Origin of the sequence: Hydromonas duriensis (genome assembly GCF_004363775.1) — a bacterium.
GTDB classification, from domain to species: Bacteria; Pseudomonadota; Gammaproteobacteria; order Burkholderiales; family Burkholderiaceae; genus Hydromonas; species Hydromonas duriensis.
In genome coordinates, this window is the sequence record NZ_SNZE01000010.1 from 1 (window position 1) to 92,450 (window position 92,450).

Annotated in this window: 88 protein-coding genes, 1 other RNA gene and 1 pseudogene; 69 read left to right on the forward strand and 21 right to left on the reverse strand. The window is 48.3% G+C overall.

Annotation, left to right across the window (positions count from 1 at the left end; genetic code table 11):
• Positions 1 to 258 precede the first annotated feature (258 nt).
• Positions 259 to 1,842 (forward strand): malate synthase A, encoded by a 1,584-nt coding sequence (gene aceB / locus DFR44_RS05860; RefSeq protein WP_133620030.1) that lies wholly within the window; start codon positions 259 to 261, stop codon positions 1,840 to 1,842.
• A 105-nt stretch (positions 1,843 to 1,947) separates the two neighbouring features.
• On the opposite strand, the gene DFR44_RS05865 is transcribed toward aceB, so the two are convergent.
• Positions 1,948 to 2,529, reverse strand: a complete 582-nt coding sequence (locus DFR44_RS05865; RefSeq protein ID WP_133620203.1) for a GbsR/MarR family transcriptional regulator — start codon at positions 2,527 to 2,529, stop codon at positions 1,948 to 1,950.
• Positions 2,530 to 2,776: 247 nt separating this feature from the next.
• Here DFR44_RS05865 and DFR44_RS05870 point away from each other — a divergent pair, with 247 nt between their 5' ends.
• From DFR44_RS05870 to DFR44_RS06015, 30 genes are all read left to right on the forward strand, one after another.
• On the forward strand, positions 2,777 to 3,733 hold the full coding sequence (locus tag DFR44_RS05870; RefSeq protein WP_133620034.1) for an ABC transporter ATP-binding protein: 957 nt from the start codon (positions 2,777 to 2,779) through the stop codon (positions 3,731 to 3,733).
• On the forward strand, positions 3,730 to 4,485 hold the full coding sequence (locus DFR44_RS05875) for an ABC transporter permease (protein ID WP_133620037.1): 756 nt from the start codon (positions 3,730 to 3,732) through the stop codon (positions 4,483 to 4,485). The genes DFR44_RS05870 and DFR44_RS05875 overlap by 4 nt, the downstream gene beginning before the upstream one ends.
• A 7-nt stretch (positions 4,486 to 4,492) precedes the next feature.
• The gene (locus DFR44_RS05880; protein ID WP_133620041.1) at positions 4,493 to 4,744 is read left to right on the forward strand and encodes a BolA family protein; all 252 of its coding nucleotides are present in this window, start codon (positions 4,493 to 4,495) and stop codon (positions 4,742 to 4,744) included.
• A 25-nt stretch (positions 4,745 to 4,769) separates the two neighbouring features.
• Positions 4,770 to 6,062: a UDP-N-acetylglucosamine 1-carboxyvinyltransferase gene (murA, locus tag DFR44_RS05885; protein ID WP_133620044.1), complete on the forward strand. Its 1,293-nt coding sequence runs from the start codon at positions 4,770 to 4,772 to the stop codon at positions 6,060 to 6,062.
• 253 nt (positions 6,063 to 6,315) lie between these two features.
• On the forward strand, positions 6,316 to 8,157 hold the full coding sequence (locus DFR44_RS05890) for a phosphoenolpyruvate carboxykinase (GTP) (protein WP_133620046.1): 1,842 nt from the start codon (positions 6,316 to 6,318) through the stop codon (positions 8,155 to 8,157).
• 99 nt (positions 8,158 to 8,256) lie between these two features.
• A complete protein-coding gene (locus tag DFR44_RS05895; RefSeq protein WP_133620049.1) occupies positions 8,257 to 8,589 on the forward strand; it encodes a zinc ribbon domain-containing protein YjdM in 333 nt (110 codons plus the stop codon).
• A gap of 130 nt (positions 8,590 to 8,719) precedes the next feature.
• On the forward strand, positions 8,720 to 9,370 hold the full coding sequence (hisG, locus tag DFR44_RS05900; RefSeq protein ID WP_133620052.1) for an ATP phosphoribosyltransferase: 651 nt from the start codon (positions 8,720 to 8,722) through the stop codon (positions 9,368 to 9,370).
• Entirely contained in the window at positions 9,367 to 10,026 is a 660-nt protein-coding gene (locus tag DFR44_RS05905) for a glutathione S-transferase family protein (protein ID WP_133620055.1), read from the forward strand. The genes hisG and DFR44_RS05905 overlap by 4 nt, the downstream gene beginning before the upstream one ends.
• 91 nt (positions 10,027 to 10,117) lie before the next feature.
• A complete protein-coding gene (hisD, locus tag DFR44_RS05910; protein ID WP_133620056.1) occupies positions 10,118 to 11,431 on the forward strand; it encodes a histidinol dehydrogenase in 1,314 nt (437 codons plus the stop codon).
• A gap of 10 nt (positions 11,432 to 11,441) precedes the next feature.
• Complete coding sequence (locus DFR44_RS05915; RefSeq protein WP_133620058.1) at positions 11,442 to 12,062, forward strand: FABP family protein; 621 nt, start codon at positions 11,442 to 11,444, stop codon at positions 12,060 to 12,062.
• A gap of 171 nt (positions 12,063 to 12,233) precedes the next feature.
• A complete protein-coding gene (locus DFR44_RS05920) occupies positions 12,234 to 13,202 on the forward strand; it encodes a putative phage abortive infection protein (RefSeq protein WP_133620060.1) in 969 nt (322 codons plus the stop codon).
• Positions 13,199 to 14,323: a histidinol-phosphate transaminase gene (gene hisC / locus DFR44_RS05925; RefSeq protein WP_133620062.1), complete on the forward strand. Its 1,125-nt coding sequence runs from the start codon at positions 13,199 to 13,201 to the stop codon at positions 14,321 to 14,323. The genes DFR44_RS05920 and hisC overlap by 4 nt, the downstream gene beginning before the upstream one ends.
• 46 nt (positions 14,324 to 14,369) lie before the next feature.
• Complete coding sequence (gene hisB / locus DFR44_RS05930) at positions 14,370 to 14,969, forward strand: imidazoleglycerol-phosphate dehydratase HisB (protein WP_133620206.1); 600 nt, start codon at positions 14,370 to 14,372, stop codon at positions 14,967 to 14,969.
• A 54-nt stretch (positions 14,970 to 15,023) separates the two neighbouring features.
• A complete protein-coding gene (locus DFR44_RS05935) occupies positions 15,024 to 15,587 on the forward strand; it encodes a hypothetical protein (RefSeq protein ID WP_133620064.1) in 564 nt (187 codons plus the stop codon).
• Positions 15,588 to 15,631: 44 nt separating this feature from the next.
• Positions 15,632 to 16,255, forward strand: coding sequence for a MarC family protein (locus DFR44_RS05940; RefSeq protein ID WP_133620066.1), 624 nt, complete (start codon positions 15,632 to 15,634; stop codon positions 16,253 to 16,255).
• A 13-nt stretch (positions 16,256 to 16,268) separates the two neighbouring features.
• Complete coding sequence (gene hisH, locus DFR44_RS05945; protein WP_133620068.1) at positions 16,269 to 16,907, forward strand: imidazole glycerol phosphate synthase subunit HisH; 639 nt, start codon at positions 16,269 to 16,271, stop codon at positions 16,905 to 16,907.
• A 107-nt stretch (positions 16,908 to 17,014) separates the two neighbouring features.
• The gene (gene hisA, locus DFR44_RS05950; RefSeq protein WP_133620070.1) at positions 17,015 to 17,758 is read left to right on the forward strand and encodes a 1-(5-phosphoribosyl)-5-[(5-phosphoribosylamino)methylideneamino]imidazole-4-carboxamide isomerase; all 744 of its coding nucleotides are present in this window, start codon (positions 17,015 to 17,017) and stop codon (positions 17,756 to 17,758) included.
• A 2-nt stretch (positions 17,759 to 17,760) separates the two neighbouring features.
• The gene (hisF, locus tag DFR44_RS05955; RefSeq protein ID WP_211336907.1) at positions 17,761 to 18,531 is read left to right on the forward strand and encodes an imidazole glycerol phosphate synthase subunit HisF; all 771 of its coding nucleotides are present in this window, start codon (positions 17,761 to 17,763) and stop codon (positions 18,529 to 18,531) included.
• Positions 18,532 to 18,588: 57 nt separating this feature from the next.
• On the forward strand, positions 18,589 to 19,005 hold the full coding sequence (gene hisI / locus DFR44_RS05960) for a phosphoribosyl-AMP cyclohydrolase (protein WP_133620072.1): 417 nt from the start codon (positions 18,589 to 18,591) through the stop codon (positions 19,003 to 19,005).
• A 32-nt stretch (positions 19,006 to 19,037) separates the two neighbouring features.
• Positions 19,038 to 19,391, forward strand: coding sequence for a phosphoribosyl-ATP diphosphatase (locus tag DFR44_RS05965; RefSeq protein WP_162845178.1), 354 nt, complete (start codon positions 19,038 to 19,040; stop codon positions 19,389 to 19,391).
• 18 nt (positions 19,392 to 19,409) lie between these two features.
• Positions 19,410 to 19,787 (forward strand): histidine triad nucleotide-binding protein, encoded by a 378-nt coding sequence (locus DFR44_RS05970; RefSeq protein ID WP_133620075.1) that lies wholly within the window; start codon positions 19,410 to 19,412, stop codon positions 19,785 to 19,787.
• 121 nt (positions 19,788 to 19,908) lie between these two features.
• Positions 19,909 to 20,148: a Sec-independent protein translocase subunit TatA gene (tatA, locus tag DFR44_RS05975; protein WP_133620078.1), complete on the forward strand. Its 240-nt coding sequence runs from the start codon at positions 19,909 to 19,911 to the stop codon at positions 20,146 to 20,148.
• 15 nt (positions 20,149 to 20,163) lie between these two features.
• On the forward strand, positions 20,164 to 20,679 hold the full coding sequence (tatB, locus tag DFR44_RS05980; protein ID WP_133620080.1) for a Sec-independent protein translocase protein TatB: 516 nt from the start codon (positions 20,164 to 20,166) through the stop codon (positions 20,677 to 20,679).
• Between the two features lie 130 nt (positions 20,680 to 20,809).
• Positions 20,810 to 21,529, forward strand: a complete 720-nt coding sequence (gene tatC, locus DFR44_RS05985) for a twin-arginine translocase subunit TatC (protein WP_246012063.1) — start codon at positions 20,810 to 20,812, stop codon at positions 21,527 to 21,529.
• A 47-nt stretch (positions 21,530 to 21,576) separates the two neighbouring features.
• Complete coding sequence (pyrE, locus tag DFR44_RS05990; protein WP_211336908.1) at positions 21,577 to 22,245, forward strand: orotate phosphoribosyltransferase; 669 nt, start codon at positions 21,577 to 21,579, stop codon at positions 22,243 to 22,245.
• A gap of 158 nt (positions 22,246 to 22,403) precedes the next feature.
• Positions 22,404 to 23,924: an ABC transporter ATP-binding protein gene (locus tag DFR44_RS05995; protein ID WP_133620086.1), complete on the forward strand. Its 1,521-nt coding sequence runs from the start codon at positions 22,404 to 22,406 to the stop codon at positions 23,922 to 23,924.
• Between the two features lie 44 nt (positions 23,925 to 23,968).
• The gene (locus DFR44_RS06000) at positions 23,969 to 25,075 is read left to right on the forward strand and encodes an ABC transporter permease (RefSeq protein ID WP_133620088.1); all 1,107 of its coding nucleotides are present in this window, start codon (positions 23,969 to 23,971) and stop codon (positions 25,073 to 25,075) included.
• Between the two features lie 11 nt (positions 25,076 to 25,086).
• Positions 25,087 to 26,058, forward strand: coding sequence for an ABC transporter permease (locus DFR44_RS06005; protein ID WP_133620090.1), 972 nt, complete (start codon positions 25,087 to 25,089; stop codon positions 26,056 to 26,058).
• Positions 26,059 to 26,142: 84 nt separating this feature from the next.
• Positions 26,143 to 27,270 (forward strand): BMP family ABC transporter substrate-binding protein, encoded by a 1,128-nt coding sequence (locus DFR44_RS06010; protein WP_133620092.1) that lies wholly within the window; start codon positions 26,143 to 26,145, stop codon positions 27,268 to 27,270.
• Between the two features lie 147 nt (positions 27,271 to 27,417).
• Positions 27,418 to 29,055 carry an alpha-D-glucose phosphate-specific phosphoglucomutase gene (locus DFR44_RS06015; protein ID WP_133620094.1) on the forward strand — a complete coding sequence of 546 codons (1,638 nt, stop codon included), beginning with the start codon at positions 27,418 to 27,420 and terminating at the stop codon, positions 29,053 to 29,055.
• Between the two features lie 48 nt (positions 29,056 to 29,103).
• On the opposite strand, the gene DFR44_RS06020 is transcribed toward DFR44_RS06015, so the two are convergent.
• Positions 29,104 to 30,036: an AraC family transcriptional regulator gene (locus tag DFR44_RS06020; RefSeq protein ID WP_162845179.1), complete on the reverse strand. Its 933-nt coding sequence runs from the start codon at positions 30,034 to 30,036 to the stop codon at positions 29,104 to 29,106.
• A gap of 151 nt (positions 30,037 to 30,187) precedes the next feature.
• On the opposite strand from DFR44_RS06020, the pseudogene DFR44_RS06025 reads away from it, so the two are divergent.
• Positions 30,188 to 30,862, forward strand: a pseudogene (locus tag DFR44_RS06025) (type 1 glutamine amidotransferase domain-containing protein); the annotation flags it as partial.
• On the forward strand, positions 30,836 to 31,177 hold the full coding sequence (locus tag DFR44_RS11650; protein WP_281275627.1) for a putative quinol monooxygenase: 342 nt from the start codon (positions 30,836 to 30,838) through the stop codon (positions 31,175 to 31,177). The pseudogene DFR44_RS06025 and the gene DFR44_RS11650, both read left to right, overlap by 27 nt.
• 121 nt (positions 31,178 to 31,298) lie before the next feature.
• Here DFR44_RS11650 and gatB read toward each other — a convergent pair whose 3' ends face one another.
• The 7 genes from gatB to DFR44_RS06060 all read right to left on the reverse strand — a co-directional run bounded on the left by gatB (position 31,299) and on the right by DFR44_RS06060 (position 37,977).
• On the reverse strand, positions 31,299 to 32,765 hold the full coding sequence (gene gatB / locus DFR44_RS06030) for an Asp-tRNA(Asn)/Glu-tRNA(Gln) amidotransferase subunit GatB (RefSeq protein WP_133620098.1): 1,467 nt from the start codon (positions 32,763 to 32,765) through the stop codon (positions 31,299 to 31,301).
• Between the two features lie 20 nt (positions 32,766 to 32,785).
• Entirely contained in the window at positions 32,786 to 33,268 is a 483-nt protein-coding gene (locus tag DFR44_RS06035; RefSeq protein ID WP_133620100.1) for a hypothetical protein, read from the reverse strand.
• 24 nt (positions 33,269 to 33,292) lie between these two features.
• Positions 33,293 to 33,739, reverse strand: coding sequence for a hypothetical protein (locus DFR44_RS06040; RefSeq protein WP_133620102.1), 447 nt, complete (start codon positions 33,737 to 33,739; stop codon positions 33,293 to 33,295).
• 12 nt (positions 33,740 to 33,751) lie between these two features.
• The gene (gene gatA, locus DFR44_RS06045) at positions 33,752 to 35,239 is read right to left on the reverse strand and encodes an Asp-tRNA(Asn)/Glu-tRNA(Gln) amidotransferase subunit GatA (RefSeq protein ID WP_133620104.1); all 1,488 of its coding nucleotides are present in this window, start codon (positions 35,237 to 35,239) and stop codon (positions 33,752 to 33,754) included.
• Positions 35,240 to 35,355: 116 nt separating this feature from the next.
• Positions 35,356 to 35,655: an Asp-tRNA(Asn)/Glu-tRNA(Gln) amidotransferase subunit GatC gene (gene gatC, locus DFR44_RS06050; protein ID WP_133620106.1), complete on the reverse strand. Its 300-nt coding sequence runs from the start codon at positions 35,653 to 35,655 to the stop codon at positions 35,356 to 35,358.
• A gap of 142 nt (positions 35,656 to 35,797) precedes the next feature.
• Entirely contained in the window at positions 35,798 to 36,484 is a 687-nt protein-coding gene (gene can, locus DFR44_RS06055) for a carbonate dehydratase (RefSeq protein WP_133620108.1), read from the reverse strand.
• Positions 36,481 to 37,977 (reverse strand): helicase HerA-like C-terminal domain-containing protein, encoded by a 1,497-nt coding sequence (locus DFR44_RS06060; protein WP_133620110.1) that lies wholly within the window; start codon positions 37,975 to 37,977, stop codon positions 36,481 to 36,483. The genes can and DFR44_RS06060 overlap by 4 nt, the downstream gene beginning before the upstream one ends.
• Positions 37,978 to 38,096: 119 nt before the next feature.
• On the opposite strand from DFR44_RS06060, the gene DFR44_RS06065 reads away from it, so the two are divergent.
• From DFR44_RS06065 to DFR44_RS06085, 5 genes are all read left to right on the forward strand, one after another.
• Positions 38,097 to 38,828, forward strand: a complete 732-nt coding sequence (locus tag DFR44_RS06065) for a YebC/PmpR family DNA-binding transcriptional regulator (RefSeq protein ID WP_133620112.1) — start codon at positions 38,097 to 38,099, stop codon at positions 38,826 to 38,828.
• 55 nt (positions 38,829 to 38,883) lie between these two features.
• The gene (locus DFR44_RS06070) at positions 38,884 to 39,627 is read left to right on the forward strand and encodes a beta-ketoacyl-ACP reductase (protein ID WP_133620114.1); all 744 of its coding nucleotides are present in this window, start codon (positions 38,884 to 38,886) and stop codon (positions 39,625 to 39,627) included.
• Positions 39,628 to 39,741: 114 nt separating this feature from the next.
• Positions 39,742 to 40,134 (forward strand): cytochrome b562, encoded by a 393-nt coding sequence (locus DFR44_RS06075; RefSeq protein ID WP_133620116.1) that lies wholly within the window; start codon positions 39,742 to 39,744, stop codon positions 40,132 to 40,134.
• A gap of 358 nt (positions 40,135 to 40,492) precedes the next feature.
• Positions 40,493 to 40,891 (forward strand): cytochrome b562, encoded by a 399-nt coding sequence (locus DFR44_RS06080; protein WP_162845181.1) that lies wholly within the window; start codon positions 40,493 to 40,495, stop codon positions 40,889 to 40,891.
• 74 nt (positions 40,892 to 40,965) lie between these two features.
• Positions 40,966 to 41,424 carry a YaiI/YqxD family protein gene (locus DFR44_RS06085; protein ID WP_133620120.1) on the forward strand — a complete coding sequence of 153 codons (459 nt, stop codon included), beginning with the start codon at positions 40,966 to 40,968 and terminating at the stop codon, positions 41,422 to 41,424.
• Positions 41,425 to 41,469: 45 nt separating this feature from the next.
• On the opposite strand, the gene purU is transcribed toward DFR44_RS06085, so the two are convergent.
• On the reverse strand, positions 41,470 to 42,339 hold the full coding sequence (gene purU / locus DFR44_RS06090; RefSeq protein WP_133620123.1) for a formyltetrahydrofolate deformylase: 870 nt from the start codon (positions 42,337 to 42,339) through the stop codon (positions 41,470 to 41,472).
• Positions 42,340 to 42,411: 72 nt separating this feature from the next.
• On the opposite strand from purU, the gene ubiE reads away from it, so the two are divergent.
• From ubiE to DFR44_RS06140, 10 genes are all read left to right on the forward strand, one after another.
• Positions 42,412 to 43,185, forward strand: a complete 774-nt coding sequence (ubiE, locus tag DFR44_RS06095; protein WP_133620125.1) for a bifunctional demethylmenaquinone methyltransferase/2-methoxy-6-polyprenyl-1,4-benzoquinol methylase UbiE — start codon at positions 42,412 to 42,414, stop codon at positions 43,183 to 43,185.
• A gap of 96 nt (positions 43,186 to 43,281) precedes the next feature.
• Complete coding sequence (locus tag DFR44_RS06100) at positions 43,282 to 43,935, forward strand: ubiquinone biosynthesis accessory factor UbiJ (RefSeq protein WP_133620127.1); 654 nt, start codon at positions 43,282 to 43,284, stop codon at positions 43,933 to 43,935.
• On the forward strand, positions 43,932 to 45,518 hold the full coding sequence (gene ubiB / locus DFR44_RS06105; RefSeq protein WP_211336909.1) for a ubiquinone biosynthesis regulatory protein kinase UbiB: 1,587 nt from the start codon (positions 43,932 to 43,934) through the stop codon (positions 45,516 to 45,518). The genes DFR44_RS06100 and ubiB overlap by 4 nt, the downstream gene beginning before the upstream one ends.
• A 236-nt stretch (positions 45,519 to 45,754) precedes the next feature.
• Positions 45,755 to 47,116, forward strand: a complete 1,362-nt coding sequence (glmU, locus tag DFR44_RS06110; protein ID WP_133620214.1) for a bifunctional UDP-N-acetylglucosamine diphosphorylase/glucosamine-1-phosphate N-acetyltransferase GlmU — start codon at positions 45,755 to 45,757, stop codon at positions 47,114 to 47,116.
• Between the two features lie 153 nt (positions 47,117 to 47,269).
• Positions 47,270 to 47,956 carry a response regulator gene (locus DFR44_RS06115; protein WP_162845182.1) on the forward strand — a complete coding sequence of 229 codons (687 nt, stop codon included), beginning with the start codon at positions 47,270 to 47,272 and terminating at the stop codon, positions 47,954 to 47,956.
• Between the two features lie 14 nt (positions 47,957 to 47,970).
• Complete coding sequence (locus DFR44_RS06120) at positions 47,971 to 49,740, forward strand: ATP-binding response regulator (protein WP_133620131.1); 1,770 nt, start codon at positions 47,971 to 47,973, stop codon at positions 49,738 to 49,740.
• 82 nt (positions 49,741 to 49,822) lie between these two features.
• Positions 49,823 to 51,676 (forward strand): glutamine--fructose-6-phosphate transaminase (isomerizing), encoded by a 1,854-nt coding sequence (gene glmS / locus DFR44_RS06125; RefSeq protein ID WP_133620133.1) that lies wholly within the window; start codon positions 49,823 to 49,825, stop codon positions 51,674 to 51,676.
• Between the two features lie 15 nt (positions 51,677 to 51,691).
• Positions 51,692 to 52,006 (forward strand): LapA family protein, encoded by a 315-nt coding sequence (locus tag DFR44_RS06130; RefSeq protein ID WP_133620135.1) that lies wholly within the window; start codon positions 51,692 to 51,694, stop codon positions 52,004 to 52,006.
• A gap of 162 nt (positions 52,007 to 52,168) precedes the next feature.
• Positions 52,169 to 53,368 (forward strand): lipopolysaccharide assembly protein LapB, encoded by a 1,200-nt coding sequence (locus DFR44_RS06135; RefSeq protein WP_133620138.1) that lies wholly within the window; start codon positions 52,169 to 52,171, stop codon positions 53,366 to 53,368.
• Between the two features lie 68 nt (positions 53,369 to 53,436).
• Positions 53,437 to 53,724 (forward strand): ComEA family DNA-binding protein, encoded by a 288-nt coding sequence (locus DFR44_RS06140; protein ID WP_133620140.1) that lies wholly within the window; start codon positions 53,437 to 53,439, stop codon positions 53,722 to 53,724.
• A 78-nt stretch (positions 53,725 to 53,802) separates the two neighbouring features.
• Here the strand turns inward: DFR44_RS06140 and miaA are convergent, their stop codons facing one another.
• A complete protein-coding gene (gene miaA, locus DFR44_RS06145; RefSeq protein WP_133620141.1) occupies positions 53,803 to 54,726 on the reverse strand; it encodes a tRNA (adenosine(37)-N6)-dimethylallyltransferase MiaA in 924 nt (307 codons plus the stop codon).
• Between the two features lie 47 nt (positions 54,727 to 54,773).
• Positions 54,774 to 55,976 (reverse strand): MFS transporter, encoded by a 1,203-nt coding sequence (locus tag DFR44_RS06150; RefSeq protein WP_133620143.1) that lies wholly within the window; start codon positions 55,974 to 55,976, stop codon positions 54,774 to 54,776.
• Positions 55,977 to 56,124: 148 nt separating this feature from the next.
• Between DFR44_RS06150 and uvrA the strand changes: the two genes are divergently transcribed.
• From uvrA to DFR44_RS06165, 3 genes are all read left to right on the forward strand, one after another.
• Positions 56,125 to 58,998: an excinuclease ABC subunit UvrA gene (uvrA, locus tag DFR44_RS06155; protein WP_133620145.1), complete on the forward strand. Its 2,874-nt coding sequence runs from the start codon at positions 56,125 to 56,127 to the stop codon at positions 58,996 to 58,998.
• A gap of 69 nt (positions 58,999 to 59,067) precedes the next feature.
• Positions 59,068 to 59,694: a lysophospholipid acyltransferase family protein gene (locus DFR44_RS06160; protein ID WP_133620147.1), complete on the forward strand. Its 627-nt coding sequence runs from the start codon at positions 59,068 to 59,070 to the stop codon at positions 59,692 to 59,694.
• The gene (locus DFR44_RS06165; protein ID WP_133620149.1) at positions 59,691 to 60,677 is read left to right on the forward strand and encodes a phosphatidate cytidylyltransferase; all 987 of its coding nucleotides are present in this window, start codon (positions 59,691 to 59,693) and stop codon (positions 60,675 to 60,677) included. The genes DFR44_RS06160 and DFR44_RS06165 overlap by 4 nt, the downstream gene beginning before the upstream one ends.
• A 53-nt stretch (positions 60,678 to 60,730) precedes the next feature.
• On the opposite strand, the gene DFR44_RS06170 is transcribed toward DFR44_RS06165, so the two are convergent.
• Complete coding sequence (locus tag DFR44_RS06170; protein WP_133620216.1) at positions 60,731 to 61,111, reverse strand: VOC family protein; 381 nt, start codon at positions 61,109 to 61,111, stop codon at positions 60,731 to 60,733.
• A gap of 290 nt (positions 61,112 to 61,401) precedes the next feature.
• Here DFR44_RS06170 and DFR44_RS06175 point away from each other — a divergent pair, with 290 nt between their 5' ends.
• The 3 genes from DFR44_RS06175 to DFR44_RS06185 all read left to right on the forward strand — a co-directional run bounded on the left by DFR44_RS06175 (position 61,402) and on the right by DFR44_RS06185 (position 65,395).
• Positions 61,402 to 62,214, forward strand: coding sequence for an MIP/aquaporin family protein (locus DFR44_RS06175; protein WP_133620151.1), 813 nt, complete (start codon positions 61,402 to 61,404; stop codon positions 62,212 to 62,214).
• Positions 62,215 to 62,284: 70 nt separating this feature from the next.
• Positions 62,285 to 63,799 carry a glycerol kinase GlpK gene (gene glpK, locus DFR44_RS06180; protein WP_133620153.1) on the forward strand — a complete coding sequence of 505 codons (1,515 nt, stop codon included), beginning with the start codon at positions 62,285 to 62,287 and terminating at the stop codon, positions 63,797 to 63,799.
• A 48-nt stretch (positions 63,800 to 63,847) separates the two neighbouring features.
• Entirely contained in the window at positions 63,848 to 65,395 is a 1,548-nt protein-coding gene (locus DFR44_RS06185; RefSeq protein WP_133620155.1) for a glycerol-3-phosphate dehydrogenase/oxidase, read from the forward strand.
• A 77-nt stretch (positions 65,396 to 65,472) separates the two neighbouring features.
• On the opposite strand, the gene rapZ is transcribed toward DFR44_RS06185, so the two are convergent.
• From rapZ to DFR44_RS06205, 4 genes are all read right to left on the reverse strand, one after another.
• Entirely contained in the window at positions 65,473 to 66,339 is an 867-nt protein-coding gene (gene rapZ, locus DFR44_RS06190; RefSeq protein ID WP_133620157.1) for an RNase adapter RapZ, read from the reverse strand.
• A gap of 16 nt (positions 66,340 to 66,355) precedes the next feature.
• On the reverse strand, positions 66,356 to 67,351 hold the full coding sequence (gene hprK / locus DFR44_RS06195; RefSeq protein WP_246012061.1) for an HPr(Ser) kinase/phosphatase: 996 nt from the start codon (positions 67,349 to 67,351) through the stop codon (positions 66,356 to 66,358).
• Positions 67,352 to 67,368: 17 nt separating this feature from the next.
• Positions 67,369 to 67,842: a PTS IIA-like nitrogen regulatory protein PtsN gene (gene ptsN / locus DFR44_RS06200; protein ID WP_133620159.1), complete on the reverse strand. Its 474-nt coding sequence runs from the start codon at positions 67,840 to 67,842 to the stop codon at positions 67,369 to 67,371.
• A 98-nt stretch (positions 67,843 to 67,940) separates the two neighbouring features.
• Complete coding sequence (locus tag DFR44_RS06205; protein ID WP_133620161.1) at positions 67,941 to 68,546, reverse strand: glutathione S-transferase N-terminal domain-containing protein; 606 nt, start codon at positions 68,544 to 68,546, stop codon at positions 67,941 to 67,943.
• 249 nt (positions 68,547 to 68,795) lie between these two features.
• On the opposite strand from DFR44_RS06205, the gene DFR44_RS06210 reads away from it, so the two are divergent.
• Together DFR44_RS06210 and DFR44_RS06215 are read left to right on the forward strand one after the other, a co-directional pair.
• Positions 68,796 to 69,143, forward strand: a complete 348-nt coding sequence (locus DFR44_RS06210; protein WP_425459562.1) for a hypothetical protein — start codon at positions 68,796 to 68,798, stop codon at positions 69,141 to 69,143.
• Positions 69,144 to 69,214: 71 nt separating this feature from the next.
• Complete coding sequence (locus DFR44_RS06215; RefSeq protein WP_133620163.1) at positions 69,215 to 69,730, forward strand: hypothetical protein; 516 nt, start codon at positions 69,215 to 69,217, stop codon at positions 69,728 to 69,730.
• 80 nt (positions 69,731 to 69,810) lie between these two features.
• On the opposite strand, the gene DFR44_RS06220 is transcribed toward DFR44_RS06215, so the two are convergent.
• From DFR44_RS06220 to DFR44_RS06230, 3 genes are all read right to left on the reverse strand, one after another.
• On the reverse strand, positions 69,811 to 71,229 hold the full coding sequence (locus DFR44_RS06220) for an ammonium transporter (RefSeq protein WP_211336910.1): 1,419 nt from the start codon (positions 71,227 to 71,229) through the stop codon (positions 69,811 to 69,813).
• A gap of 63 nt (positions 71,230 to 71,292) precedes the next feature.
• Positions 71,293 to 71,664, reverse strand: a complete 372-nt coding sequence (locus DFR44_RS06225) for a P-II family nitrogen regulator (protein WP_133620165.1) — start codon at positions 71,662 to 71,664, stop codon at positions 71,293 to 71,295.
• A 349-nt stretch (positions 71,665 to 72,013) separates the two neighbouring features.
• A complete protein-coding gene (locus DFR44_RS06230; protein WP_133620167.1) occupies positions 72,014 to 72,535 on the reverse strand; it encodes an AAA family ATPase in 522 nt (173 codons plus the stop codon).
• A 199-nt stretch (positions 72,536 to 72,734) separates the two neighbouring features.
• Here DFR44_RS06230 and DFR44_RS06235 point away from each other — a divergent pair, with 199 nt between their 5' ends.
• The 4 genes from DFR44_RS06235 to rnpB all read left to right on the forward strand — a co-directional run bounded on the left by DFR44_RS06235 (position 72,735) and on the right by rnpB (position 77,464).
• Positions 72,735 to 74,402, forward strand: coding sequence for an NAD-dependent malic enzyme (locus DFR44_RS06235; protein WP_133620169.1), 1,668 nt, complete (start codon positions 72,735 to 72,737; stop codon positions 74,400 to 74,402).
• Between the two features lie 209 nt (positions 74,403 to 74,611).
• Positions 74,612 to 75,229, forward strand: coding sequence for a uridine kinase (gene udk / locus DFR44_RS06240; protein ID WP_133620171.1), 618 nt, complete (start codon positions 74,612 to 74,614; stop codon positions 75,227 to 75,229).
• Between the two features lie 156 nt (positions 75,230 to 75,385).
• Positions 75,386 to 77,059, forward strand: coding sequence for a long-chain-fatty-acid--CoA ligase (locus DFR44_RS06245; RefSeq protein WP_133620173.1), 1,674 nt, complete (start codon positions 75,386 to 75,388; stop codon positions 77,057 to 77,059).
• An 82-nt stretch (positions 77,060 to 77,141) separates the two neighbouring features.
• An RNA gene (rnpB, locus tag DFR44_RS06250) (RNase P RNA component class A) lies at positions 77,142 to 77,464 on the forward strand.
• 63 nt (positions 77,465 to 77,527) lie between these two features.
• Here the strand turns inward: rnpB and rpsT are convergent.
• A complete protein-coding gene (gene rpsT / locus DFR44_RS06255; RefSeq protein WP_133620175.1) occupies positions 77,528 to 77,794 on the reverse strand; it encodes a 30S ribosomal protein S20 in 267 nt (88 codons plus the stop codon).
• Between the two features lie 306 nt (positions 77,795 to 78,100).
• Here rpsT and murJ point away from each other — a divergent pair, with 306 nt between their 5' ends.
• The 9 genes from murJ to DFR44_RS06300 all read left to right on the forward strand — a co-directional run bounded on the left by murJ (position 78,101) and on the right by DFR44_RS06300 (position 92,386).
• A complete protein-coding gene (gene murJ, locus DFR44_RS06260; RefSeq protein WP_133620177.1) occupies positions 78,101 to 79,669 on the forward strand; it encodes a murein biosynthesis integral membrane protein MurJ in 1,569 nt (522 codons plus the stop codon).
• A gap of 130 nt (positions 79,670 to 79,799) precedes the next feature.
• On the forward strand, positions 79,800 to 80,987 hold the full coding sequence (locus DFR44_RS06265) for an efflux RND transporter periplasmic adaptor subunit (RefSeq protein ID WP_133620179.1): 1,188 nt from the start codon (positions 79,800 to 79,802) through the stop codon (positions 80,985 to 80,987).
• A gap of 60 nt (positions 80,988 to 81,047) precedes the next feature.
• Complete coding sequence (locus DFR44_RS06270; RefSeq protein ID WP_133620182.1) at positions 81,048 to 84,176, forward strand: efflux RND transporter permease subunit; 3,129 nt, start codon at positions 81,048 to 81,050, stop codon at positions 84,174 to 84,176.
• A gap of 39 nt (positions 84,177 to 84,215) precedes the next feature.
• A complete protein-coding gene (locus tag DFR44_RS06275) occupies positions 84,216 to 84,881 on the forward strand; it encodes a protein-L-isoaspartate O-methyltransferase family protein (protein WP_133620185.1) in 666 nt (221 codons plus the stop codon).
• Positions 84,882 to 84,893: 12 nt separating this feature from the next.
• Positions 84,894 to 86,354, forward strand: coding sequence for a TolC family outer membrane protein (locus DFR44_RS06280; protein ID WP_133620188.1), 1,461 nt, complete (start codon positions 84,894 to 84,896; stop codon positions 86,352 to 86,354).
• Between the two features lie 648 nt (positions 86,355 to 87,002).
• Complete coding sequence (locus DFR44_RS06285) at positions 87,003 to 87,764, forward strand: response regulator transcription factor (protein ID WP_133620191.1); 762 nt, start codon at positions 87,003 to 87,005, stop codon at positions 87,762 to 87,764.
• Between the two features lie 11 nt (positions 87,765 to 87,775).
• The gene (locus DFR44_RS06290; protein WP_133620194.1) at positions 87,776 to 88,834 is read left to right on the forward strand and encodes a FecR family protein; all 1,059 of its coding nucleotides are present in this window, start codon (positions 87,776 to 87,778) and stop codon (positions 88,832 to 88,834) included.
• Positions 88,831 to 90,816 (forward strand): CHASE2 domain-containing protein, encoded by a 1,986-nt coding sequence (locus DFR44_RS06295; protein ID WP_133620198.1) that lies wholly within the window; start codon positions 88,831 to 88,833, stop codon positions 90,814 to 90,816. The genes DFR44_RS06290 and DFR44_RS06295 overlap by 4 nt, the downstream gene beginning before the upstream one ends.
• A 1,111-nt stretch (positions 90,817 to 91,927) precedes the next feature.
• A complete protein-coding gene (locus tag DFR44_RS06300) occupies positions 91,928 to 92,386 on the forward strand; it encodes an ESPR domain-containing protein (protein WP_133620201.1) in 459 nt (152 codons plus the stop codon).
• Positions 92,387 to 92,450: the final 64 nt, after the last annotated feature.

Here is a 92,450-nt window from a genome sequence, read left to right on the forward strand (position 1 = left end):
CTCTTTGAGTTGGGGGTTTTTTATTGACTTCATCATGTATTCTCATTCAATAGGAAAAATATATAAAATCTTATTGGCATACCTCTCAGGCTAAATCTATAACTTTTAGCATTATTTCGATTGCCTTCATTCTTCATTTGTTGCGCTTGGTTTTAGATATTTTTCCACTTGTTTTTCTTGTAAAGAATATCAAGCATACTATTGCGCAAAAGTCTTATATAAGACATAATACAAATATATTTTATATAGGAGCTTATCATGGCGATTTCTCTTCCAATCGGTATGCAAATCAATGCGCCCGTAACTGTTGATTTTGCAGGAATTTTGACTTTTGATGCGTTAAGTTTAGTTGCTGATTTGCATCGTGAGTTTGCACCGAGAAGGACCGAGCTTTTACGCTCGCGCATTGAGCGTGTGAAGGCTTTGGATAATGGTGGGCGTCTCGATTTTCTGCCTGAGACTAAAAATATACGAGAGGGCGCATGGAAGGTTGCCCCAATTCCGTCTGCATTACAATGTCGTCGGGTTGAAATTACTGGGCCTGTCGAACGTAAGATGATTATTAATGCCCTAAACTCAGGGGCCGATGCCTATATGTCTGACTTTGAGGACTCAAACGCACCCAGTTGGCACAATCAAATTCAAGGCCAAATTAACTTGTATGATGCGATTCGTCGTCAAGTGGATTTTGAGACCAATGGTAAGACTTATAGATTAAATGACCAAACTGCAACTTTATTGGTTCGACCAAGGGGCTGGCATTTAGATGAGAAGCATGTGCTAGTGGATGGTGAGCGTGTTTCGGGTGGTTTGTTTGATTTTGCTTTGTACTTTTTTCATAATGCCAAAGAGTTGCTGGCACGCGGTGCGGGGCCTTATTTTTATTTACCGAAAATGGAAAGTCATTTGGAGGCGCGTCTATGGAACGACGTGTTTGTTTATACTCAAAAGCGACTGGGTATTGCGCAAGGCACCATTAAAGCCACTGTTTTGATTGAAACCATTACGGCGGCATTTGAAATGGATGAAATTTTATATGAACTACGCGAGCACAGTGCGGGTTTGAATGCGGGGCGTTGGGATTACATTTTTTCATGTATCAAAAAATTCAAAAACAACCCCGATTTTTGCCTAGCAGATCGCTCACAAGTGACGATGACAGCTCCGTTTATGCGGGCTTATGCTTTGTTATTGGTTAAGACGTGCCATAAACGAGGTGCGCCAGCGATGGGTGGTATGAGTGCGCTGATTCCAAGTAAAACAGATGTCGATGCCAATGAGCGCGCATTTGCGGGTATTCGTAATGACAAGTTGCGAGATGCCAACGATGGGTATGATGGTGGCTGGGTTGCGCATCCTGGATTGGTTGATGTGGCCATGGCAGAGTTTGTTAAAGTATTAGGTGATAAGCCGAATCAGTTTGAAAAACAGCGAGATGATGTAACGGTCAAGGCGGCGGATTTATTGAATTTCCAACCAGAAGCACCCATTACGGAGGCTGGCTTACGCAATAACATCAATGTGGGTATTCACTATCTCGCTGCATGGCTTGATGGCAACGGGTGTGTGCCAATCCACAACTTAATGGAAGATGCGGCAACGGCGGAAATTAGCCGTTCTCAGGTGTGGCAATGGATTCGTTCCGACAAAGGTGTGTTGGATGATGGGCGCAAGGTAACGGTGGAGTTGGTGCATCAAATGGTGGCAGAAGAGACCTCTAAAGTTTCATCCGCCTTGCAAGGGTTGGCGACGGTTACGCGCGCGGCGGAGATTTTTTCTGACATGAGCACGCGAGAGGATTTTGTAGAGTTTCTAACTTTGCCTTTGTATGAAGAATTTTGATAAGGCATGCAGTAAAAAAACGCATTAAAAAAAACCACCATACCAAATTGGTGGTTTTTTCAATTTTATTTTGAAACCTCAATAACAAAAGTCGGCATCGGGCGATTACTCGCTCGTCGATTTGCTTTTTTTTGAGGCGCGCACATTTTTGAAGCTCAGTTTATCGGTTATATCAAGTACGCCTTTGACCTGCATGCCCAGCTTCATCAAGCGTGCCATTTCTTCTATGCTCATGTCTTGTAGTTCATCAAACCATGAATTTGCCAACTCAAACAAATCGCTCATTTTGCGGATTTGCTCTTGAGCATGAACTTCTGCGGCATTGCTCGGGGTTTCGAGGAGTGCTTCGCGGACTACGGTTGCGGTGGGTTGAATCTCGCGCCGATGCCGTTCGGCAGCGACTGTGCGAAAAATCTCCCAAATATCGCTCAAACTTGAAAAGTACTCTCGACGGTCGCCGACTTTGTGAGTCATTTTGATGAGTCGCCAGCTGTTGAGTTCCTTTAAACCGATGCTGACATTCGAGCGTGAAAAGCCGAGCAACTCGCTAATACGTTCCGCGGGCAGAGGCTCTTCAGCAATGTAAAGCAGTGCATAAATTTGGCCGACGGTGCGATTGATGCCCCAGTGACTGCCCATTTCACCAAAGTGACTGACAAATTTTTGAGAAATCGGTGGTAAAGACATCATGATGCGCTTTCTAGGTGATATGTTGGTATTTCATACATGCGTGACGGTCCGAAAAAGCATAGTCGCAAGTATAGGGTAAGGCAATGAATAAATACCAAGCATTTTTTTATGGAAATAAAAAACAACAAAACATACTTTTAATTTGTAATTCTAAATCAAGAGAGACAAAGGCATCGTAGACAACGTCTTTGTCGCATTTTGCTTTCGGCGTATAATGGGCGTTTTATACTTTTGAGGCTCCCATATGAATGCGGTACAGCCAGCAATTGAGGTTAATCGTGTGGTCAAACGTTACGGCGACTTGACCGCGCTCAACGATGTAAGTTTTACGGTTCGACAAGGCGAATTTTTTGGTTTGCTCGGCCCTAATGGTGCGGGTAAAACCACGTTAATTTCCAGCATGGCGGGTTTGGTGCGCCCCAGTGCGGGCAGCGTTAAAATCATGGGCTGTGATGCCCATCAAGATTATCAAAATGCCCGTCGTCAACTTGGCGTGGTGCCACAAGAGTTGGCCTTTGACCCGTTTTTTACTGTTCGCGACACCCTGCGCTGGCAATCTGGCTATTTTGGCTTAAAGAATAATGATGCATGGATTGATGAGTTGTTACACCATTTGGGTCTGAGCGATAAAGCCAATGCCAATATGCGTCAACTATCGGGAGGGATGAAGCGGCGCGTATTGGTTGCGCAAGCCTTGGTGCATCGTCCACCCGTGATGATTCTGGATGAGCCGACGGCTGGGGTTGATGTGGAATTGCGCCAAACATTATGGCAGTTTGTCTCGCGCTTGCACAAAGAAGGTCACACCATTGTTTTGACCACGCATTATTTGGAAGAGGCGGAGCAGTTGTGCGAGCGCATCGCCATGCTTAAAAAAGGTGAGCTGATTGCGCTGGACCGCACCAGTGCATTGCTGCAGCAATTGGCTGGAGTGCAGTTGAGTATCAAATTGCACAACACGATTCATCCGCAAGCCTTAAGTGAGCAGGTGCGCCAGACATGCGCACAAGCGAGCGAAGTTCAGCCGCAAGATAAGCTCAGTTTTACGCTCAAAAAAGCCAATGAGGTGGAGGCGGTACTGACGGCCGTGCGCTTGGCGGGCGGCGAATTGGAGGATGTCAAAGTGTCACAAGCAGATTTGGAAGAGGTATTTGTACGCATGATGCAGACCGATGCTCGTGTACAGGAGGTGTTGTCATGATTGGCATGTGGACATTGTTTTTAAAAGAAGTGCGTCGTTTTTGGAATGTTGCGTTTCAGACCGTAGCGGCTCCTGTCATCACGGCCTTATTGTATTTGATGATTTTTGGACAATTATTGCAAAATCACGTAAAAGTCTATGGCTCAATTGATTACACTCAATTTTTGGTGCCAGGCTTAATTATGATGAGCGTACTGCAAAATGCTTTTGCCAATACCTCATCCTCATTGATTCAATCTAAAATCACGGGGAATTTGGTGTTCTTGTTGCTCTCTCCGCTCACGCCCGTACAAATGTTTTTGGGCTATATCGCCGCCTCAGTGGTACGCGGGGTTGCAGTTGGCGCGGGCGTGATGTTGGTGACGGTTTGGTTTGTTGATGTACAGATTGCACATCCGTTGTGGGTTGTTTTGTTTTTAGTTGCGGGTGCATCCTTAATGGGAACTTTGGGGTTGGTTGCAGGCATCTGGGCTGAAAAATTTGACCAATTGGCCGCTTTTCAAAACTTCATTATCATGCCCGCGACGTTTTTGTCGGGCGTGTTTTATTCGATTGAATCTTTACCGCCTTTTTGGCAAAAACTCTCTCATTTCAATCCGTTTTTCTATATGATAGACGGCTTTAGGTATGGCTTTTTTGGACAATCCGATGTCTCGCATTGGCGCAGCATCGGCATCGTTTTAGGCGCACTGTTGGCGCTGGCCACGTTCGCGTTGGGCATGCTCAAGCGCGGTTATAAATTAAGACATTAAGTTAAATATGAATCACCCCACTCCAGAACAAATTAAAGGCTTTATTCTTGCAGGCTTGTCTTGCGAGCACATCGAGATTGATGGCGACGGTCGACATTTTTACGCGACGATTGTGTCATCTTCATTTGAAGGTCAACGCACGTTGGCGCGTCAACGTGCGGTATACGCTGTACTGGGCGAACGCATGGATGAGCAAATTCATGCGCTGTCCATGAAAACCTATACGCCAGCAGAATGGCAAAACAAACAAAACCCATAATCACAAAAAATATAGAAAGACAGTCATGGAACAACTGAAAATCACAGGGCACCCCAACCTCCGTTTGAAGGGCGACATCCGCGTGGGCGGCGCAAAAAATGCGGCGTTACCCATCATGTGCGCAACTTTATTGACCCATGAACCCGTGCAATTGCGAAATGTCCCTTCTTTGCGCGACATTAACACCACCATGAAATTGCTGCGTGAATTGGGTGTGTCTGTTTCTGAGTTGCAGCATGACAAAGTGACTGTGCAGGCCTACGGCACGATTAGCACCAAAGCGACGTATGAGCTGGTGAAAACCATGCGTGCCTCGATTCTGGTGCTTGGGCCTTTGTTGGCGCGTTTTGGTGAAGCGTGGGTGTCGTTGCCGGGTGGTTGCGCGATTGGTGCGCGTCCTGTCGACCAACACATCAAAGGTCTACAAGCAATGGGTGCGCAGATTACCATTGAGCACGGGTATATTCATGCGAAAGCACCTGAAGGCGGTCGTCTCAAAGGCGCGCGCATTGTGACCGATATGATTACGGTAACGGGCACAGAAAATTTATTGATGGCCGCGGTGCTCGCTGATGGTGAAACCGTGCTCGAAAATGCTGCATGCGAACCTGAAGTCACCGATTTGGCGAAAATGCTGGTGAGCATGGGGGCTAAAATCGAAGGCATCGGCAGCAATCGCTTGATGATTCAAGGCGTTGAGCGTTTACATGGCACGACGCATTCGGTGGTATCTGATCGCATTGAAGCGGGGACGTTCTTGTGCGCGGTGGCCGCAACGGGGGGCGATGTGCGCTTGACCCATGTTGACCCAACGATTATGGATGCGGTGTTGGATAAGCTGCGTGAAATTGGCGTTGAACTTGAAGTGGGTGACACTTGGATTCGCGCCAAAATGGACGCTCGTCCAAAACCTGTGAGTTTTCGTACCACGGAGTACCCAGGTTTTCCGACCGACATGCAAGCGCAGTTTATGGCCGTGAATGCCATTGCCAACGGCACCTCTCGCGTCACTGAAACCATTTTTGAAAATCGTTTCATGCACGTGCAAGAAATGAACCGCCTTGGCGCCAATATTGTCGTCGATGGTCACACCGCCATCACGGAAGGCGTTGAATCCACCGCGTTATCAGGTGCAATGGTTATGGCCACTGATTTGCGCGCTTCCGCCAGCTTGGTGATTTTGGGCATGGTGGCCGAAGGCACGACCATTGTTGACCGAATTTACCACCTTGACCGTGGCTACGAGCGCATGGAAGAAAAATTAGCCGCAGTGGGAGCCACGATTGAGCGGGTAAGTGGCATGGGTGAAGAGATTTAATGGTTGAAATCAAGATAAAAAATGCGTCCGAAAGGGCGCTTTTTTTATATGAAAAACGTCTGCTGTGGCTTGACGATGGTTGCGCTTAGACGCCGCCATTCGCACGTATTTTTTAGTGGAAATATTTAAATAAATCAAGTTTTTCACCAAAAAGCGGAAGCCTTGCTCTGAATGTCAGCTTATGTCAGGCAAAAGTCAATGCCAATCGTTACAATGGCGCATCACATTTTAATTTTATTTTTTGGAGTTTTTTATGAATCCTTTAGCTGCGCCAGCTGCATACATCCGTCATCAAAAACTACTGAGTTGGGTCGCCGAAATGGTCGCTCTATTAGAGCCAGCCGCGGTACATTGGTGTGATGGTTCACAGTCTGAGTACAATGCTTTGTGTGAGCAGCTCGTCGCCGCGGGCACGATGAAACGATTGAACCCAGCCCTGCGCCCCAACTCATTTTTGGCGTTAAGCGACCCATCTGATGTGGCGCGAGTTGAAGACCGTACATTTATTTGTAGCCAAAACCAAGATGACGCAGGCCCAACTAATAATTGGATGGCACCCGATGACATGCGCGCCACATTGAATCCTTTGTTCAAAGGCAGTATGCGCGGTCGCACCCTGTACGTCATCCCATTTTCGATGGGGCCTTTGGGTTCCAATATTGCACACATCGGCGTCGAGTTGACGGACAGCCCTTATGTGGTCATCAACATGAAGCTCATGACCCGCATGGGGCGTGCGGTCTATGACGTGTTGGGCGAGGCGGGTGAATTTATTCCGTGCGTTCATACCGTCGGTAAACCTCTGGTCGCGGGCGAAAAAGATGTGGCATGGCCATGCAATCCCGACACCAAATACATTGTTCACTACCCTGAAACCCGTGAAATCTGGTCGTATGGTTCAGGCTACGGCGGTAATGCTTTGCTGGGCAAAAAATGCTTGGCTTTGCGCATTGCTTCAGTCATGGGGCATGAGCAAGGCTGGCTCGCTGAACACATGTTGATTCTTGGTGTCACCAACCCGCAAGGTGTTAAAAAACATGTGGCTGCCGCATTCCCCTCAGCGTGTGGTAAAACCAATTTTGCCATGTTGATACCGCCCGCAGGTTATGAGGGTTGGACGGTGACCACGATTGGTGACGACATTGCGTGGATTAAACCCGCCGCAGACGGCAAATTGTATGCCATCAACCCTGAAGCGGGTTACTTCGGTGTCGCACCTGGCACAAATGAAAAAAGCAACCCCAATTGCATGGCGTCGCTCAAGTCTGACGTGATTTTCACCAACGTCGCATTAACCGACGATGGTGACGTATGGTGGGAAGGTTTAACCAAACAAGCCCCCGCGCACCTGATTGACTGGCAAGGCAAGGATTGGACGCCCGCCGATGGTGACGCAGGTCGTAAGGCCGCGCATCCAAATGCGCGCTTCACCGTCGCCGCCACCAACAACCCTGCCTTAGATGCTGAATGGGACAACCCTGCGGGCGTGGCAATTGATGCTTTCATTTTTGGCGGTCGTCGTTCAAATACCGTGCCACTCGTGACCCAAGCGCGTAACTGGAGCGAAGGCGTGTATATGGCAGCGACCATGGGTTCAGAAACCACCGCCGCCGCCTTTGGTGCGCAAGGCGTGGTTCGTCGTGACCCATTTGCCATGCTGCCGTTCATGGGTTACAACATGAGCGATTACTTTGCGCATTGGCTCAACATGGGCGAGCAGCTACAAGCACGGGGCGCGACCTTGCCGCACATTTTCTGTGTCAACTGGTTCCGCAAAGACGCGGACGGACAATTTGTCTGGCCGGGTTTTGGTGACAACATGCGCGTGCTTGAATGGATGCTCACGCGCAATGACAACGGCGCAGCGCAAGGTGTCGAACATTTCTTCGGCTTAAGCCCTCGTTATGACGACTTAAACTGGCAAGGCAGCGATTTCAGCCGCGCCGCATTCGACGCCATCATGGACATGGACAAGGCCGACTGGCAAGCCGAAGTGAAACTGCATGCCGAGTTATTTGCAACCTTAAGTCAGCGAATGCCCGCAGCATTGCCTAAACGACTCGAAAGCCTGACGGCGCAAGTCGAAGCCCTGTAAAATAAGGGAAAAACGCATCTAGCTTAAGGCAAACTTATGACAAACGGCTTGCGTCATGCAAGCCGTTTATATTTTAAATCCTCACATAGAAAGCCGATTATGACTTCTCCTGCATGCCCTATTTGTCGCCAGCCCAATACGTACCCAGATGGCGAGCTCATTATTTGTGCCGACTGCGGTCATGAGTGGAGCGTTGGCGAAGCCGTCGCCGTCGACGAAGGCCGCGTGACTCGCGATGCCAACGGCAACACATTGATTAATGGCGACTCGGTGATTCTCACCAAAGACCTTAAAGTGAAAGGCAGCTCAATCGTCATTAAAAAAGGGACAAAAGTAAAAAACATTCGTATTGTGGACGGCGACCACGATATTGACTGCAAAGTCGATGGAGTGGCGTTATCGCTCAAGTCTGAGTTTTTGAAAAAAGCCTAAACATGCAAAACATCTGATGAATTAAAGTCGCTAAAGCCATACAAAAATCCCATGAAATCAAGGTTTCATGGGATAATTTACTTTTTATGTACCGCAGCATGTGCGGACAACTTTCTCAAGCGAATCTCTCATGTTGACCCTTGCCCTCTCCAAAGGCCGAATCTTTACCGAAACTTTACCCATGCTCCGCGCGGCAGGCATTGAAGTGCTGGAAGACCCAGAACGCTCACGTAAACTGATTTTGCCGACCAACGATGCGCAATTGCGCGTCATTATTGTCCGTGCCTCTGATGTGCCGACTTACGTGCGTTACGGCGCAGCCGATTTTGGCGTGGCGGGCAAAGACACCCTCTTAGAAACGGGTTTAGACGGATTGTATAGCCCGATTGACCTGCAAATTGCCAAATGTCGCATGGCGGTTGCGGTTAAAAATGGCTTTGATTATCAAGCCGCGGTCGGCAGTGGCGCACGCATCCGTGTCGTCACCAAATACGTAGAAACCGCCAAACACCATTTCGCCGCAAAAGGCATGCACGTTGATTTAATTAAGCTGTACGGCTCGATGGAACTCGGCCCGCTGGTTGGCTTGGGCGATGCGATTGTTGACTTGGTGAGCACGGGCGGCACCTTGCGTGCGAATGATTTGGTCGAGGTGGAACACATTTGCGACATTTCATCCCGCCTCATCGTCAATCAAGCCTCTTTGAAATTAAAAGCGGCACGCTTGCGCCCGATTCTCGCGGCATTTGAGGCTGCGTCCCAGTCAAAGGCGTCATCATGATTAAATTGCATTATTCGCCCACAGATGCGTCCATGACGCCGCATATTATTTTAGAGGAATTGGGCTTGCCTTTTGAATTGGTCTTGGTTGACCGTCAAGTCAATGCACAAAAATCCAAAGAATATCTACAGTTGAACCCGAACGGCACCATTCCCACGTTGGTACACGATGATTTGGTTCTGTTTGAAACAGCGGCAATTGCCATTTATTTGGCAGAGCTAAAGCCGCAAGCGGGGCTTGTGCCAAATGTAGGCACTACAGAACGAGGCGAATTTTATAAGTGGATGTTTTGGTTGGCGAATACATTTCACTCAACGCTGATGCCTTATTTTTATGCTGAACGTTGGGTCGATGCTGGCAATGAGCTTGGGGCGGCAGAAGTGAAGTCGCATGCGCAAGCGCGTGTGAAAAACTTGTTGAGCATTTTGGACAACGAATTGGCGCGGCGCGGTCAAGATTATTTGCTTGGCGAGCAGTTTAGCGTTGCGGACGTGTATGCGTTTATGCTGTGCCGTTGGACGCGTCACTTTAATGCGGACGTATGCCCACCCGCGCGCGATTGGACGCATATTCGCCCCTATCTTGAGCGAATTTTAGCTCGACCTGCGGTACAACGCGTGTACGCCAAAGAAAATATTGTTGCGCCATTGATTTAAAGCGGGCTGAGTACGCTTGCTTGAGTTGGCGGCATGATTGTTTGCGCAGTAAAATTAAATTCCGTTTTTAAATTTTTTCAAATAGAACATTATGACTTCAGTCAATATTCCTGTTTATCAAACCACCGCGCCTGATTTCAATCAGCAACTCCAAACCCGTCTCGCCTTTGACGACTCCACCGATGCGGGCATTCAATCCGCCGTGACCGACATCATCGCGGCGGTACGTGCGCGAGGTGACGATGCGGTTGTTGAATTGACCAACAAGTTTGACCGCATTCATGCGCAATCCATGGCGGAATTAACGCTGACGCAGGCGGATTTAAAAACCGCGTTCGATGGCTTAAGCGACGCGCAACGCCAAGCCTTACAAGCCGCCGCCAGCCGTGTGAAACAATATCATGAAGCGCAAAACGCAGAGTGCGGCAAAAGTTGGCAATACACCGAAGCCGATGGCACGATGCTCGGGCAAAAAGTCACACCACTGGATCGCGTGGGCATTTATGTCCCTGGCGGTAAGGCGGCGTATCCATCCTCTGTCTTGATGAATGCAATTCCTGCGCATGTGGCGGGTGTCGAGCACATCATCATGGTCGTGCCCACGCCCGACGGCGTTCGCAACCCGCTGGTGCTCGCGGCCGCCTACATTGCGGGTGTAAGCACGGTCTTTACCATCGGCGGGGCGCAAGCCGTGGCGGCTTTGGCGTATGGCACGGCGAGCGTGCCGCGTGTGGATAAAATTGTCGGCCCCGGCAACGCCTTTGTCGCCGAAGCCAAGCGGCGCGTGTTTGGGCAAGTCGGCATTGATATGATTGCAGGCCCGTCCGAAATTTTAATTATCGCCGATGGCACGACCGACCCCGACTGGGTGGCGATGGACTTATTCAGCCAAGCCGAACATGACGAATTGGCGCAGTCTATCTTGTTGTGTCCAGACGCCGATTATGTCGAAAAAGTCCGCGCCAGCATCAATAAACAGATTGAAACCATGCCCCGCGCCGACGTCATACGCGCCTCGCTCGAAGGACGCGGCGCACTCATCGTCACCCGCAGCATGGACGAAGCATGCGACATCAGCAACACCATCGCGCCCGAACACTTAGAAATTTCAGCGCTCAACCCCGCACAATGGGCGGATAAAATTCGTCACGCAGGCGCAATCTTTATGGGCGCATACACCTCCGAATCCCTCGGCGACTACTGCGCAGGCCCGAACCACGTCTTGCCCACATCAGGCACAGCGCGGTTCTCATCGCCGCTCGGCGTGTACGACTTTCAAAAACGCTCATCATTGATTCACGTCAGCGAACAAGGTGCCAACACTTTAGGCAAAATCGCTGCCACCCTCGCCCACGGCGAAGGCTTGACCGCGCACGCACGCAGTGCCGAAATGCGTTTGAAATAAGGGAGCGAACATGACGCAAGACATCTACACCGAACCACACCCGATTGACTTTAACACTCTCGCCAACCTCGGCCCCCTCGCGCCGATGGCAGGCGTATGGCGCGGCGAACGCGGACTGGATGTCAAGCCGAAAGCCGAAGGCCCAAAAAAACAAGCCTACATCGAAAACATCAGCTTACAACCGATTGACCCACAAACCAACGGCCCGCAACTGCTCTACGGCCTGCGCTACCACACCCACATCACCAAACCCGACAACGTCAAAACCTATCATGACCAAATCGGCTACTGGCTGTGGGAACCCGCGACCCACACCATCATCCACACACTCACCATCCCCCGTGGGCAAGTCGTCATGGCGGTGGGCAAAGCCGCGTCCGATGCCAAAACATTTGAACTCATCGCCACCAACGACGATGTGAATTTTGGCATTCGCTCCGCACCGTTCATCGAAGACAACTTCAAAACGGTAGAATTTAGAATCAAAGTCACGATTCACGACGACGGCACATGGGGTTACGAAGAAGACACCGTGATGATGATTAAAGGACAAACCGAGCCGTTTCATCATATGGATAAAAACCTGCTGCATAAAGTGGCTGAAGCGACGCCGAATCCGACGGCGGAATAAATTGCAGAAAACGCTAATTTTGTCTTAGGGCATGTTGAAACCATAGATATTCTTCATGCCTGTTCCATACGCCCGTTCCTCAAGTAAGAGGATTGTGAATCAAGCCAGCAACGATGCATTTTATGATTGATGGTTTGGAATATAGTAGTTTAAAAATATCAGAAAGTAGGCATGGGAAAAAACATTTGCGATAAGGTTAAACAATATTGGGTTTTGTTGTTAATGTTAGTGTTGCTCGGTCTTGCAGTTGTTGCAGCGACGTTTTTAGTTCGTTGGTATGTGGGTTCTATTGGGAATGAATTTTTAGAATCCTTAACGAAGAATCTTGAAGAACGAAGCGATTTTGGAACTGTTGGCGATTTTTTTGGTGGATTGTTAGGGCCAACATTCTCCTTTTTAGGCTTAATCATGCTTTTGGTGACGCTTTGGCAAAATCAAGTCGAATTGCGTATGACGCGAGATGAGTTAAGTGGTTCAAAAGAAGCTTTACAAGCGCAAGCGAATGCAGCTGATAAACAACGCTTTGAAAATACGTTCTTTGCGTTGTTAGAGCAGCATAATGTTTTGTTGAATTTAATCTTAACTGAGAGATTGACTTATGGTTCGGATAGTAGGCCAAAAACAGAGGTTTCGATTGTAAATGAGTTGTTTGAAAAAATATTCGGAGAACAGACTTTGTCTCATGGCCACGGAAATGAGTTGTACTCATTACAAAAAGCAAAAGAAGCATTGCTTAAATCTGACCCCAAAATTAACCAATATTTTCGAGTGCTGTTTCAGCTTTTGAAATTTGTAAAGCGGCTAGATGTGGATGGAGCTGGGTATGCAACTCCTGATGAGAAGCTTTATACAAACATTGTACGTTCATTTCTTACAAGAGAGCTGTATTTCTTGTTGGCATTAAATGCGTCCATATTGAGCGAAAATGACATTTATGTTTCGTATCATAATTTGATTGTGAGATACCAGTTCCTAGAACATATGCCAATAAGGTTGTCTTTGAATATTTATGGTGAAAACATACATTTATTTAATGAACTCATCAACCATTACCCTGCTTACGCATGGGGTGATAACGAAAGCTACATACCCACAAAAGAGAAGCTAACAAAATACTTTTTAGACTGGCAAAATCAATGATTAACCTTACATCTGAAACCCGCTTACTTAACAACATCCGCCCCGACATCCTCGCCATGTCCGCTTATCACGTCCCTGACGCGAGCGGTTTGATTAAGCTCGATGCGATGGAAAATCCTTATGTGTTGCCTGATGAGTTGAAAGCCAAGCTCGGGGCGCGTTTGGCGGCGTTGGCATTGAACCGTTATCCTGTGCCGACGTACTCGGGTTTGGTGACGGCGTTGCGCGCGTATGCGCACATCCCTGAGTCGTCTGGTGTGATGTTGGGCAATGGTTCGGATGAGTTGATTCATCTGTTGTCGATGGCGGTGTCAAAAGCGGGTGAACGGGTGACGGTGCTTGCGCCTGCGCCGAGTTTTGTGATGTATCGCGCGTCGGCGTTGCTGAATCATGTGGACTACGTTGAGGTGGATTTACAAAAGCGCGATGGCGTGAATGGGGTGTCGTTTCAGTTGGATGTGCCTGCCATGACGGCGGCGATTTCGACGCATCGACCTGCTTTGGTGTATTTGCCTTATCCGAATAATCCAACTGGGGCGGCGTTTGAGCGTGCGGATATGTTGGCGGTGATGGCGGCGGCGCAGGCGGTGGGTGCGCTGGTGGCGGTGGATGAGGCGTATCAGCCGTTTGCAGATTTCACTTGGATGAGTGAGCTGGCGCGGTTTGAGCATATGTTGGTGGTGCGCACGGTGTCAAAACTGGGCTTGGCTGGGGTGCGTCTGGGCTATATGGCGGGGGGCGCGGATTTGATTGCCGAGCTGGATAAGGTGCGTCCGCCGTATAATATCAATGTGTTGACAGAAGCCGCGGTGAGTTGCGTGCTTGAGCATGTCGATGTGTTGGAGGCGCAGGCGCAACAGATTCGTGAGACGCGGGCGGTGCTGGTGTCGGCTTTGCAGTCGATGAAGGGCGTGCGGCCTTTTGATACGCAAGCGAATTTTGTGTTGGTGGAATTTGAACGCGATGCGAATGAGGTGTTTGAGGGCTTGAAAGCGCGTGGTGTGTTGGTGAAAAACATGACGAAGGCGCACCCGATGTTGAGCCACGCGCTGCGTCTGACCGTGGGTTCGCAGAGCGAAAATGCGCAGTTGTTGGATGCGCTGAATGATATTTTGAAATGAAGCATAACAAACGTAATAAAACGTAAAAACGTAAGGATTTGACATGATGACCCCTCGTACTGCTGAAGTCACCCGTAATACTTCTGAAACTCAAGTGCGCATTGCACTTAATTTGGATGGCACGGGCGTGGCTAAACTCAATTCGGGCGTGCCTTTTTTGGATCACATGCTTGACCAAATTGCCCGCCATGGCTTAATCGACCTTGAGGTGGTGGCCACGGGCGATACGCACATTGACGACCATCATACGGTGGAAGATGTCGGCATCACGTTGGGGCAGGCGATTGCGCAAGCGGTCGGCGATAAAAAAGGCTTGACGCGTTATGGGCACTCGTATGTGCCGTTGGATGAGGCGTTGTCGCGCGTGGTGATTGATTTTTCGGGTCGCCCAGGTTTGGAGTTTCATGTGCCGTTTACGCGTGCGCGCGTGGGGAATTTTGATTTGGATTTGTCGATTGAGTTTTTCCGAGGTTTTGTCAATCACGCGGGCGTGAGTTTGCATATTGATAATTTGCGTGGCGTCAATGCGCATCACCAAATTGAAACGGTGTTTAAAGCCTTTGGCCGTGCGTTGCGCATGGCGTTGATGATTGATGCTCGTGCGGCGGATCAAATTGCTTCGACCAAAGGTCGCTTGGTGGGTTAAGTTGGGTTAAGCCGTTTGTTTAACGGTCTTTTTTAAATTTGTTTTGGGGTGGGCATGTCAAAAATCTTTGTGGATGCCAATTATCGTTTTATTGCAGCGTATCAAGAAGTCAATGCGCGCATTGTTCAACGCCAGCAGGCGTTGGCGTTGTACGTGACGTTGGTCGTTAGTTTATTGGCGGCGTTGGTGGCTTTGCGCACCAGCGCGGGCAGCGAGTCAACGCCTGTTGAATGGTTGATGTTGGGCTTTCCTTTGGCTTCGTTTTGTTTGGCCTTGTTAAATTACAAAGCGGAACGCGCCATCACGAATTTACGCACGTTCTTGGCGATGATGGAGCAGCTGGACAACGCTCATCTGACTTTACCCAGCTATAACACCGAGCCTCGCTGGTCGATGGGCGCGAACAAAGCACGACGTTTTCATGATTTGGCGACGGCTGTGTTGGCGGCGGGTGGCAATGCGATTGGCTTGGGCGCAGCGTGGCGAATTTACCCCGAACGTGTCGCACATGCGAGCGGCTTTTTCTATTTAAGCGTTGCTTTGGCGGCGATTTCGCTTGTTGTGTTGTTCGTCACTTCACGTTGGAGTTATCGCCCTGAAACCGTTGTTGGGGCTTGAGCCAATTGGCGGGCAATTAATCACATCAAGTTAAATATTTAAATATGGATATTCTTAAAACATTTATTGCATTGCTCGCCTTGATTAATCCGCTTGGCGTGTTGCCCATGTTTATCAGTTTGACGCAAGACCTCTCAGAGAAAGATAAACAGCGCACCATTCGCGCCGCCGCAATGACTGTGGCGACCGTGGTGGCGGTGTGTACATTGCTCGGCGAACAAATTATTGCTTTCTTTGGGATTTCAACTGCGTCGTTGCAGGTCGCAGGCGGTTTGTTGATTTTGTTGATGTCGCTGAATATGTTGAATGCGCAAATGGGCGGCGCACGCACCTCGGCGGAAGAACAAAATGAGGCGGAACACAAAAGCACGCTTGGCGTTGTGCCGTTAGGGATTCCGTTGTTGACAGGGCCGGGTGCCATTTCGACGGTCATTGTGTATGCCAATAAAGCGCAGAAGCCGAGTGAGTATGTGATTTTAATTGGCTGCGGCGTGGTGTTGGCGGTTTTGGTGTGGTTGACGTTGCAATTGGCGCAGCCGATTAATCGCATCATGGGGCGTTCGGGTATCAATATCGCAACGCGAATCATGGGTTTGTTGGTGGCGGCGGTGGCGGTTGAGTTTATCGTTGAGGGATTGAAAAACATGTTGCCAGCTTTGGCGGGATGATGAGTGCATTTTTATGACAACAGTAGCGATTTTAGATTATGGAATGGGCAATTTGCGCTCAGTGGCGCAGGCGATGCGCACGGCCGCACCCGAAGCCCAAGTGATGATTACGAGCGACCCTGAGCAGGTGCGCGCGGCGGAACGTTTGATTTTGCCTGGGCAAGGAGCCATGCCTGATTGCATGGCAAATTTGCGCACCAGTGGTTTGTTGGAGGCGTTGAGCGAAGGGGCAAAAACCAAACCCTTGCTGGGCGTGTGCGTGGGTGAGCAAATGTTGTTTGGTGCGGCAGAAGAGGGCAACTCGCATGGTTTGGGCTGGTTAGATGGTTCGGTGGTGAAGTTTCAGCTCAATGAGGCCGTGGATGCCAATGGTGCAAAGCTCAAGGTCCCGCACATGGGCTGGAATCGCGTGAACCAAACGCGAGCGCACGCGCTGTGGCATGGTGTACCTGACGAGGCGTATTTTTATTTTGTACACAGCTACTATGTGATGCCGAATGATGCGCACTTAACCGTGGGTTCGAGCGTTTATGGCAGTGCGTTTACATGCGCAGTGGCGCATGATAATATTTTCGCCACTCAATTTCACCCTGAAAAAAGCGGGGCTTTTGGTCTACAGTTGTATCGCAATTTTGCCAATTGGCGACCTTGAAATAGGCGGTGTGGATTGAATGGGGTAAGTCAGTTAAAGCCTAGATTGACTTGGATTGAGGTTTTTTAAAATTTTCGTTGAAATTTTGTTGAAAGAAAGTGTTGAATATGTTGTTGATTCCAGCCATTGATTTAAAAGACGGCCAATGCGTGCGCTTGCAGCAAGGCGAGATGGATCGTGTCACAGTGTTTTCTGATGCGCCCGAACAAATGGCCGCGCATTGGGTTGAGCAAGGTGCGCGTCGTTTGCATTTGGTCGATTTGAATGGGGCTTTCGCAGGCAAGCCTGTCAACAAAGCGGCGATTCAGGCGATTTTAAAAACCGTCGGCGATGACATTCCCGTACAAATTGGCGGGGGCATCCGCGATTTAGACACCATTGAACGTTACCTCGACATGGGCATTAAATATGTGATTATCGGCACAGCCGCCGTGAAAAATCCTGGCTTTCTTCAAGATGCGTGTGTGGAATTTGGCGGACACATCATCGTCGGCTTGGATGCCAAAGACGGCAAAGCGGCGACCGATGGCTGGAGCAAAATCACGGTGCATGACGTCACTGACTTGGCGAAAAAATACGAGGACTACGGCGTCAACAGCATCATCTATACCGACATTGGTCGTGATGGCATGTTACAAGGCATTAATATTGACGCGACCGTGAAGCTGGCGCAAGCCTCCACCATTCCCGTCATCGCTTCGGGTGGCTTGTCGAACATGGCGGACATTGATGCCTTGTGTGGCGTGGTCGATGAGGGCGTAGAAGGCGTGATTTGTGGCCGTGCGATTTACTCGGGTGATTTGGATTTTGCTGCAGCGCAAATGCGCGCAGATGAATTATTGAAGGGTTGATTGTGTTAACTAAGCGCATTATCCCCTGCCTAGACGTAAAAGATGGGCGCGTTGTCAAAGGCGTGAATTTTGTTGGCTTGCGCGATGCGGGCGACCCTGTTGAAATTGCCAAACGTTACGACACCCAAGGTGCAGATGAAGTCACTTTTTTGGACATCACGGCGACATCAGACAACCGCGATTTGATTTTACACATCATCGAAGCGGTCGCCGACCAAGTGTTTATTCCGTTGACCGTGGGCGGCGGCGTACGTGCCGTGGCTGATGTACGTCGTTTATTGAATGCAGGTGCAGACAAAGTGGGCATTAACTCCGCCGCAGTCAGTAACCCGCAATTGGTCGCCGATGCTGCGAGTAAATACGGTTCGCAATGTATCGTGGTGGCGATTGATGCCAAGCGTGTTTCAGCTGAGGGCGAGCCGCTGCGCTGGGAAATTTTTACGCACGGCGGGCGCACCCCCACAGGCATTGATGCCGTTGAATGGGCGGTGAAAATGAATCAACTCGGTGCGGGCGAGTTATTGCTGACCAGTATGGACAAAGACGGCACGCGCAGTGGCTTCGACCTCGAATTGACGAGGACTGTTTCAGATGCGGTGAGTATTCCTGTGATTGCGTCGGGTGGGGTCGGTTCTTTGCAAGACTTAGCCGACGGCATTGTGCATGGTCATGCGGATGCGGTGCTGGCCGCCAGTATTTTTCACTTCGGGCAGCATACTGTGCAAGAAGCAAAAACCTTGATGCAGGCTCAGGGTATTGATGTTCGTTTGTGAATTAAACTGAATAAAAGCAAAAAACTGCTGGATAAAACTAGGGAAAAAAGGCGTAAAATGTCTAGTGAATTAGAAACATACAAACCGATACTTGAGCGCATTCGGTGGGATCAAAATGGCTTGGTTCCTGTCATCGCACAAGATGCCGTTAGCGGAACCGTGCTGATGTTTGCATGGATGAACCATGAGGCGTTGGCAAAAACGATTGAGCTTAAGCGCGCGGTGTATTTTTCTCGTTCGCGAAAAAAATTGTGGTTTAAAGGCGAAGAGTCGGGGCATGTGCAACACGTGAAATCGTTGCGTATGGATTGTGATCAGGATGTGTTGTTGTTGCAGGTTGAGCAAGTCGGTGGAATTGCCTGCCATACGGGGCGCAACAGTTGTTTTTTTGAGGCGTATGATTGGCAGGCACACACTTGGTTTGTGGATGCGCCTGTATTAAAAAATCCTGACGATATTTACGATACAAAGTAGGCATGGCGCAACTCGCGCAACTAGGAGAGCTTATGCAGCATCAAATTGAAAGTGTTCTCAATGAGTTGGGACTCATCATTGAGTCGCGCAAAGGGGGGAACTCGGAGTCTTCGTATGTGGCTCGATTGTTTAATAAAGGTGAAGACACCATCTTAAAAAAGGTGGGTGAAGAATGTACGGAAGTGGTGATTGCCGCCAAAGGCGGGCATCCTTATCAAATTATTTATGAAACGGCCGATTTGTTGTTCCACGTCATGGTCATGTTGTCGCATTACAACTTAAGTTTGGACGATATTGCTCGTGAGTTGGCTCGGCGTGAGGGCATGTCGGGCTTGGAAGAAAAGGCCAGTCGTAACGACAGTCCGCTCGATGGTAAATCGATTTAACTAACCGCATTGGAGTGCATGATGAGCGAGCATAGCGAGAACTGTATTTTTTGCAAAATCATAGCAGGGCAAATTCCCGCAAAAAAAGTGCATGAGGACGATGAAATCATTGCTTTTCATGACATTAACCCAGCCGCGCCCCTGCATTTGTTGATTGTACCGAAAACACATATCGAAACCCTAGCCGATGTTCGACCCGCGGATGAGGCTGTTTTAGGTAAAATGATGGCGATTGCGCCGCGTTTGGCTTTTGAAAATGGTGCGCCGCCGATGCCAGAGGGCGGCTTGCGCGTCATTATGAATGTTGGCCCAAGCGGCGGGCAGGAGGTGTATCATATCCACTTGCACGTATTGGCGGGCGATAAACCTTGGCGTGGTTTTGCGCAGGGCATATGATTCGCACGCAGGTATGAGGCAATGGATGAAGCGAATTGTTTGGCTTCGTTCATCCCGTCAATGGATTTTAATCACGGAAAATGTGTTGTATTTTTTCGTATGGCTTAAATAAGGAAAGACAATGGGCAGCTTTGGCATTATGCATTGGTTGGTTGTTTTATTGGTTGTGGTCTTGGTTTTTGGTACCAAAAAATTGCGCAATATGGGCGAAGATTTGGGCTCTGCGGTCAAAGGCTTTAAAGACGGCATGAAAGGCGAAGACAGTAAAACCAATCCGAATCAAGACGCCGCTTTGACGCATCAACACGACAGTAATAACGTTATTGATGTGCAAGCGCGTGACCATCAGCCTAAATCTTAATTGTGAAGTCACACTGTGTTTGATTTAGGTATATCTAAGCTGGTTGTCATCGGCGTGGTCGGTTTGATTGTGCTCGGCCCTGAGCGTTTACCTAAGGTGGCGCGAGTGGCGGGTACTTTGTTTGGCCGAGCGCAGCGGTATTTGCGTGACGTCAAAGATGAAGTGGCGCGAGACATGTCGTTGGCTGAACTCAAAGAAATGGGGCGTGCCGTTAATCAAGACTTGGCCAGCGTGCAAAGTGACATCCAAAAAACGTGGCATGACGCACAAGCAGGGTTAACGGACTTAAATGCAGCCGATGCGCCCAAGTCTTATTCGGATAGCGGCGCGCGGCAACGCATGTACCCATCTGCACCGACGCGTTCACAACGCACGGGTCGCGCACATTGGCGCGTCAAAACAGGGCGCACCCCAGCGTGGTTCAAACAACATCATAAAATCCGCCACAGCTTGAGCACCGAAGCGGCGCGCATGAGCAAACATCGCCGTTATGCCGCTCACATTCAGCAATCTAAACACTCCTTTTTTTAATGAGTTCAATGGCAAATGATGCAGCAAAATTCGCTGTACGACTTAACTTTGATTTTCAGATATGACCAACACCATTTTGCCGCCACCTAAAACCGATTCTGATAACGCCGCCAATAATTTGACAGGCTGGATGTCGCATTTGGTTGAGTTGCGTGAGCGTTTGGTTAAAAGTGCGTTGGCGGTATTGGTTATTTTTTTGGTACTGTTGTACTGGCGCAATGATGTGTTTACGCTGTTTTCTAAACCGATGATGGACAGCTTGCCTCAGGGTGCGCGAATGATTTCGACCGAGGTCACCTCGAATTTTTTTGTGCCATTGAAGTTTGTTCTGTGGGTCTCATTCGTGCTGGCATTGCCCGTGGTGCTGCATCAAGTGTGGGCATTTGTTGCCCCTGGTTTATATCGACATGAAAAACAATTGGTCGTGCCGATTATTGTGTCCAGTTATATTTTGTTTTTGCTCGGCACCGCATTTGCTTTTTTCTTTGTCTTTCCAACCGTGTTTAAATTCATGGCTGCGCTCACGCCGCTTGGGGTTGAGATGGCGACGGATATTGATAACTATTTGGGTTTTGGCTTAACGCTGTTTTTAGCATTCGGCCTCACATTTGAAGTCCCCGTGGTTGTGATTGTGCTGGTGCGTTTAGGCATGGTGAGCTTGCAGCAGTTAAAAAATGCGCGACCCTATGTGATTGTAGGGGCATTTGTGATTGCCGCCATCGTCACGCCGCCTGATGTGATGTCGCAACTTTTGCTCGCCGTGCCGTTGGTGCTGTTGTACGAAGTGGGTGTTTTCTTTGCGCGCTGGGTAAGCCCGAAAGCCGACGGCAGTCAGGCGCGTGATGCATAAGTTCATTATGCAAAATTTGTTTTTTAATGTTTTTTATTGAGAGATTTATGTCAGTTGCTCAACAATTTATCGAGTTTGCCGTCGCGCAAAACGTCTTGCGTTTTGGTGAATTTAAAACCAAGGCAGGGCGGTTGTCGCCTTATTTTTTTAATGCAGGTTTGTTTTATGACGGCGCGAGTTTGAATCAGTTGGCGAATAGCTACGCCGATGTGTTGTTGGAAAAACGCGCGGCGGGTTTTGAATTTGACGCCTTATTTGGCCCTGCCTATAAAGGCATCACCTTGGCGGCGGCCACATCCATGGCTCTGGCGCAAAAAGGGCACAATGTGCCTTATGCGTACAACCGCAAAGAAGTGAAAGACCACGGTGAGGGCGGCAGTTTGGTGGGTGCGCCCTTGGCAGGTCAGCGTGTGGTGATTGTTGATGATGTGATTTCAGCGGGTACGTCTGTTCGCGAGTCGGTTGAGATGTTGCGGGTGGCTGGGGCGACGCCTGTGGCGGTGCTCATTGCGCTCGATCGCATGGAAAAAAGTGGTACGGCGGATGATGTGGGCGCGTGTTCAGCCGTGCAAAATGTTGAGAAAGAATACGGCTTGCCTGTGTTTGCAATTGCCAATTTGATGGATTTGATGACGTATTTAAATCGACAAGATTCGGCAACGCTCGGGCAGTACCGCGAGCAAGTTGCCAATTATCGCGCTCAGTATGGCGTTTAACTATTTGATGTATAAAAAGACCTCCCGCTCTTGAGAGGTCTTTTTTAATGCCATTTCAGCCGTCGATTTGTTAAAATGCTGCTTTTCAAGGGACTTGTGGCCGAGGTTTTGAGTAGCGGTCTCATGCCCCGAATGCCTATTCTCACCTTCCTCACATTATGACCCCAGCCCGCCTTAAACTCAATGGTATGACCAAAACTTACGGCAGTATGCGTGCCAACGATGATATCTCGCTGGAAATTGCCGCAGGCGAAATTCATGCCTTGTTGGGCGAAAACGGCGCGGGCAAGTCGACGCTGATGAAAATGATTTATGGTGTGACTCGCCCAGACGCAGGCGTGATTGAGTGGAATGGCCAGCCTGTGACCATTAACAGCCCAAAAGATGCGCGTGCGCTCGGTATCGGCATGGTGTTTCAACACTTCTCCTTGTTTGAAACGCTAACGGTGGCGGAAAACATTGCATTGGCGATGGACGAGCAAGTGTCTTTGGACGCGTTGTCCGCGCGGATTATTGAAGTCTCTGAACATTATGGTTTACCGATTGCACCGCAACGCTTGGTGCATCACCTTTCGGTCGGCGAGCGTCAGCGCGTGGAAATCGTGCGTTGCTTATTACAAAATCCAAAACTGTTGATTATGGATGAGCCCACCTCTGTGTTGACGCCGCAGGCGGTTGAAAAGTTATTTGAAACCTTACGCTTACTGGCGGCGGAAGGTTGTAGCATCGTATACATCAGCCATAAACTCGACGAAATTCAAGCCTTGTGTCATCACGCGACTGTTTTACGTCACGGTCAAGTGTCGGGCACATGCCAACCTAAAGACGAAACCGTTGCGCACTTGGCGCAAATGATGATTGGGCAAAGCTTGCCGCACTATGAGCATAGCAAAGTCACGTTGGGTGAAGAGCGATTGTCTGTTAAGCATTTATCCATAGCAACCGATGACCCTTTCGGAGTGAGTCTAAACGATGTCAGTTTTTCGGTGCGGGCGGGCGAGATTCTTGGCATTGCGGGCATCTCGGGTAATGGTCAAGCCGAGCTGCTCGCCGCTTTGTCGGGTGAGCGCACCAGTCAGGCAGAAATGATTCACATGCTGGGCTGTGACGCAGGGCATTTACGCCCAATGCAACGCCGCCAGCTTGGTTTGGGGCTGTGTTTCGTACCCGAAGAGCGGCTAGGCAAAGGCGCAGTGCCTGCGATGAGCTTGGCAGAGAACGCCTTGCTCACCGCCTATTCTTCAATGCCCAATATGCTCAGTAAAGGCATGATGCAACTGCGCGTGATTCGTGATTTTGCTGAACGTTGCATTGAGCGATTCAAAGTTAAATGCGACAGTGCCGACAGTTTGGCCAGCAGTTTATCGGGTGGTAATTTGCAAAAGTTCATCATGGGGCGTGAAATAATGCTCGCGCCTGCGCTTATGGTCGTTGCGCAGCCGACTTGGGGGGTGGATGTCGGTGCAGCCACATTTTTACGCCAACAATTATTGGACTTGGCGGCGCAGGGCGTGGCGATTGTCTTGTTGTCTGAAGAATTGGATGAAATTTTTCAAGTTGCCGACCGCATCGCGGTATTGGCGCAAGGGCGTTTATCGCCCGCAGTGGATATTGACAGCACAACGCCTGACCAAATCGGTGTATGGATGTCGGGTTTGTTTGAAACAGATGCGGCGTGAGTGCGGCACTGGTGTGTTGATTTTAAGGTTGAGAAAGTAAATTCATGGCGTTGTCATTTAAATTAATTCCTCGCGAAGCCCCTTCGTTGAAAATGCAGGTGCTTGTGCCAATCTTGGTGACGGTTTTGACTTTGCTGTCGGGGTTGGCGGTATTTGTGGCCATCGGGGTGGATGTCAGTGATGCCTTTAAGGCTTATTTCATTGAACCGTTGTCGACCATCAATGGTGTGTCGGAATGGTTGCTTAAGGCGTTGCCCTTGTGTTTGATTGCCTTGGGCTTGGCGGTGGCGTATCGGGCGAATGTGTGGAACATCGGTGCGGAAGGTCAATTGGTCATGGGCGGGATTTTTGCCACGGCGACCATGGTGCTTTTACAAAACAGCGTGCACTCGGGCTGGTTGGCGGTGTTGATGGTGCTTGCGGGTGCGTTGGGTGGCATGTGGTGGGCCTCATTGGCGGCTTGGATGCGGACGCGATTTAACGCCAATGAAATTTTAACCACTTTGATGTTGGTCTATGTCGCGCAAAATATTTTGCAATATTTATTGGTTGGCTCGGCCGCGAGCACCGCATTGTTGCAAGACCCAAATGGCGCAGGTTTTCCGCAGTCGGCCACGTTCCCTCTGGAAGCCACCTTGCCTTTGTTGGGCTCATCAATTGCATTATTTGAGGGCACGCGTTTAAATGTTGGCGTTGTTTTAATTGTGTTGGCTGTGCCCTTGTTTTGGTTGTTGATTCACAAAAGTTTTGTGGGTTACCAAATGCGTGTGGTTGGTTTAGCCCCCGCAGCGGCGAATTATGCGGGCTTTAGCAGCTCGCGTTTGATTTGGTTGGCGATGTTGGTCAGTGGGGCGATGGCGGGTTTAGCGGGTGCGCTCGAGTTGGTCGGCCCTGTCGGGCAGTTGCAAGATTCGTGGCGACCTGGCTACGGTTTTACCGCCATTATTGTGGCGTTTTTAGGGCGATTGAATCCAATTGGAATTGTGGTCGCTGCGTTGCTCATGGCGTTATTGATGCTCGGCGGTGAGGCGTTGCAATTGGCGATGTCGTTGCCGAAGTCCGTCAGCAGTTTGTTTCAGGGCTTGTTGTTGATATTTTTGCTGGGGGCAGATGTGTTGGTCAATTATCGTATTGTTAAACAAAAATCATAGGCTGGATGGACATGGATATTTTTTTAGCCAGTTTGATTTCAAGCGTATTGCTCGCCGCCATTCCTTTGGTTTTGGCAGGCATGGGTGAGTTGATTACCGAAAAATCAGGCGTACTCAACTTGGGTGTTGAAGGCATGATGTTGATGGGCGCGGTGTCGTCGTTTGCGGTGACGTTATGGACAGGCTCGGCTTGGCTTGGCGTGCTCACGGGCGTGCTGGTTGGCATGTTGGCCGCGTTTTTATTTGCGTTTTTAGTGGTGCGCTTGTTGACTAATCAAGTGGCGACAGGTTTGGCCTTGACCATTTTAACCACAGGTCTGTCTGCGTTGTTGGGCATCAAGTTTGTGGGGCAGTCTGTCGAGGGGTTTTCAGCGGTTTCAATTCCCGTGTTGTCCGAGATTCCTGTTGTGGGTGAGTTTTTTAAACAATCTATTTTGGCATACGTGTCGATTGCTTTGGTTGTGTTTTTGGCGTGGTGGTTGTATCACACGCATTCAGGTTTGCTGTTGCGAGCGGTTGGCGAGTCGCCACATTCTGCACATGCCATTGGTTTTAATGTGGTTAAAGTGCGGTATGCCGCAACAGTTTTAGGCGGTGCATTGTCGGGTTTAGCGGGTGCTTTTATCGCGCTGGTGCAGTTTAAAGCGTGGCAAGAAGGGATAACGGGCGGCGTGGGTTGGATTGCGGTTGCCTTGGTGGTTTTTGCCACATGGCATCCGAGCCGCTTGATTTTTGGTGCGTTGTTGTTCGGCTTGATGCGTTCGATGGGTTTTGCGGTGCAAGCGGCGAATGCCTCGGTGCAGGAGTTGCTTGAGAGAAGCTCGGCGGTGACGCAAAGTGTTTTGGGCTTTTTAACCAACTCGCAAGTGCTCAATGCCTTGCCTTATATCGCCACCGTGGTGATTTTGTGTTGGATTTCGCGTGATTGGCAAAAAATCAAACTCAATGCGCCTGCGTCTTTGGGGCAGATTTACAATGATTGAAATGTGCGTTGCCTTGTGTTGATTTGTGTTTTACCTTGTTATCCTTAAGTTTTTTAATTCTTTAATCCTTTTTGAGAGGTCATTATGAAGTTCCACAAAACCTTAGGCTTTGCCATCGCAGCGTTAACCGCTGTGACATTGATGGCGTGTGGCGGTAAAAAAGAAGATGCTAAACCTGCGGCGGCCGCTCCTGCAGCGGCGGGCGCGAAAGAAGTCAAAGTTGGCTTCGTCTATGTTGGCCCTGTCGGTGACGGCGGCTGGACTTTTGCGCATGACAACGGGCGCAAGGCCATGATTGAAAATTTGGCCAAAGAGGGCATCAAGGTGACGACGCAGCAAGTTGAAAGCGTACCCGAGGGCGCAGATGCGGAGCGTGTGATTCGTGACTTGGTCGCCAAGGGCAATCAAATTATTTTCACCACGTCTTTTGGTTACATGGACTCGACCTTGAAAGTCGCCCAAACAACCCCGAAAGTCACTTTCTACCACGCAACAGGTTATAAAAATGCCGCAAATATGGGCACGTACGAGGCACGCACTTATGAAGGCGCGTACTTGGCAGGTGTCACTGCGGGTAAGATGAGTAAAACAGGTGTTTTGGGCTTTGTTGCGTCGGTGCAAATTCCAGAAGTCATTCGCAACATCAACGCCTTTACTTTGGGTGCGCGTAGCGTCAATCCTGCTATTAAAACCAAAGTGGTGTTCACAGGTTCATGGTTTGATATGAACAAAGAACGCGCCGCCGCGGAAACCTTGATTGGTCAAGGTGCTGATGTGTTGATGCAAAACACCGATTCTTCGGCCGTGCTTAAAACCGCAGAAGAAAAAGGTAAAATGGCGTTTGGCTGGGATTCAGATATGAGCGCGTATGGCCCTAAAGCGCACTTGGCCTCATCGGTCATTCAATGGGGTGATTTTTATACCCAAGCGGTGAAAAGCGTTTTGGACGGCAAGTTCAGCAACGCGGAACAATGGAAAGGCGTTGCCGATGGTTGGGTTGACTTGGTTAACCTCAACCCAGCGATTCCAGCGGATGCCAAGAGCCTGATTCAAGCTAAAAAAGCAGAACTCGCTAAAGGCGGTAAAGTCTTTGTTGGCCCCATTAAGGACCAAGCAGGCGTAGAAAAAGTAGCCAAAGGCGTGGCTTTGAGCGATGCCGAGTTGAGTAAATTGGATTGGTTGGTTGAGGGTGTTGAAGGTAAGTTAAAATAATCAACGTCTAGTTTGTAAGCTCGATTCAAACTTCAAAAAAGACCGCTGTTCTGCTGCGGTCTTTTTTGTTAAAGTTAAGTCACGAGTCAACGCGCCAATGCCCGCGTTTTAGGGCTAAACAGAGTGAGATACAAGGGAGTTTGGATAATGAAAGTGAAGGTCAATACAAGTCCGATTGAGGGCATGAAGCCAGGCACGAGTGGCTTGCGTAAAAAAGTGGCTGTATTTCAGCAGCCTCATTATTTGGCGAATTTTGTCGCCTCTATTTTTGCGGCGGTTATGCCTGAGAATGGTTTTGCAGGGCGCGTCTTGGTGGTCGGCGGCGATGGGCGTTACTTTAATCTTGAAGCCATTCAAGCTGTGCTGAAAATGGCGGCCGCACAAGGGTTTGCTAAAGTGCTGGTGGGGCAAAACGGCATTTTATCGACACCCGCAGCGTCGTGTGTGATTCGTAAATACAAGGCGTTTGGTGGCATTATCTTATCGGCCTCTCATAATTCTGGCGGGGTCGATGGTGATTTCGGTATTAAATTTAATGGCGACAACGGCGGCCCAGCCCCTGAAAAAGTCACTGATGCCATTTATGCGCACAGCACGACCATTTCGAGTTATGACATTGTCCAAGCACCTGATGTTGATTTGAGCCGTATCGGCTTGCATGTGGTCGGGAGCATGACGGTTGAGGTGATTGATTCCGTGTTGGATTACCAAGCCTTAATGCAGCAGCTGTTTGATTTTGATGCCCTGCGTGCGTTTTTTAAAGATGGATTCCGCATGACCTTTGATGCCATGCATGCAGTTACGGGGCCGTATGCGCATGCGATTTTTGAGGATGCCTTGGGCGCACCGAAAGGCACGGTGATTAATGGCACGCCCGCCCCTGATTTTAATGGACATCACCCTGACCCCAATCTTGTGCATGCCAAAGACTTATACGATTTGATGATGAGCGATCACGCGCCTGATTTCGGCGCGGCTTCGGACGGCGATGGTGACCGGAATCTGATTATTGGGCGCAATATGTTTGTCTCGCCTTCAGATTCATTGGCGGTGTTGGCGGCGAATGCCACATGCGCGCCCGCTTATGCCGAGGGTCTGGCGGGGGTGGCGAGGTCTATGCCAACCAGTGGCGCAGTCGATGCCGTTGCACAGGCACTTGGCATCGAATGCTTTGAAACGCCAACGGGTTGGAAGTTTTTTGGCAACTTGCTCGATGCAGGGCGCATTACGTTGTGCGGCGAAGAATCGGCAGGCACAGGCTCAAACCATGTGCGTGAAAAAGATGGTGTGTGGGCGGTGTTGTTGTGGTTGTCGATTTTGGCAAAACGTCGCATGAGCGTGGTGGATATCATGACAGAACATTGGGCGAAGTACGGCCGCCATTATTACACCCGCCATGATTATGAAGAGGTTGATATTGAGGCCGCCAATGCGGTCATGAATCACATTAAATCACAATTGCCGACGCTGGTTGGACAATCATTGTCGGGTTTAACCGTGATGACGGCGGATGATTTTAGTTATCACGACCCGATTGATGGCAGCGTGTCGAATCATCAGGGGATACGAGTGGTTTTTGAGGGAGGCTCGCGCATTGTGTATCGTTTGTCGGGTACAGGCACAACGGGGGCAACGATTCGCATCTACATTGAGCGTTATGAAGCGGATTCAGCGTGTCATCAACTCGACACCCAACAGGCTTTGGCTGCGTTGATTGCGATAGCCAATGATATTGCACAGATTCAAGCAAAAACGGGGCGAGTTCAGCCGACCGTCATTACTTAACATCACCTAATTCATGCCCTAAAAACGAACCGCATCAGCGGCCGTTTTTTATTTATTGGCTTGACCCGCAAGCTGCTTAGGCGATTCGCCAAAATATCGTTTGAACTCTCGGCTGAATTGCGATGCGCTTTCATAGCCTACAGCTTGTGCAATTTGATTGATGGCCAACGACTGTTGTTTAATTAACGTTTGGGCTTTGTTTAGACGTATTTTTTTTAAATATTGCATGGGCGTATCGGCCATATAGTTTTTAAAAACGCGATTAAAATGACTTGGACTCATGGCAACCAGCTCTGCCAAATCAGACACGCTGATGTCTTGAGCAAAATGCTCATTCACATGTTCGACCACCCGATGAAGCTGATTAAACTGGCTGTTGTGATGCACCCATGATTGTAAAAAATCGTCTCCAAACGAACAAATAAAAGCATAGAGCAACTCGCGCAAATGGGTCTGCCCAAACAAAGAACAAGCGACCGCATCGGATAATATCCTTAATAATGCCCATAGTTGTTCGCGTATAAGGCCGTTCATGGGATAACACGCCAAGCCTTCCGTTTTGGCTTGATTTTCAAGAGCCTGATGCGGGGCGGTGTTGCTATTTTTTTGAATATCATGAATGAGCTCTGCAACCATCGTTCGCTCAAGTTCAATGGTCATGCCAAATAACACATCGCTCTCTTGATAATCCGTGACGCACTGCACAGGATAGTAAGAGGTCAACACTAAAAAATGATTCGTATCGTAACGAAAATGACGCAAACCCAATTCACCCGTTTTAGCCCCTAAAAATAAGAACACAATCCGAGGGCTATAGATGGATGACTCCTTTAACGGCTTTAACTGTTGGGGTGGGCGAGAATGAAGAAATAAACTGACGCCATTGAGTCCCGTCTGTCTAAGGCCTTCAGTTTCATGCGAGTTTAACGACAATTGCTTGTACAGTTGTTGCGCGAGGTGGGTGATGTTTAATGAGTCCATGCGGGTATTAAGCATTAAAAAAGTGTATTTTGTCAAATATAAACCTATTTTTTGATTGTTTTAGGCAAGAAGTTGATTTTTTTATGTATTGAGTTGGTGGCGGACAAAGCCTATGATGCTATTCTTTAATCGTCTAACTAAGGATAATCGAATGAAAAAAATCTTATTTGTACTGACCAGCCACGAAGATTTAGGCAATACAGGTCTTAAAACAGGTTTCTGGTCAGAAGAATTGGCCGCGCCTTATTACAACCTTTTGGATAAAGGTTTTGAAATTACATTGGCCTCTCCTAAAGGCGGGCAGCCACCACTCGACCCAAAGAGCAATGAACCGAGCTTTCAAACCGAGGCCACGCGCCGCATGGATGCGGACAATGAACTTTTAGCCAAGTTAAAAACAACCCTGCCGCTGAGCAATGTTCGTCCAGAAGAGTTTGACGCTGTGTTTTATCCAGGTGGTCACGGTCCATTATGGGATTTAGCCAACGACACAACCTCCATGCAATTGATTGCTCAGTTTTATGAATCAAACAAGCCCGTTGCGTTTGTCTGCCACGCGCCCGCTGCGTTGAAGCATGTCAAATTATCAAACGGTGATTATTTGGTTAAAGGTAAAAAAGTCACAGGCTTTACGAATACAGAAGAAGATGCCGTTCAACTGACTGATGTGGTGCCCTTTTTAGTCGAAGACATGCTCAAAGCAAATGGAGGCATTTTTAGCAAAGTCGAGGATTGGGTGCCTTATGCTGTGGTCGATGGGTTGTTGATTACAGGGCAAAACCCCGCTTCATCGGATTTGGTGGCGGGTGAGCTTTATAAGGCTCTGACAAACACGCCTGAAACGGATGCCGCTTTTTATGTCACAGGTCGATTCAAGGTGAAAAGTGACAAATTGGCTGAAGCAATTGCGCTGATGAAGTCACTCACTGAAGCGACCAACGCTAAGGAAGAGGGTTGTTTAGAGTATTACTACCTCCAAAGCGCAACAAATTCGTATGAGTTTTCGTCGATTGAAATTTGGAAAAATGAAACCGAAGAGGTCAAACACTGGCAAACCGAGCACGTGCAACATGCTTTAAGTAAACTGCCTGAACTTTTAGAAGGTCAGCCCGATATCGTTAAGTGGCATGCTGTTCGTTAATGTACAAAAAATGTATAGGTAAAAAAGAGCCGCATAAGCGGCTCTTTTTTGTATTACGTCACAAAGTCAATAATCCATCATTCAAGCTGGGTAGCAGGTTGATTTTGATGTCCTGCGTTCATTAACTTTTGAGTTTGGCCAATAACAACTCATTGACTTGCGCTGGGTTGGCTTTGCCTTTAGAGGCTTTCATGATTTGCCCCACAAGGAAGCCAAAGCCTTTTTCTTTACCCGCACGGTACTCTTCAACCACTTGGGCATTGTTGTTCATCACTTCGGTGATGATGGCTTCAATCGCACCCACATCTGACACTTGCTTTAAGCCGCGTGTGTCGATGATGGACTCTATCTGCGCCTCGCCCTTGTCGCTGTGTTCGCCTGCCCAAACGGCGGCAAAAACCTCTTTTGCCAATTTGTTGGACAGGGTGTTGTCTTGAATCTTCGCCAGCAGTTGCGCCAAGCGTGGCGCCGACACAGGACTGTTGCCCAAGTCAATTTCCTCTTTGTTCAAAGCGGCGGCCAAGTCACTCATCATCCAGTTGGCCACCATTTTTGCATCGGGTTGCGTCATTGCGCCGACGGCTGTTTCAAAATAGATGGCGTGCGTTTTTGAAGCCGACACTTGTTCGGCGTCGTATTCAGATAAGCCATATTGCGACACAAAGCGTGTTTGCAGTGCGGCTGGTAATTCGGGCATGGCGTCGCGCACACGTTCACGCCAAGCGTCAGAAATCACCAAGGGTGCAAGGTCTGGGTCTGGAAAGTAGCGGTAGTCGTGTGCATCTTCTTTGGTGCGCATGACGCGCGTGCTGCCGCTGTTTGGGTCGAATAAAACCGTGGCTTGTTTAATCACGCCCCCATCTTCGATGATGCGAATTTGTTCGTTGATTTCGTAGTTGATGGCGTCTTCGAGAAATTTAAAGCTGTTCAAATTTTTAATTTCACGGCGCGTCCCAAATTCTTTTTGACCGACGGGGCGGACGGACACGTTGGCATCGCAACGGAACGAACCTTCTTGCATATTGCCATCGCATATCCCGAGCCACATGACGAGATTGTGCAGTGTTTTGGCGTAAGCAACCGCTTCTTTTGCGCTGTAAATACATGGTTCAGTGACGATTTCGAGCAAGGGCGTGCCCGCGCGGTTTAAATCAATCCCGCTTTCATTGTCGAACAGCTCGTGATTCGATTTACCCGCATCCTCTTCGAGGTGGGCGCGTGTGAGTTGCACCGTTTTTTTGTAGGCTTTGTCTTTTTCGCCGACATTAAAGCTCAGTGTGCCACCGATGACCACGGGCAGTTCAAATTGACTGATTTGATAGCCTTTGGGTAAGTCAGGGTAAAAATAATTTTTACGAGCAAAAATCGACACAGGTGCGACTTCTGCACCGATGGCTAATCCAAATGCGATGGCTTTTTCAACCGCCGATTTGTTCAACACGGGCAACACGCCTGGCAATGCCAAATCGACAGGGCAGGATTGTGTATTCGGTGCTGCACCGTACGTGGTTGATGCACCAGAAAAAATTTTGGACTCAGTGGATAGTTGTGCGTGGGTTTCTAACCCAATAATGACTTCCCAGCTCATGTGCTCACCTTTAAAAATCGTTATTTTGCTTTGCAGTTGCCCGTTTGAGGGTCAAGTAGTACGGGTAAAATTTTATCGTTGACGCGGCATAGCTTGCGGCAAGAGTAAGAGGCCACCGTGATGTGGTGGTCATCTTGCCATACGTACAGATGGCAATTTTTGTCCTTTTTCGATTGCAAGTCGGCGGTGGGGCTGCTGGATACTTGCGTGAAATCTTTTAGTTGAAAACGGCATGAACCGCTGCGAGGATTGGCGGTCCAATCCAATGCACTGACGACATTGTCTTTGACCGCAATGCTGATTTTATCGCGATAACCATCGGTCTCGTCGCGTTGCTGGCAATTGCCTTGAATGGTCACAGGCCCCGTATTTTTTTTAGGAATCGGCGGTTTTTCTGGTGACGTTGGCGTTGTACCTGTCGTGCTGGGCGTGTTTTGACACGCAGCTAAAGTCAACGCGCTGATGAAGGCAAACGCGGCAATGCGTAATGGTTTTAAAGGCATGATGTTCCTGTTGTTGTGTATGAATTATCTCGGTTTGCAGCCGCCCGTTTGTGAGTCAAGCAAAACGGGCAACAGTTGGTCGCTGGCGGGGCAGCTGCTTTGGCAGCCATTCGCCGCGACGGTGATATGGTCTCGGTCTTGCCATACCAGTACGTGACAACGGCGGTCTGTTTTTGATTGCAAGTCTGCCGTGGGGCGAGTGGCAATTTGTGTGAAATCATTGAGCTGGAATCGGCAGGTGCCTTGTTTGGGGCTGGCGGTCCAGTCCAGTGCTTGCACGGTGTTATTTTTGACACTGATTTTGATTTGGTCTCGGTAACCCGCTTCGTCGGTTTGGCTACAGTAACCATCAATATTGACGGGGCGTGATATTTTGTGGCTGGCTTTGGAAAGTACATTGACCGCTTGGCAACCGCCCAGTACAAGCGCGGTAACGACTAACAAGATATAGCGACATTGAGCCCACATCATGATTCTCCTTGTTTATCCTGCCAAAGCAGGTTTGTGCTGATGCCAATCCGTGTGTTGTTGGAACGCATGTGCCAGTTGCAACAAACGGGCTTCATCAAAATAATTGCCAATGATTTGTAAACCAATCGGCAAGCCTTGACCATCAAAGCCACAAGGCACGCTCATGCCTGGTAGCCCCGCTAAATTAAGAGATAAAGTGTAAATGTCTGCCAAATACATCTGCACAGGGTCGCTGGTTTTGTCGCCCAAAGCCCATGCGGTCGTTGGAGCGACAGGCCCCATGATGACGTCGCATTGTGCCAAGGCGTTTTGATAGTCTTGCGCAATCATGCGGCGTAACCGTTGAGCTTGTAAATAATACGCATCGTAATAGCCATGAGAGAGCACGTATGTCCCGATTAAAATGCGGCGTTGCACTTCCCAGCCGAAGCCTTCTGCACGGGTTTTGCGATACATGTCTTCTAAGTCGGTGTAGGTCGTGGCGCGATGGCCGTAGCGCACCCCATCAAAACGCGATAAATTGCTTGATGCCTCTGCAGGTGCAATCACGTAATACGTGGGAATAGACAACTCAGTTTTTGGCAGGTTCACATCAACCACCACAGCACCGAGCTTCACAAATTGCTCAATTGCGGTTAATGTCGCGGCTTTTACTTCGGCATCCAAACCTTCGCCATAAAATTCCGCAGGCACACCAATTTTTAAACCTTTAAGCGGTTGTGATTCAGTCGCATCAGGGCTGAACGGTTGATTCAATAAACGCGAGAAGTTCTCATCGTCACGTTCAATAGAAGTCGAGTCTTTCGCATCAAAGCCCGCCATTTCAGTGAGTAAAAGTGCGCAATCTTCAGCCGTCCGCGCCATGGGGCCGCCTTGGTCAAGGGATGAGCCGTAAGCAATCATGCCGTAACGTGACACACGACCATAAGTCGGCTTGATGCCCGTGATGCCCGTGAATGACGCGGGTTGGCGAATTGAACCGCCTGTGTCCGTGCCTGTTGCGCCCAAGCATAGACCCGCTGCGACCGCAGTCGCCGAACCGCCTGAAGAACCGCCAGGTACCATTTTGGTGTTCCAAGGGTTTTTCACCGCACCGTAAAAAGAATTTTCGTTCGATGAGCCCATGGCGAATTCGTCCATATTGGCTTTGCCTACGCACACCGCACCCGCCGCCCCCAGTTTGGCAATCGCAGTTGCGGTGAAAGGACTTTTATAGCCCGTCAAGATTTTTGAGCCTGCCGTGGTGATGAAATCCGTGGTGACAAACACGTCTTTGTGCGCCAAGGGAATGCCCGCCAACGCGCCCGCTTGCCCGCTTTGTAATGCGGCATCAGCAGCGGCTGCTTGCGCCAATGTGGCGGATTCATCAACCGTGATGAATGCGTTTAAATCGGCGTGGGCGTGAATGCGTTTAAGAAAGTGTTGAGCCACTTCAGTGGCAGTAACCTCTTTGTTGTGTAGTTGCTGACGCAATTGTGCAATAGATAAGGTGTGAAGCATGGGATGCCTAAAAGAAATGAACAATAAATCGACCGTCGGTGGAGTACATTGAATTGTGCTTTGAATCGTTACCGCCACAAGCGATAGTTGGCGGTTTGATTCAATTGAGCTCAAGGCTACTCGATGACTTTGGGTACGAGGAATAAACCATCGGATTTTTGCGGCGCGTTCGCCATGTTGGCATCGCGATGATTGTCTTCGGTCACCTTATCCTCGCGCAGGCGTTGCGAGACTTCTTGAATCATTGAAATCGGATGATTCAGTGGCGCAACACCCGTGGTGTCAACCGAACCCATGTGGTCAATGAGTTTGAAAATATTGTCCAAGTGAGTCAGTGTTTGTGCTTCTTCGGATGCGTTTAATTCAAGCTGTGCCAGCCGTGCGACTTTGCGCACATCGTCAAGAGTGAGAGCCATAGATATGAACCCATAATGTGTGAAAAAATAGATGGGAATTGTACCGTAAATACCACCTTTGAATTGTTAAAAGCGAGGTTTAAGACGCACAAAGCGATGTTGTTTAAGTGTTCTGTCTAAGCAGATGGCTTAAGTGCCTTGATTAAGTGCTTTGGCTCATGCGCGTCATCACGGCTTCGTACTGAGCCACCAATTCATCAATGGATGATACTTCCAACCCTAGGTTGTGCAACAAACCATCGTGCAGGTTGTAAATCCAGCTGTGTACCGAAATGTTTTGTTCACGCGTCCACGCGTCTTGCACAACCGTACTGTGGCACGCATTCACCACTTGGTCAATGACGTTCAATTCGCACAAGCGGTTTAACTTCAATTGTTCATCGTCAACTTGCGTCAATAGTGCATTGTATTTGATTCGAATGTCGTGAATGTGTCGCAGCCAGTTGTCTGCCAAGCCAACCCTTTGGTTATTGAGTACGCTTTGGACGCCGCCACAGCCGTAATGCCCGCAGACAATCATGTGTTTAACTTTCAACATGTCAACCGCAAACTGCATGGCAGATAGGCAGTTTAAATCGCTGTGAACAATCAAATTGGCCACATTGCGATGCACAAACACTTGTCCAGGCAATAAGCCAATCAATTCATTTGCGGGGACGCGAGAATCGGCGCAACCAATCCACATGTATTCAGGTGTTTGTTGGAAAGCCAATGCTTCAAAAAACAGTGGGTCGCGTGCACGCGTGTTTTCAGACCACACGCGATTATTGTCGAGCAAATGCTTAAGTGCAGTTTTGGGCGACTCTGGCGTGTAAACTTCATGTGTCATCGTTTTTTACCCCCACCAAAAAGACTACCCAATACGCCGCGCACCAGCTCCCGACCAATGCTGCTGCCGACGCTGCGCATGGTGCTTTTTGCAAAGGCTTCCAGTGCGCTGTCGCTACGCGATGATTTTTTTGAACTGCCAAACATGTCGCCAATCGAATCCAATAAACCGCCGCTTTCTTCTGCTTTTTTAGCATCTGCGTGCTCGACTTGCGCCGCTTGCGTGCGCACCTGCAGTTTTTCGTAAGCCGATTCAGAGTCAACCGTCTGTTCGTATACGCCAGCCACAATTGAGCCGCTCATCAATGCTGCTCGCTCGGCTTCGGTGGCGGGGCCAAGACGTGAAGCCGGAGGCAACACAAAAACTCGTTGCGTGATGTTTGGGCGACCTTTTTCATCCAATGTTGAGACCAAGGCTTCGCCCACACCAAGCTCTGTAATGGCGGTTTGGATGTCTAAATCAGGATTGGCGCGCATTGTTGTCGCGGCAATTTGTACGGCTTTTTGGTCGCGTGGTGTAAATGCGCGTAAGGCATGCTGGATACGGTTGCCGAGTTGACCCAAAACAGTATCAGGAATGTCAATGGGGTTTTGCGTGACAAAATAGACACCAACGCCTTTTGAGCGAATCAAGCGCACCACTTGTTCAATTTTTTCGAGCAAGACTTTCGGCGCATCATTGAACAATAAATGAGCCTCGTCAAAGAAAAAGGCAAATTTAGGTTTATCCACATCGCCCACTTCAGGCAAAGTTTCAAACAATTCGGACAGCATCCAAAGTAAAAACGCACCGTATACACGTGGTGAATTCATTAATTTGTCAGCCGCGAGGATGTTGACCACGCCTTTACCGCCAACGGTTTGCATCATATCGGCGATGTTGAGCATCGGTTCACCGAAAAACTGGCCAGCCCCTTGCTCTTCAATCGCTAGCAAGCCGCGTTGTACAGCACCAATGGAAGCCGCTGAAACGTTGCCGTATGTTGTGGTGAATGTTTTTGCGTTTTCGCCGACATAACTTAACATCGCACGCAAGTCTTTTAAGTCGAGCAATAACATGCCGTTGTCATCGGCGATGCGGAATACCATGTTCAACACGCCTGTTTGCGTGTCGTTCAAATCCAGCATGCGAGCGAGTAACAAAGGCCCCATGTCTGAAATGGTGGCGCGAACAGGATGGCCTTTTTCGCCGAACACATCCCACAAAGTGGTGGGTGCGCCTTGATAATCGGGTTCAGGCAAACCCAGTTCTTTGAGTCGGGCAATGACCTTATCATTGCCGCCGCCCGCTTGGCTGATGCCCGTCAAGTCGCCTTTAACATCCGCCATAAATACAGGAATGCCTAAATCAACAAAGTGTTGAGCCAATGCTTGCAAGCTGACGGTTTTACCCGTGCCCGTTGCGCCAGTGATGAGGCCGTGGCGGTTGCCCATCGCGGGTAAGAAATAGACATCCGAGCTTGTGGATTTGCCAATTAAAATGGGCTCAGCCATGAAGGACACTCCTTGAATGCAGGCTGGTTTTAAGACCAGCGCGTGTGTTAAAATGTGCGCCGATTATAAACTAAAGCAGCCTGACGACGACAGGCTCTTGATATTTTTGAAGGACGGACATGGCTGGACATAGCAAATGGGCGAATATTAAGCACAAGAAGGCTGCTGCGGATGCCAAACGCGGTAAAGTGTGGACGCGTTTGATTAAAGAGTTGCAAGTGGCGGCTAAAACAGGCGGCGGCGATGTGAGCGCCAACCCGCGTTTACGCCTCGCCATCGATAAGGCCAAAGGCGCAAACATGCCGAATGACAACATCAACCGAGCCATTGCCCGCGGCGCTGGAGCGGATGAGGGCGATAATTACGAAGAGTTGCGTTATGAAGGTTATGGCATCGGTGGTGCGGCCATTATCATTGACTGCATGACTGACAACCGCACACGAACCGTGGCCGAGGTGCGTCATGCGCTGTCTAAACATGGCGGCAATTTAGGTACCGATGGTTCGGTCGCGTTTATGTTTAAGCACTGCGGTCAATTTTTGTTTGCCCCCGATGTGTCGGAAGACAGCATCATGTCGGTCGCCTTGGATGCGGGCGCACAAGATGTCATCACGGATGATGAAGGAGTGACCGAAGTGTTGTGTGATCCTATTGATTTTGAACAGCTCAAGGCTGCTTTTGAAGCCGCAGGTTTGGTCGCTGAAGAGGCGGACATCACGATGCGCGCCGAGAATGACATTGAGTTGTCTGGCGATGATGCCATCAAAATGCAAAAAATCATTGATATGTTGGAAGATTTGGATGATGTGCAAGAGGTGTATACCAATGCCATTATGGATGTGGATGCCTAAATACGGGTTGAGCACTGAGACCTGTCTTCTTTTTTAATGCTTTAAAGGAAAAATCATGAGTCGTTTAGCCCATAAAGTCGCCATCATCACTGGGGCAGCTCAAGGCATTGGTTTTGCCACGGCGAAAAAATTTGCCGCAGAAGGTGCGCAAGTGGTGTTGGTTGATATGAATGAAGCCAGTTTGCAAGCGGCTCAACAACTCATGCAACAAGCGGGCTTTACATGCGATGTGGCGGTTGCAAATGTCACTGAACGTGCGCAGGTCGATGCTTTGGTCGCTAAGGTTAAAAATGATTATGGTCGCATTGACGTGTTGGTCAATAACGCGGGCATTACGCGCGACGCCCGTTTAATCAATATGACAGAAGCGCAGTTTGACCAAGTGATTAGCGTGAATTTGAAAGCAGTGTTCACCTGCGCTCAAGCGGTCGCTGAGGTCATGCTTGCACAAGGATCAGGGGTGATTTTAAACGCCTCAAGCGTGGTTGGTTTGTATGGTAACTTCGGTCAGACCAATTACGCGGCGAGCAAATACGGCGTCATCGGTTTCACAACGACATGGGCACGCGAATTGGGTCCCAAAGGCATTCGTGTTAATGCGGTGTGCCCGGGCTTTATTCAAACGCCGATTTTAGATTCGATTCCAGAAAAGGTCTTGGACAGCATGCAAGCTCAATGCTGGCAACGTCGCTTAGGACAGCCTGAAGAAGTTGCGAATGTTTATGCTTTCTTGGCCTCGGATGAAGCGAGTTATATTAATGGCGTGGCATTAGAGGTGTCGGGCGGCTTATCGATTTAAAATCGTCCGCATTCGCCCCAAAATTTTTGGCTTTAATGTTCACTTAATTTTTAAGGCTTAAAGTTTAATTGTTCGTCAACGCAAGTGTTTTTTGTTCAATTAAAGGAGTCAAGCATGAACGCATCATTCTCTCAACGCATTAAAACAGGTGTTTTTGCAGCCAGTTTGGCTGTGTTTAGCATGGCGGCAGTCGTGCCCGTCGCGCACGCAAATGAAATTAAATCGGCGATGAAGTCGATGAAAGCCGCCTATCGTGGTGCAATGAGCAGCACAACGATTGAAGAGTTTGCACAATATGCGCAAAAACTGCAAAGTGCTGCCGATGCAGCGCGCGGTCAAAACTTCAGTGACAATCCCGCCGTGTACCGCGAAGGCATGCAACGATTGCAGCACAACATGGCTGAAATGAATCAAGCCATCCGCAACTCAGATTTGGCTTCTGCAAAAGCGGCTTTGGGTCGTATGGATGAGGCGAAAAAGCATTATCACGATGCGTTGGGTGAGTGATTAAAGTAACTAACTTGGGCGTGCGAATTTTGAACCCCAAAGGCATCGCGGTGTGCATGGGTTTATTCAAACGCCGATTTTAGATTCAATTCCAGATGGTCTTGGATGCTGCAGGTCAATGCTGGCAGAGTAGTCTTGCTCGGCGTGAAGAAGTTGCGAATGTTTTATGCTTTTTTGGCTTTGGATGAGGCTGGCTGTATTAATGGCGTGGTATTAGATGTTCGGTTGGCTTGTCTATTCTACTTAAAGGGATAGACTCTTTTGTTTAAAGATAGGATAATTGATTGCCTTAAGGGGTTTTTATATTTAAATCTTTTTGGGTTTAATGTTATTTTATTCATCAACAAAAGGAGTGAGCATGACTGCATGGTTCTTGCAATACATTAAAAATGGCTTTTTTATAGCCAGCCTAGCTGTTTTCAGTACGATAGCGGTAGTGCCAGCGGCGCAAGCAGATGAAATTGAGCTGGCAATGAAGTCGATGAAAAGTGCTTATCGTGGCGCGATGAGTAGCACGACGATTGAAGAGTTTGCGCAATATGCGCAAAAACTGCAAAGCAGCGCTGATGCCGCACGTAAGCATTATTATGATGACAGCCCCGTCATCTATCGTGAGGGTATGGAACGATTGCAAAAAAATATCGCAGACGTGAATCAGGCTGTTCGCAGTTCAGATTTGGTTTCTGCAAAAGCAGCTTTAGAACGAATGGATGAGGCGAGAAGGCATTACCACTATGTGTTGGATGAGAATGACTAACGCTTTACGAAATTTGTGTTGAACAAAAGCATCGCAGCCTATATTGCGGTGCTTTTTTATTTAAATGGAATGCTATGACTTCAATCTGGGTGGATGCGGATGCCTGTCCAAAAGCGGTGAAAGAGGTGATATATCGTGCTGCGCGGCGAGCGCAGATGAACACTACGCTCATTGCCAATCAAATGTTGATGACTCCGCCCTCTGCGTTCATCAAAGCGTTGCAAGTCCCCGCAGGTTTGGATGTGGCCGACAATGAAATTGTGCGGCGACTGGTGGCGGGGGACTTGGTGGTGACGGCGGATATTCCTTTAGCCGCGCAAGTCGTGGCGAAGGGTGGTTTGGCTTTAAACCCGCGAGGCGAGTGGTACACACAGGAAAATGTACAATCCTTGCTGTCGATGCGCAACTTTATGCAAGAACTGCGCGACTCGGGGACGCAGACGGGCGGGCCTGCGGCTTTATCTGCCCGTGATGTGCAGCAGTTTGCAAATGCGTTGGATCGTTGGTTGGCAAAGATAAAGTCACGAAATTAAGGCATCGAACTTAAGTAGCCCCCTTGATTGGTGCTCAAATCACGTTTATTTAAACACCACGGTTTTGTTGTCATTCAGTAGCACGCGATGTTCTGCATGCCATTTAACCGCGCGCGCAAGGGTAACGCATTCCGTGTCTCGGCCAATAGCGGTTAAGTCGTCTGCGTTCATGCTGTGGTCGGCGCGCGCAATGTCTTGCTCGATGATGGGGCCTTCATCAAGGTCTGCGGTCACAAAATGAGCTGTCGCACCAATGAGTTTAACGCCCTTATTAAATGCTTGATGATAAGGTTTTGCACCTTTGAAACTTGGCAAAAACGAGTGGTGAATATTGATGGCGCGACCACTGAGTTGCGTGCACATATGGTCCGATAAAATTTGCATGTAGCGCGCGAGCACCACGCAGTCCACCTTTTCTTGCTCAATAATCGACAGCACTTGCGCTTCTTGTGCCGCTTTTTGTTCAGGGCTGGCGCCGAGCAATGGGAAGTGGTGAAACGGAATGCCATACGAAGCAGCTAAAGGGGCAAAGTCGGCGTGATTGGATACCACCGCAGCAATGTCAACGGGCAAGTTGCCTGATTGATGCCTGAACAGTAAATCGTTTAAACAGTGTCCAATTTTTGAAACCATAATGAGCAAACGTGGCTTGACGCTGCCATCAAACATTTGCCAGCTCATATTGAATTTGTCTGCAATCGGGGCAAATTCTGTTTTAAGCATGGCTAAGGTGACATCTGGGCGACGCTCTTGAAAATGGACGCGCATAAAAAATCGGTCGCTGTCTGTATCGTCAAATTGTGCCGAGTCGATGATGTTGCCGCCGCGCTCAAATAAAAATCCAGAAACGGTGTGAACAATGCCCATTTGGTCGGGGCAAGACAGAGTGAGTATAAAATTCGGATGCGGACTCATAAAATCCTTTAAAATGTCGCGATTACGTAGGGTTTAATTGGTTAGACCGCATTATAGATGAAGAGGCCTAAAATGACACAAGACGCTTTGCAAAACGAAGCAGAAACACATAAAAACGCAACCACGCACTTCGGTTTTAATACGGTGGCGGAGGCTGAGAAAGAGTCCAAAGTGGCTGAGGTGTTTCATTCGGTGGCGAAAAACTATGACATCATGAACGACGTCATGAGCGTGGGCTTACATCGGGTGTGGAAGTTGTTCACGGTGAATCGTGTGGCGCCGCGCCCTGGCATGAAAATTCTTGATTTAGCGAGCGGGACGGCGGATTTGGCGATTGCCTTTGCAAAAAAAGTCGGCGCGTCTGGTCAAGTGTGGGCAACGGATATTAACGAATCCATGCTGCGGGTCGGGCGTGATCGTTTAATTGATAAAGGCTTAATCACACCCGTGGCCTTGGCCAACGCCGAGCACCTGCCTTTTCCAGACGATTATTTTGATGTGGTGACGGTGGCCTTTGGCTTGCGCAATATGACGCACAAAGACCAAGCCTTGAAAGAAATGCAGCGCGTCTTGCGCCCTGGCGGTCGTGTGTTTGTGTTGGAATTTTCAAAGGTTCATGCGCCTTTGCAGAAAGCCTACGATTTTTATTCTTTTAATCTGTTGCCCAAAATGGGCGAATGGATTGCCAATGATGCGGCCAGTTATCAGTATTTGGCGGAGTCGATTCGCATGCACCCAGACCAAGAAACGCTCAAAGGCATGATGAAAGATGCGGGCTTTGATTTTGTGAAGTATCACAACATGAGTGCGGGCATTGTGGCGTTGCACGAAGGCGTGAAATTGTAAAACCAGCCTACATAGTTTTTGTCGTTTGTACGAGACGGAAAGTCTAAGTTGCGTTATTGTCCGTATTGCCCGTATTGAGACGGGCCTGAAAGTCAAATGAATCCATTGAATATCAACATATCAGACATGCTCAGTTCGCGCCTTGCGCAGATGGTGGCGTTGGCGGTCCGAAAAATGGCGGCCAATGAGCCGTGGGTCGCACGCAGTGCTTTGCCGCATGAAGGGCAAGTGATTGGTGTGGCATTGCCTGTTTTGGGGCGTGTGCTGGACTTGCGTTGGCGCGTGAGTGCTGCGGATATTCTGCACGTTGTACCCGCTCAAACGCCCGTTAGTGTGCAGTTGGATATTGCCCCGAGCGTTTATAACAGCCTGGCTCAGTTGCCCTTTGACATGCAGCGTGTGATGCGTCATGTTCATATTTCAGGGGATGCGCAGTTGGCAGAATGGGTCAATCGTTTGGCGCAGCAGTTGCGGCCTGATGTGTGGGAGGATTTGGCTAAAGTTGTGGGCGACATCCCCAGTTTTTATGCGCAGCAAGGCGCGGATAAGTTATTCAAGCATTTTAAAAATATGGTGTCAACCTTGACGCAGCAAGTGCAACACGCTGTACTGGATGACACCCCTGTTTTGGTTCGTCACCGTGCCTTGTCTACATTGGCGGATGATGCTCAACAATTGCGCTATGCGACCGAGCGTTTAGAGCAGCGAGTTGCGCTATTGAAACAAAAAATGCAGGGAGGCGCGTCATGAGTTGGCGCGTGATGCGACGGTTACTTGATGTCGGGCGCGTGCTTAAAAAGCACCGTGTACTGCATTTGATGGTGGCTTTGTTGCCAAGCGATACTGCGACTGTGCGCCTTATGCGTAAAATGCTCCCGCATCGCCTCAGTGCGTCAAATCATGCGGAAGATGCCGCGCAATTGCGAATGGCATTGCAAACGTTGGGTCCTATTTTTATTAAAGTCGGTCAAATCTTGTCGACACGTCCCGATTTATTACCGCCTGAATATATTTATGAATTGGCTCATTTGCAAGACAGGGTGACGCCTGTTGATAGTGCGCAGATTCGTGTTGAAATAGAAGCGCAATTGAGTGCAACCATTGATGAATTGTTTAGCCACTTTGACGATGAGCCTGTGGCCAGCGCATCAGTGGCGCAGGTGCACCGTGCTGTGGTGCGAACGGGAAAATGGGCTGGGCGTGATGTCGCGGTTAAAGTGTTGCGCCCAAATATTGATGTGCTGATTAAAACGGATGTTGAGTGTTTACACTTTCTTGCACGACAGTTCGCACGTTTTCACCCAGACGGTACGCGTTTACGACCTGTTGAAGTGATTGGTGAAGTTGAGCGGCATTTACAGCAAGAGTTGGATTTGCAGTGTGAGGCCGCGAATGCGAGCCAGTTGCGACATCATTTTGCGGGCAATCCAATTTTGGCTGTGCCAGAAATGTGTTGGGATTATTGTGCGCGACGGGTTATGGTTCAAGAATGGATGACGGGTGTACCTATTTCGCATCTAAATGTGTTGGAAGATTACAACATTAATCTTAAGCGTTTGGCGCGTGACGGCGTCGAAATTTTTTTCACACAGGTTTTTCGCGATGGTTTTTTTCATGCCGACATGCATCCTGGCAATATTTTTGTCGGTACACGCGGTGAATATATGGGGCGATACATTGCCCTTGATTGTGGAATTGTCGGCACGTTGTCGGAGTTTGACCGCCATTATTTAGCCGTGAATTTTTTGGCGTTTTTTAATCGCGATTATCGTGCCGTGGCCGCTGCACATATCGAGTCAGGCTGGGTGCCTCCAGATACACCGTTGGAAGGTTTGACCAGTGCAGTGAGAACGACTTGTGAACCCTATTTTGGACGACCTATTGATGAAATTTCTTTGGGGCAGGTGTTGATGCGGCTGTTTGATGTGTCTCGTCAGTATAAAGTTTCAGTTCAGCCGCAATTGGTTTTGTTGCAAAAAACCATGTTGAATGTGGAGGGCATGGGGCGCTTGCTTGATCCAAAATTAGATTTGTGGGATACGGCAAAGCCATATCTAGAGAAATGGATGAAAGACACTTTAGGGCCGCGAGGGTTGCTTAAACGCATGCGCCGAGAGTGGCCTTCTATTGTGCGTTTGTTGCCAGCTGCGCCTGTCCAAATATTGACGCGTTTACAAGATGCCTCAAAAGTTTCTCAGTTGACGCTTCAATTAAACCGATTGGAGCATCAATACCTCACTACACAAAAAACGAATAAAAGGTGGCGCATTGTCGGCATGTTGTCGATATGTATACTGCTTATTTTGACCTTTGTTGTGTTGAGAATCATATAAAATTATTTCTAAGCAGTAATAATTAAAAAATAATTTTAAGGCTTAAACAAAACAACACTAGCCAAATCCTGTCTTGTGTGCTAGACTTTTCATATAAATGCGTAGTTTTACTTATCCACTAGGGGCTAAGTATCGACATTGCTAACTTTTTTGAATATTTGTTTGGTGTTTTTAGCCTGATGTGATTGCAGCATTAAATAGAGAATAATTGCATTTATTTTGACGGAATATGTATGTTGAATATAGTGATACTTGCGGCGGGTAAGGGGACGCGTATGCGTTCTAAATTACCCAAGGTCTTGCATCCTTTGGCGGGCACATCGTTGCTCGGACGTGTCTTAGACACCGCACGCAGTTTGGGTTCGGAACAGCTTTGCGTTGTGGTTGGTCATGGCGCGGAGCAAGTGCGTGTTGCAGTCAGTGCCGCCGATGTATCGTTTGTTGAACAAACGCCGCAGTTGGGGACTGGGCATGCTTTGCAGTTGGCAGCACCTCAGCTTAATGATGCGTACCCAACTTTAGTGCTTTATGGTGATGTGCCTTTAACACGCCTGTCTACGCTGCAAAAGTTAGTCAAGGCGGCTGAAGATGGAATGGCTTTGCTGACGGTGTGTTTGCCCGATCCTACGGGTTATGGACGGATTGTTCGTGATGAGCAACACAAAGTGCTACGGATTGTCGAGCACAAAGATGCAAGTGATGCGGAAAAAGGCATTAATGAGGTGAATACAGGCGTGTTGATTGCGCCGACCGTTCAGTTGAAACAGTGGCTGGCGCAATTGTCCAATGATAACGCTCAAGGCGAATATTATTTGACCGATGTCATTGCGATGGCTGTGCGAGATGGTTTGCCTGTTAATACAGCGCAACCTGATGCTGCATGGGAAACATTAGGTGTCAACAGCAAGTCGCAATTGGCGGAGCTGGAGGCCATTTGGCGAGCAGAAGTGGCGACGACATTGTTAGACGCGGGCGTGACTTTGCTTGACCCTGCGCGCATTGATGTTCGTGGTCGATTGACATGTGGCACGGACGTTACGATTGATGTTGGTTGTGTGTTTGAGGGGGCTGTTGTTTTGGGTGACGATGTCTCTATTGGACCGTATTGCGTCATTAAAAACTCAACTATTGCCGCAGGCACTCAAGTGGCCGCTTTTAGTCATATTGATGGCGCGACGGTGGGAGAGTCAGCCAGGGTAGGGCCTTACTCACGTTTGCGACCCGAAGCTGTTTTGGCGAATGAAACGCATGTGGGTAACTTTGTGGAAGTCAAAAAAGCATCGATTGGTCATGGTTCTAAGGTCAACCATCTGTCTTATATCGGCGACGCGACAATTGGTGCTGGAGTGAATGTGGGGGCAGGGGTCATCACTTGTAATTATGACGGTGTCAACAAGCATCAGACGGTTATTGGCGATGGTGCGTTTATTGGCTCTGACACCCAGTTGGTTGCACCTGTTGTGGTTGGGGCTGGGGCAACGATTGGCGCAGGCTCAACGATTACCAAACAAGCACCTGACAATGTGCTAACTTTGTCCCGTGCAAAACAAATTTCACTTGAAGGTTGGGTTCGACCAGTGAAAAAAGCTAAGATTTAATCCGTGTTTAGCGCAGTTTCGAACGGGTGAAATGTTGGCACTATTTTTATCATAAGGATAAACGTACTTTAGTACGTAGGCAGTAGCCATGCTGTAACCTCATGGTCAATGGGTGGTTTTTAATTGATTTGTTTAGTAAACGAAGGAATGGTCATGGACTATAAAATTTTAATCGTGGATGATCACGGTTTGGTGCGTGCAGGTTTGCGTCCAATTTTGGATGACGCTTTAGGCGGCAAATGCGCGCTGATTGAGGCGGAAACGTTAAGTCAGACTCTTGATTTAATGAGTACGGAAGCCGATTTGGATTTGGTCTTGTTAGACTTGACTTTGCCTGACGCGAGTGGTTTGGCGGCACTTGAGAAAGTACGTGCTCAATTTCCTCATATCCCTGTTGCTGTTTTGTCAGGTCAGGCGGATACGAATTTGATTCAAGCTGCTTATCGTCAAAACATTTCTGGTTTTATCATTAAAAACGCTAAAGCTGAAGTTTTGGTCTCAGCTGTGCGTTTGATTTTGTCAGGTGGCGTTTATATTCCACCAGAGTTGTTGACTGCTGCGATGAATACGCCTGAACGCAAACGTACGCGTGCTGAACGCCATTCGGGTGGTGACAGCTCTCAATTGACACCACGTCAACAAGAGGTCTTGTATTTGATTACCAAAGGTTGTTCAAATCAAGAAATTAGCGACTCGGTTGGTGCAACCATCGGCACAGTAAAAAGCCATGTGGTCGGTATTTTGCGAGCTTTGGGTGTACACTCTCGTACGCAAGCAATTAACTTGGTGCATGAAAATCCAGATATCTTGGGACAGTATCGCCCTGTATCGAATAACTAATATTGAAAAAAGTGATGCCATTTAAAATATGGAGTTCATTTCTCAGTGAGCAAGACCGCGTTTTGTATGAACAAAACGTGCGTCTTCTTCTGCGCAACTTGCCTTTGTTTACATTGGCCAATTTTCTCGGGTACATTATTTGTACCCTTGTTTTTGTTAATGCGTTTTCTCTGGGTTTGCACCTGATTTTTGGTATCTCAATGTTACTGGGTTCGATTACGATATTCGTAGTTATTCCAAATCGAGAAACTCTGTTTACAGAGGACCGCGAGCGCGGGGTTCGTCGTCTTGTTTTGGCGTATATCTTGGTCATTGCGTGGTGGGCGGTTTACTTCTCCACGGCTATGAAATACGCGGATGTGTTGCGGATGCAGCAATTTTCAGCCTTGATTACTATGCTCTCGAGTATTGCGGTGATTTTGGTTGGACGTTTTACGCGTCTGTTTACTTTGTGTTTTTGCGTTGCTGTGGCGTATATTGTGTATCGCTATCTCAACATGCATGATGAATCTTTTCGTTTCTTGGCTGTTCAGATTTTATTGACGGCACTGGCACAACTGTATTTTCTAAGAACGTTGAATGAGCAAATTGCCATTGCGTTGTATGTCAAAGATGAAAACAGTGGTTTGGTTGAGGCTTTGCAAAATAAGAACGAAGCCCTTGAGCAAGCCAACTACTCTCAATCACGCTATTTGTCGGCGGCCAGTCATGACTTGCGCCAGCCATTACACGCTTTAGCGTTGCTGGCAAATGATGCGCAAAGAAAAAACACCAATCTTCAGTTGAGCGAAACTTTGCAAAAAATGGAGCAAGCAATTGACTCTCTAAGTCTCTCTTTTAATGCAATGCTGAATTTGTCGCGCTTAGATGCAGGTGTGGTTAAACCACAGTTCACGCGCTTCCCAATCCAGCGTCTTTTTACCCGCTTAATGGTTGAGTATGCGGACATGGCCCAGCAAAAAAACCTTAGTTTTAAAATTCATCCATCTCAAGCATGGGTGCTTTCTGATGAAGGCATGTTGTACAGCATTTTAGGAAATTTCGTCAGCAATGCGCTGCGCTACACTGACAAAGGTGGCGTATTGATTGGTGTGCGCCATGATGCGGGGCAAGCATTAAAAATCATGGTGTATGACACGGGGTCTGGGGTGCCCTCTGAAAAGGCGAAACAAATTTTCCAAGAATATCAAAGGCTCGAGGCTGCAGAGCAGCGTGTTAAAGGTGGCGTCGGGCTTGGGTTGGCTATTTCTGAGCGTATGGCGCGACTGTTGGGCGCACGGTTACTGGTTAAATCAATACCTGAGCAAGGTAGTTGTTTCGGATTGATGGTGCCGAAAGTGTTGGCGCAAGAAGATGTTTTGGCCGACTCCGCACCGATTCAAGATGTTTTGGCGGGTAAGCGAGTGGCTATTATTGATGATGATGAAATGGCGCTGGAAAGCCTGAATGAGCTTTTAAGCAGTTGGGGTATGGAGGTGTCTATTATTTTATCATCGGACATGTTGGTTGAATCGATTGCTGAAGAGGGTGATTTTGACCTTGTGATTTCAGATTATCACTTGGGCATGGCTCACGAAACAGGCTTAGATATTTTGGCTGAAGCCCAAAAAATTCAAAAAATACCGCCTCGACGGTTGCTGATGACTGGAGATACGCGCACCGAGCTGGCGGCTGAGGCGCAAACGCTGGGTGTAAGCGTATGGTACAAACCTTTACGCCCCGTTCGTTTTCGTGCTTATTTGAATACCATGCTCAATAGGACGGGTGAAACGATTGACATTTAAATGTCTATAATTCAGATGCCCGCAGTCTAATGGTCGCGTTATAATAAGCATATCTATTTTTAAAAACACAAAAGGACAAGATATGTGCGGAATTGTAGCAGCGGTCGGCAGCAATAATATCATTCCATTACTTATTGATGGACTCAAAAAACTCGAATATCGTGGCTATGACTCAACGGGTGTTGGTTATTTGACAGCCAATCATGAAGTGGCTGCGGAACGCTCCTTGGAGCGCGTTGCGCAACTTGAAGCGCAAATCAATACAAAACAATTAGCAGCACAAGTGGGGGTGGCGCACACCCGCTGGGCCACTCATGGTGCGCCCGCTTTGCGCAACGCACATCCGATGGTGAGTAATAGCAAAGGCGTGAGCTTATGCTTGGTGCACAACGGCATCATTGAAAACCATGATGAAATACGCACTGAGTTGCTTGAGGCAGGCTACACCTTCACATCAGAAACAGACACTGAGGTCATGACGCATTTGATTCATCAGTACTGTGTCAGTGGTCTTGATTTGTATGAGGCGGTCTATCAGGCGAGTAAACGACTGAAAGGTTTGTATGCCATTGCGGTCATGCGAGCGGAAGAGCCACATCATATTGTGGGTGCGCGTCATGGTGCGCCATTGTTGATTGGTGTGGGTGAGCGAGGCAACTACTTGGCCTCTGATACCTCTGCGCTGTTGTCAGAAACACGACAAGTGGTTTATCTCGAAGACGGTGACGTGGTTGAAATTTGTTTAGACGCATACCGCATTCGCACGGCTGATGGCTCTTTTGTTGAGCGCGATGTGCATGAAAGCGAGCTGTCTGCGGATGCGGTCAGCTTGGGCTTGTATTCGCATTACATGCAAAAAGAAACCTTTGAGCAACCTGAAGTGGTTGCTAATACACTTCAGATGGTCAGCGGCGCGCAATCAATTAGCCCATTATTATTTGGCACACAAGCCGATGATGTGTTCCGCAATACGCAAAACATCCTTATCCTTGCCTGCGGTACAAGTTATCACGCGGCAATGGTTGCTCGATATTGGATTGAAGAAGTCGCGCACATTCCTGTTAATGTTGAAATAGCCTCCGAGTACCGTTACCGCACCAGCGTACCGTTGCCGAACACCCTCATCATCACCTTGTCGCAATCAGGCGAGACGGCTGATACCATCGCGGCATTGCAACATGCCAAAAATGTCCACAACGGCTTGGCCGCAACAACGTTGTCCATTTGCAATGTCCCCGAATCGGCTTTGATTCGCCAAAGTCAATTGCGGTTTTTAACACGTGCGGGCCCAGAAATTGGCGTTGCTTCTACCAAAGCATTTACCACTCAGTTAAGTGCTTTATTTGTGCTGACCTTGGTTTTAGCCAAAATCAAAGGCAGCTTGTCAGTGGCGAAAGAGGAAGAGTACCTCAATCAGTTGCGCCACTTACCCGCAGCAATGGCGCAGGTTTTGTTGCTGGAACCACAAATTATTGAATGGGCAAAATCCTTTGTCGATAAACAGCACGCTTTGTTCTTAGGGCGCGGCATCCATTGGCCGATTGCTATGGAAGGCGCGCTTAAATTAAAAGAAATTACCTACATTCACGCTGAAAGTTACGCTGCGGGCGAACTAAAGCATGGCCCGTTGGCTTTGGTTGATGAGCGCATGCCTGTGATTGCGATTGCCCCCAACGACACATTGATTGAGAAACTCAAATCGAATTTGCAAGAGGTGCGTGCTCGATCGGGCGAGTTGTATATTTTTGCCGATCGAGACACGTTTATTGAGCCTGCCGAAGGCGTTCATGTGATTAATTTACCTGACCATGCGGGCTTTTTGTCGCCGATTTTACACACGTTGCCTTTGCAATTGTTGGCTTATCATACGGCTGTGGCGCGTGGTACGGATGTTGACAAACCGCGCAACTTAGCCAAGTCGGTGACGGTCGAATGACGAAAGGGTATTCAAATGGTTAAATTCTCTACATGGGTTGTCCTTACTTTTATTGCTATTATTTTGTTGTGGACGGTTTTAGGCGACATCACCCCTGTGACATTTGGTTTGGCAGATGAAATTCCACAAAAATGGATTGCATCAATATTCTTTATTTTGGGTATTTCTTTGGGCTGGTTGCTGATGTTGCCAAAAAATTTGGCTTTACGTTGGACTGGGCGTCAATTGCGCAAAGAGATTGAGCAACAAAAATTGGCTTTTGAACGAGCGAATGCCGTGTCTGCTCCGCAAAGAGATACGGCGATTGATATGCCACCACTGACAATGTAAATTCTCTGGGAAAAGTGAAAACAAACTTTTCCCATCGTTAATTGCAACAATTGTCACCATAAGCTTTGTATTTAAAATTAAAAAAAATCAGTAGAGGTCATATTTTGTATTGTTTGATTCATCACGCCCACTCAACGGGTTTTGCGCATACTTTGAGGTCATATGGATATTGAAGTGTGGTGGCTTTTGGCTTTGCCTCTTTTTTTTGGACTGGGCTGGTTTGCTGCGCGTGCTGAGTCGCGTCGGCAGATTGCTGAGACCAAGGTTTTGCCTCAATCGTATTTTAAGGGCTTAAACCATCTGCTGAACGAGGAACCCGATCAAGCCATTGATGCCCTGATTGATGTCGCGCGTGTTGACACGGGGACGATTGATTTGTACTTCGCATTAGGTAATTTGTTTGGTCAACAAGGCGAAGTCGAGCGCTCAATTCGGGTGTATCAAAGCTTACTTGAACGACCCGACTTGCCCGAGACCGCCGCACAGAATGCATGGTCAAAACTCGGAGAAGCTTTTTTAAAAGGCGGGTTATTTGACCGAGCAGAAGATGCATTCAAACAATTGCTCAATGGGCCGTTGCACACCCACGCTCAGACACAGTTGCTTTATATTTATCAGTCGCAACAAGAATGGATGCAAGCGATTGAGATTGCTCAGAGCATGAGTTCAGCCGAAAGCACCACGATTGCATTAACGCATTTTCATTGCGAGTTAGCCGTGCAAGACATGCAGAAAAAAAACTGGCTCGGTGCTGAGCGAGCGATTGATGCCGCTTTAACCCTACGCCCATCGAGCATAAGGGCGAATATCCTAAAAGGACGCTGGTATGCGCAGCAACAGCGCACCGATGAAGCACTGGCCGTTTGGCAGCAATTGGCGCAAGCGCAGCCGAAGGCCGTACCCTTGATGGTCAACGATGTCATGACCGTATTTGAGCTACGAGACCAAGCGCAGCAAGGCATCGACTTATTGTATGACAGCGTCATGCAAACGGGTTCGCTGGATGTGTTGAATGCTTGGTTGTCTGCGCAAGACAAGCACGGTAAGTCCTCACAAACTTTAGAAAAGCTGGAACAAATTTTTAATAAACATCCGTCTCTCAATGCGTTGGATAAGCTGTTAAGCAAACGTTTGAGCCTATCCAATCAGCACCCTGCCCAGCGCGAGTCCGCCATTATTCAACAACTCATTAAAAAACAGGTACAACGTTTATCGAAATACCGTTGTGAACACTGTGGCTTTGAAGCGGTACACTACTACTGGCAATGCCCCGCATGCACGCGGTGGGAAAGTTATCCACCTCAACGGCTAGAAGAGCTGACGCAGGCTCAACGTTCACGCGGACAAGTGAACGGTTATTAATTATTAATCATAGACCCAAAAAAGAGTAACTGCTTTTTTGGGTTTTTTCATGTTGATAAGGGAGGCGTATGCGTTTTTCAATGTTAAAACGAATGGTTGTCGTGCTTGGTCTTTGCTTAAGTGTGACGGCACAAGCTGTGGACATTAATGTGGGGACACAATTTCAATTGGAAGCCATACGAGGCATTGGACCAAAAATGGCAGAGCGCATCATCAACGAGCGCAACGAACGCGGTTTATTCAAAAGCTGGGATGATTTCAGCGCTCGTGTGAAAGGCGTGGGCGATAAAAAACTTCAAACCATGCAGGCGGATGGTTTGACGCTCACTGCTGATGTGACTGCCAATCCTAAATAGTAAAGTGAGTGGTTGAGGGTGTATTGTGTATGCGATAAGTATTTTTGACGTTGATTTGCTTTGATGCTTGGTCAGCGGTCAAATATTTAAATACATTATCAACGATTCAGCATTCTCAAAAACATGCAGCTCTTTCATTGACCGCAGCCAGGTCAATTGCCGTTTGGCGAGTTGGCGGGTGGCGGCTTGGCCTTTTTCAATCAATTCATCCAAGCCGTATTCGCCATCTAAATGTGCCCATGCTTGGCGGTAACCGACACAGCGCATGGAGGTCATATTTGGATTTAAATCGCCACGTGCGCGTAAGGTGTGCATTTCATCTAAGAAGCCATGCGCCAACATCTGAGTAAAGCGGGCGTTGATGCGTTCGTGCAAGAGGGCGCGGGGTTCGGGAATCAATGCAGTCAAAATGGGTGTGAATGGTAAATCAGCCTTGTTGTCGCCTTGTTCGGCGATAACGGCGGACATCGGCCGACCTGTTAAATGATAAATTTCGAGGGCGCGTGAAATGCGTTGCGCGTCGTTTGGAAAGAGGCGGGCGGCGGTGATGGCGTCAATTTGTGCCAATTCGTCGTGCAGGGCAGGCCAGCCGATGGCGGCGGCGCGTTGGTCGATGTGCTGGCGAAATGCCGCGTCTGCGCTGGGCAGTTGGGTCAGTGGCTCAAGCAGTGCTTTGACGTACAGCATCGTGCCGCCGACCAGCACGGGAACTCGCCCGCGTGCGTCAATCTCTTGAATGAGGCGCGAAGCGTCTTGTGCGAATTGTGCGGCGGAGTAGGCTTCAGTGGGCTCAATGATGTCGATGAGGTGATGCGGTGCGCATGCTTGTTCAGTAGCGCTTGGTTTGGCGGTGCCAATGTTCATGCCTTTAAAAACCAGAGCCGAATCGACGCTGATAATCTCGATGGGCATGAGGCGTGCCAACTCTAAAGCGGCGGCTGTTTTGCCTGAAGCGGTCGGGCCTAGAATGAACAAAGCTTTGGGTTGAGTGGACGTGGACATTTTATCTGGCGTGGTTGAGGTTTAAACGGGGTTTGAGAAAGCTAAGGTTAGCGAGCAGTTGTCTTTTGCAAGTGCATGAGCAACCATGCAAACGACAAAGCCGCAGTGGCGATAAATAAACCCAGTGCGCCAAAATGCACGTTCAGCCACGCGCCGCCTGCCGCTCCCGCAAATAAGCCCAAGGCTTGAACGGTGTTGTACACGCCTGCCGCCGCACCTTTGGTGCTTGGGTGGGTGAGCTTAGACAGTAACGAAGGTTGTGTGGCTTCGAGGACGTTGAAGCCGATGAAGAAAAGCAATAAAGCCAATGCAACGCCGATAAGTTCGCCAATGTTCGCCGCCAAGCCCAGTTGTGCAACGCCGACCAGTACAATAGACAACGCCATAATGATGTGCATTTTGCCGTATTTTTCAGCGCGAATAATTAACGGAATCATGATGCCCATGCTGATGAGAATGACGGCGAAATACAACCACGCGCTGTTGCTGTGGCTCATGTTCAAATCACTTAAACGCTGGGGTAAAACCACCCACATGGCCATTTGCACCGCGTGCAAAACAAACACACCGATGTTCAGTCGCCATTGTTTAGCATCGGTTAGTACTGTTTTTAGGCTGTCGCGACCATTGATGGGCGTATTTTTTTGTGCAAAAGGGATGCTCAATACCAAGCCGATGGCGATGAGGGCGAGCGTGGCGATGAGGATGAAAATGCCAAACATGCCGATATATTCAAATAAAACAGGCGCAACAATGAGCGAAGCTGCGAAGGTCAGCGCGATGCTCATGCCAATCATGGCCATGGCCCGTGTGCGCACCTCATCACGGGTGGTATCGCCGACCATAGCGACCACCACGCTGCTGATGGCACCCGCGCCTTGTAAGGCGCGCGCGCAGGTTAGGCTGAACACATTGTCGGCATACGCGGCCCAAAGCGCACCAGCGGCAAACATTAACAAGCCCAATGTGATGACGCGTTTACGCCCCCAGATGTCTGACGCCATGCCGTAGGGAATGTACAACACTGCTTGGGTTAAGCCATATGCGCCCATCGCCCAACCTGCGGCAATGGCGCTGGTATGGGGGCTATTGATGTCTAAAAAAGGAAACGGCCCCAGTGGTAAACCGCTGGCGTAAGGTATGAATATCGGTAAAACCACAAATAAACCAAACATGCGCAAGGCAAAAACCAATGCGAGGCGAGTGCTGATGCTGCGCTCAATGGGGGATAAAACGGCGTTTGTAGACATTGTGAGTGAAAAAATAAGACGGGAGTAAACACTGCATGCGCCGCGTTCAACGTGGCACATCCCTGTAAAAAACGTTATAGTAACAGGTTTGTTGCGTTTGCTTTATGTTCAGTTGTTCGGCGCGACCGTTTCGTTTTTTGGGATACCCATGAGCAGTGAAATCAAAATCCGTGGTGCGCGTACGCACAATTTAAAAAACATTTCCTTGGATTTGCCACGACAAAAACTCGTGGTGATTACGGGCTTATCAGGCTCGGGCAAGTCAAGTTTGGCGTTTGATACCCTGTACGCGGAAGGTCAACGCCGCTATGTCGAAAGTTTATCGGCGTATGCGCGGCAGTTCTTGCAGCTGATGGAAAAGCCCGACGTGGACTTGATTGAAGGCCTTTCGCCTGCGATTTCCATTGAACAAAAAGCCACCAGTCATAACCCGCGCTCGACGGTGGGGACGGTGACAGAAATTCACGATTACTTGCGTTTGTTGTTTGCGCGCGTCGGCACGCCCTATTGCCCGACCCATGATGTGCCTTTGGCTTCGCAAACCGTGTCGCAGATGGTGGACGCGGTCATGGCGCAACCTGAGGGCACTAAATTAATGATACTCGCGCCTGTGGTGGTCAACCGCAAAGGCACGCATGAGGACTTGTTTGCCCAAATGCAGGCGCAAGGTTTTGTGCGTTTTCGCATCCGTTCGGGTGGGGGCACAACCAATGTCAGCGCGGCGCAGATTTATGACGTGGACAGCATTCCGACGTTAAAGAAAAATGATAAACACACGATTGAAGTGGTGGTGGACCGCGTTAAGGTACAGCCTGACATCAATCAACGGTTGGCGGAGAGTTTTGAAACCGCTTTGCGCTTGGCGGAAGGCCGCGCCTTGACCGTTGACATGGACAGCAACGCCGAGCAATTATTTAGTGCGAAATTTGCCTGTCCTGTTTGTGATTACGCCATTGCTGAACTCGAGCCGCGTTTGTTTTCGTTCAACAACCCGATGGGTGCATGCCCTGAGTGTGACGGATTGGGCAATGTCACTTTTTTTGACCCGAAGCGCGTGGTTGGTTTTCCAAGTTTGTCTTTGGGCAGTGGCGCGATTAAAGGTTGGGATAAGCGCAACACCTATTCTTTTGCGATGATGCAGGGTTTGGCGGCTTTTTATCATTTTGATATTGATGCTCCGTTTGAATCATTAGCCGAGGAAGCACAGCAGCGTATTTTGTACGGTTCAGGTCGCACGATGATTCCGTTCACATACTTGTCGGATAAAGGACGCGCCGTGGTGCGCGAACACACTTTTGAGGGCGTGATTCCCAATTTAGAACGTCGTTATAAAGAAACCGATTCCGCCACCATTCGTGAGGAGTTGTCAAAATTACAAAACGTGCAGAATTGCCCTAAATGTCAAGGCACACGCTTGCGCGAGTCGGCGCGTCATGTGCGCGTGGGCGAGGGCAAGATGGCGCGGACATTGCATGAAGTGTCGCATTTATCCTTGCGCGACAGTTTGAACCATTTCCAAGCGTTGACACTCAAAGGCGCAAAGAAAGAAATTGCAGACCGCGTGATTAAAGAAGTGGTCGCTCGTTTACAGTTTTTGAATAATGTGGGTTTGGATTATTTGTCGCTGGAACGCAGCGCGGACACCTTGTCGGGAGGTGAGGCGCAACGGATTCGCTTAGCGTCACAAATCGGCTCTGGTTTGACAGGCGTGATGTATGTGCTGGATGAACCGTCCATTGGTTTGCATCAACGTGACAATGACCGTTTGATTGAAACGCTTAAGCATTTACGTGATTTGGACAACAGTGTCATCGTGGTTGAACACGATGAGGACATGATTCGTGCCTCGGATTATGTGGTGGACATGGGGCCAGGTGCGGGCGAGCACGGTGGTGTTGTGGTGGCGCAAGGTACGCCTGAGGACATTGAAAAACACCCAACATCGGCGACAGGGCACTTCTTGTCGGGTAAACGCCGTATTGAAGTGCCGAAAAAACGCCGCACGCGCGATGAACGCGAGTTGGTGATTTATGGGGCGAGTGGCAATAATTTAAAAAATGTAGATTTGCATTTACCCGTCGGCTTGTTGACCTGCGTGACGGGGGTGTCGGGGTCGGGCAAATCCACTTTGATTAACGAAACCTTATATTCAGCGGTGGCGAAATCCATTAACCGCGCCAGCTCGGAAGAACCTGCGGCGTTTGAACACATCGAGGGCATTGAGCATTTTGATAAGGTGATTAATGTCGACCAGTCGCCCATTGGTCGAACACCGCGCTCAAACCCTGCAACCTATACGGGGCTGTTTACCCCTGTTCGTGAATTGTTTGCAGAAGTACCCGCAGCGAAAGAACGTGGCTATCAACCAGGTCGATTCTCATTCAACGTCAAAGGCGGTCGTTGTGAGGCCTGCCAAGGTGACGGCGTGTTGCGCGTAGAAATGCATTTTTTACCCGATGTGTATGTGCCATGCGATGTGTGTCATGGTAAACGCTACAACCGTGAAACGTTAGAGGTACAGTACAAAGGTAAAAACATTCACGAGGTCTTGTTAATGACGGTTGAGCAGGCGCACGAATTTTTTAGTGCCGTGCCGACCATTGCACGTAAGTTAAAAACGCTGCTCGACGTTGGCTTGGGTTACATTACTTTAGGTCAGTCGGCGACGACTTTATCTGGAGGCGAAGCGCAGCGTGTCAAATTGGCGTTGGAGTTGTCCAAACGTGATACGGGTCGCACGTTGTATATTTTAGATGAGCCGACCACGGGCTTGCATTTTGCCGATATTGAATTACTGTTAGGCGTGATAGCGCAATTAAGTGGTCATGGCAATACGGTGGTTATTATTGAACACAATTTGGATGTGATTAAAACAGCGGACTGGGTCATCGACATGGGGCCTGAGGGCGGTGCAGGTGGTGGGCAAATCATTGCACAAGGCACGCCTGAAGAGGTGGCGAAGTCGGAGCTGAGTTTTACGGGGAAGTATTTAGCGCCGTTGCTGAAAAAGAAAAATAGCTGATAAATGTGTGCAGTTGAACGATAATGCACACTCTTTGCAATCAAAAACCAAAACACAAACGATATTGATATGTTTATTTCACATTTTTTACAGTTGCTCATTCGTTTATTGATTGGGGCTTATCCACGCTGGATTGGCTGCAAATCGACGCCCGTGCAGCGGATTTATTTCGCTAATCACACCAGCCATATTGATACGGTGGCGATTTGGGCGGCGTTGCCAAGGCATTTGCAAGCCAAAACCCATCCTGTGGCCGCATTTGATTATTGGGGTAAAAATAAATTCAAGCGTTACATTGTGACGAAAGGTTTGAATGCCGTTTTTATCGCCCGCAGTAAAGAGGATCGCACCGATGAAGACCCGCTCCAGCCGCTTTACGACACGCTCGCCAAGGGGGACTCATTGATTATTTTCCCTGAAGGTACGCGCAATAAAGATGCATTGCCGCAGGCGTTTAAGGCTGGGATTTATCATCTTGCTAAACAATTCCCGCAGGTAGAGCTTGTGCCTGTTTATCTCGAAAATCTCAATCGAATCATGCCCAAAGGCGCGTTTTGGCCAGTGCCTCTGGTGTGCACCGCTCGATTTGGTAAGCCTTTGTTTTTACAGGAAGATGAGGGCAAAGATGAGTTTTTGACACGCGCGCGCCAAGCCGTTATTGATTCTCGCGCACCGTTTCAACAAGGGGTGGAATGATGTTTAATCTGAATGTGTTGACTGATTACGAATTGTTTTGGTTTACCTTGCTCGGCTTGATGTTTTTGGTCGGTGTCGGGCATATCGTCACTTATTATGCGACCAAGCATGCCGAACGCTTGGATTTAAAAACGCGGCGTGTGTTTTTGTTACGCACGCAACGACACTTTGCCGCATTTTGGTGGGTGTTTATTGTCTCTGCCTTGGTGAGCATGTTTGGTTTGGTCGGTGCTTTGGTGGTGTGCGCGATTATTTCTTTCTTGGGCTTGCGCGAGTTCATTACGCTTACGCCTGTCAAGGGCGGGGATTACCGCTCGTTGTTTTTTGCCTTTTTTGTGTTTTTACCACTGCAGTATGTCTTGGTTGGAGCGCGTGAGTTTGGCTTTTTTACGGTGTTGATTCCCGTGTATGCGTTCTTGTTGCTGCCTGTTTTGTCGGTCATCCGAGAGGATGTCGATAAATTTTTACCGCGAACCGCGTCATTGCAATGGGGCTTGATGATTGCCGTGTACTGCTTAAGTCATACCGTCGCCATTTTGTATATTGATGCGGTCAATGATTTCAGTACGCAAAGCCGTGCATTGTTGCTGTTGTTCTTTTTGGTTTTGGTGCGTTGCGCCATGTTGTGGCAACATTTGGCTGATTATTTCTTTCGCCAAACAGACCGACGCATTGCCGCTCAAATTCACAGTCGCATGACTTGGTCGGGCTTGTTTGTTAGTGTCGCTGCCAATGCGTTGATTGCCTCATCGTTTTTTTGGTTCACGCCGTTTACATATTGGCAAGCCGCTATCGCGGGTGGTTTGGTGTCGTTTGCTTCATTGTTTGGCCGCTTGGTTATGCGTGGCATTACCTTGAGTTTAGGCATTAAAGATTGGGGTGAGCTGACGGGAGGCCAGCAAGGCGTGATGGATCGATTGGATGCTGTGTTATACGCTGCACCTGTGTTTTTTCATTACGCAGTTTTTGTGACGAAGCCGTAACCATCAAAAATAGCGTTATTAGGTGAGTTTGATATCGAAAGAAGTGAAATCTTTTATTCGATAAAGTTAATTTCTAAACCGTTACCAGCGGGGTCTTTGAAAAATAATTGAACGTGCTTGCTATTGGGGACGTTTTCAATTGTATAAAAAATAAAATGTTGCTGGAGTCGTGTTTCAAACTCACCTCGATGAGTGGCACGAAAAGCGATGTGGTCAAAAGTATTCTGTGCATGGGCTGGACGTGATTCATCAATCGCAGCTTCAGTCAGGTGCAATACATCTTGATCTGCCGCATAGAGCCAATAGCCGAATGCTTTAAATGGTGGACGCTCACCTTCATACAAGCCAACAACATCAATATAAAAATCTTTTAATTGCTCTAATAATGCACGATGAGCACGTAGGTTGTAATGGCTGAATTTGATTATGCACATCTTTTCCTTGGTCTTTAAAGGTATTGCAAAATTAGCTTTGTGACGGTTTGATGAAATGACATGGGGGCGTGGTGTTGTCATTTTTTGCGGATAATCGCCAATATTTTTCAAAATCTCATATGATGTTTGATTTAAAATAATTTATCCGCTCTAAGTGTGTAAATAATTATAAACTTGTATTTTGACGGAAAATTATAAAAGAGTAGTATAGGCAAGACATGTTGTTGATGTGATTAAAAAAATCATAAAAGCAGCATCCCTGTAACGATTTTTTCATCAGGAAGGCCAATATGAAATTCAGTGCTAAACAAGAGTTTTTTGCCGAGTTGCTCGGCACGATGGTGCTTATTCTCTTCGGTTGTGGGGTGGTCGCGATGGTGGTGTTGTTTTCAAACCCCGATTCTCAAGGCGCTCCTCAAATTGTCAATGGTGGTTATACTAATATCACGATGGGCTGGGGGTTCGCTGTATTATTGGGTATTTTGGTGAGTGGTACGGTGAGTGGTGCTCACTTAAACCCAGCCGTGACGATTGCTCTGGCGGCGACTAAGCGATTTTCGTGGGCGAAAGTGCCACACTATATCGCGGGGCAGTTCGCAGGGGCTTTTATTGCAGCGGCGGTTGTATTTACTGTCTATTATTCGAAGTGGTTGCAGTTTGACCCCAATTTGGAACATACCACGGGCATTTTTGCAACCTTTCCAGCCGTACCTGGTTTTTGGCCAGGCTTCATTGATCAAGTTGTTGGTACGGCTTTGTTAATGGGGCTGGTTTTGGCGATTACGGACCACTTAAATAATCCAAACGGTGTGTTTTGGAGCGCGTTGGCGATTGGTTTTGTGGTGATGGCGATAGGCATGTCTTTTGGTGGCATGCATGGTTATGCCATTAACCCCGCGCGTGATTTATCCCCTCGTTTATTTGCTGTGTTGGCTGGTTTTAAAAACAATGGGCTGACCGATGGCAGTGGCGTTTGGTTGGTGCCAGTGGTTGGGCCTATCACAGGGGGGTTGCTGGGCGCATGGGTTTATGATTGTTTTATTGGACGACCCATCAAGCGCGCGCACGAGGTGGCGAAGTTGGAATCAGAATCCAGTGTGTAACTCGCAGCTAAAATGCTGTAGAACACGTAAACTGACGGATAACGATTGAATAAACACGTAGGAGACACAGATGACATCAGAACGCAAACAATACATCCTCGCGCTTGATCAGGGTACGACCAGTAGCCGCGCCATTGTGTTTGAGCATGACGGCAGCATCAAAGCAGTTGCACAAAAAGAGTTTGAACAGATTTTCCCACGACCAGGTTGGGTGGAGCATGACGCGACGGAAATTTGGAGCACTCAAATGGGTGTGATGCACGAGGCTTTGAGCAGTGCCAATTTGCGCGCGTCTGATATTGCAGCCATCGGCATCACCAATCAGCGTGAGACCGTCGTGGTGTGGGATAAAAAAACAGGCGTGCCCATTCATAATGCGATTGTTTGGCAAGACCGCCGCACGGCACCTTTGTGTGACCAGTTGTGTGAGCAGGGGTTGGCTGAGGTGTTTCAGAACAAAACAGGTTTGGTGCTGGATGCGTATTTCAGCGGCACTAAGGTTAAGTGGATTCTTGATAATATCAAAGGTGCGCGCGAACGCGCCCAAGCAGGAGAGCTGGCTTTTGGTACGATTGACTCATGGTTGACGTTTAAGTTAACCAATGGCGCCTTGCACATCACTGATGTCAGCAATGCAAGTCGGACCTTGCTGTTCAATATCCACACTGGTCAATGGGACGATGAGCTGCTCGACATATTGGATATCCCTCGACATATTTTGCCCGAAGTGCGCGCCAGCAGTGAAGTATACGGCGAAACAGAAGCAGGATTGCTCGGTAGTCGAGTCAAAATTGCGGGCATTGCGGGCGACCAACAGGCGGCCACTTTTGGGCAGGTGTGCTTTGAGCGAGGTATGGCTAAAAACACCTATGGCACGGGCTGTTTTATGTTGCTCAATACAGGTACGGATGCTGTGCCGAGCAAAAATAAGTTGCTCACAACCGTGGCTTGGCGTGCCAACGACCGAACCGACTACGCACTTGAGGGCAGCGTGTTTATGGCGGGTGCGGTGGTACAGTGGTTGCGGGATGGTCTTGGCATCATTCGTAGCAGTGGCGAGGTTGAAACATTGGCCGCTTCGGTTAAGAGCGCGGAAGGCGTTTTTCTCGTTCCCGCTTTTGTCGGTCTAGGCGCGCCATATTGGGACAGCTATGCGCGAGGCACAATCATCGGCATGACGCGTGGTACAACAGCGGCGCATATTGCGCGCGCAGCCCTCGAGTCAATTGCATTTCAGAGTGCTGAGGTATTGGAAGCCATGCGTAAAGACTCGAATGTTGAGTTACGTGAACTGCGCGTTGATGGTGGGGCGAGTGCAAATAATTATCTGATGCAATTTCAGGCGGATATTTTGGGTGTCCCCGTTGTGCGTCCTAAAGTGACCGAAACCACAGCACTAGGTGCAGCCTATCTGGCGGGGTTGGCGGTTGGGTTCTGGCAGAGTCAGTCCGAGATTGCCGAGTTGTGGCAAGTGGATCGACATTTCGTCCCCGAAATGTCGTTGGATGAGCGCGAGTCACGTATGGGCATGTGGAAACGAGCAGTTCAACGCAGTATGGCGTGGGAAAGTAGCGACTCTGTTTAATTCATTCGTCATTCATTTTATTTTAACACCTGCAACAAAGGACATCCCATGAAGCGCTCCGATATTTTACACACCATTCAATCGACAGAAGATTGGGATGTGTTGGTGATTGGAGGTGGGGCGTCGGGTTTGGGTACTGCCTTGGAAGCAGCGACACGTGGTTATCGCACCCTATTGCTGGAGGCGCATGATTACGCCAAAGGCACGAGTAGCCGAAGCACCAAGTTGATTCATGGTGGGGTGCGTTATTTGGCGCAGGGCAATATTCCACTGGTCAAAGAAGCCTTGCATGAGCGGGGAATTCTCAAGCGAAATGCCCCCCATCTCGTCCATGACATGGGCTTCTTGGTTGCGGCTTATAACTGGTGGTCGATTCCATTTTATGGGATTGGCTTGAAACTGTATGACTTCTTGGCAGGCAAGTTAAATCTGCAACCGAGTCGCCGCGTGTCTCGTGAAAAAGCCTTGGCCTTGATGCCCACCTTAAAAAAAGAAGGGCTAAAAGGCGGTGTACTATATTTTGATGGGCAGTTCGATGACAGTCGGCTTGCCATTAGCTTGATGCGCACCTTGCGCGATGAGGGCGGGGTCGCGTTAAATCATGCGCCTGTCACGGCTTTATTGAAAGAGGGGGATAAGGTCGTTGGGGCGAGTTTTCAAGACGCTGAAACAGGGCAGGAATATAAGGTATATGCTAAAAGCGTGGTGAACGCGACGGGGGTATTCGTCGACGACATTCGTCGCATGGAGACCCCCGATGTTGCCCCCATGCTTTCACCGAGCCAGGGTGTGCATCTGGTAGTTGAGCGAAAATTTTTGCCCAGTCAGTGTGCGATGATGGTGCCGCACACTCAGGATGGTCGAGTGCTGTTTGCGGTGCCGTGGCATGGTCACGTTATGATTGGGACTACCGATACCGCTGTACCGAACATTGATGTTGAACCACGCGCATTGGCAGAGGAAGTTGAGTTTATTTTGAATACCGCCAAACAGCACATGACGCCAGCACCGACGCGTGCGGATGTGCTTAGTGTTTATGCGGGTTTGCGGCCTTTGGTTAAAGCGGATGGCGAAGGTGAGACTAAGTCCTTGTCGCGCAGTCACGTCATTCGCACCAGCGCGGGTGGTTTGGTGACGCTCACGGGTGGAAAATGGACGACCTACCGTCGCATGGGGCAAGATGCGGTTGATGAGGTGGTCAAGCGGACTGGCTTGCCTGTCAAGACAAGTGTAACGAGTGATTTAAAACTACATGGTTGGTGTGACAATGCGCCTGATGACCATTGGAAAGTTTACGGTACAGATGCGGTAAAGATTCAAATGTTGGCGGGCGCGACGATACGTTTGTCGGATGAGTTGCCCAATACAGAAGCAGAAGTGCTTTGGGCGATTCGTCATGAGCAGGCGCGAACAGTCGAAGATGTGTTGGCGCGCCGCATCCGCGCCTTGTTTCTCAATGCCCAAGCGGCTCGCGACGCAGCACCGCGAGTTGCACAGATTTTGGCGGATGAATTAGGTCGGGATGAGGCGTGGCAACAAGCGCAGTTACGTGAATTTAATGCGCTGGTTGATGGGTATTTATTGTCACCCGTTTAAATGACCTGAAAAAATAAACATAAACGTAAAAGGCTTATTGTTTAGGCTTTAGGGTCAAACGTTGTCCCCACCATTTTTTAGCGCAATGTTCGATGCCTAACCAGCACTTGTTCGGGGGCACGCAGGCCTTTGTCGATTAAGCGATCCGCTAAAATTTTAGCGATGTAGACAGAACGGTGTTGGCCGCCTGTGCAACCAATGGCGATGGTGAGGTAACTGCGGTTGTCTTCCTCAAAACGAGGCAGCCAGCGTTGAATGAATTGTTCGATGTCGCTAATCATCAAGTGTGTATCAGGTTGTGCAACAAGGAATTCTTGCACGGGTGCATCTAAGCCCGTCAGTGGCCGCAGACTGTGGTCATAAAATGGGTTGGGCAAACAGCGCACATCAAATACAAAATCAGCATCCATCGGAATCCCATGTTTGAAGCCAAAGGATTCAAATAGCACCGTCATGCTGTCGTTGCGTAAAGACAACAGGTCTTTAATCCACGTTTGCAATTGGCGCGCTTTTAATTTGCTGGTGTCAATGATGGCCGATACGGCGAGCATGGGCAACAGGCGTTCACGTTCTAATCCAATGCTTTCAACCAAAGAATTGTCGTTGTTATCTTTGTATTCACGTGTTAAAGGGTGGCGACGGCGGGTTTCTGAGAAGCGTTGTATAAGGGTGTTGTCGTCGGCCGTCAGAAAAATGGTATGTACGTTAAATCCTTGGGCACGGAATTCATCCACTTGTGACGGCAATCTGGCAAAGTCAACTGACGAACGCGCATCAATGCTGATGGCGATTTGAGTATGCCCCTGCACGCTGAGGGTGGATACTAAATTTGGCAGTAGGTTGGCAGGTAAGTTATCAACGCAGTAATAACTGGCATCTTCGAGCAACCTAAGGGCGACGCTTTTGCCTGAGCCTGATATGCCTGTGATGAGTACGATTTTCATGAGTGTATTATCAAAATTAAATGTCGCTTTGACCGCTTTGCGTCGGCAAAGGGTATTGATTGTGTTGCTCCATGGCCAAGCGCTGACGTTCCATAAAGTCTTTTAGAGTGTTAATTCCACGTAATTGCATGACCGTACTGCGTACGGCAGCCTCAAGTAGAACGGCCAAGTTCCGACCTGCAGCCACGGGCAAGACAACTTTGCGCACATCGACTCCAAGGATTTCTTCGGTCAATGTTTGAGAGGGTAAGCGTTCATAATGCTCTTCCAATTCACTGCGTTTAATGAGTTGAGCAATGAGGCGCAGCTTAATTTTACGGCGCACCGCCGTTTCGCCAAAAATAGTTTTGATGTCGAGCAAACCGATACCGCGTACCTCCAATAAATTTTGGAGTAAAGAAGGGCAACGACCTTCAATGTAATCTGGCGCGGTGCGCAGTAATTCCACTGCGTCATCCGCCACCAATCCATGCCCACGGCTGATGAGCTCCAGTGCCAGCTCTGATTTGCCAAGTCCCGACTCACCGCAAATCAACACGCCAACACCCAAAACATCCATCAACACCCCGTGGCGCGTGCATTGTTCGGCAAACATGCGGTTGAAATAAACGCGCAAATAGTCAATCAAGTCCGCCGCTGACTCAGGGCTGTGAAATAGAGGAATCGCATGCGTGTTGCACCAGCCCACTAAAAAATCGGGTGGCAGCAATTTATCGCCTACCATGATGGCGGGTGGCTCGCCGTAAGTCAAAAAATCATTGAGATACTCTAAGCGTTTTTCTTCGGTGAGCCAGTCAAAATAAGCCAGTTCAGCTTTGCCGATGATTTGAATTCGGGTGGAGTGAATGGGGTTTAAATGGCCGACCAAATCCGCGCTCGCAGCTCGTGACTTAGCAAGGATACGAAAAGCCCCGTCTTGCCCAGCAAACCAAGTGAGTTCAAGGCGTTCGGATACTTCATTGAACAATGCGGCAATTGATTGCATGGTTTTACTCGCGAAAAAAAGACGCATTGCTGCGCCTGTTGTGTTTAGTGAGGTTGACGACGTGTGGGGTGCCACGTTTGGATGAGTTGCAACACTTCGCCTGCGCCTTGAGCCGACTTCAACGTGTCGCGCAAAGTTTTGTCTGACAATAACTCCGCTAATTCGGACAAAATTTCCAAATGTTGTTGAGTGGCTTGTTCGGGGACAAGTAAAAATATTAAGAAAGACACAGGTTGTGCATCAGGCGCATCAAACGCCACAGGGGTTTGTAAACTGACAATCGCAGCAATCGCCTCTTTCAGACCCTTAATTCGACCATGAGGAATCGCAACCCCTTGACCTAAACCCGTTGAACCCAAACGTTCACGCGCCAGCAAGCTGTCAAATACGCGACTGTGTTCGATGCCCTGCTGATTCTCAAACATCATGGCCGCATGCTCAAACACTCGTTTTTTACTCGATGCTTCGACGCCGAGTTCAATGTTGTTGGCAGGCAAGAGTTTGGCAAGTAAATTCATGGTTGTCCGTGACGTAAAACGTGAAAGGATAAAAAACTGATAGGCGGTTATTATCGCAGAGATTCAAAAAAAAGTGAAACCTTGCGATAGTGTCCGAATTACGCCAAGCGAGGTAATGTGTTTAAAAAGGCGGGTTGAGCATTTAGATAATCAGCCAATTTATTCACGTTAGGATGATGGGCGCGCCAGTCAAAAGAGGGGAGGCGAAAATCAAGGAAATCGACAAGGCATACCGTGGCGACATCGGCGACGCTGTAAGCGTTGTTTGCGCACCACAAGTGGTGTGTCAATTGCTCTTCAATGACAGCCAAGCCTCGAGTGAGTTTGTCTTGTTGGCGGTCTATCCAGTCTTGCCATTGTTTATCTTTGGGGCGCATGGTCTCGATGCGAATCTTGACTGCGGCATCGGTTAGACCATCTGCGAGAGCGGCCCATTTTTTAACCTCTAAGCGGCTTGCGCTGTTGTATGGGGCATGCAATGGCGATTGTTCTTCTAAAAAATCTTCAATGACACGAGAGTCATATAGGGTGTAGCCGTTGTCTAAGACAAGACAGGGCACTTGACCAAGCGGATTATATTGTTGAATAAAACTGTCCGTAGACCAAACATCATCCAAAATAAATTCGTAAGGGATGTTTTCTTCCGCCAATAAAATACGAATTTTTCGGACATAAGGACTAGTGAGTGAGCCAATGAGTTTCATAAAACCTCCCGTGATGGATTCAGATTGAAAAACATGCTTGCTTTGCGTTTATTGGGTCTTGCGCAGGGTTTATACCGAATGTGGCGGAATCAATACTTCGTCATGCTTGTGTCGCCGACTCGAATCAAAGGTTGCTTGAACTTTTTTCTTTTTGTGCATTTTGGCAGTATATCGCAAACGAATCAAAAGTGTAGGCGTTATAATGTGGCTCTGGTGCAGCAAAAGCTGCGTACTTTTTTGGAGAATCGTATGGCGCGTATGAAAATGCTAAAAGCAGTGTTGGGTGCGGGTGTGGTTTTGACTTTAGGAGCGTGTACTCAAGAAACTCAAAATCAAATTGGGCGCAGCGTACAAAATTGGACGGGTACAAATGGTATTTTGGAGGTGTATGCAGGTCCGACTTTGATTAAGCGTTTTTTAGAAGTGGATAAGCTGTCTACGGCTCTTGGAACAGATGATAAAACGCCACGTCCGTATCGCTATGGTTATGGCAAAATTGATTTGAATTTGAACGGTAAGGTTGACCCAGGGGAAAAACGAGTTTATTTTGAAATCAGTGACTATTCAACAAACTATGTGTTTTACGAAGCCCCATAAAGGCTCGCCATTTTAAAACAGATGCAACTGTAAATAGCTAGGTTGCGCCCCTTACTTTTTTGAGGAAAAATATGAACAATATATTAAAAACTGTCATTGCTTTGGCACTGGCATCAACAGCGGGTTTGGTACACGCGCAAAATAATATGGATGTTGTGAATGGCACTAAATTGCCAGGCATTTGGGACTGTACCGCCACGTTGCCCGTGAGTGCGAGTGGTTCGACCACTGTTATCAAAGGGCGTGCCAACTATAATGCCAATGGCACTGTGGTTCATGAGGATGTTGTGACTAAACTGACACCAGGTGCGGCCCCCGTGTCTATTAAAGTATTGGCATTTGCTGATTGGAAGTTTGTGCCTGCATCAAAACTGATGTATGAGACCACACGCAAGGTGAGCACAACGTTTGATAAAACAGATTCTGCTGCCGCTTTGATGGGAGTCAGCATGGATAAAAGTTATCAATCAGCGGTGGACCGTGAGCAGGCGACTCAGGTTGTGCGTTTAGATGACAACGAATGGACGACCTTGGCGGGTGATGCTAAAAATCCGATAGCCATTTCATGTCAGCGTGCTAAAAACTAAAACTTGCTGAAAATAAGGCCACTAAAAAATCCCCGCTGATGTCAGCAGGGATTTTTTGTATGTGCAAGGTTGTGGGGCTGTTAAGCTTGCTTTTTTGAAGGGATGTACACGGGGGCGGTGAGTCCAGTCGCTTCATCAACGGGAGCCAATGATGAAAAGCCAAAACCCTCTGATGTGTAGCCCGCTTCTTCGTGGCTAATAATGTCAATGCCTTGCATCTCTTCAGATTTGGAAATGCGCAAACCCATTGTTAAATCAATGCCTTTCAAAATCACATAGCTTGCTACTGCAGAGTACACAACTGTTGCGCCAACGGCCGTGAGTTGAATCAGCACTTGTTCAACGGTGTCTTTGCCTTGTCCTGTTGAAAATGCAAAAGCCCCTGTGCTCACCGCGCCGATGATGCCCGCCACACCGTGGCATGCGAACACATCCAAAGCATCATCTAATTTAAATACGCGTTTCTTTTGCACCGCCCAAAAGCTGCCCGTTGCCCCCAGCATCCCAATCAAAATGGCATACGCTGGGCTAACCACGCCAGCGGCTGGCGTAATGGCAACCAGTCCAACCACTGCGCCAGTTGCTGCGCCCACAGCACTCATGGCGCGGTGAGTGATTTTTTCCCAAATGAGCCACATCATCATCGCTGCTGCCGTTGCGACTTGAGTGGTTATCATGGCCAAGCCCGCCGAACCATTTGAACCCAACGCGCTGCCAGCATTAAAGCCAAACCAACCGAACCACAATAAACCCGCGCCCAGCATGACGAATGGAATATTATGTGGAATGGCGCGATGGCGTGTGCTTGGTAAGCGCGGTCCGAGTAAAGCCGCAGCGACCAGAGCCGAAACGCCCGCATTGATGTGAACCACCGTACCGCCCGCAAAATCGAGCGCGCCCATGCTAAACAACCAGCCTGATGCGTCCCACACCCAATGCGCGACAGGGCTGTACACCAATATGCTCCACAACGTGATGAACGTTAAATAGGCTGAAAATTTCATGCGGTCAACCAAAGCACCGCTGATGAGGGCTGCAGAAATAATGGCAAAAGTGGCCTGAAACATCACGAACACATATTTCGGAATGCCGTGCCCCGCTTCAAATGTTGCGGTCAGCGTGCTGCTGTCCATCCCTTTGAGCATGATATTCGCGAAGCTGCCGATGTATGCGCCCAAGGACTCATCGCCGAACGCGATTGAAAAGCCAATCACCACCCACGTCAAGGTCACCACGCCCATGGCTGTGATGGACATCATCATTGTATTAAGCACGCTTTTACTGCGAGACAAGCCTCCATAGAAAAATGCCAACGCGGGTGTCATCAGCAACACCAAGGCCGCAGATACCAACATAAAAGCCGTATCGCCACGGTCAAGCACCAGTTCGGTGATGGGTTGAGCTGCTTCTGCCACGGTTGGCGCAGCATCAGGCGCGGCTTGCGCCATGGTTGCTCTGGATACCAGCGCAAGTAAGAAAATAAATAAAAAGCGGAACATGGCGTACTCCTAGCATTCAAACGAAAAATTTAACAAGGTTCAAAAATAATGGCTTCATCGTGCTTAAAACAAACCCTCAGGGTCGGTGCCAACGGGGGTGAGTGCGCCGTCGTCCAGCTCATGCGTGCGGATGCGCACAACACGCTCCAAAGGCTGCACAAAAATCTTGCCATCGCCGACTTGCCCCGTTTGGGCGTGCTTACTGATGGTGGCGATGGTGACATCGACAAAAGCCTCGCTGACGGCAATTTTTAACTCGATTTTGTCTTGAAATTCCAATTTAATTTGTTGACCGCGATAGTGTTCAAGCACCTCATGCTCACCGCCGTGGCCTGCAATTTTTGACAAACTCATGCCTGTCACCCCAATTTTGAACAACGCGGCTTTGACGTCCTCCAGTTTTTCTGGGCGAATAATGGCGCTAATCAGTTTCATACAACCTCCTCGTGGGTGAGTACAACGTACAACTGAAACATCTCAAGTTTGATAGCAGTGTGCGTCATCTAAAAATGTTTGTAAAGTGTTGTGTTGCAGCGTTGGTTGCTCTATGTGATTGATTTAAAATGAATTTTGTCTTGTTGTGGTGCAAGGGCGAGAGGCAGATTTAAAAATTGCACGATGTTGGTGCGAAGCTGGCTTTTAAATTGAGGGCAAGAGGCGACTTGCATTTTTTTGGTGCATATTGAATTTTTTTAAAAATGTCGCAAAAATCATGACGCAATTGTCAATTGTATAAAAAGGTTGTGCGGGGGGGGGGTAAGTGACTCGGTTTTAATAGGTTGAGTCAAGTGAGTGAAGTCAACGCCAGCAATGCACGGTTCATGCGGGCTTCGCCTTGACCGTGGATTTCTGCCCAAGGCGTGGTTTGATGTTCTAGGATGTCTTTGTACATATTAAACAGCCGCTCACGTATCTCTAACTGCGGGTATTCACGCATTTCGTCAGCCACCCACGGCAAATCAGGGCGAGTGAGCAAATACAAGTCGTAACGGTTTTGAGCGCGCGCCTCTTCAATAAAATCATGCGTGCGCCCAAAAACAACCGTACACCATACATGCATGATATGCATATCGGTATCAATAAAAACATATGGGGCATGTGGATGCTCGGCGATGATGCGCTCTTCGTTGCGTAATTGGTTTCGGGCAATGGTGAGCACATCGTTAAAAGTGTATTGAGCACCATGCGTTTGCAAAAATTCACGCGCATATTCGGGCATAAACGGGCAGTTAAAATGAGCAGCGAGAGCCGTCACAAGAGTGCTTTTGCCCGTGCTTTCTGGGCCGATGACGGCAATTTTTTTCATGATGTGTTCAAAGGTTTTAAAAAGATTGTGTGATGGATGCGGGGATTCACCGCCCATTATTGTGCGCTGCGCCTTGACTTTTTTTTATCAATCCCGCATTCTTGCGGATTATTTTAAATTCTAAACGCTTTAGGTTGGTGTGCACAGAAGTAAATCATCATAAAAAAAGTAAAGCAATTTCAAACACGAAGGAGTGACGATGGAGTCCGTTGTTAAAGTTAAGTCGCGTGGACGCGCGTTGTTGGAAGACCCCTATTTAAACAAGGGCACGGCATTTACGCTGGAAGAGCGTCGTGCGTTTGGCATCGAAGGTCGCTTGCCAAATCGCGTAGAGACTTTAGAAGAACAAGTGGCGCGCTCGTATGAACAATATTTGCGTTTTACCAACTCGTTGAATAAATACATGTATTTGCGTGGCTTGCAAGATTACAGCCGCACAGAGTTTTATGCTTTGTTGCAAGCGCACATTGAAGAAATGCTCCCGATTGTCTACACGCCAACCGTCGGTGAAGCGATTGAAGAGTTCAGTCATATTTATCGTGCGCCTCGTGGTTTGGTGGTGACAGAAGATAATTACCAAGACTTGGATGCCATTCTTGCGGGTTATAGTGATACTGATTTGGCTGTGGTGACTGATGCAGAAGGCATTTTGGGTATTGGTGACCAAGGTTTTGGCGGGATTGCGATTTGTTTGGGTAAATTGAGCTTGTACACTTTGACTGCGGGCATCAACCCTGCGCGCAGCCTCCCCGTGGTGCTTGATTTTGGTACGGACAATAAAAAATTACTCGAAGACCCCTTTTATTTGGGTGTGCGCAAACCGCGTGTTCGTGGTGCGAAATATTTTGAAATGGTCGATGCGTTCATTGAAGCGTGGAAAAAGCGTTTTCCGAATGCGTTATTGCAATGGGAGGATTTGAGTAAATCCACCGCTTTTGACGTTTTGGCGCGTTATCGCAATGTTGTGCCCAGTTTCAATGACGACATTCAAGGCACGGGTGCAATGGCCTTAGCAGGCTTGTTGGCGGCCACAGAGCAAGGCAAGACGTTGAAAGAACAAGTGTTCTTGGTCAGTGGTGCAGGCGCGGGTGGCATTGGCGTGGCGATGCTGGTGCGCAATGGCTTAAAACGCTTGGGCTTGACCGAAGAAGAAGCCTGCAAACGCATTTATGTGTTGGACTCACGCGGGTTAATTTTGGATGACCGAGAAGGCTTGGAAGAATACAAAAAAGTCTTTGCCCATTCGCGTGCTGATTTGGCAGGCTGGGAATATGCGAGCACAAATCCAAACATGATTGAAACCATTCGCAATGCCAAAGTCACTGTGTTGTTAGGCTTGTCAGGTCAAGGCGGTTCGTTCGATCAAAAAGTCATTGAGGCAGTACAAAAAAATACCGCCAAGCCCATCGTTTTCGCCCTGTCAAACCCAACCAATTTGACCGAAATTTTGCCTAAAGATGCGATTTGCTGGACAGACGGCAATGTTTGGATGGCAACGGGTAGTCCATTCGCACCCGTCGAATGGAAAGGCAAAACCTATGTCATCGGGCAAGGCAACAACACTTTTGTATTTCCTGGGATTGGCTGGGGTGTTGCCGCTTCAGGCGCTCGTACAGTAGAACCTGAAATGATGGTCGATGCGTCATTTGCCTTGGCGGCTCAAGTCACGCAAGAACGCCTAGACAGTGGCGCGGTCTTCCCTCGAATTGTTGACTTAATGAAAGTCACTGACCATGTTGCACGTGCGGTGGCTGAATGTGCCTTCCGCCTCGGTGTGGCCACGGTGTCACACGAAGAGATGGAAAAGCGTTTGGCCGAACGCGATTGGGTTCCGCAATACAAGCCTTACGAATACGATCCAACATAAGATTTATAAAATGGGCGCTTTCTTGACTCAGGTTTGATTCAAGTTAAATGATGCTCATCGGTGTTCATCGGTTTAATGCGTAAATAACGTGTTAAACCGATTTTTTTATGCGTGTTTTTATGTAAAAAAGAATCCGCATTGACTTAACATCGACTTTGAGTGGTCATAATGTTAAGATTCGCCTTGTAACGACTTTATATTTTTATCCCATGAACACACCTTTTATTATTGGCATTGCAGGCGGCAGCGGCAGTGGAAAATCGACAGTGACCCGTAAAGTCATTGAGGCAGCAGGTACAGAACACACCGCCGTTATCATGCAAGATAATTATTATCTCGACCAAAGTGACATGACGCCAGAGCAACGTGAGCGGACCAATTACGATCATCCGCACGCATTTGACTGGCCGTTGATGATTGCGCAAATCGATGACTTGCGCAATGGTTTGCCGATTAAGATGCCGCAATATGATTTTGCAGCGCATACGCGCTCAGATGTGGTCGTTCGAGTGGCACCCGCTAAAGTCATTGTGTTGGAAGGTCTGTTTGCGTTATATGACAAAACCTTACGCGACATGATGTCAATGAAAATTTATGTCGACACTGACCCAGATGTGCGCTTCATTCGCCGTTTGACTAGAGACATACATGAACGTGGTCGAACGATGGAAAGCGTCATCGAGCAATATAAGGCCACCGTGCGCCCCATGCACAATCAGTTCATTGAACCGACCAAACGCTTTTCCGATGTGATTTTGCCCCATGGAGCCAATGAGCCTGCCGTCGACATGATTACAGCGAAAATTACCACGCTGGTTAGAATATAAGCAATTGCCTCGCTAACTACTTGTTAAATCAATGAATATTTTATCAAGGGCGAAAAAAACGCACGCGCGTGCGGTTGTTGGGTAAAATGTATGTAATACAATATGAATGCACAGCAGTGCAACTACCATAACTATTTATAGGTTCAGGAGACAAGCATGAATCAACCTTGGTTAAAAAGCTATCAAGCAGGCGTGCCTGCAACCGTTAATGTCGAAGAATATGCGTCAGTAGTGGGTATTTATGACGAAGCATTCGAGCGTTATTCTGACCGCGTGGCTGCAATGAACATGGGTAAAAGCATCACCTATGCTCAGATGAATCAATACTCGAAACATGTGGCTGCATGGTTGCAACAACTGGGGTTGCAAAAGGGCGAACGCGTCGCCATTATGATGCCCAATTGCTTGCAATATCCTATTTTGGTGGCGGCTATTTTACGAGCGGGCTACTGCGTGGTGAATGTGAATCCGTTGTATACCGTTACGGAACTGACGCATCAATTGAACGATTCAGAAGCGAAGGCGATTTTTATTCTGGAAAATTTTGCCAGCACCTTACAGGCTTGCTTGCCAAATTTAAAAACCCTAAATCATATTGTGGTCACCAGCCTAGGTGATTTGCTCGGCTTGAAAGGTCATGTTGTCAATTTTGTTTTGCGTCATGTCAAAAAAATGGTGCCCGTATGGGACATTGAAGAGGCAGAATCATTTAAGACAGTCTTGTCTAAAGGTGCCAGCTTGAAATTGACCCCCGTGCAGCTGGGGCATGATGACTTGGCGTTCTTGCAATACACAGGTGGCACAACGGGTGTGTCCAAGGGTGCGACCTTGACGCACGGCAACTTGGTGGCCAATGTTTTACAAGCTGATGCGTGGTGTACTCCAGGTTTGGATTTAGACAAAAATCCAAGCCCTGTTTTTGTATGTGCTTTGCCGTTGTATCATATTTTTGGTTTGACAGCGTGTGCCTTATACTCGGTTCATCTGGGCGGTCGCTTGTTGTTGATTACCAACCCGCGCGATGTTCCCGCCTTTATCAAAGAATTGTCGAAATATCCTTTTTCGATTTTACCCGCCGTCAATACGCTGTTTAATGCGCTGCTCAATCACCCTGACTTTGCCAAATTGGACTTTTCAAACCTCAAAGTGGCTTTGGGGGGGGGCATGGCGGTGCAAGAAAGCGTCGCGGAAAAATTTCATCAAGTCACTGGTGTGCCGATATGCGAAGCCTATGGTTTATCCGAAACCAGCCCTGCGGCATTGTTCAATCCCGTTAATTTAACCGCCTTTACTGGACAAACGGGGCTGCCCATGTCATCGACAGACGTGGCGATTTTGGATGACAATGGACAGCATTTGCCTCTGGGTGAGACGGGGGAAATTGGTATTCGTGGGCCACAAGTGATGCGTGGTTATTGGAAACGCGATGACGAAACAGCTAAGGTCATGACCGCTGATGGCTATTTCAAAACGGGTGACATCGGCATTATGAATGAGCAAGGCTATGTCAAAATCGTTGACCGTAAGAAAAACATGATTTTGGTCTCTGGCTTTAATGTTTATCCGAATCAAATTGAAGATGCCGCTGCTCGACATCCGAAAGTTTTGGAGTCGGCCGCCATCGGTGTGCCCGATGAACACTCGGGCGAGGTGGTGAAGTTGTTTGTCGTCAAAAAAGACAGCAGTTTGACTGAGAGTGAGCTTATGTCGTTCTTAAAAGGGCAGTTGACGGGGTATAAACGTCCCAAATACATCGAGTTCCGCGCCGACTTACCCAAGTCAAATGTCGGAAAAATTTTGCATAAAGATTTACGCGAACCTAAAAAATGATGCTTGAAATGCCTCAGTCATTCTGTCCTAAAGCCCTGTTGAAGCAGGGCTTTTTTATATGGGCTGTGTTACAATGCGCCTCCATGCCTGCTGGGCAATCGCTGCTGCATCTTTAAGATGTGGGGGAGGAAAGTCCGGACTTCATAGAGCGCAGTAGCGGCTAACAGCCGTCCGCCGAATCCATAAGGCGAGGAATAGGGCCACAGAGACGAGCGTATTCAGTTACGGTGAAACGCGGTAACCTCTACTGGAAGCAACACCAAATAGGCACACGTTGAGGCGGCTCGCTGAGTGTGCGGGTAGGTGGCTAGAGTTCGACGGTAACGTCGTTCCCAGAGGAATGATTGCTGTGCGCACAACTTGTTGTGGGCATCACAGAATCCGGCTTATAGGTGGGCATGGACTATTTATAAAAAAAGCGAGATCCGTCGATCTCGCTTTTTTGCCAAGGTTGAGTGCTTAAGTGAATTAAGCAGCCAAAGCTTTGATGCTGGCGTTCAAACGGCTCTTGTGACGAGCGGCTTTGTTTTTGTGAACGATTTTTTTGTCAGCAATGCTGTCAATGATTTGAGCTGCTTTAGCGAAAACTTCGCGTGCTTTAGCGTGGTCGCCTGCATCGATGGCTTTACGAACTGATTTAACCGCAGTGCGGTATTGTGAACGCAACGCTGAATTGTGAGCGTTTTGTTTGACGGCTTGGCGCGCGCGTTTGCGTGCTTGTGCTGAGTTTGCCATAACTATTCCTTAAATACTGTGAAATGAAAATCGATTTTCTATCGGCTTCTTGAGGCTTTTTGCAAAATGTGTGCTCAAATACGCCTTGCGCAAAGCGCATTTGCATTTTAACTTTATGTAGCCCAGCACTGAAAAATGACGAGTGCATCAAGAAAATAGCTGTAAAATATAACACTTTTTGAACAAAGACGCAACGGTTTTCGCGAGAGCGGTCGGTATAAGTGGCGATGACAGCCATTTTGCCGTTGCAAAGTTTGATTTTTGTTGGCTTTTTAACCAAGGCGCAAGCGCCCATTTTAAGAATATATGAATTTACTCAAAACTTTGGCTTCTGTCAGCGGCATGACTTTGCTGTCGCGCATTGCGGGTTTAGTGCGTGAGACGCTGACCGCTCGAATTTTTGGCGCGGGGGCAACCACGGATGCTTTCTTTATTGCCTTTCGTATCCCGAATTTATTGCGACGACTGTTTGCAGAAGGTGCGTTTTCTCAAGCGTTTATCCCGTTGCTGGCGCAAAGTAAAAATACGAATGGGCAAGATGCAACCAAAGCACTGGTCGACCATGTGGCGACCGTGTTGTTTTGGGTGGTCAGCATGATCACGATTTTAGGCATTGTGTTTGTGAATGCCGTGTTGGCATTTATGGCCAGTGGCTTGATGGCGGGCAGCGAGCCTTACAATCAAGCGGCGTTGATGACCCAAATCATGTTTCCTTATATTGTGTTTATGGCGTTGTCCGCTTTGTTTGCGGGTGTGCTGAATACATGGAAAAATTTTAATACCCCTGCGTTTACGCCCGTTTTGCTCAATCTGGTATTGATTTCTTCAATGATTTGGCTCTCGCCTCACATGAATCCGCCGATTCTCGGCTTGGCGATTGGTGTTTTTGTGGGTGGTTTTGTTCAGCTGGCATGGCAGATTCCTGCGTTACGCAAGATAGGGATGTTGCCCAAAATTTCGTTTAACTTGGCTGCGGCGTTCCGAGATGCAGGCGTGCGCCGTGTGTTGAAACAAATGGTGCCAGCAACGTTGGCGGTGTCAGTGGCGCAAATCAGCCTCATCATCAACACCAATATTGCCACGCATTTAGGCGCAGGCGCGGTGTCGTGGATTACGTATGCCGACCGTTTGATGGAGTTTCCGACGGCGATGCTTGGGGTGGCTTTGGGTACTATTTTACTGCCGAGTTTGTCTCGTGCGCACAGCACTTCGGATGAGGTTGAATACAAAACCATTTTGAATTGGGGTTTGCGTTTGACTTTATTGTTGGCTTTGCCTTCTGCGGTGGGCTTGGGGTGTCTCTCGGTTGCATTGACCAGCAGTCTGTTTCATTATGGACATTTTAGTGCGAACGATGTGATGAAAACATCTCAGGCTTTAAGCATGTACGCCATTGGTTTAGTTGGTTTAATTGCGGTGAAAATTTTGGCGGCGGCGTATTATGCCAAGCAAGATATTAAAACCCCTGTGAAAATCGCCATTGTTGTGTTGGCGGCGACGCAGGGCATGAATCTGATTTTTGTTCCCATCTTTGGCCATGCAGGTTTGTCGCTGTCGATTGGCTTGGGTGCGTGTCTGAATGCCGCGATTTTGTGCTTTTTGTTGGCGCGACGTGGTGCGTTGGGTGGTGCGGCGGGTTGGTTGCCGTTTTTCACAAAATTATGTTTGGCCTTGTTGGTTTTGGCGCTCGTGGCGTATGGTTTAGGGCGGCAAGTGGATTGGCTTGGTTTGGGGCAAGCCGTTGGTTTTGCACCCAAGATAGAGCGTTTGGCGACGTTGTTTGGTATCATCATCGTCAGTGCGGGGGCCTATTTTGCAGTTTTGTTTGGCTTGGGCTTCCGTTTGCGTGATTTTAAATTGGTTGCTAAGGGTTGACGCTAAAATTGTTGTTTTTTTGTTTTTGTGCCATTGTGAAACGCTCTTGCATGATTTATCCAAAATCACCATCTAGCATGAGCTCCCGATAGTCAGGGTCGTTACATTCTTATAAAAAGCGGTATTTATTATGTCTTTGCAATCTTTTAAATCTTCTGAATCTCGATCCTTGCGCAAAGTCATGCTGTGGGCATTGTTGATAGCTTTAGTCGCCCTCGTCGGTTTTCGTATTTATCAATCAATGGGGCGCGCCAGTAAGGCGAAAGTGCCGCCTGCAAAAGTGATGCAGTTAAAAGCCACTGAACTGATTGCCGTTCAACCTTCGACATTTGAGCAGACCTTACCCTTGTCTGGTGCGCTCACCCCCTATACGCAGGCGACGGTCAGTGCGCGTGCGAGCGGCGAGGTTCAAAGCGTCAAAGTGCGTGAGGGGCAGGTCGTCAGCAAAGGTCAAGTTTTGGCGGTTTTGGTTGGTACGACGTACCAAGCGCAGTACCAACAAGCGGTTGCCAATTTAGAATCAGCTAAAAGTGCATTAGAGTTGGCAAAGAAAGATTACGACAATAATCGCCAATTGGTCCAAGAAGGCTTCATTTCAACCATGGCGTTGCAAAAACTCGAGGTGAGTTTGGCCAATGCCAATTCGCAATTGCGTAATGCTCAAGAAGCGCTGGTTATCGCAAAACGCGCATTGAGCGAGGTGACGATTGTTGCGCCCGTCTCGGGTGCGATTGCGACGAGTAAAATCAATGCGGGCGATACGGTCGCGATTGGTTCGCCATTATTCAGCATCGTCAATACAGATCAATTTGAATTGGTGGCCCCTATTTCGGCGGAACAAATCGGTTCTTTAAGTGCAGGTCAAACAGTTCAGTTAAGCAGCATCGGTGTGGCGCAACCATTTCAAGGGCGAGTTGATCGCATCAACCCCGAAGCGCAAAACGGTTCACGCAGCTATTCAGTGTATGTCGCCGTGGACAATCCAACGGGTCAGCTCAAATCAGGCATGTTTGCTCAAGGGCAAATTGTATTGACCGCAAGGACGGGCGTGTTGACTGTGCCCGCCACCGCGATTCGCCATGTGGACAATCGAAATTTCGTATACGTCGTTCGCGATGGCAAAATGACAGAGCAAGATGTGAATTTGGGCGCGCGTGCCAGTGACGCGATTGATGCTGCCGTTGAAATCACATCAGGCCTGAATGCAGGCGACCAAGTGGTGCGCTTAGACTTGGGCGTGCTCAAGTCTGGGGTCGATGTGGTTATTTTGAGCGACAAGGGCACTGATGCACCTCCAGCACCAGCGGTCAGCCCTTAATCGACTTGATATTCAGCGTTTTTATATTGCCCGTGTTTTTTAAATAATTAAAGGTTCGCCATGTGGTTCACCCGTGTGAGTATTAAAAATCCAATTTTTGCTGTGATGGTGATGCTCGCACTCATCGTTTTGGGCATGATGGGCTACAACCGAATGCCCGTAGACCAAACGCCCGAAGTTGAGTTTCCGATTGTCGTCGTGCAAACCACCTATGACGGAGCCGCACCGACATCGGTTGAAAATGACGTGTCGCGCCCAGTAGAAGAGGCCTTGAACACGGTGGGCGGCATCAAAACCCTAACCTCGCGCTCTTATCAAGGCTTGTCTGTGGTGACTGCTGAGTTTGAACTCGGTACCAATATGAATAAAGCCATGCAAGACGTGCGTGGCAAAATGGATACGCTTAAGCGCAGTCTACGAGATGAGGTGGATACGCCCGTCGTTTCGCAAGTCGACCCAACTGCCGTAGCCATGATGACTTTGGTGATTTCGGGTGACAGTCAACGCAGCTTGCGAGACTTGACCGATATGGCGGACAACACCATTGTGCCGAAAATTCAAACAGCCCGAGGCGTGGGCGATGTGACGATTTTGGGTGGTGTCAAACGGCAAGTCAATATCATCCTCGATGCCAATCAAATGGAAAGTTTAGGTGTCACGGCCGCGCAAGTGGCGAGTGCCATTAAAGCCAACAACCAAGAGTTACCCGCGGGTACGATAGACAACAACGAAAAACAAATCATTGTTCAAGTGAAAGGGCGAATCACTGACATACAAGGATTTCGTCGCATCGTTGTGGCGAATCGAGGGGGGCAGCCTGTTTATTTGGAGCAAATTGCGACGGTTGAAGATGGCATCAAAGAGAAAACCAGCGCATCCTTGGTCAACGGCGAGCCTACGCTGGGCTTGAGTATTATCAAATCCAGCGGCACCAACACCATTGAAGTGGCGGACAATGTTCGTACTGCACTTGCAGAGCTACAAAAAAGTTTACCCGCAGACATCAAAATCACCGCCCGTACTGACCAGTCAAAAACCATTAAAGCCGCAGTAGATGATGTGCGCAACACGATTTTTGAAGGTGCGATTTTGACCATCATGATTGTGTTTTTGTTTTTGCACTCATGGCGCAGCACGGTGATTACCGCTTTGACTCTACCCGTGGCGATGATAGGTACGTTTGGTTTTATTTATCTCATGGGCTTTACCATCAACACCATGACCTTGATGGCACTGTCGCTATCGGTTGGTTTGTTGATTGATGATGCGATTGTTGTGCGTGAAAATATCGTGCGCCATGTACAGATGGGCAGCGACCACTACACCGCTTCGCTTGAAGCCACAAAAGAAATTGGTTTGGCGGTACTGGCAACCACGCTCAGTATCGTCGCCGTGTTTTTGCCATTGGGCTTTATGAAAGGCATTATTGGGCAATTCTTCCATCCGTTCTCATTGACGGTGGTTGTCGCGGTGCTGTTGTCCATGTTCGTTTCTTTCACATTAGACCCCATGCTGTCAAGCGCGTGGTACGACCCTGATGCGCATAAACCGTTAGAAAAAAAACGAGGCGCAAAACTATTGGTTTGGTTTGAAGGGCATGTGGAAGATTTCAGCCTGTTTTATCAACGCATGTTGCGTTGGGCTTTAAAGCATCGCGTCAAAACTTTATTGATTGCCTTTATGACTTTTGCCATCAGCTTACCGATAGTTAAAGTGATAGGCTCAGAATTTTTACCGCAAACAGACCAGTCCGAAATGAATGTGCGTTTCAAAACGCCTGTTGGTACAACTTTGGAGCAAACCACCGACAAAGTGAAGCAAGTACAGGCCGTGCTTAAAGCCGAGTTCCCAGACATTGACTATAGCTTTGCACGAATCGGCGGAGGCACGAGTGGCTCAAATGTGGCGAATATTTATGTCAAATTAAAGCCTTTGAGTAAACGCTCACATTCTCTAGATGAGATGAAAATATTGGTTCGTCAGCGTTTGGTGCAAATCGGTGGGATTAATATTTCTAAAGTATCTGGGCAAGAGGGTGGCCCCGCAGGTGCAAATAAACAATTAATTTTCAATATCAAAGGCCCCGATTTAAATCGCTTAGAAGCCTATAGCGCAGAAGCCTTGGCTAAATTGAAATCAGTGCCAGGGACGGTGGATTTAGAATCAACGGTCGCTGAAAAAAAACCATCGATGGATTTGAAAATTGATACGCAACGGGCCGCAGACTTGGGCTTGAATACCAGCAGTCTCGCAACGACCGTCTCTGGGCTGGTTACAGGAACGAGCGCGGGCGTATGGCGTGCACCCAATGACGAGGATTACAGCATCGAGTTGCGCTTAAAAGAGTCGCAACGCACGCGCCCTGAGGACATCGCCAACTTACGTATTGCCACCGCAGGTACGAATAGCAATGGCCAACCGATATTGGCCCGTGTGGGTGACGTGGCGCAAGTTGTACAAGGCAGCACCTCAAATGAAATTGTGCGTGAAAACTTAGTTCGGCGCATTCAAATTGACGCCAACCCAGCAGGGCGCAGTGTTGGCGAAGTCTCCGCCGATATGGATGCCGTCCTCAAGGACATGAAATGGGAGCCGGGTTACAGCTACGAAGCCGCAGGCGACTCCAAAGACCAAGCGGAATCAATGGGTTACGCCATGACTGCTTTGGGCTTAGGGATTATTTTCATCTACATGGTGTTGGCTTCACAATTTAACAGCCTCTTGCAGCCGATTGCGATTATGAGCACATTGCCCTTATCGTTGATTGGTGTCTTCAGTGCTTTACTGCTGTTTAAATCGAGTTTGAATATGTTTTCAGTTGTGGGGTTTGTTTTGCTCATGGGCTTGGTGACAAAAAATGCCATTTTGTTGATAGACTTCATCAACCAAGCCCGCGCCAGCGGCTCAACGCGAGAAGAAGCGATTTTAGACGCGGTCAAAATTCGTTTACGCCCGATTCTCATGACCACACTGGCGATGGTGTTTGGCATGTTGCCGATGGCGATGGCTCTAGGCGAAGGCTCCGAGCAACGCGCCCCGATGGGGCAGGCCGTGATTGGTGGCACGATTACGTCAACCTTATTGACCTTGGTTGTTGTTCCCGTCGTATACACTTATTTGGACGACTGGGGCGCAAGAGCAAAAAGGTTTTTTGCTAAGAGCGGCACTTCTGAACAACAACCGCACTAATATTTAATCCAATAATAACTTCAAAAATCAGGTGAACACATGAAACGCGACGCATTATTCAATATGATTGAACAGCAAATCCGCCCATGGGATGTCAGCAACCCAGCTGTACTTAAACTGTTGCACGACTTACCACGCGCAGGTTTTTTACCCGCGTCACATCAAGCATTTGCATATGTCGACACCGAACTGCCATTGGTGATTGACGGTGTGGACACGGGCACTCAACTGCTCACACCACGGGTGGTGGCGCGCATCGTACAAGCTGTCGACGTGCAAAAAAATGAAACGGTCGCCCAAGTGGGGCTTGGAGATGGTTACATGGCGGCACTGCTGGCAAGATTCGCCAAAACGGTGACGGTCTACGAGTTGAATGAAACCATTTTGCATTTTGCGCAACGCAATTTAAATCAACATCATGTGCGCAACGTCAATTATGAGCTGGGTGATGGCTTGAAACTCAGCACCGAAAAATTTGATGTATTGGTTCTGGCAGGTAGTGTTGCACACCTTACCCATACGATGAAGCAACGCATCCATGTGGGCGGACGCTTATTTGCAATCATCGGAACCGCAGGCGCACCAACCATGCACGCCGTACTGGTTCATCGAGTGGGCGAGTCAGACTGGACGCAAGAGGTCTTGTTTGAAACCATTGCCCCCGCGTTGACGCAAAGCGACACACGTCCCACTTTCGTATTTTAAGAAAAGCGCAACATGAAACGAAATACCCTGTGTCTGTCGTTATTACTCGGTTTGGGCATATGTTCGACACCCGTACACGCACTTGATTTGGTCGAAGCCTTCAATGCGGCACTGCTCAATGACCCGACATATCAAGTCACTGTCGCTCAAAAAGCCGCCACCGACGCACAAAGAAAACAAGCGCGAGCCGCGCTCATGCCCACTATTGGGCTAACGGGCAGTTTCTTGCACACCAACACGCGCAACACCAGCACGTTTTTAGGCACTTCGGGAACAAGTGATGTGCGTAAAACCTACCCCGCCAATCTCACCATCAGCTTCACGCAACCGCTTTTGGAAATTGATAAAATCACTGCGTTTAAACAGATTGACCTCAACACCGACTCGGGCGCACTACAACTCGCACAAGCACGCCAAGACTTGATAAATCGCGTCATACAAGCCTATTTCAATGCACTGCTGGCAGAAAAAAACGCCACTATCGCGGCTGAACAAGAGCGCAATACGGCCTTGCAACTGAAAATTGTCAAGCGAAGTTTTGACGTGGGTAACACCACCATCATCGACACAAACGAAGCCGAAGCCGCCTACTACCGCGCCAAAGCCGCCGCGATTAACGCCGCCAGCACCGCAGAGAATGCCCGCTCCGCATTGGCGGATATGATGGGACGAGACATAGACCCCAAAGAAAAGCTCGCCACGCTGAGTACTCCGCTGCACCTCAAAATGCCCGTACCCGACACCCAAGACAAATGGGTTGCGCGTGCTCGCGATGAATCCTACGCCATCCAAATTGCCAAACTCGCCTACAAAGTCGCCGAACTTGACGTCACACGCAAAGCGCAACAGCACCTGCCTGTTGTCAACTTCGTCGCCAATCAGGTGTGGAAAAGCACCAGCTTAAACCGCGCAAGTGATGTGAGCACCAGTGCTCAAAGCTTTGGCTTTGAAGTCAGTATGCCCATATTTGATGGCGGCTTGATTGGCGCGCAGGTGCTCGAAAGTGAAGCATTAAAAACCAAAAGCTACCAAAATTTACGTGCAGTTGAAAATCAAGTCGCGCAAACCACCCGAACCGCCTACAATCAAGCTGTATCAGGACTGGCAACGATTGCCGCACTCCAAGCCGCTCAAAAATCAGCCAGTGCCTCGGTCAAATCAAATGAAATTGGCCGTTCATTGGGCATGCGGATTAATATCGATGTCCTCAATGCCGAACAAACCCATGCCCAAACCCAATACGATTTAGCGCAAGCCGTGTACAACACGGTACTGGGTAATGTCAACCTAAAAGCCGCCATCTCCAAACTGGGTGATGAAGACGTGGTATTCATTAACAGCCTGCTTGACACTAAGCCGCAACCCGTCGCGACTCAAAATCCCTCGTTGTTACAAGACAAAGGCTTGGACAGCGGCGACGCTCAACACGTCATCAATCGCACACAAGACCCGAAAACCCTACCTGCTCAATAAATATTAAAATTAAAGCAAGTGACAGGTAGGGGGCACTTAAAATAAAACATCGAACACATCAACATCACAAGTCAAAAAAACATCAATTGTGCAAAATAAAAAATGACGGCACAGCACCAACTTTAATGAATTAAACACCCCGAAAATCAACAATTTAGAATGGTGTCAGCCCGTATGATTCTGTTGTTGTGCTTATTTTTTTCAGATAAATATATTTTTTTTATACACGATTAACTTTCTTTGTCGTATCATGACTTTTATATACAAATTGAATAAATTCAGGGAGATGATGTGAAACAACCGTTGCAATTGATTATAGGTAGCATATAGCCTGTATGCGGGATGAAAATGTATTTTCTTGCAGGGTCCGCTAAACATAAGACTCCGTGCTTGAAAAAGAAGTCAATGCAAGGTAGGACAAGCGTCATGCGTGCTTGCTAAAGCCAGTAAATATGGGCATGTGTAATGAAATATTCGACTTTTTTGGGGAGGAGAGACGTAAAAAAGATGTGTATAAAAACCCGAAATATTAAATTTAATTAATAATAATAAAGAAATAAAATTGTCTATAGTGTAAATACGTTTATAATAAAAATAGACAATAAGTGAGTGTAAGTATAAACAACGTAAGTAAGATTGGATAAACAAATGATTCGAATAGCAGTTCTTGATGATAATGTTACGCATCTACAAATGATTGAATTGGCCTTGGTCGGCGATCCAGATAATTGGGATGAGCCTGTTGAGCTCCTCACATTTGATAGTGGTCTGGCCCTGTTGAACAGTTTAAAAACAGAAGATTTTGACTGTGTCATTTTAGATCGTAATGTCCCTGACATGAGTGGAGACGTTGTCTTGCAATGGATTCGTCAGTATAGAGACGTACATATCCCCGTTGTGATGGTGACGAGCAACAAAGCAGGCTCAGACGTGGTGGAGTTGTTGAACGCAGGTGCGGACGAGTATGTGACCAAACCTTTCTACCCCGCCGAGTTGTTGGTTCGCGTGAAGCGTTTAATTGAAAATTCTAGAGCGAAAAATGAAGCGCCCTCAAAAAATGAGGCGTTAGTGGCCGCTTTAGAAGAAACACCACAAAAAACTGAGGTTTTTGGTGTGATTTTTGATGACTTCAGCTTAACCATCAACCATGCCAGCCAGTTGATTAAGCTCACGGAGCTTGAATACAACTTAGCGAAGTTGTTTTTCAATAATGTGGGCGTCAACTTGTCCCGTGAATTTATTTTGCAACGGGTTTGGATGCGAGACAACAAAGATGCAGGTCGTTCATTGACCACGCACATTCACCGTATTCGAGACAAGCTTGAATTGACGGCTGAAAATGGCTGGGCGTTGCGACCTGTGTATGGTTATGGTTACCGCTTGGATTATTTCAAGAAAGACGAGCAATAAGGTAATAGACCATGAGCGTCAGATTTAAACTGAAGTATCGCAGTATTGTATTGCGCGCCTTAATATTAGGGGTGCTTTCTTGTGCCGCCTTGACTGGGCGCGCTCAAGAAGCCTGCGACACTTCAGATCCGCTGGTCAACATCCCGCGTGCATCCGAAAAATCCGATGCGCCAGCTGTAAAGAGTGCCAATAAGAAGAAACCGCGTGTCAAAAAAAATCGTCACGCTAAGGCAAAACGCAGCCCCAAAGTTGTGAGTACTGCGCAAACGCCCAAGCTGATTTCAGAAGTCGGGCAAGTCGTTGTATCCGATGCCAAAGGAATACCTCACCGTTTATTTAACACCAAAGGTAAGGCGGTGCCGATACAAGATGGCTACACGGTTCAAACGGGCGTACAAAGTTTTTTCTCAATGGGACTATCTGACGGTAGTCGTTTGGTGATACCCAGTAACTCAACTGTCCTCCTCAAGCAAATCACCAAAACGCCCATACTGATTGATGTCAAAAAAGGTCGAGTCGAAAACTACGTCGGCGACTCCAGCCTATCAAACCCAAAGAACAAAAACAAAACCAGCTATCGCGTGCGCACACCTGCAGTGACATTAAGTGTGCGTGGCACGAAATTTGGGGTTGAGCATGACGCTGCTAGCAATATCACTCGAACCGATGTATCTGAAGGTGTCGTCGCAGCGCAAAGCCCAACTTTATGCGGGGCGCCGATTATTTTGTCTCATGGCAAAGGCGCATTCGCCTCTGCACAAGGCATCAGAGAATACACCATGCTCCCCGCTCCCAACCTCGAACAGTTGCCATTGGTGGTGCGAGGGAAAACATTACAGCTAAAAGTCCCCGAAATTGCCGCTGCTCGCCGTTATCATTTTCGCGTCAGCTATGACGAACAATTTTTGTTGCTCGTACAAGAATCATACTCCGACATCCCCGCCATGGAATTATCAGGCTTAGACAGTGGCTACTATTTCGTTAAAGTCAATGGAGTCGATGCCGATGGCGGTGAAGGTCTATCAAGTGCAGTCAATATACTGTACCAGCCTGACGCGCGACCACAATGAATACGCCAGTCGTCAACACCCCACAAAAACGCCGCATCAGAATACTGGTTGAATGGTTGATTATCCTATTCTTAATTTTAGGGTTTGGCTTTGCCGTTAAGCAATACGGTGTATTTGACATGCTCGACCTTGCCACATACGATAAGCTCGCATGGAAGCGAGAGCAAGCCCCCGATTCAAGAATAGCCATCATCGAAATTGACGACAAAAGCTTATCGCAGCTTGGGCGCTGGCCTTGGCATCGTCGCGTGCATGCCCAATTTTTAGATCAGCTCAGTCAAGCGCGAACCGCAGGTGTTTTTATGAATATACTATTCATTGAGCCATCTGAGCACCCTGAAGACGACCAAGCCTTGGCAAAGTCAATTCAAAAAATGCGAAATTTGGTTTTGCCCGCCATGCTCGCCACAGAAGACGGGCAAATTTTTGACTTAAGTCACCCCGAGGACCCCGCGCGCATCAATCGCCCCCTAGAGCAATTCACCAAAAATACGCGAGTCGGGCTGGTTGCAGCCGAACCTGACATTGACAACGTTCTGCGACGCATGTACAGCGCATACGATGTGCAAGGGCAAAAGCTCGTCAATAGCAGCCTGCTTCTGCTTGAACCCAACGCCCAGCCCGAAGTTGAGCAACAACTCATTCCATACACAGGTGGAATGGACAACTATGACAGCTACAGCTATATTGATGTACTCAACGGCATCGTTCCCATCTCCGAGTTCACAGGCAAATACGTGCTGATTGGCGCCACCGCAAAAGGGCTTGGCAGCATCTTTCGCACCCCTTTTGGCATGATGTCGGGTGTTGAAATTCAAGCCAACGTACTTGATGGGCTGCTGAACAACAGAGACATCGCCGTCCCCTCGCCAAACGAAACCCTGTTTTATACCCTCCTACCGATTGTGGTTCTCATGCTCGGCTTCTTAGTTGTCGGCGAACGCTGGCATTTATATTGGCTGATGCTCGTACAAGGTGTTGTGATTTCTGGGTGCGCCTATCTATTCGTTGGGCAACACATCTGGGTGCCCGCCACAACATCCATTATCCTCATGGCACTTGCCTACGTGTTATGGATTTGGCGGCGCATCGCAGGCGTCATGCGCTACTTTGACGCGCAAATTAAGCAATACAACAAACAAAACAACCCCTCGGGCAACAATAAAAACCAAAAGTTCGCGCTCAATTGGACGCTATACAAAGTATTCGGTCAAATAGAAGCCCTGCAAAAAGAACAACGCCAAACCCAAGCCCTCAATCGAGAGCTGATTGCTTACCTCTCGCACGACCTCAGAACGCCGCAAGTGAGCATACTCTCATCAATAGCCTTGTATAAAAAGAGCGCAAATCCACTTGCAGAAAAAACCATAGACGCACTTCATGCCACCATCGAAGACAACGTCCATAAGACACTCCACTACGCTAAAAATCTAGTCGAGCTCAACCACGTACAAAGCGGCAAACTCATGTTTGAAACGCACCACCTACAACACATCGTGGACTACGCCGTTGAGCAACTGCACAACCAAGCCAAACAAAAACGCATTGAACTTAACGTCGAGCGTAACCCCGAGCTTGAATCATGGGTCAACATTGACGGTGAGCTCATTGAACGCGCCCTCGTCAACCTCATTAGCAACGCCATTCGTTACAGTCCGTCTGACAGTCAAATCACCATCCGCCTGCAGCACGCCACGCACGACGGTCGTGCATGGGCAAGTGTCAGCATCAGCGACCAAGGGCAAGGCATGAGCCAAGCACAGCAAGACCAACTGCTCGGGCGCGAGACTGCATCGAACCCAGCAGCCAAAGCCCCCATTCAGAACCACGTCAGCCAAAAAGCCCCCGATGCCGCAGGCAGTATGGGCATCGGTTGGCGCATGATACGCTCCGTCATTCAACGACACAACGGCAGGCTCGACATCGACAGCACGCCCAACCAAGGCAGCACCGTCACCATCTCTCTACCGCTGGACGTATAATCGCGCGAGAATGCCGCATCAAGCGGCAATTTTCACAATGCAGCAAACATCACAAACAGTGCAAATAGCACTTCGCATTCTTTCGCTCTAGCTGAACACACCCACACAAGTTTTTCTTCTGCTGAATGGTGTTTTTCGTCTTTTTGAAGACTTTTTCATATTGAGTCCTCAACAACGAGAAACCTTTAAAAAGTATCTGTTCACTTCACACGCCACTTGGGTCAAAGTCCGTGTCTAGGTATAAGCCGCATAAAATTCAACAACAGCATACATGGTCAGCCATCAAACATAAAAAAATGCGTAATAAAACCACGCTGATGCAGCAACTTACTTTTAAATTGATTTTGCAATGCAATAAACCGCATAAAGCCACATCAAAATAGGGTTGAGGTGTCGAGCGTTAGTTTGTCATCTCTATATATTTAGTAAAATTTTCGTTGTAAAACGTAAATAGCGCAAGAAAAAGCACTGTTTGATAAAAAATTAAGCAATATAAACAATATAACAATTTAAAAATAACCACCAGCCTCGCATCTCCTTTTTCACATCCGAACCTACCCACCGCTGTATTCGAAAAAACTATCAAGCCTTGTTTTTATTGGCATTCAACGGGTTGTATGTGTCCTTGTTTCCTCCAAATTCACACCGCGTCATTGGCAAAAACACCAGTAAAATCCTGAGTATTTTTACTTTTACTGGCGTAAAAAAACCTTTAGATGTTCAAAAATAGGATTTTATATATAGTAAAAACCCGCTTTTTTTAAATTAAGTACTCTTTTTTTGTTGCTTAAACCACGTTTTTATTAAAAATGTTTGTTTTTTACAACCCTATTTGTGACCATTTTGAATCAATTTCACAATCGTAATAAAGAGTATTTTACATATTCAACCATATAAAAGATAAACAAAGAATAAATATTTATTATAAACATTTATATGAGTAAAAAACAGTTAATAGTACATATATTGATTTTTCAGTATTTTTTGCTATGTGTAGAATCTCGCTAGGTAAATGTTTAGATGTCCTAAATGTCTATTTTTTTAAAAAATAAACATATGTAAATTTGCAAAGTTTTTTTAGGGTGTTTCTTGTTAAGTCAGAGGAAATGAAATGAATATTAGTTATCGTAGTGTATACAATGAAAAGACGGGCACATGGGTCGCGGCAGCGGAGAATGTGTCCACGTCAGGTAAAAAGAGTAAGCTCACCGTACAAGCCGCAGCGGGCTCGTCTTTAGCGTTTATTGGCGCGTTAGCCGCCAGCCAGGCCAATGCGCAGATTGTCATCGGAACGGATGGCACGAGCGCGGATAATGGCACGGCAGCGGTCGTAGGTGGTGGCAATGGCTTCTCAGGTTATGGTATGGCAATTGGTTTTCAAGCCATTGCGAAAGTTAGCGGTGGTGGTTCAGGTGTTGCCATTGGTGATTGGAGTTTATCTGATAATACGGGTAATGGTTTTACCACCGCAATAGGTATCAGCGCAACCGCACAAGGTGTCAGCGCAACCGCGATTGGTGCGCAATCATATGCAAGTGGTGTTGCTGCTCGTTCAAAACTGACCATTTAAAGGCATAAATTTGCGTTCAAAATTGACCAGGTAATCCAAGTATTCTGCTTATTTTATAAGCAGG

Excerpts from the sequence above, each read along its gene's own strand:
- DFR44_RS06215 (WP_133620163.1), top strand. The coding sequence starts at position 69,215 with ATGAACAATATATTAAAAACTGTCATTGCTTTGGCACTGGCATCAACA.
- DFR44_RS06220 (WP_211336910.1), bottom strand. The coding sequence starts at position 71,229 with ATGTTCCGCTTTTTATTTATTTTCTTACTTGCGCTGGTATCCAGAGCA.
- DFR44_RS06165 (WP_133620149.1), top strand. The coding sequence starts at position 59,691 with ATGATGTTTAATCTGAATGTGTTGACTGATTACGAATTGTTTTGGTTT.
- tatA (WP_133620078.1), top strand. The coding sequence starts at position 19,909 with ATGGGCAGCTTTGGCATTATGCATTGGTTGGTTGTTTTATTGGTTGTG.
- DFR44_RS06060 (WP_133620110.1), bottom strand. The coding sequence starts at position 37,977 with ATGGCTGAGCCCATTTTAATTGGCAAATCCACAAGCTCGGATGTCTAT.
- DFR44_RS05890 (WP_133620046.1), top strand. The coding sequence starts at position 6,316 with ATGAATCCTTTAGCTGCGCCAGCTGCATACATCCGTCATCAAAAACTA.
- DFR44_RS06275 (WP_133620185.1), top strand. The coding sequence starts at position 84,216 with ATGAAACGCGACGCATTATTCAATATGATTGAACAGCAAATCCGCCCA.
- DFR44_RS06245 (WP_133620173.1), top strand. The coding sequence starts at position 75,386 with ATGAATCAACCTTGGTTAAAAAGCTATCAAGCAGGCGTGCCTGCAACC.
- ubiE (WP_133620125.1), top strand. The coding sequence starts at position 42,412 with ATGACACAAGACGCTTTGCAAAACGAAGCAGAAACACATAAAAACGCA.
- DFR44_RS06005 (WP_133620090.1), top strand. The coding sequence starts at position 25,087 with ATGGATATTTTTTTAGCCAGTTTGATTTCAAGCGTATTGCTCGCCGCC.
- pyrE (WP_211336908.1), top strand. The coding sequence starts at position 21,577 with ATGTCAGTTGCTCAACAATTTATCGAGTTTGCCGTCGCGCAAAACGTC.
- DFR44_RS06085 (WP_133620120.1), top strand. The coding sequence starts at position 40,966 with ATGACTTCAATCTGGGTGGATGCGGATGCCTGTCCAAAAGCGGTGAAA.
- DFR44_RS06235 (WP_133620169.1), top strand. The coding sequence starts at position 72,735 with ATGGAGTCCGTTGTTAAAGTTAAGTCGCGTGGACGCGCGTTGTTGGAA.
- hisB (WP_133620206.1), top strand. The coding sequence starts at position 14,370 with ATGACCCCTCGTACTGCTGAAGTCACCCGTAATACTTCTGAAACTCAA.
- DFR44_RS06075 (WP_133620116.1), top strand. The coding sequence starts at position 39,742 with ATGAACGCATCATTCTCTCAACGCATTAAAACAGGTGTTTTTGCAGCC.
- glpK (WP_133620153.1), top strand. The coding sequence starts at position 62,285 with ATGACATCAGAACGCAAACAATACATCCTCGCGCTTGATCAGGGTACG.
- DFR44_RS05920 (WP_133620060.1), top strand. The coding sequence starts at position 12,234 with ATGGGAAAAAACATTTGCGATAAGGTTAAACAATATTGGGTTTTGTTG.
- glmS (WP_133620133.1), top strand. The coding sequence starts at position 49,823 with ATGTGCGGAATTGTAGCAGCGGTCGGCAGCAATAATATCATTCCATTA.
- hisD (WP_133620056.1), top strand. The coding sequence starts at position 10,118 with ATGACTTCAGTCAATATTCCTGTTTATCAAACCACCGCGCCTGATTTC.
- hprK (WP_246012061.1), bottom strand. The coding sequence starts at position 67,351 with ATGCGTCTTTTTTTCGCGAGTAAAACCATGCAATCAATTGCCGCATTG.
- DFR44_RS05895 (WP_133620049.1), top strand. The coding sequence starts at position 8,257 with ATGACTTCTCCTGCATGCCCTATTTGTCGCCAGCCCAATACGTACCCA.
- DFR44_RS06100 (WP_133620127.1), top strand. The coding sequence starts at position 43,282 with ATGAATCCATTGAATATCAACATATCAGACATGCTCAGTTCGCGCCTT.
- gatC (WP_133620106.1), bottom strand. The coding sequence starts at position 35,655 with ATGGCTCTCACTCTTGACGATGTGCGCAAAGTCGCACGGCTGGCACAG.
- DFR44_RS06185 (WP_133620155.1), top strand. The coding sequence starts at position 63,848 with ATGAAGCGCTCCGATATTTTACACACCATTCAATCGACAGAAGATTGG.
- hisA (WP_133620070.1), top strand. The coding sequence starts at position 17,015 with ATGTTGTTGATTCCAGCCATTGATTTAAAAGACGGCCAATGCGTGCGC.
- DFR44_RS06265 (WP_133620179.1), top strand. The coding sequence starts at position 79,800 with ATGTCTTTGCAATCTTTTAAATCTTCTGAATCTCGATCCTTGCGCAAA.
- DFR44_RS06135 (WP_133620138.1), top strand. The coding sequence starts at position 52,169 with ATGGATATTGAAGTGTGGTGGCTTTTGGCTTTGCCTCTTTTTTTTGGA.
- gatA (WP_133620104.1), bottom strand. The coding sequence starts at position 35,239 with ATGCTTCACACCTTATCTATTGCACAATTGCGTCAGCAACTACACAAC.
- DFR44_RS06285 (WP_133620191.1), top strand. The coding sequence starts at position 87,003 with ATGATTCGAATAGCAGTTCTTGATGATAATGTTACGCATCTACAAATG.
- DFR44_RS06080 (WP_162845181.1), top strand. The coding sequence starts at position 40,493 with ATGACTGCATGGTTCTTGCAATACATTAAAAATGGCTTTTTTATAGCC.
- hisH (WP_133620068.1), top strand. The coding sequence starts at position 16,269 with ATGACAACAGTAGCGATTTTAGATTATGGAATGGGCAATTTGCGCTCA.
- DFR44_RS06035 (WP_133620100.1), bottom strand. The coding sequence starts at position 33,268 with ATGCCTTTAAAACCATTACGCATTGCCGCGTTTGCCTTCATCAGCGCG.
- rapZ (WP_133620157.1), bottom strand. The coding sequence starts at position 66,339 with ATGAAAATCGTACTCATCACAGGCATATCAGGCTCAGGCAAAAGCGTC.
- DFR44_RS06040 (WP_133620102.1), bottom strand. The coding sequence starts at position 33,739 with ATGATGTGGGCTCAATGTCGCTATATCTTGTTAGTCGTTACCGCGCTT.
- hisI (WP_133620072.1), top strand. The coding sequence starts at position 18,589 with ATGTCTAGTGAATTAGAAACATACAAACCGATACTTGAGCGCATTCGG.
- purU (WP_133620123.1), bottom strand. The coding sequence starts at position 42,339 with ATGAGTCCGCATCCGAATTTTATACTCACTCTGTCTTGCCCCGACCAA.
- DFR44_RS06010 (WP_133620092.1), top strand. The coding sequence starts at position 26,143 with ATGAAGTTCCACAAAACCTTAGGCTTTGCCATCGCAGCGTTAACCGCT.
- hisG (WP_133620052.1), top strand. The coding sequence starts at position 8,720 with ATGTTGACCCTTGCCCTCTCCAAAGGCCGAATCTTTACCGAAACTTTA.
- DFR44_RS06140 (WP_133620140.1), top strand. The coding sequence starts at position 53,437 with ATGCGTTTTTCAATGTTAAAACGAATGGTTGTCGTGCTTGGTCTTTGC.
- DFR44_RS06170 (WP_133620216.1), bottom strand. The coding sequence starts at position 61,111 with ATGTGCATAATCAAATTCAGCCATTACAACCTACGTGCTCATCGTGCA.
- DFR44_RS06175 (WP_133620151.1), top strand. The coding sequence starts at position 61,402 with ATGAAATTCAGTGCTAAACAAGAGTTTTTTGCCGAGTTGCTCGGCACG.
- uvrA (WP_133620145.1), top strand. The coding sequence starts at position 56,125 with ATGAGCAGTGAAATCAAAATCCGTGGTGCGCGTACGCACAATTTAAAA.
- miaA (WP_133620141.1), bottom strand. The coding sequence starts at position 54,726 with ATGTCCACGTCCACTCAACCCAAAGCTTTGTTCATTCTAGGCCCGACC.
- murJ (WP_133620177.1), top strand. The coding sequence starts at position 78,101 with ATGAATTTACTCAAAACTTTGGCTTCTGTCAGCGGCATGACTTTGCTG.
- DFR44_RS06020 (WP_162845179.1), bottom strand. The coding sequence starts at position 30,036 with ATGGACTCATTAAACATCACCCACCTCGCGCAACAACTGTACAAGCAA.
- DFR44_RS06065 (WP_133620112.1), top strand. The coding sequence starts at position 38,097 with ATGGCTGGACATAGCAAATGGGCGAATATTAAGCACAAGAAGGCTGCT.
- DFR44_RS06115 (WP_162845182.1), top strand. The coding sequence starts at position 47,270 with ATGGACTATAAAATTTTAATCGTGGATGATCACGGTTTGGTGCGTGCA.
- DFR44_RS06290 (WP_133620194.1), top strand. The coding sequence starts at position 87,776 with ATGAGCGTCAGATTTAAACTGAAGTATCGCAGTATTGTATTGCGCGCC.
- DFR44_RS06225 (WP_133620165.1), bottom strand. The coding sequence starts at position 71,664 with ATGAAACTGATTAGCGCCATTATTCGCCCAGAAAAACTGGAGGACGTC.
- rpsT (WP_133620175.1), bottom strand. The coding sequence starts at position 77,794 with ATGGCAAACTCAGCACAAGCACGCAAACGCGCGCGCCAAGCCGTCAAA.
- DFR44_RS05905 (WP_133620055.1), top strand. The coding sequence starts at position 9,367 with ATGATTAAATTGCATTATTCGCCCACAGATGCGTCCATGACGCCGCAT.
- DFR44_RS05880 (WP_133620041.1), top strand. The coding sequence starts at position 4,493 with ATGAATCACCCCACTCCAGAACAAATTAAAGGCTTTATTCTTGCAGGC.
- DFR44_RS05940 (WP_133620066.1), top strand. The coding sequence starts at position 15,632 with ATGGATATTCTTAAAACATTTATTGCATTGCTCGCCTTGATTAATCCG.
- DFR44_RS06015 (WP_133620094.1), top strand. The coding sequence starts at position 27,418 with ATGAAAGTGAAGGTCAATACAAGTCCGATTGAGGGCATGAAGCCAGGC.
- DFR44_RS05870 (WP_133620034.1), top strand. The coding sequence starts at position 2,777 with ATGAATGCGGTACAGCCAGCAATTGAGGTTAATCGTGTGGTCAAACGT.
- hisC (WP_133620062.1), top strand. The coding sequence starts at position 13,199 with ATGATTAACCTTACATCTGAAACCCGCTTACTTAACAACATCCGCCCC.
- DFR44_RS06000 (WP_133620088.1), top strand. The coding sequence starts at position 23,969 with ATGGCGTTGTCATTTAAATTAATTCCTCGCGAAGCCCCTTCGTTGAAA.
- can (WP_133620108.1), bottom strand. The coding sequence starts at position 36,484 with ATGACACATGAAGTTTACACGCCAGAGTCGCCCAAAACTGCACTTAAG.
- DFR44_RS06205 (WP_133620161.1), bottom strand. The coding sequence starts at position 68,546 with ATGAAACTCATTGGCTCACTCACTAGTCCTTATGTCCGAAAAATTCGT.
- DFR44_RS05965 (WP_162845178.1), top strand. The coding sequence starts at position 19,038 with ATGCAGCATCAAATTGAAAGTGTTCTCAATGAGTTGGGACTCATCATT.
- DFR44_RS06160 (WP_133620147.1), top strand. The coding sequence starts at position 59,068 with ATGTTTATTTCACATTTTTTACAGTTGCTCATTCGTTTATTGATTGGG.
- DFR44_RS05935 (WP_133620064.1), top strand. The coding sequence starts at position 15,024 with ATGTCAAAAATCTTTGTGGATGCCAATTATCGTTTTATTGCAGCGTAT.
- gatB (WP_133620098.1), bottom strand. The coding sequence starts at position 32,765 with ATGAGCTGGGAAGTCATTATTGGGTTAGAAACCCACGCACAACTATCC.
- DFR44_RS06270 (WP_133620182.1), top strand. The coding sequence starts at position 81,048 with ATGTGGTTCACCCGTGTGAGTATTAAAAATCCAATTTTTGCTGTGATG.
- tatC (WP_246012063.1), top strand. The coding sequence starts at position 20,810 with ATGTCGCATTTGGTTGAGTTGCGTGAGCGTTTGGTTAAAAGTGCGTTG.
- ptsN (WP_133620159.1), bottom strand. The coding sequence starts at position 67,842 with ATGAATTTACTTGCCAAACTCTTGCCTGCCAACAACATTGAACTCGGC.
- DFR44_RS05875 (WP_133620037.1), top strand. The coding sequence starts at position 3,730 with ATGATTGGCATGTGGACATTGTTTTTAAAAGAAGTGCGTCGTTTTTGG.
- ubiB (WP_211336909.1), top strand. The coding sequence starts at position 43,932 with ATGAGTTGGCGCGTGATGCGACGGTTACTTGATGTCGGGCGCGTGCTT.
- DFR44_RS06120 (WP_133620131.1), top strand. The coding sequence starts at position 47,971 with ATGCCATTTAAAATATGGAGTTCATTTCTCAGTGAGCAAGACCGCGTT.
- DFR44_RS06150 (WP_133620143.1), bottom strand. The coding sequence starts at position 55,976 with ATGTCTACAAACGCCGTTTTATCCCCCATTGAGCGCAGCATCAGCACT.
- DFR44_RS05915 (WP_133620058.1), top strand. The coding sequence starts at position 11,442 with ATGACGCAAGACATCTACACCGAACCACACCCGATTGACTTTAACACT.
- DFR44_RS06280 (WP_133620188.1), top strand. The coding sequence starts at position 84,894 with ATGAAACGAAATACCCTGTGTCTGTCGTTATTACTCGGTTTGGGCATA.
- DFR44_RS06230 (WP_133620167.1), bottom strand. The coding sequence starts at position 72,535 with ATGAAAAAAATTGCCGTCATCGGCCCAGAAAGCACGGGCAAAAGCACT.
- udk (WP_133620171.1), top strand. The coding sequence starts at position 74,612 with ATGAACACACCTTTTATTATTGGCATTGCAGGCGGCAGCGGCAGTGGA.
- DFR44_RS06295 (WP_133620198.1), top strand. The coding sequence starts at position 88,831 with ATGAATACGCCAGTCGTCAACACCCCACAAAAACGCCGCATCAGAATA.
- aceB (WP_133620030.1), top strand. The coding sequence starts at position 259 with ATGGCGATTTCTCTTCCAATCGGTATGCAAATCAATGCGCCCGTAACT.
- DFR44_RS05865 (WP_133620203.1), bottom strand. The coding sequence starts at position 2,529 with ATGTCTTTACCACCGATTTCTCAAAAATTTGTCAGTCACTTTGGTGAA.
- DFR44_RS06210 (WP_425459562.1), top strand. The coding sequence starts at position 68,796 with ATGGCGCGTATGAAAATGCTAAAAGCAGTGTTGGGTGCGGGTGTGGTT.
- DFR44_RS06130 (WP_133620135.1), top strand. The coding sequence starts at position 51,692 with ATGGTTAAATTCTCTACATGGGTTGTCCTTACTTTTATTGCTATTATT.
- DFR44_RS05995 (WP_133620086.1), top strand. The coding sequence starts at position 22,404 with ATGACCCCAGCCCGCCTTAAACTCAATGGTATGACCAAAACTTACGGC.
- DFR44_RS05970 (WP_133620075.1), top strand. The coding sequence starts at position 19,410 with ATGATGAGCGAGCATAGCGAGAACTGTATTTTTTGCAAAATCATAGCA.
- DFR44_RS06300 (WP_133620201.1), top strand. The coding sequence starts at position 91,928 with ATGAATATTAGTTATCGTAGTGTATACAATGAAAAGACGGGCACATGG.
- murA (WP_133620044.1), top strand. The coding sequence starts at position 4,770 with ATGGAACAACTGAAAATCACAGGGCACCCCAACCTCCGTTTGAAGGGC.
- DFR44_RS06070 (WP_133620114.1), top strand. The coding sequence starts at position 38,884 with ATGAGTCGTTTAGCCCATAAAGTCGCCATCATCACTGGGGCAGCTCAA.